This is a genomic window from Serratia sp. P2ACOL2, from assembly GCF_003691565.1.
Classification (GTDB): domain Bacteria; phylum Pseudomonadota; class Gammaproteobacteria; order Enterobacterales; family Enterobacteriaceae; genus Serratia; species Serratia liquefaciens.
The window spans coordinates 1,778,258-1,890,941 of sequence record NZ_CP033162.1 but is presented as its reverse complement, the minus strand read 5'-3'; the positions used below and the strand labels follow the sequence as shown (position 1 = coordinate 1,890,941).

Genomic DNA, 112,684 nt, shown 5'->3' with positions numbered 1-112,684 from the left:
TATACCTTCAGCGGCTAGCGCTGCAGCGAGTTTTTGCCCTGGGCAAACATAAACATCCGCTGGGCGATATCGTCGGCCTGTTTGATTTTTTGCTTTTGCGGTTCGTTACAGCGCTGAATAGCACGCGCATAAGCAAGTTCATGCGCCTGATCGATCATCGCAATAATCTTGTCACGCTCCTGTTGAGCCAGGTTGCCCAGCATGGTGGTGATGATTGCCTGATAGGCGTTGGAGGCGGCGGTCAGCGACTTCTCTCTGGCTTCGAGCGCCGCTACACGTTGCAATAACTCCTGCAGTTGCTCGGACTCAGACATGGCGATCTCCTGTTGCCGGGCAGCGAACCTGCCTGATTAGAGTCTAGCAAAGATCGATTGCAACAGAGGAAGATTAAGAAAAGAACCGGTTAGGGTAAAGCACACCCGAAAATCCCAACAAGGAGCCGATAGTGCAAATCAACCCGGGTGCGCTTTATGATAACTGGTCCGAAAAGGAAGCTGGCGCGCTATGCAGGACTCGAACCCGCGTCTATCAATTTTGTAGCCAAAAAAGCATTATAAAACCAACCACTCTGCCAACTGAGTTAATAGCGCATTCCTTTGCTTCGGGGCGTTATTATCCATATTGATGCTATGGATTCAACACAAGTAGGTATGAACAACTGAATTTTAAGAGAAATCTTGTTTTTTCGCCTATTCCTCCCTCAGCCGCCAATTACTTTCTCTCCGCGATAGTTAAACACTGGCACTTTTCTCTCGCCGTCTACGGCATGTTTATTGTTAGTTAAAGCACTGGATGCCACTATAGCGGCTTCTGGGATCAACGTTGCTGTTACGGATAACATTATGAAAGTCACTCCGCGCCGTTTGGCGTTTACTCTGGCCGGCGTCCTGCTGGTCATTACTGCCGTCGTTACACTGATCTCACTGCAAAGCCCCTCTCAGGCCCCCTATGTCACCACGCCGGTTCGCCTTGGCGATATCGAAAACGCGGTATTGGCCACCGGTAAGCTGGATGCTTTCGAACGGGTCAACGTCGGTGCTCAGGTTTCCGGTCAGGTGAAGTCCCTGAAGGTCAAACTTGGCGACCGGGTCACCAAAGGCCAGCCGATTGCCGACATCGACGATCTGCCGCAACGTAACGACCTGCGTAACGCCGAAGCGGCGCTGAACGCGGCCAAAGCGGATTTGCAGGCCAAACAGGCACTGTTGAAGCAGGCAGAATCCCGCTTCAAACGCCAGAAACGCATGTTGAACGATGAGGCCGGTTCGCGCGAAGATTTTGAAACGGCGGAGGCCACGCTGGCCGCCACCCGCGCCGAACTGATCGCGCTGAATGCACGTATTGTTCAGGCACAAATTGAGGTGGACAAGAAGAAGCTCGATCTGAGCTACACCCGCATCCTGGCACCGATGGACGGCATTGTGATTGCCGTCATTACCCAGCAAGGCCAAACGGTAAACGCCAATCAGAGCGCCCCTACCATCGTCAAACTGGCACAGCTGGATGTGATGACCATCAAGGCACAGATTTCCGAAGCCGACATTACCCGCGTTAGCCAAGGACAAAAAGCCTACTTCACCATTTTCTCCGAACCGGACAAAAAGTACGACGCCACGCTGCGCACAGTCGAATTGGCGCCTGAGTCCATCATGAAAGACGACTCCCTCAGCGGCGGCGGTTCCGCCTCAGGCTCCGGCAGTGCCAACGCTTCGGTGTATTACAACGCGCTGCTCGACGTGCCCAATCCGCAAAACCGGCTGCGCATTGCCATGACGGCACAAGTTTCATTGCTGTTGGGTGAGGCAAAAAATACGCTGTTGGTTCCGATTCAGGCAGTGCATAAAAATGCGGACAAAAAACAGCAGGTACAAGTGCTGACCGGGGATAACCGGGTGGAAATGCGTGAGGTGACAACCGGTATTACCAACAACGTCGATATACAAATCCTGTCCGGATTAAAAGCGGGTGAAAACGTAGTGCTGGTGCAGGAAAGCGCCAAGCCAGGCGAAGAAGGCCTGGTACTGTGAACGCCATTATTGAACTGAAAGGCATTGGCCGTACCTATACCAACAGCAGCGAGCCATTAACCGTACTGAAAAACATCAATCTGAAGATTGCCGCCGGGGAGTTGGTCGCCATTATCGGTGCCTCAGGCTCGGGCAAATCAACGCTGATGAACATCATCGGTTGTCTGGACGTGCCGGATCAGGGGGACTATTTCATCAGCGGCCATAATGCCGCTCACCTGTCGCCGGACGAATTAGCCAGGCTGCGCCGCGAACACATTGGTTTTATCTTCCAGCGCTATCACCTGATGCCGGACATCAGCGCGTTGGGCAACGTCGAAATCCCGGCGATTTACGCCAACAGCAAGCGCGACCAACGTCGCCTGCGCGCGGCACAATTGTTGGCGCGCCTGGGGTTGGAAGGCCGTGAACACCACAAACCCGGTCAACTGTCCGGGGGCCAGCAGCAGCGCGTCAGCATTGCTCGTTCGTTAATCAACGGCGGTGAAATCATCCTGGCGGACGAACCGACCGGCGCGTTGGACTCCAAATCCGGCCAGGAAGTGTTGGCGATCCTCAGCGAACTCAACCAACGCGGTCATACGGTGGTGATCGTCACCCACGATATGAAGGTCGCCCAACACGCGCAGCGTATTATCGAACTGCAGGATGGCGAGATCGTCGCCGACAGCGGCCGTAAATCGTTAACTCCACTGCCGGCGATGCAAAAGACCGCGCCTGCCGCACAGGGCTACTGGCAAAGCCTGCTCGATCGTACTCGTGAGTCACTGCAGATGGCGCTGAAAGCGATGAACGCCCACCGCTTGCGCACAGCGCTGACTATGACCGGCATCATTTTCGGCATCGCCGCCGTGGTTACGGTGGTCGCCCTGGGCGAAGGCGCAAAACAGCGCACGCTGGAGAGCATTAAAGATCTGGGCACTAACGTCGTCAGCATTTATCCCGGGCGTGATTTCTTTGACGACAGCATCGACAGCATCCGCACCCTGGTACCGGCGGACGCCGACGCGCTGGCCAGCCAGAGCTTTGTCGACAGCGTCAGCCCTGAAGTCAGCGCCTCAGAGAACATTCGCTTTCGCAGCAAATCGGCCAACGCATCGATCAGCGGCGTGGGCCGCGATAACCTGCGCGTTAGCGGCCTCAAGCTGATACAGGGTCGAAACTTCCTCGATGACCGCAATGCGCTGCAGGAAGTGATCATTGACGAAAACGCGCGGCAGGCTTTGTTCGGCGATTTCGGCGTTGAGCCTCTGGGCCAGATCGTGTTCCTCGGTGCGGTACCGGCCCGGGTGGTCGGCATAGTCCAAAGTAACCAGGATTCGGCCCCCAACCGCATCAGAGTATGGATGCCCTACTCCACCGTGATGTATCGCATGGTGGGCAAATCGACGCTGAGCAGCATTAATGTCCGGTTGAAAGAGGACGTCTCCAACGAAGCCGCCGTCGCCGCGATTAAACAGTTGCTGACTCAACGTCATGGCGTGAAGGATTTTATGCTGTTCAATCTCGACAAATACCGAAAATCGATTGAACACACCTCGATGACGCTGACCTTGCTGATCCTGATGGTCGCCTCGATCTCCCTGATTATTGGCAGCCTGGGCGTGATGAATATCATGCTGGTGTCAGTGACCGAACGCACGCACGAAATCGGCGTGCGCATGGCCGTCGGTGCCCGGCGTAGCGATATCATGCAGCAATTTATGATAGAAGCCGTGCTGGTTTGCCTGATCGGCGGTGTATTGGGCATATTGCTGTCATTCGCCGCTGGTTCGCTGTTTACCCTGTTAGCGGGGGGCATGCTCACCGCCATCTATTCCTGGCAGGCCGCCGCCGTGGCCTTCTGCTGCTCCACCCTGATTGGCATGATCTTCGGTTATCTCCCTGCCCGCAAAGCGGCGCGGATGGATCCGGTCATTTCTCTGGCCAGCGAGTAACTTATGAAAACCTTATCCCCTCTCGCGTTATGCCTCGCGGCCTTGCTCAGTACCGGCTGCGGGAATGCGCTGAAAAGCGAGTATCAGTCTCCAAAGGTGCAGTATCCGGCCGACTGGCAGCAAAACGCCGAAGCCGACACGTCAGAACCATTCAACTGGCGTGATTTCCGCGATCCCCAGTTGGACCGATGGCTGCAACAGGTGATGGCGGCCAATAACGATTTGGCCGCCGCCGCACTGCGCGTCTACCGTGCCCAACTGGCGGCGCAGCGGGCTGATATCGGCACCGCGCCAAGTGTGAACGCAACGCTCAGCAGCGGAGCCAATACCGCCCTTTCAGGCTCCTCAGCCTGGAATAAAAACAGCAGCGCCAATCTCGGCGTCAGCTATGAGGTAGATCTGTGGGGCAAACTGGCGCGGCAACGTGACGCCGCGGAATGGGCCAGCCAGGCCACGCAACAGGATTTGCAAAGTGCGCGTCTGGCTTTGCTCGCCAGCGCCAGCAAGAATTACTGGCGTATCGGCTTTATCAATCAGCGAATCCGCGTCAGTCAGCAAAGCATCGACTATTCCCAACAAACCCTGGGGCTGGTCAAGGCACGCTACCGCGCGGGCAGCGTCTCTTCATTGGACGTGGTGGATGCCGAACAGAACCTGATTAATCAGCAAAGCAGCCATCTGGCACTGCTGCGTGAGCGTCAACAGGCGCTGAACGAACAGACGGTACTGCTGGGTGCGCCGCCGGGAAACACGGTGGTTGAGCCCGAGAGCCTGCCGACCGGTCCATTGCCGCAAATCAATGCCGGCATCCCGGCCAGCGTGCTGCGCCATCGCCCGGATATCAGTGCCAAAGAGTGGCGACTGCGTGAAACTCTGGCTAACGTGGACATCAAACGCACCCAGTACTACCCGGCCTTCAGCCTGACGGGCTCATTAGGTGCCAGCAGCACCGCATTGCTGGAGTTTTTGCGTAATCCGCTGGCAACGGTAGGTGCCGGACTGTCGCTGCCGTTCCTCGAATGGCGGCAAATGGACGTCGATATCAAAATCGCCCGCAGCGACTATGAACTGCAGGTGCTGGAATTCAAGCAGGCGCTGTATAAAGCCATGGCCGACATTGATGATGCCCTGTCGTTACGTACGCAACTGATGGCACAGGAGAAACACCTGCAGGCGGCATTGGCGCTGGCGCGTAAATCTGAACGATTGAATGAAAGCCGCTACCGGCAAGGCTCGGTGCCGATTAATTTCTGGCTGGATGCGCAAAATCGCCGTCGGTTGGCGGAGCTGGCCGTGGATGAAAACCGGTTCGCTCAATACCAAAACCTGGCGCAACTCTATCTGGAGTTTGGTGGATCTGCGCAGTAAGGCTGAGCCTGGCGATCGCGCCAGGCTTTTTCATCTGGAATGCATTAATTTTGCCCGTTTTTACTGCAGTTCTTTCTATACTTGTTTCATCCCTTCCCAGACAAAAAACCACCATTATGAACAATAATTAATCTATTTATGCGCTAAATCGGTGCAAATTGATAAGATAAACTGCTAAATTTGATCGCCGCAAGATATAACGCTAAGCTATAGATGCAAAATAATTAGTCACCTAAATGACATATTCCCGGTGAAAATTGACTTATTACGTGACTCGCATCACACAAAAAAGGCAGTGGCGAATCTGGCAACATCGCAATAATATTAGCCACGCTGATAACTGGGCAGAAGAAGTGAACGAGGATTGCGAATTCACGTACGACTAAAATTGATTAAGGGATGATTATATGAAGTTAAGAAAAAAACGACATAAACCGATGCATATTAATGACATCACCATCATCGATGACAGCAAGCTGAAAAAAGCCATTACCGCGGCCGCATTAGGTAACGCAATGGAATGGTTCGACTTCGGTGTATATGGCTTTGTGGCCTACGCCCTTGGGCAAGTCTTTTTCCCTGGCGCCACCCCTGGCGTACAGATGATTGCCGCACTGGCGACCTTTTCCGTTCCCTTCCTGGTACGTCCATTAGGCGGTATCTTCTTTGGCGCGATGGGCGATAAATTCGGTCGCCAGAAAGTACTCTCCATCACCATTATTATCATGGCGGTCAGTACCTTCTGTATCGGCCTGATCCCTTCCTATGCCTCTATCGGCATCTGGGCACCGGTTCTGCTGTTGCTGGCCAAATTGGCACAGGGCTTCTCGGTAGGTGGCGAATACTCCGGCGCGGCTATCTTCGTAGCCGAATACTCACCGGACAGAAAACGCGGCTTTATGGGCAGCTGGCTTGATTTTGGCTCCATTGCCGGTTTCGTGCTGGGTGCTGGCGTGGTGGTACTGATCTCCAGCATTGTCGGTGAAACCAACTTCCTCGACTGGGGCTGGCGTATTCCGTTCTTTATCGCAGCGCCTTTGGGTCTGATCGGTTTGTACCTGCGCCATGCGCTGGAAGAAACACCGGCCTTCCAGCAGCACGTGGAAAAGATGGAGAAAGACGACCGCAACGCCATCGAAAACCCGCCGAAGACCTCTTTCAAAGAGATCGCGGCCAAGCACTGGAGAAGCCTGCTGGTCTGCGTCGGTATCGTGATTTCAACCAACGTGACCTATTACATGTTGCTGACTTACATGCCGAGCTACCTGTCGCATAACCTGCACTACTCGGAAGATCACGGCGTACTGATCATTATCGCCATCATGATCGGTATGTTGTTCGTGCAGCCGGTCATAGGCCTGGCCAGTGACCGCATCGGCCGTAAGCCGTTTATTATCGGCGGCAGCGTCGGTCTGTTGGCTCTGTCTATCCCCTGCTTTATTCTGATCAACAGTAACGTGATTGGTCTGATCTTCGTCGGTCTGTTGGTGCTGGCGGTGCTGCTGAACTCCTTCACCGGTGTGATGGCCTCCACCCTGCCGGCGATGTTCCCGACGCATATTCGTTACAGCGCGTTGGCGATTTCATTCAACATCTCGGTACTGGTTGCCGGTGCGACGCCGACGGTAGCCGCCTGGCTGGTCGAAGCGACCGGGAACCTGTATATGCCGGCTTATTATCTGATGGTCGTCGCCGTCATCGGTCTGATCACCGGCCTGTACATGAAAGAAACCGCCAATAAACCGCTGCGCGGTGCCACCCCGGCGGCTTCGGATCGTTCGGAAGCCAAAGAGCTGCTGCAAGAAAACTACGACAACATCGAACAGAAAGTCGAAGACATCAATGAGCAGATTGCCGAGTTGGAAAAGAAAAAACAGACGTTGATCGACCAGCATCCAAAACTGGACTAAACAGCGTTCTAACGACAAGCCACCTTCGGGTGGCTTTTTTATTGCCGTAATCCGGTCAACGTCCGAACGTAAATTTGCACAACCTTCCTTCTGCGCCCCATGCGCGACCGCCGTTTTTCACCGGCAGTAATCATCGGGGTATAAGCGGCCACAGTGCGATTTCGGCAAACCGGATTTTGGCACTATTAGCCTGATATTTTATCCCGGCGAGGTTTGATGCTAGGCTTGAAATCAAGTTAACCCATTGAAGAAGATAGCCAATGAGTAGAATGGATATGCCGATCGTTATTGCCGTAGCCATCATGATTGCGATATGGATAGGCGCGTTATTTAACATTGGCGATATCACGCACGCCCTGGCGCGGATCTTCCACTGGATTGAGAGTCTTCGTTAAGGGAGCTTTCCGCCAGCTTAATGCATAAAAAAACCGCCTTTCGGCGGTTAGTCATACGGCTGGCAACTCAGTTGACCTGGCACCAGTTACGCTGCTTCACAATCCCGCCGTCCGGCGAGGTATAGCCGATACAACCCAGCACGCTGTCGAACAGCTTTTCATGAAACACCGGCGTTTTTGCCTTTTGCAGCGCCTTTAACTGATTAAATGCCGCCTGGTGATCGGGCTGACTGAGAAACTTGTCGGATGCCCAGACCATAATTGGCACGGTACGCTGTTCTTTCGGCGCGTGATCGCGCGGCGTGCCGTGGAAATGCATATTTTCCGAGATCGACTCACCGTGATCAGAGGCGTAAAACACGATAGCGTTACGGTTGCGCAACTGATTGAACACCTGCTCAAGAACATAGTCGGTGTACAACAGGCTGTTGTCGTAAGAGTTGATCATCGATTCCGTTGAACACGTATCGTCAATACCCTGGCATTCCGGCTGATAGCGAGCAAAAGCCCGCGGATAGCGTTCGGTGTACATATAGTGTGAGCCTTTGGTATGCAAAATCACCAAGTGTTTTCCCTGAGGATGGCGGTCCAGCGAATCCTGCAGTTCATCGATCAACGCAATATCATCAACGGGTTTACCGGCATTGCGTTTTTCCGCCTGAATGCTTTCTCGAAGAGCATAGCTGTCCGCCTGAGTCTTATTATAAAACCAGGCTTCGCTTTGCATAGAGAATAGCTCGGAGGAAAACCCCTGCTTCTTCAACACCGAGAAGACGTTCATTTCCTTCAGTGTGCGCTGCGGCTCTTCCGATGCCCCGCCTTCTCTGACGAACATGCAACGCAGAGAGAGCTTGGTTGACGTATCGCAAGAATAGCCTTGCAGCACCGCCAGGTTGGCTTCCTTATCTAGATTCGGCGTATTGTCGCGCTGGTAACCGTAAACCCCCATATGATCGCGTCTGGCACTTTCACCAATCACGAATACCACATAAAGATCATTCACGTCTTTTGGCGGCTGGTAGGTGAAATGCGCCGCCGGATCAAACAGATTCCGGCTGTCCTCCGCCTGGCTGTAGGAACTGTAAGTCAGCAGCCCCAGGGCCGAAAGCCAGTTAGACGGTGAATAGCTGCCGGCAACGACCCCGCCATAGCTGGCCATCATCTGATTATTTTCACGGTCGTGTTGATCCTGCACCTGGCCCATCAACTGAAGCGGTAGCCAGCAGAACAGGCCAGCGGCCAGCATAATCCCGCCTTTTTTGACCAATGCCAGCTGATTGCCGCGTTTGAATGCGGCTTCGTGCATCGGGGCCAGCCAAATCAACAGCAGCGGCAACAGGCTCACCAGCACCATCCATACGCCAAAATGCCAGCCTACCGACTCTTTGGATAAATCAACGTCGGTGGTCATCACCGCCGCCAGAATGCCGTAGCCGATATCGACGTGGAACAACACCATGTAATAGCTGGCAGCAACCGAGCTCAGGACCAGCAGCGTGGCCAAAACACGAAACAACCGGCGCCCCAAAAAGGAGATAAGCAGCGTGATAAAGCATACGAGGCAAAAGGCCGCGACAATTTCAATGCCAATCGACAACAGGTTATCGTTATGAAGCTGTTGATAACGACGATAAAAAATAGGGATATTGAGTAATACACCGAGATAGAAAGCGATAAAAAAAGAGACCTGCAACTGGGTCCAACGTCGGAACTTCTGCATTATTGATACCATTCCTGCCAATGTGAGTTCATAGCCATCTGCCAGATACAGGTTGTTGTGAGAGTTTCTCTCCCCCTGCTACTGGGTGGTTATCTGACAGGTAATTTAGGCGGGCGTTGCCAGCGCGGAGAAAAATAACGTTGTTATGATGTAACAATTCGTGTGCAAAACGGCTTTTATCCTTCCTGCGGTAGCGGTTAGGTGCGCTGCCGCAGGAAGATGGTTTATCCCGCTATGGCGTCAGGGATTGTTCACCAACCGCAGCGCTGGGTGCCGATGCCGCGGCCTGATTTTCTTCGCGGTACTTCTGCTTATCCCAGGCACGGAAGAACGGGTAGTAAATTGCCATTGAAATCAGCAGATTGACCACCTGGATCACCGTTCCCGAAATATGGCCTCCGGTTGCCAGATAGCCGCTAATGAAAATCGGCGTGGTAAACGGTAAGGCTATACCAACCGGCGGCGTCACCAAACCGGTTGCCATCGCACTGTAGGTCACGATCACCAGCACCACTGGTGTCAGGATAAACGGCAGGAAGAAGTAGGGGTTCATCACCAACGGGATGCCAAACACCATGGGCTCACTGATATTAAACAGGCAACCCGGCGCGGCGATTTTCCCCAACTGCTTCATCTGCGCGCTACGGCTGCGCACCAGCATGAAGATCACCAACCCCAACAGGGCACCGGTTCCGCCGGGCGCTATCCATAAATCGTAAAATTGCTGGGTAATAATGTGTGGAATAGGCTGGTTGTTCTGAAACGCCACCAGGTTTTCCGACATATTCGCCAACCACACCGGCTGAATGAACACCAATACGATGGCATCACCGTGCAGCCCCAACGTCCACAACAGGCCAATCAGGATCACCGAGAAAATCATTCCCGGCAGCGTTCCGCCCACGTGATGCATCGGGATACCGATCAGCGTAGCGATCATGGTGTTGATATCGCCAAACGGCGTGGCTTCGACGATCAGGCGCAGCAGAAGGATCACTGCCAGTACGCAAAATCCCGGAATCAACGCCAGGAAGGATTTCGCCACCGCTGGCGGCACCCCTTCAGGCATATTGATCACCAGATTGCGGTTATGCACGAACCGGTAGATTTCCGTCGACAACAGCGCCACCACGATTGCCACAAACAATCCCTGGCTGCCGATAAAGTTCATCGGCAGCACGCCTTTGACAATCTGCTCCGCGGCACCTTTCACCGGGGCAAAAAGGGTGTGTTGAGGAATGGTCATGATGAACGCCACTAAAGAAACCGCACCGGTACTGAGCGGGTCCATACCACGGTATTTTTCCGCCAGCCGGTAGGCAATACCAAAGCTGGAGATAATCGCCATGATGTCGTAGGTCGCTTTGACCGGATACAACAGCTTGTCGCGCCAGGCCGCACCGAATACCTCCCCCATCAGGTTGGCATAGCTCGGGATCGGTAAGTAGGCGAAGATCAGGAAAAATGACCCGATCAACATAAACGGCATATTGAGAATTATGCCGTCGCGTACCGATAAAATGTGTTTTTGCCCGGCGATTTTTAACGCCGTCGGCAATACGTAACGTTCCAGAATGCTATTTAAACCCGCCATCATTCCCCCTGCCCGGCCAAGCCGGCATCGTGATTATTATTATGGAATATCGACTTAGTTGAACTGCGGCAAATAGGCTTGGTTAAGGTTCAGCACCTCATCCAGTAAAGATTCTGCGATACCGACGCCGCCAATCAGCGGATTCACCACCAGCGCCAACAGTGCACTGTGACGATCGCCATGCACTGCGGCCTCAATGGTCAAACGTTCGAAATCTTTCACCTGCTGAGTCAGCCCGTTCATGGCCAGCGGCAGCGGCCCGAAGCTCAGCGGGTGAGCGCCCTGTGCGTCGATCACGCAGTTGGTTTCAATCACTGCGTCATTCGGCAGGCCCTGAATCGCGCCATTATTGCGGGTGTTCACCACCAGCACCTTGCCGCTGTTATTGTGAATGGCACGGATCAGCTCGACCGCAACTTCTGAATAGAAGGCACCGCCACGGAAGCTCAACTGCTCCGGTTTTTTATCCAGCGTTGGGTCGGCGTACAGTGCAAATAGCTCTGCCTCTACCTTCATCACCTGTTCAGCACGGGTTCCCTGGGCCGCAGCGGCTTCAAGCTCTTCTTCCAGCATGCCGGCGGTTTGGTAGAAATAGCGATGATATGGGCAAGGGATCGCACCCAGCGCCTGCAAAAACGCCGGCGGCCAAGGCAGATCCTTGATGTTGTTCATCGACAGCGTTTCGCCATTGCTCAGCATCTCCAACACCTGGGCGGTCACATCCCTGCCGCTTTGCGTTACCTGATGTACCCACACCATATGGTTCAGTCCAGCAAAACGGAGATCGACCTGATCATGAGGTGCCTTCAGCATGTCGGCGATCATGTGGTGCATGGTGATCGGTACGTTGCACAAGCCGATAATCTTCGCCTTGCTGTAACGGGAGACCGCTTCGGTGACAATACCGGCCGGATTGGTAAAATTGATGATCCAGGCGTCCGGCGCTACCGCTTCTACGGTACGCGCCACTTCCAGCATGACAGGAATGGTGCGCAATGCCTTGGCGAAACCACCGACACCGGTGGTCTCTTGCCCCAGACGCTGGTATTTCAAACCCAGGCGTTCATCGGCAGCACGGGCTGCCAGTTGCCCGACCCGCAGTTGAGCCAGTACAAAGCTGGCACCGCGAATGGCCGGTTCCAGCTCGAAATGTACCGACACCACCACCTGCTCCAGCCCGTTGCGCTTGAGCATTCTTTTGGTCAGTTCGGCAATGATGCCCACTTTCTCGCGGCCGGACTCTACATCTACCAACGCCAGTTCGGTTAACGGGACGTCCTGATAGTGGGCGATCAGCCCCTCGACCAACTCCGGCGTGTAGCTGCTGCCTCCGCCAATTACGGTTATCTTAGTCATTGCTTTGCCCCTGCGGTAAACGGCGATAAAGCTCGATCATGTCGGTGGCCAGATCTTGAATCAGCATGGCGTTCATCAAATGATCCTGCGCATGCACCAGAATCAGACTGACCGGTATTTTCCCAACCCCTTCATCCATGCCAATCAGCTCCGTCTGCATGCCGTGCGCCCTCCCGATGCCGGCCTTCGCCTCTTCCAACTTAATCTCTGCGGCTGCGAACTGACCGCGACGTGCCAGCTGCAGCGCCGAAAGCAGCGAACTGCGAGCGCTGCCGGCATGGACCAGCAACTCCATAACGCTAGTTTCCAAATCCACCATCACCTCCCCGGCCTTATTTCAGGCGCAGCGATCCCGCCGAGAGTCATGAAATAACCCGCGGTCGATGAATAAATAAAGGATAAAAGGGGCCAAGCCCCTCAGGGTGTTATCAGGCTAACAAGCCCAGTGCCTTATCCAGCACCTTGTCTCCACGCATAGTGCCGTAATCCATCATGTCGATCACAGCGACAGTTTTACCCAAGGGCGCAGCAAGTTCGCAAAGACGTGCGTGTTCATATTTCACCTGCGGCCCCAGCAGTACAATGTCCGCACGCTCGACGATGCGCTCGAAATCCGCCACGGGCACGGCTTCAATCACGATATCCAGCGCCCGTTTTTGCGCCTCAGCTTTCATTTTTTGTACCAGCATGCTGGTCGACATGCCTGCTGCGCAGCATAAGACGATGGTTTGCATTTTCAGTATCCCGGTTGTTAGCCACTTGGCGATGCAAATATAAAACAGTTCCGTAACACGCTTGTAAATACCTTGATTCCATACGATTTGATTATGACTTTTGGATAATCCTTTAAAAACAATGCATTAAAGAATTTTCGTCGTGAAAATTTTTTTCAACACTGTGATCGGCGATCTGATTTTTCATAACCACAAAATTTAAAACCTGTCTTTAACGTTTAAAAACAAAGTGATAAATCACTACCTGATAAACAATGCGAAGAGCATCTCGTTTCAAATCTGTCCTGATTGAAAATTATTTTCATTAGCTTATTCTTCTGGTTATCGCTTTATGCCGTGTGAAAAACAGGCTAATTTGAAGCACAGACCGCCGGTTGGCATTACAGAAGGGACACTGCAGTCATGGATCTCGTTTACCACATTCAGTTTCGCCAGGATCCGTTCAGCCGCCAGGAAGCAAAAGTTGCCCGAGCCATACTGGACAACCCGGGGTTTACATCAACAGCAACCATTGAGCAATTGGCAGAGCGAGCAGGTGTCAGCACTGAGATCGTCGCTCATTTTGCCCAATCCCTTGGCTGTCAGGATCTTAACGACTTTATCGCGCTAATGCGCTCCCCGTCGACGGCAACACCTCCTCCTACTGAGGTAGCCCAACCCGTGCTCGGCGGCATGGATATCGCCTTTGCCTCCGCGGCCGGCATCGGCAAACTGCCTGGCGTCAGCTCCACCACCCTCAGCCGTTTTGCTAAATCCATCGGTTGTGAAGATATTGGCGACATCGTCTATCAGATCCGCGCACGACAAAATCAGTTCAGTCAGCAAGAGGCCAAAGTCGCACAGACCATTTTGGACGATATTGCCTTCGCCTCCTCCGCCACCATCGAATTGCTGGCCAGCCAAGCGGGGGTCAGCCCGGCCACCATTACCCGATTTGCCAAAACCATTGGCTGCGACGATATTCGCGATCTGCGCATGAAACTGGCTCAGGCCAGCGTGAGCGGCTCACGCTATTTGACCGTCCAAGCCACGCCTAATGGCCCACCGCGGCTGTGGCTACAGCGCGTCAACGACGTGGAAACCACCTTGCATCAACAGCTGCAGCAAGTAGAACATGCAGCGCTGATCGATGCTTGCCAGCAGCTGAGCCAATCCAAGAGCGTACATATTTTTGGCGTAAACAGCATGGCGCTTTATGCCAATGAGCTGCAACAGCGCCTGGTGGGCCTGGGTTACCCTGCATTTATCTGCCAGGACGCGGCGCTGATGCGCATGACGGCCTCCACGCTCAGCACGCAACAGTGCGTGATCCTGCTGTCTATGAGTGGGGAAAACAGCGATTTGCTGAACGCGGCCAAACTGGCCGGCGCGACCGGTGCTTATCGCATCGCCCTAACCCCTGCGGGCACTACGCTGGCCGGGCTGGCGGATAAGGTGTTGCCGCTCAGCGGCGGCAGTACGGCACGCTATGGACTGATGCTGACTCTCGACCTGCTGCTGGCGCAGTTATTGCCCGAAAGCCTGGGGTCACAGACGGAAGATTGAGTCTCTGCCACAGCGCCGTTTGCTGGGCCTTCAACGGTAAATATCACCGCTGCGGCGCTGGCCTGAGGTTTTTCCTAATTAGCGGTTTGGCTTACAACTGCCTATTGATGGGAATATTCTTACTACGTTATCGTTAACATTCCACTTAGATATCACCCTAAGTGAAATTTGCACGACTTTATTTTTTTAATGGCTTCTCTGCCAGCTTCGGCTGGCACTTTAAATTTCACCAGCGGTAAAATTCTATGATCGATTACTCCCTTTACGGTCTCCACGATAGAGATATTGAGACATACCGTGAACAAATATACAGCCTGCTCGGCAAAGGCGTTATTCAGGTGCTTTCCGCGAACAAACCCATCAGCAAGCAAAACATTCTCGCCTATCTCATTGCTGAAATCGAAAGACAACCCGACGAGTACTGTCAGAAACTGCACAGAGCAGCAATTGAGGTTATTGGGATCAACGCTCGCTAAGGAGAAACATGCGCAAATCGGATCTGTGCGCGATCATTTCCATCGCCGTCGTCGTGGCCGTGATGTGGGTGGCAAACTGCAGTGCGGATAGGCTTCCGCTACTGGGAAGTGGAGGCTAGGTTCTAACGCCCGTAACAGGCAGTATCCGGCGATCGGCACAGCGATCAAACAGCCGGATATGGCTTGATTAGCTTGCCAGCCATAGTTTCAGGCTGGCCGCAGGGTTTAGGCCGACAAAAAGCCGATAATGCGAACTAACGGCATTCGCCGGTAATCGCATTTTTCCCTTGTGGGCAAACATCGGAGCTTTGCGGGATCACGCCCAGAATCGATCCAAAAGACCCTGAACAGCCAGATAGCATGACAATCGCCAATAAAAATAATCCCCCTTTCATCCAACACTCCTTATCTATTGCACTCTCTGGTTATAGATCACTTCTTACCAAGCGTCTTGAAAAATGGTCCTTGCCCGACAACAAGATAACAGTGATAGCAGAAGAATATTATGATGTGATATGACGAAATGGAATTTCAGGCACAAAAAAACCGCCTTCCGGCGGTCACGACATTACTACTTATTGCTTTGATTATTCTGGAATTTATTTTCCTGGTACCCGGGGCGGGACTTGAACCCGCACAGCCATAAGCCGAGGGATTTTAAATTCATCGCTTACATTCTTAAAAACAATAAGTTACGTAGAAAATCAGAACATGGATTAATAATTGTACACTATAAATTCATGTAGTTATCGCATGATTGAAACCCATCTTCTGAACGATACCATGCATAAGAGCCCCGAGAGACCGAGTTTTCACTTTGGCGACAGAACTCTGACCTTCCACTACTTATCCCGAACAAGGGCTGCCGCATCTCGCAACACACCTTTGTAAAGCGTGTTGCCAACGTTTTTCCGCTTCATCTCTAAATAGTCAGTAATATTAGGACGGTTCACCACCACGCCATTAGCAATCAAATCGATCACCGCGGCTCCAATCTCGTTGGCTATGAACATTGCACGTTGTTCATCAGTTTCCATTGTTCATCCCCGCTGCTCTGTAAATGTGTACGTATGGTGCGCCACACGTTTCTGAAAGTTCCGCATTAAACATCAATACATAATGTTCTCATGTACATGGGCTAGAAAACTTTGCCTTCAGCATGACGCAGTGGCAAAATACAGTAAATCAAATTTTAAGAATTTTGCGCATTGAATACCTTTTTACGTTATGCATCAGTAGGTGTGATGAACACCTGTGCTCATTGGGCTGTTTTTGCGTTCATGCTGCTTGGCGGCTCCTCACAGTCACTCTCTAACGTTGTTGCCTTCTGCATCGCAGTAACCATTTCGTTCTTTGTAAACGCTAGGTGGACATTCAAATCAGAAGCAACAGCATTCCGATACGTGGTGTATGTGTTGTTTATGGGTAGCATGGCATTCTTGGTGGGCTGGCTGGCAGATAAAATGGATGTAAAACCAATTATTACGCTAGTTACTTTCTCTGCGGTAAGTCTATTCTGCGGTTTCATTTACTCTAAATTTTTTGTTTTCAAGGATGATTAATGAAAATTTCCTTGGTAGTCCCTGTATTTAATGAAGAAGAAACAATACCTGTTTTCTATAAATCCGTGCGCGACTATAAACCATTTGAAAATTATAACATTGAGATAATTTTCATTAATGATGGTAGTTCAGATAAAACAGAAAGCATTATCTCTTCTTTATCGTTGGCAGATGAAAATGTGAAGGCTATAAACTTCACACGTAATTTTGGTAAGGAGCCAGCCCTCTTCGCCGGATTAGAGTCATCTACTGGTGATGTGATTGTCCCTATAGATGTTGACTTGCAAGATCCAATAGATGTAATCCCACAATTGATTCAGCGATGGGAGAATGGTGCAGAGGTCGTTTTAGCAAAGCGCATAGATAGAAAATGTGATGGAAGAATGAAGCGTAAAAGTGCAGAGTGGTTTTATAGAATTCACAATAAAATAAGCGACCCTGCAATAGAGGAAAATGTCGGTGATTTTAGACTTATGTCTCGAGAGGTGGTAGATAATATCAAACTACTTCCAGAGAGGAATTTATTTATGAAAGGAATATTAAGTTGGGTTGGTGGTAAGGTGGACGTTGTAGAATACAACAGAGCTGAACGCATCGCCGGCACAAGCAAATTCAATGGTTGGAAGCTTTGGAACTTGGCCATTGAGGGAATAACCAGCTTTTCAACATTCCCACTTAGGATATGGGCATACCTTGGTTTTTTCGTTGCAACTTTATCCTTCCTATATGGCACATGGATGATTTTAGATAAAATAATTTGGGGCAATCCTGTAGCAGGCTATCCATCTATCATCGTTTCCATCCTCTTTCTTGGTGGAGTGCAGCTCATAGGAATAGGCGTCCTGGGTGAGTATATCGGTAGGATTTATATTGAAACAAAATGTAGGCCACGTTATATAGTGAAAAAGTGAGACGGAATTTTAAATGATCTGCAAAAACGACAAAAAAACATTAGCACTGTACTCAGGCTTGGCTCTGTTATTCATATACCCCCTTATCCAGTCTGGGGTATTTTACAGGGATGACTTAGATAGGGCTATCACCGGGCAATATGGATGGCGAGGGCTAGGAAGACCCATGGCTGATATCCTAATGAAAATACTATCTGCAAGCGGTCACTATAATCTTGACCTATTCCCGTACACAATGATTATGTCCTGTCTGTTCATAGGGGCGTCATCTTTATTGTTAAAAAAGCACCTAACCAGAATGGATGTTCAACATCCTGTTTTCGTCGCTGCGTTTTTGATATTCAATCCTTACATGCTGCAAAATATCGCCTATAGATATGATTCCCTTGGTATGGCTTTGGCTTTTTTCCTTTCTGTTTTAGCCTACACTTATAGCAACACAAACCAAATCCGTGAAGTGGCAGTAAAAATAGTTTCCGGAGTACTTGCGTTAACCCTATATCAACCATGTGCAAATATATTTATAGGTCTACTTGCTGCAGATGTTTTTATATTTGGACTTAAAAACCACTTAGAGATACATCACGTTACGAAGCTTGTCGCAAGAAAAGCTTGTGAATTCATTTCATTTTACATTATTTACATGTTGCTATTTTCAACAAAAAGCAACTCTCGCTCAGAACTAATAACCCCAGATACTGATGGCTATAGAACACTAGTTAGCACTGTGAAAAGTTTATATGAAATCGTTGCATCTTACTTTCATGGTCCTGTGTATATTTACTTTTTAATTCCCACGTTATTTTTAATTGCACTTTTAATAAAAAAATCAATTAAAAACAACAACCTAATTTCAACCTCAACACTGGCAATTATTTCTACATTTATTTTTTTAACTTCACTATTAGGCCCAACAATATTTTTGAGGGACTCACCCGTTTTCCCGAGGACATTAATATCATTCTCGGTTCTGTTTGTGATTATAGCCACTTCAATCGTTGAGCTTGCACCAAAAATAAAACACCTTGCGTTAATACCTTTGATTACAGCCTTTGCTTTTAGTGCTCAATTAAGTAGCGCTATGAAATCGCAGCGTGAATATGAAGACTTTGTATTTAACATGATATCCAGAGACATCATAAATCACCCTGATGTGAAACTTATTGGCACAACCGGTCAAGTTAACATTAACGAGAGGGCAAGGCTATTGATGGATAACAAACCATTAATAGGCTATTTCCTTAGTCCTGCATCTGAATTTTTGGCATCATTCCAGTTAATTAATAAAGGCTTACCACAAACCCTGCATGGTTATGGTGACGAGCAAAGTAATAAAAACAAACTTGCCTATATAGTAGGTAAAGGCATCAAACCTTTTTTATCTAACAAGGACTATTCACTTTACTTTTTCGATAATGAAGTCATAGTGTCCTTGGGTTACAGTAAAAACTAATAACTTTAAAAACGGCCCTCCCTACCGAGGGCCTTTGTTTTAGAGCGGTGGATTAGGCCATGCAACTTTATCTGCCAGGTGTGTATCAATAGCCTGAACCTTCTGCACGTACTCCATCCACAAAATAAGAGATGCCTTATCAGCATCAGTAATTATCCCCAACATCAATTGAGTTTGCCAAGCCTGTGTTTTTTTATTGGCCTCGTCCAAAAGTAACTCCTTTTGTGCCTGGGCCTGCGCCTTGTATTCTTCTTTGGTGTAGATACGGGGAATGATTTTTTTACCATTGAAAACCCATTTCCCGGTGTCTGATAGCCCACGCGGCGCAATTTCCTCACTCACTTCAACAACAGATAAATTAATCGGCCAAAGCATAGAAACATCACGTGCCACAGCCCATATGATACCTTCTTCATCATAAGCAACTTTCAGGGTATCGGCGGCAAACTCCTGCTGATTTTCATACCAATCATTGCCATCTTCATCACGGAGATAAGCTACCGCAGAGCCTAATGCTGGTTCGGTGGGAGTGTACTGTTTAAGGTTTTTCAAGTTTTTCATAATCATACCGTTCCTACAGTGGCCCATTGTCCATTAATCAAAACTTGGATGGCAGAATATGCCCCCCACGATCCAGGCCCGTAGTTGGCCCCAGACATTCCGGTGTAAACACATCCCGACGGGAGATCGATTCGTCCCCCCGTGTCAGGCTGAACGGTTCGGCCAGAGAGTCGAACTGCATTGACTAAATTCTGATAGGCCCAGTTTTGCGCGTTATTTTGTGCGTTAGAAATATTTTGGTTAAGCCAGTTACTGAGATAGCCTCCCCATATGGAGCCAGACAGATTCCCATCTTGATAAAGTTTACCTCCATTGCTTCCCCCTGCGCCAACAGTACCCCCGGCACTGAATGAGCCATCATTCCTAAATTCATACCAGCCATCAGCACCACCATTAGCCACATGAATACCAAGAAAGTGATATTCACCCATTCGCTCAGCCTGATATATATCAACAAACAAATTTCCTGCGCCTTGAATCCGCATGCCGTTAGTTTGCCGATAGTTATCCACCGGGTCTTGCAACCCTTGCTTTACAATAAACTCCATGCCTTTAACGAAGAGTGTTCTACCAACGGTTACATCATTTCCTGTGTCTAACCCATCTGTGACCGTGAGCCACTTTGTCGTATCGCCAGATTTATGAACAAAAGTGTCGTCAGACTGCTTTTTGGTATAAGCATCGACATCAGAAGCGCTGGGTTTGTGGGCTTCTGAATAAAACTCAATCCATCCACTCCAGACGCTCCCCGTCCAGGTTCGCCGCCAAACTCTATTACCCGTGCTGCCAGATTGCCCATAACCGATGACCTCTTGAGCAACTCGATAACCCGCCGTTCCAGTCCCTGACTGCCACGTCACCACATTCAGGAATAAGGAGCCGCCAATGCTTCCAGCAGGCCCATTTACTGGATTTTGGATTACATAAAACCCAAAGGTCTGAATCGTGTTCAAGTCAACGTCGGTAAGGGCTTTCAAAGTATTGGACAACCCATAATTACTCACGGTCAGTACCTGTCCTGCCACATCAGTACCAACATCTTTTGTGGCAGCCGTACCTAACTCAAGATTTTTTCGGCCTTCAGCTTTGTTTTGTAAATCCGCTAGGTTTTGCGCTTTTTGTAAGAACAGCCCTGCCGGATCGGCAAGCAAGTTTTTCCAGCCTGCAGCGCTGGTGCCATCTGGATCTGTGGTATTTGCATCAACTGTGCTCCACCATATTTTTGAGCCGTCAGCACTTAAAACCGTCGCGCCTTTAGCATATCCACCGATAGCCTGGGCAAAAACTGAATCAAAGGTGTACTGCCCGCCTGCCTGCGAAAAGCGGATTGCCGCAGTAATATCATTCAGCAGTCCGTTAAAATCCTTCCCGTGTGGCGGAATACCGCCCGCTGCGATAGCAGTCATAGTTAGCGGCGGAAAACCCGAGTCATAGGCAGCATTGCCCTTCTCCTTGGTTTCCTGTGTGGCATTATTGGGGATCGTGTTTTTGTCAGCAGTACCGCTGGCGAACGGCACTGCAATCTGACGCGGTTTATCTGTCAGTTTCATTTTATGCCTTCTGAATTATTGAAACGTTAACACCTGGCGGCGCAGGCAGCGCCCCGGAAGATTGGACGATAGCCAGCTCGGCGGTCGACAGTTCGAACTCGAACACATAGCTCATCTTCATTCCGCCGTCGTTCTGGATATAGGCGCGCCCCCGATCGCCGAACATGTAACGCAACATCCGATTGATATTCGGTATTGAGCAATCGGTGATATTGCTCATGGCTTTCATCATGATCAGACGGCGATAGATCGGGTCCGCAAGTTCAATGGTCTGCGTTGTGCTCTCACCGCTATAGAACGGCGCCTGGTCAAATGGGCGGGGATCTGTCCGCGTTGGCGTATCAATCCGCGCCTCACTGAACCCCAGATAATTAAAATCGTCGTCCACCGTCAGCCGTCGGCTTACGTCCACAATTTTTCCCCACACATCGAGGCCATAGGTCTCTGCGGTTTCGATGTTCCAGATCAGATCGTAAAAATCAGTGATGAACTTATCGGGGGCAACAGCTTCATTGAAACTGCCAATCAGGGCGTTAAGGCGGGGGCTGGCAGCATACTGTGCAAGGACAGTGGCGGCCACATTCTGCAATTTAGACCTCCTTCAGCTCCACGCTGATATTGTTCGGATCCAGCGTAGGGATTTCATCAATGCCAAACGTGAGCGATGAACTGTACGCGCTGCCGTTCCTGCTCAGCGTTATACCGAGAATGTCGACGTTCGCCGGATCAATACCGTAAATACCAGCATAGAAACGCCCTGCAGCTAACGTTGCCGCCGCACGCGCCCGATTACCGCCATCGGCACCATTGAAAGCATCAACAACAGATTTTTGTACTTGTTCATTAATGGCTGACGGCAAATACTCGCTCTTTCTCAGGCTAACCTTCACATAAACACTGACCGGCTTTAGCCCTTGCCAGGTGATCACATACTCAGGATATGGGGGATCATAACCGTCGGTATCCGCAAGGGTGTAAGACTGGTCACCATTCATATCAACCCCCGGCGGCCCCTTGCGCCAAATAGCACCAGCGATGTCCTCCGCTTTCCCGCCATACACACCCACATAGAACGAGTTCTTTTTCAGTGGGTAGTTCGACGCGCCAACTTTCCTTTCTGCCGGTGTGGGGTTGTGCGTAACATAGATATCCACCACTCCGGCGACCTTTGAAAGGATCTCGCCTCTAATAGCATTCAGCGTGTTCCGGGCATTATTGGCTACAGAGTTACGTCGGCGGTGCTCAAAGTCAGCCCGGCTCTCTTCATTATTCCCCGGCACGCCAGCGGCGCGATTGCTCACACCGGACCAGCCTGGGATCGCTTTGTAGACTTTGCTGAGTGCGCCAATGGCGCAACCTATCGGCCCTGTCGTGAGGTTCTGGAAAACAACGTCAATACTGCCAGTGGCGCCAATCGTTGCGTCTGACAGACTGATAAAAAGATATCCCGCTTCATCCTGCGCCATGCTGCCGGCAGGGATCAGCGTGCCCACGAGCCCCGAACAAGTACCGGTTACTGTCGTCCCTGTAGCGCCGATACGGTCAATAAAGTAGATGCGCCCTATTGCATCCTGAAACCGCCCGCTGCTGTAGTCTGGGTTGACCTGATTCGCAATGGCCAGTAACTGATCGTTCTTGTCGGCAATAATTGCTGCGTCACTCATCGCCAATTGTCCCTGCGGGCTCGTCAGACTGGTGCCCATCGAACTCCCCAGGGCGGTCGAAAAGTCGGCCAGGCGGCCGTTTAAAATATCTACCTCATCCGGCACCAGCAGCCCCGTTTTTGAAAACGTGACCGCCGGTACTGCGGTGGTGTAATTGGTGTTTTCATCCGTCATAACAGCACCGTGTATTCGTTAAAATTAGTATCAGTGATCGTCATGACACCGCCTATGCGGCGATCACCATCGGATACCGCCGTGCAGCTCGCCGACGATACTGTCGGCAACTTCATCGCCTCCTGCTGCATTTTGGTATTGATCAGCTGCGTCCCCGGCCAATGGCCAAGAATACGCGGGTAATACGGGATACCGAGCGTGGTGTCATACCAGCACTCACCCAAAAACGTGCTGCAGGCGCAAGCAACATCCTGCGCAACAGCATAGGGATTGTCCGTAATGGCAATATTGCCGGTATCATCCAGCATCAAATCCCAGGTGTTCGTATCGAGAAGAAGCGATCGGGTTTGCATTTTATATCTCCACCTGCAAATTACTGATCATTTGTCAGGTTTTCGCCAGCCTGAGTTCGTTGTAAAGTGCCCGATTGTCGCGCTTTCTCGCAACCATCCCTCAGAGCATCAATAATCTGCTGACTGTTGATTTCTTGATGGATAACTATCTTTCGCCCCAACAGCAGTAGAAACCCGGCGGCTATAAGTCTAAAAGCCTCTTTCATGTTGGTAAATTTTGAGGATCCGTACTCTATGGACAGTCTCATTTTCTCGGTACCCCGTTCAGATGTAACACTCGTGGAAAATGCGCTGACGGTTTGGGGGATTGACTATCGCCATCACGTCACGCTAGCGTTCGACTCCGCTGAGCCCATTCAGTGGGTGGAGTTGATTGTCGAGGTGGCAAAGTCTCCTGCCGCAATGAATTGCCTAAGCGCCGCCATTGGCTATTTCATAGCCAGGAATAAAGGCAAGTTTTTTGAAGTAACAATGAAAAATGGCACAAAAGTCACTGTGAAAGGGCATGATCTAGACGCAACGATCGCACTATTGAAAGAGGCTGAAAGACTCGCCGTAAAAGATGAAACCCCGGATAACGCCTGATTATTCTGGCTTATTCGTCTGCGAGCCGCCCGATTGCACACCGCCATGCACGTGATTACCAAACTCAATGCCATCAATGGTGGCGCCGCCAGACAAGTCGGTTTTACCTTTGGCGGTAAAGCCTTCACTCACTTCCGTCTCGCCATTAAGAGCTATTTTCGGGAAATTGACAGTGAAACTCCCCGTTCCGTTGGCTTCAACATCGGGCGCGTTCAGTGTAATTTTCCACGGGGAAGTAACATTGATCTGCTGATCGGCAAACTCGACGAACTGCACCGGCGCGCCATTAAGCACCCCGCCAAGATAAAGCGCATCCGACAGGCTATGCGTTCGCTTTGATCCTGGCATTGCCGGCTGACGAGTGGTTTTAACCGCGCTGATATCCCGATCACAAATCGCGATAAAGCCAATATCGCCCGCTTTGGGTGGCATGATCACCGCACTCTGTCCCCCCTGAAGCCTCCACACCGGCACGTTATAAATCACCTCATGTGAGATCGGCGAGCCGTTACCCGCAACCGACATCACCATCGGACGAATATCGACGCTTTCTCCCTTGGCTTTCACAACCTGGCCCAGCGTGATAAACACATGGCGCCCGAGAAACTGACGCAATACAAACTCCTGTGCGTTGACGTCACCATTCAAGTCCGCGCCATTAACGTGAAAATTATCCACTTCACCCTCCCGGTTGACGCAATAAATCGCCTGCAGTGCTCCATTGCCCACCCTCTACCCACGAGGTCAGCGTATGTACGGCACCGATGACCGCGTATTGCCCGGAGGCATTCGGTAGTGAGGTTTCCAGTGACAGTTTGCGCCCAATGAATATATCGGCCGAGAAAAGGGTCGTAATACATAGTCCCACGTTGGTAAATATGGGGTAACCGATCAACCCATGCTCTGGTGATACCAGCAGCGTCGGCTCTTTACGTGGCATTCCTCTTGGCCAGATGGTGACCTGCTCAACGTTGATGTCGATCTCTGCGTCAACGGCCCGGGCCGCCTCCAACATCTGCTGCGTGATATCACCCTGCAAATAGGGATCAGGCAGTGAGCGTTTCACCCCCTGATTTTCATACTTGAGTCCTACAGAAGAAGCCAGCGGCATCAGAATGTCGTCTATTGGTACCGTGCCCTCTGCGCTAAACGGCGACACCTTTTTCGCCCGCAGATAAAACATCATGTTGGCAGTAATGATCAGCGGTACGTCCGGTACCTGGTTGTAATCGGCGTAGGCGTCGCTGATGAAGCCTTCAAAAATTTGCCGGTCGCCGGCCCAGACGCGAACGCGATTAGGCTTGGCCCCATCGATCCAAATACCCTTGTAACTCAACGCAGCCATTTGCTGGGGTATCAATCCCCACAGGTACAATGTGACCTGGGTGCCAGCAATTCCTCCATAAGCCGCCAGGCTCACGTAACAGCGGGCATTCTGAATGGTCAATACATTGCCTCGGTCATCGAATTTCTTTCCCTCTGCCAGGGTAAATTCAATCATGATTTTTCGCTGCTGATAGCTCACGGCATTTCCTCCGGTGCCAGGTAGTAAAGTTTGAAACGCTCACCAAGGCCCGACCATTCAGGATCCGCGCTCCCCGCCAAGTCTGCGAAAAACAATTCGCCGGCGAATGGCAGGTAGCCGTAACGCACGATCTTGTTACCGTTCAGGCACAACACCCCCTGCAAACAGGGGGTGCCGTTAATAGTCAGATCGATATATAGCCCCGTGGTACGTTGTGCCAAACGAATTTCACATGCCTGATTATTCAGGGAGACGGTGAACCGTTGAGACTTGAGGGGCTTGAGTACAATTTCCAGCATCAGGTTAAACTCCCCGCCAATTGCTTAACCGCAGCATCCAGCTTTTGCGTTGCGCTGACGGTTACTTCACCTAGCGACTTGGTCACATCCTCAACCGCAGATGAAACCTTGTCAGTAATGGTCCCCACCAGCTCCGAGGTAGAGCGCTGAAGCCCCGACGCCGCCTTTTTCACATCAGACAGGGTTGAGCCACTCGTTGATGAGGTGACATTCTCCGTGTTGGCGCTTGCCCCTTGGGTGATCTGATTATTGGTTGTGCCCGCCTGCGAGGTTTCACTACTGACCGTCACTTCAGCTACATCCTGCACATCCTGAAAAACCGCATTTATCGTCAACAACGTCGGCCCGCCGTCGCTTCGGGTCCGGTAGTCATATTTGGTCAGGTCATATGAAGAGTAGGTCTTGTCCGGGGTTTCAATATCGTAAACTTCGGCCGTTGTACGCATGGTTTCCAACGTGGCCAGCACATCCGAGCGAGAGGTCAGCGTGAGATTGGTCAGATTTGGAATTGCTCCGGAAAACCCGGTCCAGCCTTCCACTGTAAAAGTGATGTGTAGTTCGGCTGGGCGCTGCACCTTGTTATATGAGGTGTAGCCCCCTTTTTCTATCGGTGCAGTGCCAATAGTTGCCTCTCCTCCAACCTCAATCACAACAAATGATGTCGGCGAAAAAGGTTTTGTGCCGACACTGTCGCCGGAAGCGTAATAAATACCATACCCCGGAGAGAGCACGCTGTTGACGACAGATAACAGGCCACCGCCACGAACAGCATTAAGTACGGTGGCCTGATTCAGTGAGAACCTCATGTCGATACTCCCGATGCATACGCGCCCACCAGGCTTGAGCGGTTAATCTTCTGCCTGGCGTCGTCCGTGATCCCTTTAACGTTGTCCGCGGTCGACATCACCTGCAGCGTGCCAATATGGGTGGTTTCGGTGACGGTGGATTGAGGTCCCGCTGCGGGCTGACGCGATTGCGCGGCCATTCCAGCGCCCGGCTGAGGCAGGTTGGCCAGCACCTTCGGCACATACTCCCGCGTTTCCTTTGGTGCTGCCCCAAGGCCTTTACGCATGACGTTACCCTGCCCCCAGTTATAAGCAGCCAGAGCTTTGCCCAAATCGCCATCAAACATCTTCATCAGCTGCGACATATACCGGGCTGCGGCCTGCGCGGATTTTTCCGGGTCGTAAACATCCCGCCCCTTCAATCCGAAGTCCTTCGCCGTATCAGGCATAAACTGAAACAGCCCTTTGGCACCCGCGCCAGATACCGCCTCCGGGTTTCCGCCTGATTCAGTGATCGCGATACTGCGTAACAAGCCAGGCGGTAACTTGAATGTTTCCTCCAGTTTGCTCAGCTTGGGCTGCAGCCAGCCTAACAACGCCTCACCTTCTTTCGTTGGCTGCGGCCGGCGAACTGCCTGTGCGTGCTGCTCTGGCTCGGTGCTTTGTCCGTAGCCGTCACCGCGAGGTATGTTAATGCCGGTTTTTTCCTGGAACCAATCGTGGGCAGATTTCCCCCATCCATCAACCATGTCACTGAATGGCAAATTGTTCAGGGTGTCCGCGACGGGATTATTTTTCAGCGCCGGATACTTTTCTTCCAGCGGCTTAACGACAAACTCCTCCAGCGCCACCAGCGCGGCAATAAGGCCAGCAGGCCCCATAATCGCCCCGCCAAGCCCCTTAAACAGTGAAAGTAGCTTTCCTCCGACTGAGGCGCTCACCAACAGCAAAATGGCGTTCTGCCAACCACCTATGGCTTTGGCCGCCTCGCTGGCGATACCGACAACGCTGGATAGAACATCGAGCACACCCTGTATCGCCGCCTTGATTTCATCCGGGTGCTGCGTCATCCAGGTGGCCAGGTCGTTAAGCCAGTCATTGAACTGCTTGATATAGGGCAGCAGCGCGTTAAACAGGATATAACCCGTTTTCTCAAACGACTGGCTAATCTCCGCCCATTGCTCGCGAAACTTCTTTGCCGCCGCAATGGACTGTTCATCGACACCGGAACGCGACGTAAAGCGGTCTACGTCCTGTAAAGCATGCCCCGAGCCCATCCATTGCTGTGCAGCATAGCCATATCCCAGCTCGCTACCGTAGGCCTGCTGTTGGTCCTTGTTAAGGTTCGGAAACGCTGCCGTTAGTTTGCGGACAATGTCTTCAGTGCCATCCCGGCCGAGATCGACATTAGCGCCAGCCTGGTTGGCGGCCAGTAGCAGGCTTTGAAGCTGAGGATCCAACCCCAGCCCAGACTTTAAACGCGCCTTGGCATCGTTGATACGCGAAAAGGCACCGACAATTTCATTGGCGCTGACGCCAAACGCTTCACCCGCCTTGGTCCATCCATCCAGTGATTTCGCCGACATACCAAAAGCATCGGCCGCCCTCGCCAGTTGGTTCAGGTTATTGGTAAATCCGGTGACAAAGCCTTTCAGACCGCTCAAGGATAATGTGACACCGGCCAGTGCCAATACCTGGGTGCGAATGCTGGAGAAAAACGACGACGCTTTCTTGCCGCTGGTCTCCATGTCCTTCGCGGTTTTTTCTGCCTTCTTGCCGGTCTTATCCAGCGCTTCACTGTTTTTCTTTTCGCCGGTGTCAAACGCCTGCGCCACGTTCTCCATCACCGCGGTCAGCCGATCAAGTCCCGCAACCACCGCCTGCTCACCCGTCTGGAAACTTTTGTCGTCAATACCCAGGGCGAGGACGAGTTCATCAAGGATCATTGCCACTATTTCCCCTCCTGCATTACGCGCGCGTTATGCGCGTCCACCTGGATGATTTCCAACAGATCCCACATGTCCTGCACACCAAGCACCGCGTCCAACTCAGATTTCGTAGCTTTGTCGGCAGAAATCACGGTTGCAATGGTGTGCGGAACGTTGGTGTATTCGACAAGCCCGAAAGGCCTGTCCGGGTTGGCAAAGCGAGGCGGAATATCTAGCGGCCGGCGGTAGCGAAAAAATCCACGTGCAGTTTGAACACCTCAGCGCGCAGATTAAGGCGCGTTGCCACCTCTTCGATATCGCTCTCGATCAGGGGGCGAACCACGGATTTATCCGCAGGGTTTGGCACTGCCTGCACACACATCATCAACTCATCCAGCAACGGCCTTGCTTCTTCCGGAGGAATTTTCGAAATGGCCTTCAACCCTTCGACCGCCATCGCGGCCATGCCCATGTTGCGTATGTTATCCGGGATTTCAACACCGCCACGCCCCATCGCCATCAACGCACGCATGGCCCACCATTCCGCCTGTGACGCAGGCATTTCCTTCACATGGAAGGCTTTCCCCTGATCGCGATTTTCACTCTCAATCGTGATGTATTTCTCTTTTCGTGCCATCAGTTAAATGCCTCCGCAGTGATAGATTCCCACTCAATAATCGCCTGGCTGGCCTGCAAAATTTTCCCGGCATCCGGTAGCGCTTTCCATTGTTTCAGCACGCCATTCACGCATTTATATTGACGTTTTAACGCAGGCAGGATCACCGTGGCGTTGCAGCGGAAAACCGCTACGCTGGCGCGCGATGTCGTGGCCCAGGTGTCAAACACATCTCGACTCTCCGAGTCCGGCATGATGTAGAACGTCTGGTTGATATTGCCGTAGATAAATCCCGCCGACAGCTTGCCGTCGGCACCACGTACTGTCTCGGCAAGGCTGAGGGCATCAGTGCCATAGATGTTATCTGCGGCAAAGCCCTGCAGCTGTACGCCCGTTGGATACAGATTCATTACCGACAGCGTGATAATCACGTCAGCAGAAGTGATAGTGTTACCGGACATTATTGGACCTCCGTCGATGCCAGGGTAAGTTTCTGAATACTGCCACCGTCGCTATACCACAGTGAGCAGCTCGGGCTGGTTCGCTCGGCACGCAGCGCAGGCAACATATCGCCGATATACAGGTAATAGCCGGTGGCGAAAATCGTCGCCGATACGTCTTCCCCGACGGCATTACTGATTTCCAACTTCTGTGCAGCAGACAAGGTCACGCCGGCACGAATACCGCCCCAGGCCTTGAACTGCCCAATGACATCGGCCATCGATGTCGCCACCAATGCCCGGCCCGCGTTGTTGTAAGGGATCGTCTTGTTGGATTTGAACAGCGCCAGTACCGCCCCTTGCAGGTTGGCATTCAGCCAGATCTGCCCGGCGAAACTGTCCAGCCACTTGAAATCGCCGGTGATGGTGCCATCAGCCCAATAATCCTCGACGATATTGTTGGCGGCATACTTGCCGTAAAAGTTGTACCCGTTGGCGATCAGCGCGTCATAATCCGTTTCGTTGGTCACATCAGCGGCCAATCCGTCATATTCACGGAACTTGAACGGTACACGCCCCTCCACACGCACAAAATCCAGCGCTGCGGCATAGCCCAACACCGCTGCCGTTTTTTTCACATCCAACGCCGACACCAGAACAGTGCTACCGTAGTTGTTTACAGTAATGATCTGGTGAGCGATATGGTCGGTACTGCCCTTCACCCGGGCGTTGCCGTCCGTCGTCCAGGCAACATAGAAATAGCGTTTATTTTGACCACTCGCCCAGGCTGCAAAATCCAGGTGCTGTTCAGGCTTGCATTCGAACACCGTGGAAAATCCCGCCCATTGTTGCGACTTGGCAGTGATCCCCGAGAAAGTATCCGCCACCTTTGCCGCCGCGGCCCCCAGCGACAATACCGCACCGGTCGCGCTGGTAAACTTCAACGGCTCCGCTGCGGTTCCGCTGCCAAAGGTGATCGCTGTGGTTTCCGGCTTGGCACCCGCCACGGTGATGATAAAAGCGTTTTGGTTCGTATCGTACGTGACGGTGGCCACTGCGGCGGTCAATGCCGTTTGCAAGGATGCCGCGGCCTCAGCGAAACTGGTTACACTGGTGAAATTGACATCAGCATCAGTTTTTTTGCCATTGATGGACAGCGTCAAAGTACCGGACAGTTTTTTCAATTGCTCAATGGTGACGCCTTTGAACGATCCGCTACGCAGCCAGGCGGCGGCCGGCGCAATGTTGAATCGCGAAAACAGCAGCATGCCGGGTGCTTTGGTCGCGTTGTTGAATCCCTGAAAATACATTACTGCCATCGTGTATTCGTCGGATTCGCCGCCAAAGTAACTGGCAACATCCGGAGCCGAAGAAAATGAGACCACATCACCGATCGGTGCATAGGGGCTGTCGGTCAGCAGCAGGCCATTAAGATCGACTGCATTCCCGACGGCGGCTAATACGCCGGGATTTATTTTTACGTCTTTACTGATTGGAATTGCCATCGAGAGACTCCACTGGAATAGGGTGTATCGTCACGTTGTCGAAAAATGCCAACGGTGCGCTGACCACCGGATTTATTTGTGCCTGAACGTCAAGCGTCCAGCGTGGTTCATACTGCTGTTCGCCGTTGATCATGGTTGTCTGCCTTGGGTCACTGCAGTAGAGCGGCGTCAGAACTGCCCCACCCCGGCGAAAAGCATCGGTTGAATATTCAGAACGAAACAGTGTGGCCAGCAGCAAGGCGTTACGTTCAGCGCCGGCACCGTAAAAATCCAACTGGCAATCCCACCGTGTCGTACGGGTAATATGCTGCTGCCCCATACCGGCAGATACAGGCGCGCTGTAGTTAACAATCCCGGTGGACAACCCAGCCGAATTAAGCGAAGTCATCGCGATAAACTCCCCCTGTGGCATGGGAATGCCATTTTGCTGTGTCCGCTCGATCTCGACGCCAACAAAAAGCCCCTGAAGGAATCCCCCAAGGGCTTTGTAGAGATCGCTTTCTGTTATCGAGAGCGTTACGTCTGTAGACATGCAATCACCCTCGTCCAGTCCGGCCAGTTTTCCGGTACCGACACCACCAGCCAGGTTTCATCGCCGATCACAAACTTATCGCCGCCCTGATCTTTCGGCCGATTAACGCCGCACCAATTGCCATTGGTGTATATCGAAGAGAACACCCCCTGAATATTCAGGTTGTCCAGGTGGCGGATATCGCCCTGGGTAACGGCCTGTTTCTGTACCATCATCGGGACAGGATCGGCATAGCCCGGAACGCGGGAGTAATCCGCGCTTTTGACGCTGCCGGTAGATTTGAAAATCTGCGCCTCAATGAAGGGGTTAATCGCACCGACAGCGCGCGACACAATTCCGTGCAAATTCACTCATCACCTCCATCAACGGCATAATCTACGCTGTTCAACATGTGGTCAGTGTCAATCAGTGGTTTGTCGAACCCTTTGCTCTTGATGGTCGACTCGGCCAGTGGCGGCGAATTAAACTCACGAATGGAACCCTGCAACTGGTTCTTGATCCGTTCGCCCATCAGTCCCAACGCTATCCGAGTATCATAATTTGATGAACGGATCAGCTGTGAGAAATCCCCCGGCCACTGCCCACTGTTGGCTGAAATCATATTGCGGAAAAATGGCCTCGGCAGTTGGAAATAGGACTCGCCCTCCCGCGTCACAACCATTTTCCCGAACTCATTCGCCGCGGCCACCAGGGCAACCGGCGTTCCATCGTCATAGGTCGCATCAGCCAAAAAACCGACCTTCAGGCTTTTGCCCGAAGAGAGGTCTGAAGCAATCTGCGCCAGGCGCTGTTTAAACGCGGCGCCCCCGCGCACCGTGGCTGCCATTACAACCCCAGCAGCGCTTTGACGGCGGACGCATCTTTGGCCGTGAGGATCTGCTTACCAATATCGCTGGCATCACTAATATCCGCCGAAGCCGGCTTGTAATCCCCTGGCTTGGCGTCCGTGGCTGCCGTCCCGACTTTCAGTTCAGAAGTACCGGCCCCGATATCGTGCCGAACAGCAGCCGCATCGGCAGCGGTCAGTACTTTCTTACCGATATCAGTGGCGTCGGTGATCTGGTCTGATGTTACCGCCCCGCCTCCACTGTCCCCAGGGGTCGACACCTCAACGGGATAGCCCCCCATTGTCATCACTCGTGCGGTCATAGCTTGTCTCCAAAAGGTTAGCGCCCGCGGCGCACAGGCCGGTAATAATGCCCCGGGTAACGTGAAGGGGATGCGCCCGGATGATATTGCATCGTCCGGTATGGCGCCGTTGCCTGCCAATAACTTGCACCATAAGGTGTTTGCAGAAACCACCAGGACTGATCGTTGCTACCGCTGCTGTCCACCGACACGGAAACAGATCCCTCCGACGCACTGGTAATGCGGCCGACCAGACCGCCTCCCTGTCCGCCGGTCTGTCCAGAACCAAAGCCCCGCAATGCGCAAAGATGCGCCACCAGCAAGAAAAAAAGCTGTTCGCGCTCTTTCACATCCTGCACTACGCTTTCGTCGGTATTGTCGAGGTAAAGCGTTGAGGCCTGATTGAACAGCGCCTCAAGCAACGTGTCACTGGCCGCCGCAAACTCTGGATACAACTCACGAAATGTCTTGATATCAAAAGTTACGACGCCCATCGGTTACCCCTTGCTCGCTTGGTTCATGGCCTCATCGTCACGCTTGATACCCGGTGCCGGATTATTCTGCGACAACGGCTCAAGCCCTGACTTCACCTTCTCCTGCTCCTTGGCCTGCGAACGAACGCTATTACCGTTGTCCTGGGCAAAGATCACGGCGTTTTTCACGTAAGGCTGATCTTTGTGGATTTCTAACCAAGCCTCCCACAACTCCTTGTCCACAGCAGTGAGACCATACCCACCAATAATGCGCACATCCTCACCACGGAACCCCGCGACAATCGCTTGCTTGCCTTCAACATCCAGTACCAGACCGTTCGGCAATTTGCAGCCGACTGTGACTTGTTCTGCCATTTCTTACACTCCCAACATTTGTGCATAGGCCAGCGGCTGGCGAACGATCGCCCCCCAGGTGCCTGCCGATTTTTTCTGGTGCCATGCAGAAGATTCCGTTACCACAGCGTGCGCGCGCATTTTCTCTGTAAAGGCACAATAACCTGTGTCCTGCTCGCCCAAACGCTCAGCAATCAGCTGTACAACCTCACCGGCATCCGTGGTGTATTCCACAGCGGTTTCTACCGTCAGGTTAGGGAAGTTTTTCTGCAGCAGGTCGGAAACGTTGACCTTGTAGCCGTTGGTCTTGGTCAGGTTCACCTCTGAAGACGGCGACATGCACAGTTTCATCTTGTCAGTTCGCTCGATGTGACCATTGGTCTGCTTCACCAACTGCTTGTAGAGCTTGACCACATCGTCGTAGACCGCCTGGCCGTCCTTGTCATCCCATTTCAGTTTTCCGCCGACTTCATCTGGCGTGATCGGTGCAGAAAGCGACGGGTCATTCAGCAGGCCATAGTTCTCCAGGCCTTCAATGCCGAAGAAATAGGACTTGTTCTGGAACTTGTTCAGCGTCAACGCTGACGACACATTCAGTTCCGCCGCCCAGCCAATACGCGCCGCGCCGTACATATCCAGTTCACGTTCGCCCCAACGGGTGTGCGTCTGATAGTGGTAACTCTGGCGCGGTACCCAGTTGGCATTCGCCGTCACCATGCCGTTGTGGTTGTAGTCACCGTAGGAGCTGACCTCACCAGACGATTCCACAATCGGGAATTGGGCGCTCAGCGTTGTCCAGTCACCTTTTTTAGTTTCACCGAGGATCTGCGCCGCCTTCATTGGCGTCACCAATACGCGAAGTAACTCAGGATCGACATAGTTGGTGAAGTAGGCCGGTACGGCGGAGTTGCTGGCGGTGACCAATCCCGGCTGCGCATCCATCGCCAGCGCATAATTACTTGCGTACTCTGGCGGCAGGTACGCCTGCGCGCCCGGCAGGATGATGCCGTAATCGCGGCTGGCGGTGGCGTAGTGTTGCTTAAATTTATTCATCACTTGCTCCAGGTGCTGATTTTAATACGTTCTTTGGCCGCCGCAGAGCTGGCCACAGAGAATACCGTTTCGGTGAAACCATCGACGGTGGCACCCGCCGCACCGGTAGCAATCTCCCCGGTTGTCAGCGAGGCAAACACCTTCTGGCCTACCGTGGCCGCCGTGGTGGTAACCGCCCAATAATCACCGGCGGTATGCAGGGTGCATTCGCGGCCGGGTTGGATCAGGTTGGAGGCAGCGCCCAGCCAATCAACGATTGACGCCTGACCATCACGCGGCACAAAGCCCGCTGGCGCGCCGGTGCCCTTATTCGATGCGACGCCTTTCACTACCCATGCAAAGCGCCCGATAGTCAGGCCATCCGGCCCGGCGATGAGTGCCCCGTCACCAGCGACATAGCTGGCGTAAGGGTTAAGGCTGGCAAAAGAACCTTCAATCCCCGGTGCGGGGTATTGGTTCATGCTCTTTTGAAATCCTGACATATTAATAACCTCGTTTGAGTTTGCCGGCGGTCGGGAAATCGGCGGCGAAAGAGGAAGCCGCCGCGGAATCCAACGCGAGTTTTGGTGCTTTGGTGGTCTGCTTTTGCTCCACGGCGTACCTCACCATGCTGCGGTAAGCACTCGGATGCACGTCGGTGATATCAATCCCGGCCTGCTCCAGTGCAGTGCGGTAAACTTCATCGGCGGAGTCCATCGCGACAACATCGCCGATCAGCGGACGCACTTCACTTTCTGCCACACGAACAGCCTGGAAGTTTTTTGTAGCTGTTTTGGTTGCCTGATCTGCAGCTAACTTAATTGCTGCATCCATAGCGGGTTTACTGACCGCGTCAGGATCAGGTTTAGCCGGTTTTTTCTCTGGATCATCCTGTACATCGTCAGCCGCAGGCATCAGCACCGCCTTGATTTTCTCCAGCACTTCTTCTGGCACTTTATCGGCCAGCAGCGCCAGTACGCTTTCCAGCGGGTTATCTGTGTCAAAAGCGGGCCCTTGCTCTTCCGGTTCGACAACTTCCTCCGCTGCCTCCATCAGTTCCGCTAGCTCTGCCGGTTCAATATCCATGTCCTGTGCCAGGCGGGTGGCAAATGCAGACTTCACTGCATTGGCGATCGCGTTGGGGCGTTTATGCAGGCCCACCAGTTGCGTGAGGTCTTTCGGCGAAGCATCTTGCGCCAGCCGAGGCTTTAGATAGGCGCCCAGCGCTGCGCGCATAGCGACGCCCTTACGATTTAATTTCATGCGTTGTAACTCCGTTGGAAGGGAATCAAAAACCAGTACATCGGATCCGGCCCGGCCATCGCCGACCAGAGCCACGTGGTTACCGACGATATCCCGCATCACGCCGTCAAATTTGACGCCATCCGGGGTAACGCCTGGGGTCATGTCAGCGACGTAGGCATACGACGATGACAGTTCTCGTTGTTCGTCGGTCTCGATACCGGCGATGGCGGAGTTGTCCCAGATGGACAGCCCGTTAGTCAGATAGGTGCCGTCAAACTCGCTGTTGGCGTGCGTCGTCCCCACCCGCAATTCACGCGCGGGCGCGCCCGGATAATCGGGCTTGTGTCTGCAAAGGATGGGGATGGTGTTGAAGGTTTTTACTGCCTTGCGCAGTTCTTCGGGATCGCGGTACAGCATGTAGAGCTTGTTGGGGTCGAGTCCCAGCTCTTCGGATTTCGGGATTTCACGCCCGTAATAGCCGCAGACGTTAGCCTTGCTGATATTGCTGCGTTCAACTTGCAGCCTGCCGACTTTGTCCAAGTGCCGTACCGAACCCCGGTCAAAAGCCAGTAGTTCGGTTGTCATTCATTACTCCAGTCCAGGTAAAATCGCCTCCCACGTGCAACGGCAGCCAATCTCTTCACTAGGCATTACCCATTTGCCATCAAGAAACATCCCTTTGTCCAAATCGAACTCTTCGCCATCGGCTTTAACGTGCGATGGCCTTGGCTCTTTACCAGCATGAGAATGCCGCCAACGCCCGCGACGAATGCCCAGCGCACGCTGACGTGCTGACTGCATGGTCGAGGTGGCTTTATTGTTCTGGTCCAGAGCGATAAACGCCGCCCTGCGCCGGGTGATGCCATAACGTTGCTGCAGCTCGTTAGTCAGCGTGCCCAGATCACGCCCACGAGAAACCGACTGCATCACCAGCGTTTCGACCTGGGTTAGATATTGTTGAGGGATTGAGCGGATCAGGTTGACGTTTTCGGTGATGGTAGCTTGCAGCGCATTGTTCATTTCCGCCGTCATTTTGAACGGCACTGTGAAACCTGCCTGCTGTAGAGCACTCGACAGCGAGGCATCGCTATTTTTCATCACATCAGAGGTAAAGCGCTCCGCCAGTTTCGCCGCCAGCAGGTCGAATTTACGTAACCAACGGCGGGAAAGTTTACGCATTGCAACCCGCATCATGATAGCCGGTGATGCATCCTGTGCCAGGCCCGTCTGTCGGTATTGCGCTTTTAACCAGTAAAGCGTGCTGTTGTGCATCTCCAACACGGCTTTATCCAGTTGGCGACGGTACCAGGCTTCAATCCCGGCGTTCGGCCGGATCGGCCTCAGGGTCTTTTTCCGGGTTATCCGCTTTATCAATATCCGTTTCGGTGCCTGGCTCTTCGTCGTCGTCGACAATTTCAATCTCCCCACTCAGATCCAGACCGCTGTACGGGCTGTTAGGGTCCGAGGCCAGCTTTTCGCGCACCTCGTTATTGGTTACCGCACCCACGCTCTCGTAAATCTGGTCCGTTTCCGCTTCGGTTTTGCGGATGGTGGCCAGCTGCTCGCGAGTCATTTCATGCAGTGGTTCGAACTCAAAGGTGATGTCCGGGTCAATCTCACCGAACTCCGACAGCTGGATGATGTCCATCACGCGCTTTAGCGGGTGTTTGAGCAATCGGGATGCTCCGGCGGCTATCGTGTCGTAGAACACCTTGATTTCGCCTTCGCTCGAAGCATTCAGTCCCGTCGGGCTTAGTCCGGCAAACTTCACCGAGGGGATCGCACTGACGAAGAACATGTGCTCCTGAGCCTGTGCCTGCAACGTGTCTAACCCACTCAGCGGCGTGTTGAACTGGAAAAACTCTTCAGTGGATTTATCCAGCATCAACAGTCCGCGATTGTCGCGGGTTCGGTTGTATAGCTCTGCCCGTTTGGCATAGTTCGGATCGTTCTTGCCCTGGAGGACCTGTCCCATATTGGTCATGATGCCGCTCAGCGAGAACGAGTGAAGCACATCCCCCACGCTGTCGCGGGTACGTAGCCAGTTACTGACATACGGCTCCGCGATTTGCGTCAACGATAAGCCACCGAAGTTATAAGCCGCTTTCAGCATGTCCGGTACCGGGCGTGATACCAGGTCCAGCATGCGACTGGCGTGCACCGTTTTTCCCATCACATACCATTCCGCCGGCTTGTAGAAATCATCGCTCAGCGGGTTGTCGGCATTGTAGATGCCCGGATATGTCCACACCGGTTCGATAACGCGGAATCCCACCAGCGAGCCGGGGGTGATTTTTTTGTTGGACACGAATAACTTTGATTGCAGCTCTTCTCGGTCTGTCCAGGCTGAAAGGCCCAGAGGGGAGCGGACATCAATATAAATCTGCCCGCGGCCAAAGAAGCCGTCATGTTCGATGGCCAGACGGAACACGTCCTGCACCTTGTAGCGCTCCATCGCGGCGACGAGCAGGGCTACACGTTCAGCTTTGCTCTCGTCACCATCACCGGCGGCTTTGACCTTAATCCACTTGCGGGTCATTTCCTCGGCGATCACGCTGACCATTCGGCGATATTCCGGTAGCTGTGCGAGCTGCGCCAAATACGGATAGCCAGGGAAGCCACCAAACACAAAGTCGGGATAGCTTCCGTTCAGTGAATCGTATGGCGTAGAGTCCATCGCCAGCACAGCGCTACGAATATCGGCTGGGATCACGCCAACCGGTGGCTCATATTGCGCGAACTCCCGGCGTGGTTTTTGGCCTACCGTAGCTACCAGTTCATCACTGATCGCCATGTCTGGAGGCGTCTGCGCTTCCTGTGCCGGCGGCGCCTCATCTTGTTGCTTTCGTTTAAAGGGCCACATCAAATGCTCTCCAGGAAGTCCTCGGAAATCACGAACGGCATCTCAATCGGTGCGAACGCCATAATGAAAGCGTCAGCAACGTTCGGTGATGGAATGTCGCGTTTTTTCAAATCGTCTTTCGTTTCCACTTTCACGCGCCCGTTTTTATCGAAATCACGCTTTGGTGTTGATAACTCAAATTTAAGTTTGTCCAGCAGAGGGCAATCCGAATCGATACTGATCAACTGGTCGTCAGTAAAGCTCTCGCGCTTTTCTTTTCCATTAATCACGTTGTAGGTGTTACGGAATCGATCGGCCACCAGCCACCAGGACTGCGCCTTTATATTCGCGAAGAAATCTTTATTGGTGATCCCGGGCTGATATTCACGTTCAGGTTCGAATACCGCGCCGCCGGCATTAAATTTGAAATACTCGATAGCCGTGGCACCCCAATCACTGGCGCTTTCGCGATCTTCGTTAATCTCGGCAAATTTTGAACCACTCGACGCACCGACACCGATACTGTCGTAAACGATCGCCGCGTCATGCTGTAGCGCAACGTTGTACGTTCGCTTACAGCTTTTCATTAGTTCATCTTCGCGTGCCTTCCACTCGTCAGCCCACAGCGCCACAGAGCCATGCGCATACACGTTGGCGCACTTATCAGCGCCGCTGTCCGCAACGTCAAAACCAACGCGCTTGCGTCCAAGTGGTTCAATATTTAGCGCCTTGTGGGCATCTACGGCCGCCTCAATCCACGACAGCTTGATAATGGCTTCATCGTCATCAGTGCGTGGTACGCCAAGATAAACGTGCTCAAACTGCTCTTTATCGCGGGCTTTTGCCGCTTTTATTACTTTCAATATCGTGGAGCTGAGGAAGGGGTTCTCGTTATAGTTTATTTTTCTAATGAGTGTGTCTGGCGGCGGAGAAACAACAAAATTTCGCCATACAAAATCAGTCGTCAGACGTGGGTTAAACAGAAACCAGCACTCCGAACCTTCTTTACGGATCGTTGGCTCCAGAATTTCCCATTGTGCCTCGGTCATCGCGTGCGCCTCCTCGTTCCAGAGCACGTCGATACTTTCCAGCGACTTTATCTCGTCTACATGGCGCCACAGCCCGTAAAACATAAACTCACTGCCGGTAAAGCGGTTGATTATTTTATTATCCAGAATGCGGAACCGATGACGCAGGCCAAAACGTTCAATTTGAATTTTTAGCAGCGCATATACCGATTCTTCTATTTTGTTCTGGATCTGGCGAGTACAGAGGAAACGCAGCCGATACTTATCCGCAAGATAAACAGCCATTCCCGCCGCATCCCAGGATTTTGACGAGGTGCGACCGCCATAGAGGATCTTATTCCTCGCCTTCGTCGTCCAGAATGGCCGGAGCGCTGGATTCAGTGAGGGTCGTTGGGTTGTCAGCATAGAAATCGTCCAGACCGCCAGAGGCGTCATTATTCGGATCACCGAGTTCGAGTTTCAGGCGATCGACTTCGAGCCCGATTTTCTCCGCCGCTATCACACGATAATTTGTGTCGGCAAACACCTTGCGGATTGTTGCGGTGGTGCCCTCTATCGATTCAATTCGAACGGTATTGCGCATCATGGCTTTGTCCGCCGCACTGATTTTTTCCAGCAACCCTTTTACTTCGTCGGGTTCGGCGTCTTCCAATTGGGTTTTCCAGCGCCCGATATTCTCGGATGCCACCAGGTTATTCGCACGCAGACGGAACAGCTCATCATCAAGCGTCAATGCCTTTGCATCCTCTATCACTTCATCGCTAAGCAGTAGACGACGGGCATAGCCGCCATGTTTAAGCGCAACTTGGTTGTGGGGCTGGAATGCGTTAACAGGTGGGTCGGTACGCGCACCACGTATCGGTTTCGTATTTGCCGATGATGGACTCTCCCCTTCGGAGCCATTTTCGCCGGCGTCAGGATTGGCGGGGGTTGCCTTGGTACGCACTCTTTTTTTTTGCGTACCGCTTTTGCGTACCTGCGTACCTTTTTGCGTACCAGTTTTTACACTGCGTACCCAGCCGTATTTCTTGGCGCGCTTTCTGATGGCCCCCTCACTGATGCCGTATATCTCTGCCAGGTCTCGGAGAGAAAGTTGACCGGCACAGTAATCGCGCTCAAGGCCGCTTTCTTCCGGTTGTGACATAGCGTGCTCCATAAAAAAAGCCACCAGCGCTACCCCCACAGCGAGCCGGAGTAACGAGGTGACTTTGCTTTGCGCATTACGCAGCAGTCTCGAAAGGCTGCTCTGCAATGCAGATTAGTTCATCACACCAATGCATAATTGCATCAATATTCACCCATCAAAACCCGTACAATAACTAAACGTTATTAACGTACCGATTTCCCTGGTGTTGTTGTGTCTTGCCCCTCCTCTGAAGGGGCTTTTTTTCGTCTATTACGCAGCACCTGGATAGATGCTCTGCGGTGGACAATTAAAAACCCACCAATAGGTGGGCAAGTGCGAGGTTAAGCGTAGTTCTGCCGGAAGTGCTCTCTCGCCTCATCACGAGCGAATTCAGGGTGGTTTGGTGAGGCAATCAAAACAATAACGTCACGCGATTGCACACCTATTGGGTTTATCCGATAAATTGTCAGCTCTGCTGTAAGCGCGCTGCCATCGGTATATATTTCATATTTAACTCGTGAAGGCTTATTACTGGTAAAAACATAGGTCTCTAATAATTTAAGAGTTCCAATAGTTGCCATGATTAACGCTCCTTATTGAGTCTTGTTTTTATCATGATGCAAACTCTGCCTCCACTGAATTAGTGTGACTACCTGCCCGGCGCATATTGATAAAGCTGTTTGAAGTGCCAGCGTGTAGCTGAGTGCACCTCCCCAGGTATCACCCTGCAGTTGTGGTTGCTCGCATGGCGCGAATACGGACTCAGGGGGTAACAGCACTACCTGTTGCGGTGGTTCCGGCGTTTTGCTGCAGGAGGTCAATAACAGCGGCAGGCATAGGACTATTGCCACATTTATCGCTTTTAAGTGCATCGCGTAATTTCCTCTGGTACGTTTCCCCCTGCTGGCGTAGTTGCTGATTTTTCTTTTGTTGTTCTGCCATCAGCGTGCGGTTACGGGCGTCCTGTACCTGCATGGTGGCAATCAGTCCTGACTGCTGCGCCAGCGTCTTTTCCTGCTCGGCCATCTGCTGCCGCGACAACTCCAACCGGTGAGACAGCAGCGAGCTATAACCACCAAGGCAAATTGATACCACCAGCAGGAGCAACATTCCCCCGCCGGCCAGTTTTGAGATCCGGCCGCTCATTTGTCCAATCCCCAGCAAGCCAGTTCGGCTTCCTGATCGCGCCGTACTATCTGCCCGTAGCAGTTATTGGAGCGGATACGGCAATCTCGGCCGCCATCGTAAATCCAACGGCGGATTTCGCGGCAGGCGCCGATGCGGTCCCCGGCGTTCAGCTTTTTGTAAAATGTGGAGGTGAAACATTTCCCGGGGCCAATATTCCACGGGCAGAACGACGCGATACCGACTTTCTGCGGCTCGGTCAGCGTCACCTTGATGTTTCGGTCTACCCAATCGAGCGCCTTTTTCTGCTCGGCTGTGTCAATCTGCTTGCACTGCTCAGCGGTCAGGCGCTGGCCCTTCACAACCTTCTGGCCGTTGACCATTGTCACCCCGCCGCAAATTGTCCAGATACCGACACCGTCCTGATATGCATTCAGGCGCTGACCTTCTTTTTCATCCTGAAACTGCGACATCATCACCGGGGCTGATGCACCGGCAGCAATCAACGCCAGCATAGCGGCGCTGAGTTTGGTTTTTATCGAAGCCACTACTCGCCCCCTATCAGATCAACGTCCCGCGCACTGATGTTCTTGTTTGAGCGGTCAATTAGGTACATTTTCAGCAACCTTTCTCGCCGGCACCTGAACCAAATGCCCACGATGCACCCAATAACGGAACTGAGGATGCCGACAAAAATGCCGATCACCATCCACTCACTGGGCGAGAAATAATTTATTGCCCCGAGCAGCAGGCCAACCAGCCAACCGCCATGCGTGGCGCTATCTGCGATTTTTTCCGGCATGGATTTCATCCTTCCCCCTCGCCGGGGCTTGGCCCGATCATCGGGTGATAAAAACGAAAAAGGCCGCACCGAAGTGCAGCCTTATACGTAAGACGGGAGTCATTGGTAACGTATTAAGTATCTGATATCGCGACAACTAACATTTCAGTTACAGCTACCTTGAAAGCATTAAGTAAAAATGGGTAAGTCAATTACTTACAACCACCCTAAACAAGGTTTTAACATCCCTTAATGGTCGATTTACCCCAAACAACTCTCGAACAAGTTCAACCGTTAATCCTGTACGCTCAAGAATATCTACCCAAGCGGAATCGTCCAACATATCTATAGCTTTGGATAGAAGAGTTGGCTCTTCTAATGGTATATTTTCATCACCAGGCTCACTCTTTGTATATCCCTTTGAGTTCAAATGAATATATCCTCGTCGCGCTTGTTCTTGTGAAAGCAAACCTAAAGCCGTCGCTCGATAGATTGCCATCCGAAGGCTAATCTTCCAACGAAGCTTAAATGCCAACATGGCATTCCAATCAAACTGTTTACCACGGATACGAGGGAACTCTTTTATGAAAGACACTCTAGGTACAAGTAAAGCACTCGAGAACTGATCAGCTTGTGACTCTGTTTTTTTATCACCCGTGACAATTCCCTCATGCATAGCCAAGTGCCCCAACTCATGGCCGATATCCGAGCGGAAACGACACATGCTTTTTTTTGCATCATTCCGAATAATTACTGGACGCCTATTGTGGACAGTAAATGCATCCACTCTATCATCAACTCCTGTAACATGAGTTACAATTACCCCCAGTTTTTCTGCGAGTTTCACCATTGACGATATCGGCCCAATACCAAGCCCCCAGCATCTGCGGCATTCTTCAGCAACCCTTTCCACATCATTCATACTAAAAATTTCAGCACCAGATGCGTCAGGAATATTAAGTTCCGGTAATTGAATTTCATCCTCTAAAGCAGAAATCAGTAAGTTTAAGATTTCAGCCCTAGCGAGCACGCTATTGGTTAAAGTCTGCGTCCGCGATTTTTTGCTTCTAAAGTGACAGACATCGCTTTCCAAAGCATACTTGCGCTCTGTAAATAAAAATTCTGGGCGAATATCCAGAACTTTCGCTAACTCATCAAGTAGCAGTTCTGTCGGTTTCGCACCTTTTTCTAACTTACTAACGAATTGCTTTGTTTTTCCTATTTTCTCTGCTAATTCTTCGCAAGAAAAGCCCCTGGCCATCCTAGCCAGTTTGAGCTTATCCCCACGATAATCATCATCAAAGTTAATCACTTGATGTGCCATTGTCTTTTACATCCTGATCATCTTCGCCTTTCTTACGTTTCCGCAAATCGGGGTCTTCAATATCAGTTTCAGAAGGTAGATCTGAAGAGTCCACGGACATAGGCGGAATAGACGCGACTGGCTCATATCGAACCTCACTAACCGCTGCGCCATAGGAGTTGAAGCCAACCAACGCTACAATCCAGCGAGGCAAAGTTATTTCTTCATCATCGTCGTCAATGTCATCATCAGACAAAACAGAGAGGTAAGGTTCAGCCAGAATTCGCCATGTTATATCCTGTTCAGCTTCTGGCTCACTCCCCCCAAAAAGGCTTAACTGCTCAAACTCAGCTTTGTTGCGTACCAAACGATGCTTTTTCTTCGGAGCAGCAATACAGTCCTTGGAAAACTGAAGAGGTACCTTATTCAAGGCAAGAACAAAATCGAGCCCTTTGGTTACCATACTCAGGCCAGAAATATTCTTTTCATTTTTTATCAAATGGCTACGGACCCAGTCATAAGCCCTGACCCCCTTTGACCAGTTACTGTCGAGAGTGTGTCCGTGGTAGTAAAGCTGCTCAAGAACCCCAGCAACCTCTGCCAGCAAGTTCATCACACTCGCCTCATCAAGGTAGGACTGAAACTCCCAACAAGGTGCCAACTGTCTTTCGGTCATATCAAGTTTCGCTTTTTTCAGGATTCGTAAACCTAATATTTTCGCGTTTTCTTGATTTTGTCAACCAAACTTATGTTTTTTTCAATTCACCTATGCAAGCATCGCCGCATGTGTAACCCAATTGAATACAAAAGCCCCGGCGGGTTAGGCCAGGGCTTGAATGGTTGCCGGTCTTTCCCGGCAGTCACTTCACATCGAGGGACGCACTTAGAAACTCCCCACCAAAGGGTTCGATAGTGCGTATCAAAACTAAATGCGCCCTTCTGATGCGCTTTCCAGCCACTCCGGGTAATCCCATCTTCGCAGGCTGAAAAGCTTTTTCTGGAGCGGGCAGTGGGAATCGAACCCACATCATCAGCTTGGAAGGCTGAGGTAATAGCCATTATACGATGCCCGCATTGGTCCGCCATCGAGGCCTCGAACCCCGTACCTACAACTTAATGGTCGTTGCTCTTCCTGCTGAGCTAATGGCGGTTGGTGGCCCTTGCTGGACTTGAACCAGCGACCGAGCGATTATGAGTCGCGCGCTCTAACCAACTGAGCTAAAGGGCCGAGGTGGCGAATTCTAAGTCAGCCACATTAAACCATACAATAACTAATGCTTATCTTTACAAACGCTCATAAAAAAACCCGCACGCGACGGGTTCTTCTCTCGGTACGCATACACAAATGGCAACGTATATTGGAATACTGGGCCATTGGTCCATTGATGTCAACACGTTCGCATCATTTTTTTCTTTTTTCGCTCCTGTTCGCGTTCGATAAACGCATCTTGCAAGGGCTGATACAACAAGTATTCAGCTGCAGATAGTATTTCAACGACTTCCCGCCTGCAGGTTCTGTGTGACGGTTTCCTGTGGGCTGGCGCACCACACCGACGGGCCATTTGCCGGGGCTTTGCTACAGCATGGTAGTAGTTGGCGATCGCCCTATCAGATGAGCCATGCACGTAACGGCTCAGCAGTAAGCCAAACGCTCGGCGATCGATGGCATGCAGTTTGTCCACAACGCGGGTGATCAACATGCCGTCGTCATCGTTGCAGATTGGGCGCTCTGGATAATTGCTCGGCTCAACCGTTGCCATGTACTCTGCGATGATGCTGCTCTGTCGGCGTTCCAGTCGCCCTGTATAAACCCATGCGCCCCACCGCTCCAACCATGGGTGTAGCCAAGCCTCTTGTTCTTCGGTCAGTTTCAGGCCGTCAGCGTTCATAGCTTGCCCTCCCTGCGTAAAATGGCCTGTGTGCGAAAAACTCCTTCGGCGTGAAAAAGACGAAGTTCCTCTCGGCTATATTCGGTCTTGGTTCGCCCATCGCAGGCATCGTGGCACGCGCTACATCCCCACGCTGCCTGCACGTCGTCGGGTTTAATCCCTGTGCCGCAGGTTCCCGCCATGCGGTAATGTGTCAATACGGTGGTTTCTGGGTTGAAATTACAGAACCCAGGGATCCGGATCTGGCAGTCGCGGCCGCGGGCCTCTTTGGTTAATTTGCTCATGATGTATACCCCATGAGCTGGGTCGCGGCATTCTCTGCAGACTGCTGATCGGGGAAGGTACGGAACAGGATGTAATTCCAGAGCACATCGAGCACAGCTTTATAAAACTCTCCGAACTCGATATCGTCCATTTTAGCGAATGAGATCGATTTAGGCTCCTTGCGAGCGCTGCCGTCGGGCATGACATATTCAACGTAAAATCCAGCCTGAATGGTCACCCAGGCACGAAACGCTTCGAAGGATTTTGCAACGCTGATATTACCGGCCCTTTTCTCTGCCACGTCAGCCAAATACTCATCAGCTGCCGCCTGCAAGGCATCTTCGCCGCCAGCGTAATAAGCCAAAAATTTCACATAGCCATTCACAAGCGCTTTGTCGGCTGGGGATATTGCACCCCCAGTCGGTTGCCAGTAGTCAAAACCAAGGTTCAGGAGTGAAAATAGCTTACGGTGAAAGGCTGGGTTTCGGGCTTGCTTGAAATCGGCGTAAAGAACCGATCCTATCTTTTTGGTTTGCAAAAAGTCTCTGGCTTCCCGAGTGGTCGGCACCAGTAGATTTCCTGCTGTCTTTGTGTACGAATACTGCGCCATTGGGAGTCTCCAGTAGCGCAGCAGTTGTTCAGAATTGAATGGGCTGGGTGTTCAGTCCAGCTCATTGATTATAGCGTGTTTCCATCAGGGGCGACAATCGAATAGCCCGCCAATTTTGCCACTTCCAACATCGCGTTAAGTGTCGAAATGTGTTCGTCACCCTTGACCAAACGTAAGCCCACGGTCTCACCATTTTCACGACGAATTACAACAAAGCCATTTTCAGGGAGAAGGTTATTAAGTTCTTCCAAATCAATCATAAACACCTCAATCTTTGAGATTGCTTGTTATCCCTCCATCTCCCTGCATGCCATTAGAGCTAAACCCTTGGATTTTGTCAGGTCAAATAGGTAACACAGATCGTTTAGTCGCATATCGATCGGTTTTAACGATCGACACCTCCGCCTGTGAATATCATGCCACCAATTATACTGTATATTTAACCAGTATCAATTTACCTATTCACCACACAACAGCCCCGCGTTATAGCGGGGCTGTTGTTTCATTACGCAGCCATCCGCCAAACACACAACTCCGGCATGTTTGCCCTTACCAGCGCCTCTGCAAATGGCGGTGGTACCGAGTTACCACAGCGCGCTACCTGCTCCGACTTGGGCCAGCGGGTGCCGTCGATGTCCTTGTCGATGATGTAGCTCCGCGGGAAGCCGTTGGCGTTATACAGCTCACGGGGCTCCAACATGCGCATACAGATGTCGACCACCATAAATTCGCCGACCTGGATAAACTGTGGTCGAAGTGCAGGGAACAGGTGGCTGTTGTCCGGCTCATCACTGAATACGTCCATGAGACGCGCACAGCACCAGGCGTTATAACGTTGGTCATCAGTGATCAGCGTCGGCTCGCATTTCACCTCAGTTAGCCCGAAACGGTCATGCGTCGGCACCGTATGCATCGGCGCATCAACGTCGATCCCTTCCTTTTCGTTGCCGTAGTATTTCTGCAGGTACGCCGTCACATGCCCGATGTGATTACCGCCAGCGGTCAAGGTTGGCGCTGGCGCATTTGTTGGTCTACCGTCCTTGCAAGTGCCGCGCAACTGCACCAGGTGCGAAGTACAAAGCGAGTGGTGATCGACCTGCGTCACCGTGTGCGCTGGCTCGTCCATTCCCAGTCCCGCGCCAGTGTAGTTGCCGCCGTAGTGTTTGATCAGATTGGCCGCGACGACGGCATGCTTGATGCCACCAGCAACGACAGTCCCCAGCGGTGCACGAATATTCAGGATGCGCGGCGCCTGCCCTCTCTGCTCGCCATAACCCATCTGAATCAGCGAGGCGGACGCCAGCGCGGTATGGGACTCGGTCGGGATAGTTGCCATCGGCGAGGCGATGCTGCGCGGCTTGCCGGAATAGGTCGGGCCACCAGCACCCACCAGCACTGCGCTGGCCAGCTGAGTTTTTCCGCCACCGCCAGGCATGATTGTGCCCACTGGCGCATCAGCACGGTTTCCAGTGCTATTCCCAAACTGCCGCACAACCACCGGTGCTGCCACCGCGAAACCGTGGGTTTGTGTGACCGTCTGCAGCGGCAGGCGGCCGGACTGTCCCCGGAAACAGTCGTATTTGGTTCGGTTGGACGTGTGATTGCATTTCACGGCGAACGGCTCGATCAGCAGGTGTTCGGCCTTGCTGGTGACCGTCGTCAACGGTGTGCCTGTAGCGTACTGCCGGCCATCGCCGCCGAACCCGGTTTGCCCGATTTGGACGATGTACGGATCCGGGCAGTCGATAACGTAACGCTTCAATCCTTTCACGATACGGCGCAGCGTGTTGTCCGCCAGCGGCTTCTTGCGCCCCATAATACTGCGCGTAGGAATTGACCAGTCGATGCACTCAGCAGCAGTTCGCCATGGCTGTAGCTGGCCTGCCAGCACATCTGCACTATCCGGCGCGCCATGGGATGGATCCGGCCAGACAACAGACTCACCATCGCAGCGACTGACGACAAACAGGCGCTTGCGAATGGTAGGGGCGCCATAATCGCAGGCTCTCAGCTCTTTGTGATCCACGTTGTAGCCCAGCCCGGCAACCAAGCTGCGGGCGTCGTCGCTGTCGATATCAATCTGCAAGAATTCGCAGGCCTCAGCCAGAGCCGGAGAATCTGGCGCGACTCCATCGCTCAGCATTCCAATGAACGCGCGGAACGTTGCGCCGGTGTACGCCGGGTCGGGGTATAAATTTCCCTTCTTATCGGCTTTCAGCGGCCCCCAAGAACGGAATTCCTCTACGTTTTCCAGCATCAAATAGCGCGGCCGCACCGCCAACGCCCAGCGCAACACCACCCACGCCAGACCGCGGATCTCTTTCTTGACCGGCGTCCCGCCTTTGGCCTTTGAGAAGTGACGGCAGTCAGGAGAAAACCAGCCCAACAACACTGGTAATCCGCCAGTGGAAATTTTCGGATCCACGCTGAAAATATCCTCCGGGTAGTGCAGCGTGCGCGGATGATTCACGGCGTGCATCGCCATGGCCACCGGGTTGTGGTTCATCGCGATATGCGGCTCAAAACCCAGCGCCTGCTTGATGCCCTCGCAGCTGCCACCACCGCCAGCGAACCCGACAACCACCAGGCCGTTTTCCACGGCATCAGGCCGGAAATCAACGATCTGTTTCTGACGCGCCCAGGCGTGCGCCGTTTTCTGTATATCCTGCGGGCTGACACGGTTGAGGAACATCTGATTGATTTGCTGCAGAACTTCCTGCTGCTCGTCGCCGTTCAAATCATGAACTGGCAGCACCGACGATGCGCACTGTTGTACTTCTGTTGGCCAGATACTCATGATTTCACTTCCCTAGCTGTTTCGCCCGATTTTACGAAGATGATCCAGTGCGTTTTGTCGTTCTTTCCGGTGCGCTGCCAGATAGCTGGTTTTTCGTCTGTAAGGGCGACGACTTGGCTAACCGGTATCTGGGTTTCGTTCCATTTGAAGATCAGCACGCCGTGTTGCCGCAGCACGCGGAAAGCTTCAGTGAACCCGGCGCGCAGCTCATCGCGCCATGTTTCGCGGTCAAGCTTCCCGTACTTCTTGCCCTGCCAGCCGTTGGGGCCTACACGCTCTAGGTGCGGCGGGTCGAACACAACAACCGGGAAGGTGCAATCAGCGAACGGCAAAGAGGTAAAATCTGCGATTAGGTCAGGAGATATGACCAGGCGGCGCCCGTCGCACAGGGTGTGGCTCTCGTTGCGCTTATCGCTGAATACGGCGCGCTCGTCCTCTTTGTTGAACCAGAACATACGGGAGCCGCAGCACATATCCAGAATGCTCTTTCCCTTGAGGTTCAGTTGATTTGCTGGCATCACAACACCGCCAAAGCGACAGCCGCCGCAACTATTACCCAGAAAATCACGATCGCCCAAAACAGCGTCGTTAACGGATTGCACACCACCCAGCCTTTTAATTTTGTCATTGTCCCTTCCCCTCTCTGCGTTCGCGCCAGTAATTCAGGCGCGCCCTGAAATGTTCGCGATAGTTTTCCGGTACCGAGTTAATCGCGTCGGTCACTGCGGTGCGCTGTATCTTCCGCGCAGACAGATTCTTGATAAGGCCACTGGCGCGCAGGTCGAGGTTTTCCAGATCTCGATATTCCTGCGGCCAGAGCCCGCGGTTGTGCGGTAAGCCGGGCGGGAGATAATCCGATTGCCCGACCATAGATCACCCTCTCGCTAAATGCTGCTGTTTCTCTGAGTTGACGTAGAACTGCCCGTCAACGTGAGTGAGGGTGAATTCCGGTACTGGTTTTTCATGCCGGGTTATTTCGCAGTGAGGGGAATTGATCATCGTCAGAATGCGGGTCTGTAGGTGACGGTGTGTCAGCCCATGATCGGGGTAATGTTTATTCAGCGCGGTGAGAATGCCATGATAGGTCAACGTTTTTCCCATCATAACTGCCGCCAGGTTACGAGTCGGGAAATCGACCGTGAAAGCTTTTTTCTTACTGGAAGCCCGTTTCGAAGCCTTCGCTGGCGTACGGGCAAATTTCGGAGGTACTACCTGTTCCGGTACCGGTGGTCGGGATAACGTCGAGCCAGAGCGTACCCGGGCGTTGGCGTTCATATGCCAGATAATCAGCGCAGTGTGATCACAGCCGTCGTCAATGACTTCGGCGCCGGGGTCTTTCGCAAAAATTAATTCTGTAGTGCTCATAGGTCTTTCCTTTTGGTTGATTAACACGCTGGTCAGGCGCGATTTAAAACGCTTCGATCTTGGAATTTTTGCTGTAACGCTTTTCTGATGCCTGGCCTTTCTGCCCCAGGCGTGCAGCGTCTTCATCGCTGATGTCTTTGATATAGCCGTCAACCATCAACGCATGCGCAGTACCGCTTACCCCTTCCCTGTTCAGTCGCAACAACAGCTCCATCAGGTTAGGGTCAGCATTTTTGTTGTAGACGGCATCACGATACAAACCGATCCACACATCACAGTCCTGTTCTATCTGCCCGGTGTCTTTACTGTCCGCTGGCCATGGCCGTTTGTCGGCGCGTTCCTCCAGTTTTCGGTTGAGCTGAGTCAGCAGCAATACGGGGCAATCCAATTCCTTCGCCAGGTTCTTCAAGCCGGTGGTGATGTCTCCATAGGCAATGTCGCGGCGTTCGGCGGCCTCGGCTTTCATCAGGGTCAGATAATCGATGGCCACCAATCCCAGTACGCCGCGCTGACGTTTCACTTTTCGGCATTCGTTGCGGATGTGCGCCAGCGTCACACCGGGGGTGCTGTCAATCATCAGATTGGACTCTGCCAGTTCTGCAGCCTTGGCCATCGCCCGAGACATGGCAATGTCATCATCAGGTCCGATGTAAAACATCTCAGAATTAACACACGCCTCCTGAGCCACCATTCTTTCGATGATGCCGTCGTCCGTCATTTCCAGACTGAAAACAAGGGTCGGCAGACGGTGATTCAAAGCAAAGTGCGTGGCGATTTTGTTGTATACCGCCGTTTTACCCATTTTGGGGCGAGCACCGATCACGACCAGCGCACCACGAAGCACCTGTTTCGGGTGCATCAGTCGGTCGAGGCTCTCGATCCCCAGCGTTAAGCCACCAGCACCATCAGGGTCTTCAAAACGGCGATTCATCTTCTCGATCCAGTCCTCCACCACATCCATCGCCGGACGTAAGCCGCCGCGGGTACCGGTACGTGCATGATCGGCCACGGCGGTGACCATCTGTTGCACGGTTTCCAGTTTTTCGGGAGTGCCCATGCCGTTGTTGGCCAGCACCAGCGAGGTACATTCCTGCAGTTTTTCTAGAGTGAATCGCAAAATAGCTTTGTCACGGACGGCATGCGCATAACTCACCATCGCTGCCGGGCTACTGTTTCGGTTGGTTTCAGCCAAGTAGGCAAAGCCGCCAACCTGCTCGAGTACCCCTTTGCTTTCCAGCGCATCATGCAAGCTGATCAGGTCTGTCGGCCGGCAGGCATTTTTCAGCGCACGCAGTTCTTTGAAAATCTCTCTGTGCGCCACCAGGTAAAACGCTTCGGGTTTCAGTATGCCGAACACTGAAGAGGACATATCGTCGTCCGTGTTGAGCATCAGGGAGCCCAGAATCGCCTGTTCCAGATCGATGCTGTAAGGCGGTTGCGGAAGATTGCCAAAATCCATTACAGACGCCCCCGCTGACTTTCCCAGTCAAACGCCAACACTGCTGCGCTTTCCAAAATGCGATCCATGGCGCGATACCCCATGAAATCCTCGAGCTGTTTTACCGTGAAATTGCTGATCAAAACCGTCGGTTTCATCTGCTCATACCGGGTGTTGATAATTTCCGACACAATCAGGCGTTCGGAGTCAGTGCCGTTCTGCATGCCCACTTCGTCGATAACGAGCAGATCCAGCCCACAGTAAAAACCCAACACTTCGTATTCCGTCCTGGTTGCATCCTGTCGCCAAGTATCGCGCATTGCCCGGATCATTCGCTGCGCCGAAGTCAGATACACATCCGCGTCATAATGCTCGACCAGCTCACGCATGATCCCAACAGCCAAATGGGTCTTCCCTGTTCCTGGGCGGCCAGACATCAAGAGGTTAGACCCAGCAGTCTGCATCTGCGGCCACTCAGTGGTGAATTGCTGGCAAATCGTCAGGCACTCCTGCGCCTGTGGGTTCACCGGTACAAAGCTACCGATCGATGCGTCCTGAAAGCGCTTATTCACCCCACAGTGCTCAAGCAGAGTTTCAGTTGTGTTTTTCACTTGTTTGCCAGTCATTGCCTGCCCTCCTGCGTGTTATTTTTCCAACCGATACGAGTTTCATAGCTGCGCCCTTCAAGGTCTGCAGCGGTATCGCTATGCCGCTTCACTCCGGATTGAGCAGGTTGGCTGCTCACCGTCCACGCGTTGTTAAACTCCAACCCCGGGCCAAAGAAGCGCGACGCCTGCATCACATAGCTGGTGCCCACTTGTCCCTTGGCGCCACAAAATGCCACGTAGCGCTGTAATCCTGCCGCCATAGCCTCCGATGTCACCCCAGCCTTGCGGCGAGCACTCCACGCCTGATAGGCCTTGTTCTTGGGGTTGCTGCCCTCACGTTTCGGATACTCTGCCCACAGCTTTTCGAACTCAGTTGGGTAATCGTCTTTTTTGGGCTGCACAGGGGTGCCGTCGTCAGATGGCACAAGAGTGTTTTTGTTTGTATTCAGTACTTGTTTATATTCATTACTTACTTGTAGGGGATTTGCCGGGGCCGGTTCACCCGTCGCCGGTTTAGCCGGGGCCGGATAATCCGTCTCCGGTGAAAAACCACTCGATTCGCAGACCACATACGACATTCCGTCGAAGCTTCCACCATCTGCGCGCTTCTTCTCAGCCTGTAAATATCCAGCAGATGAAAGCTCTTTGAGCAGTCCCCGCACAGCGTCACGGCCTGCAGGTTTACCTGAGTCAGCGGTCTGATTGATCAGGCTGGCAACGGACACTTCCCAGTTATCCGGTTTGCCAAGAAGATAAATCAGCAGGCCACGTGCGCCCCATGAAAGGCGCATGTCTTCGCTGATGTCTTTGTTCAAGGTATAAAATCGAGTGTCTGGGCGTGGCGCCCTTCTGATAGCCATGATCAAATCCCCAGAGAGTCAGCGATCTGCCGGCAGGCGTTCTGGTACTGCTCGGGGGTCATGTCTAGATCACGCAGCGCAGCCTTGCTCTGCTCGTATTGTTCCCAGATCGCATGCGCGGCTGCTTGGCGATCTTCGAAAATTGGTCTGATTTTTGCGGCGTCGGTAGGCATGCCATTTAAGCGCCAGCCGTTCCGGTATGTGATGTGGTCAGTTTGCATATTGGTCTTTCCTAGAATCTGGTAGTTACTGCGCGCTGGTCAGGCGCTGGGTGTCTTGCAGAGCGTTTAGCGCCCCCGCTATTCGTTGAGGGGTATCGCAAGCGCCAAGCAAAATGGCGATCACTGCCGCGGCAAACTCACGGATGGCCACTGACAGCAGATACTGCACGGATACACCGCCCAACCTGGCGCGCCGTTCAGCTGGCAGTGCTGCGGCCATGGCGTCGGCAAGTTCTCGCACCTTCGCCCGGGCGGCCTTAGACTCACCACGCAGCCAACGAAAGATCTGCTGCCGGTTGTTGTTGATGGCGCGCCAGTCTGCCCGGCCGAAAGCATCTTCGATCGGATGCAAGCGCACCGTTGCTGAGTCGTCACCGAACAGGAACCACATCCGGCTGATCTCGATCGCCACATGCTCCTGCCCTTGCTCTGCTGCCCAGGTTGTAATTTCGTCTTTCAATTTTTCGATGTTTTCCACTTCGCGTCTCCTGTCGCTCAAAACTTGATTACGCATAATCAGATTTTGGTGGGGTTGGTTGTTAAGCTGCACCCTTCTGAATCCCATCACGATTTTGATAGAGAGACAGATCGTACTTAAGTGCACCATCAGTGAGCCGTTCAAGACGGGCAGCACGGCCTTCTGGTACTAATTCACCCCAAGCGTAAACGGTAGGTTTTTTAACACCTGCAGCCTTGGCCAGCGCCGCTTTCGTCTTGAAATATGCGATTGCATCTTTCGTATACATGCGAATACCTCTTGTTAGATTTGTCTAACAAATTATGTGTTCAAGATAACGAAGTCAAGAAAATTTAGAATTATCTAACTATGACATTACCCGGTGAGCGCATTCGTGCGCGTAGAAAAGAACTCAAACTAACCCAGCGCGCTCTCGCAAAGATCGTGCAGGTTGCCCATGTCACTATTTCACAATGGGAAACCGGCGACAGTGAGCCGGGCGGGAAGAATCTTTTTGCTTTGAGTAAGGCGCTGCAATGCTCCCCAACCTGGATACTTTACGGTGATGAGAACATGTCGCCGGGTGAACCTTCTGAATTGCCACGCCAACTTGATGGAAGAGAAAACGAACTGCTTGATCTGTTTTCCTCCCTACCAGAATCTGAAAAAGAGGTTCTTTTAACCGACCTTCGCGAAAGAGTTGAGGGTTTTAATCGGTTATTTGAAGAACTCCTTAAAGCCCGCAAACCACAGAAGTAAAAAAATACCCAATGTTTTCATGGCATTGTGATTTTTACGTCCATTTTGTTCGCTTTATCTAACATTTTTCATTGACTGAAAAGTTCGGTTAATCTAAATTTAGTCACATCAACAGCGCACTAACCCTGCAGCGGTTGTTCAGAAATGTTCCGCAAGCCGCGGCGATACACGGCAAAGAATTTGATTCGAAACGGGCCGCCCGGCATTAGCCGGTGTGTTTTGGAGAAGGCGAACGGCAAGTAACCCTCCCTGTCACGGCAGTGAAACCGGTTGACGGCGTAATCCCGGTTAAAGAATGCCCCGTGAGGCTTAAACATCGCTCGTCAGCTCCACGTTACGGAGCACCACTATCAAAGAGCGCGGGCGTGCAAAACTGTATCTCACCCGGCGAACGTTAGTACCGAATCCCGGAGAGGGTTCGCCAATAGCGGGAGAGGATCGCTCTTTTTGATAGTGGTGAATGCCGGGGGCTGCGGGGCGTTGCTCCCGGCCACCACAACCTAAATACCATTGCTGTGTGTAGTCTTCGCCCCGTGCGTCGGGGCAATTTTTTCACACCGCATAAATTGGGAAAGACCTGACGGCGGGAATAGACCGCGGCACCTGACCAGTGCATATGCCATGGAAAGACCAATGATACGGCCGCTAAACCCTGACCAGGTGATGCGGCGCCGGATAACGTAACCGGCAACCTACAGACGTAAAAAAGCCCGCCGAAGCGAGCTTAATTACCCTGATGGGAACCACCCCACCAAGAGGGTGCCGGCTACCAACCGACCTTTCTAGGAAAGACCAATGGCTTGCACCACTGATCTGCAAGCATTATATCAGGAGTTGCTATGAAAGCACTACAGATACCAGTCACGCTCTATATCCACGCGAATGTATCCCGATTCGCCGAACAGAAAATCACTGTTTTAACAGCTGACATGTCCGAGTTTCCGGAGTATGTGCTGCTGGAAACCCGCCAAATCATCATCGATGTCGACCAGCCTGAACCGATTGATCTGATCGGCAAACAGGTTGAAGCACTGCGCACACAGAAAGAGCGCATCGCCGCAAGCTCGCACCAGCAGCAAATCCTCATTGATGATCAGATTCAGCAGTTGCTGTGCATCGAACATTCAGAAATCGACGTTCACGAACTGCCGTACTAAGCGCGCCTGACCAGCGCACAACCATAGGAAAGACCAATAATGGCTATTCATATCGTTTTATTTGATCCAAAGAAAAAGGCTCAGGCCAACGGGGCTGTACCACTCGTTATTGCCCTTGAAGCACCAAACAAGAAAGCGGCCGAAGGTATTGCGATCGGCAAGCTTTACGAAAAATACCCTGAAAGCGTTGATAATTTTTTCAACCCAAAAACTGTGGAAGATCAGCCCGGTCACCCTCGCCCACCGGTCGGAGAATTTGACGAGCAATTCGCGCAGGATAATGTTTTTGACGGTAGTGTCTGGACTCAAAAGGAACCAGAAACGGAACTGCCAACCGGGCCAGTTGACCTGCTGGCGCAACCAGCCAACGTTAAGATTGCAGCCGTTGTCATGTATGGCGACACCGAGATCGATAATAGCCAGCTATCGCTTGTGGTTGACCTGCTGAATGACGACGAGACACCAGACGACACCGGCATGCGCGCGGTGATCGATGGGTTGATTGCAGTGGAAGCAGTAGGCGCTATGCACCAAGCCGGTATTTATAACCTTATCACCGCCATTTTTGATAGTGCTGGCGATCGCATGCCGTCCAGGGAGGACGTAAACGCCTTTGCTCAAGCATGGGTTGATAATCCTCGGGATCGCGAGAGCATCAAGCTGAACGCCAACGTCAATGTGAATAACACCGAAGGAATACCTGATTACAACACGCTGGATATGCACGTCGCACTTTCAATCATGGCCGTTCACCCTACCAACGCGAAAGCCGCCGACGTAAAAAACGCGAAAGAAATTATCGCAGCACGCGATTCCGTATGGCGTGCATGGGACAAAACTCTGCGGGTGATCATCGGTATCCTTAACGTTGATACAGACACCCGCCATGCGATCATTTCCGAAGGGCTGAAAAACCTCAAGTTAGTAAATAACGATGAAGAACGCCTGCACTTTGTGAAAACTCGCCTTGCTGGACATCCGGCATGCACCGAACTGGCGGACTACGGCCAGCAGCCTGAGAAAAATGTCGAGGTGGAAAACCTCGGCGGCGGCCGCTTCTCTATCGACGGCCTAATCGGCAGCAGTGAGCAGCAAACTGAAAAGCAAAGCAGAGAAGCACTAGCCGCCACTTTCAATGAAAGAAGTGAAAAATTGTCGACCGCCCTCGATACCTCGAGTGAAGGCGAAAAAACGGAAGTCGCACAGCAGCAAACCCAAGTTACCGACGCGAAAGCGCAGCAAGCCAAGCAGCAGCTGGATCAAATGGGTTATGGCGTTTATGCCAATGATCCAGCAGAGCAAACACTGCAGCAGCGTGCCGATAAAAACGTGGATCAAGCCGAAGAACTGGTGCGTCAGCTGAAAGCAGACGATTTCCAGCAGCGCGCCGAGCAGGTTGAACAGGTGATTGCCGAGCAACCAGCAGAAGTGCAACAAAATCTCGGCATTTGGAAGCGCGTTATGCGCACGGACCCTCGCTATACGAAACCAGTCGATGCAGAAGGTTTTACAGGTACCAGCATCAACGGCGAGTACATGTTTATGCGAGCAACCGAGATCTTTGGCCCTATTGGTTCAGGGTGGGGATACGAGATTTTCGAAGACGCCATGTTGCCTGGTGCCCCCATGATTGAAAACGTATTCGAGGGTAATAAATTCATCGGTAAAAAAATGCTTCGCGATGCTGATGGCACACTTGTAACCGAGCAGAATCACAGTATTGGCATTCGTTTTTGGTACGTGCAGGGTGATGAACGGAAAGAGGTTATTTCGTTCGGTGCGACTAAATATCTGTATATGACCAATGCGGGAAAAATGAAATGTGACGGCGAGGCCAAAAAGAAAAGTCTTACAGATTCCATCAAGAAAGCTTTGTCAATGCTCGGTTTCTCTGCCGATATCTTCCTCGGGTGGTTTGACTCGGCGGAATACAAAGCGGAAAACGCCACAGAGTTCGCTATCCGGAATGCCAGCGATAAAGCTGAGGACGTGACACGCCTGCGCGAAGAACTAGACGAGAAGCTGGCAAAAGTCGCCGACACCATCACATCGGCCGTGACAGTGAACGAGGCAAGCAAGGTTCATTCATCAATTTCCCGTGAGGTTGAGACGCACCGCAAAGCCGCTGAAGCCAAAGGCGACACCGATCACGCTAAATACCTGGCTGGCCGACTGCGCCGCCTTACCACCTTGAAAGATGAACGCATCGCCATCCTGTCCGAGGAGAAAGCATCATGAGCATCACAGCCATCGCATTAGCATCTGATTACGCCAAGCTGCAGCAGCTGATTGAAACCTCTGACGACCTGACGCCAGAAATGATCGCCGATACACTGGAAGGCATCGAGGGAGCGTTGGGTGACAAGTTGGACGCTGCCTTTATCCACGTTCGTAATCTGGAAGGGTTGGCCAAGACGGTTGATGAAGAAGTTAAGCGCCTGGCCGACCGTAAAAAGTCGTTCGAGAATCGCGCCAAATCCATCCGTCAGTATGTGCTGGCATGCCTGCTGGCATCCGGCCAAGACAAACTAAAAACCACGACCAATACCTTTACTGCGGCCAAAGGCCGGGCCAGCGTGGTGATCGAGAACGCAGACCTACTACCTGATGAACTGGTGACTGTACAAACATTGGTTACGCCGGACAAAAAAGCCATCAAGGAAGCGATCGAGAACGGCGTCGAGGTCAAAGGCGCCCATATTGAAATCGGCGAACGCTCGCTGCAGGTGAGGTAATCAGATGCTTAATCGTTCTCAACGACGCGGAGTGCCCGCTTATATCACCCTGCCCGATGGGCGTGTAGGGACCATCATGACGGATCGCCGTTGTGAGGTTATCTACAACCTGCCGCCAGACGTGAAGATCAGCAGTACTCGACCGCCAACAAAGTTGATTAAGCCTAATCAGAAATAGGCCACCGCCATCGCTAGCATTGTGGGACACCTCACAACAAGGCAACCACAATGCAGCGATGGCAACCAGGCGCACGCCTACTCTCTGACTTCGACCTCAAAATCGGCCGGCTGTCGGCCAGCGTACGGAAAACGCAACTCAGCGATCAAGACGTCATCGAGGCGTGTCGTGTAACCGACGACGCAATCGCCAGGATGATCGAACCGAGGAAAGACCATGCGAAACGATCACGACATAATCACGAAAGAAGAGATGATTGAGTTGACCGGTCACCACTATAAGACGAAACAGTGTGACGCACTCCGCCGGGCGGGAATATTTTTTATTGAGCGTCCGGACGGTCACCCAAAAACAACATGGGGGCATTTCCTGAACCCTGTGAAATACCGAAATTCGCCGCCGAAACCGGTAGCGGAAGAACCAGACTTCGAGGCAATGTAAGTGGCAGGTAAGCGTAAGAACCCCGCAGATAATTGGATGCCATCACGCGTATCCCGCGGCCGGTGCGCCTACGAGTTCAAACACCCTGACGGCAGGACTATAAAGCTCTGCCCTCTCGATGCTGCACAATCCGCGGTCTGGGTAGCGTACGAGAAATTTATCAGCCAGAAAGAAGACAAGGCGACATTTAAGACCTTGGCCGATAGGTTCCTCAACTCTGCAGAGTTTACCGACTTAGCTTTCGACTCGCAGAAGGATTACCAGAAATACGCCAAAAAAGTTATGCCGGTATTTGGGAAAATGGACCCGAACAATATTAAGCCTGAGCACATCAGGAAATATATGGATAAGCGCGGGCTAAAAAGTAAGACGCAGGCAAACCGTGAAAAAACCTTCATGTCGCGGGTGTTTGGGTGGAGTTACGAGCGTGGCTATGTGAAAGGAAATCCATGTAAAGGGGTGAGGCAATTTAAGGAGAAATCTCGCGAGCGCTATATCACTGACGCCGAGTATGACGCTGTTTATGCTGTCGCGCCGGATACGGTGAGGGTCGCAATGGAGGTGGCTTACCTTTGCTGCGCGCGGCAGGCTGATGTTCTTGTGCTAAACCGTGCACAAATTTTAGAACCGGGGATCTTTATCCGCCAGGGGAAGACCGGCGCCAAGCAAATCAAAGCCTGGTCAGACAGACTTCGTGCGGCCATAGCATTAGCCGACACATTGCCAATCAAAGACGGCATTTCCAGCGTATACGTGATCCACCAGCGCAACGGGAACCGCTACACCCGCGATGGCTTTAATACCCAGTGGCGCAATGCAAAGCTGGCGGCAATCGCCGCATATCCGGATCTGGATTTCGATTTCACCTATCACGACCTCAAGGCAAAAGGTATTTCCGATCTGGACGGTTCACTGACAGATAAGCAGGCGATATCTGGCCACAAAAATGCGAGCCAAACGGCAATTTATGATCGCAAAGTGAAAATAGTGCCAGTGGTGGGCAATCAGAAAGGATGAATATTTATGCTGCTTTCAGATTTTATCTTCTGAAAGCATCTTCTGAAAATGTTCCGAAAGGTGATTTAGGGCACAAAAAAACCGCCTTCCGGCGGTCACGACATTACTGCTTATTGCTTTGATTATTCTGGAATTTATTTTCCTGGTACCCGGGGCGGGACTTGAACCCGCACAGCCATAAGCCGAGGGATTTTAAATCCCTTGTGTCTACCGATTTCACCACCCGGGCTCGGGAAAATTGGAGGCGCGTTCCGGAGTCGAACCGGACTAGACGGATTTGCAATCCGCTACATAACCGCTTTGTTAACGCGCCTAAATTCTTGTTTGCCTTTATCAGGCTAAAGCTCGTGAAACACCAGCTTCATCAAATTTGGAGCGGGAAACGAGACTCGAACTCGCGACCCCGACCTTGGCAAGGTCGTGCTCTACCAACTGAGCTATTCCCGCATTAATCAGAACTTACTGATTTTTTTGCTATCTTTCGGCAAATCACCGCTGCCGTCTGATGCGATGCATTCTACTTACCTGACGTAATGAGTCAATAAAATTGTTGTCTCATTACGTTCGTTTGACGATTTTTGCATCGCTTTGATCAGGGTTCCAGCAAATCTTTCCGCGCAGCGTTCAAATATTGGAACATTGACCAGAAAGTCAGCACCGCCGCGATGTACAGCAAACCAAAAGACACATACTCGACGGTGCGATCGGGACGCCACAGCAACCCGACCAGCGACATCATTTGCGCCATGGTTTTGACTTTGCCAATCCAGGACACCGCCACGCTGCTGCGCTTGCCGATCTCCGCCATCCACTCACGCAGCGACGAGATGATAATTTCACGGGCAATCATGGTTGCCGCAGGCAGGGTAATCCACCAGGTGTGATAGTGTTCCGCCACCAGCACCAGCGCTACCGCCACCATCACTTTGTCCGCCACCGGGTCAAGGAACGCCCCGAAACGGGTCGTTTGCTTCCAGCGACGGGCCAGGAAACCGTCAAACCAGTCGGTTATGGCAGCAAACACAAAGATGACGGCGCAAACCATCGGAGCCCAAGTGAACGGCAGGTAAAATGCCAGAACAAAGAATGGGATCAGAACTACGCGAAACAGAGTAAGCCAAGTCGGTATATTCAATTGCATAATGCTACGGTAACTATCTGGCTGGAGTGGGAATTAAGAGTATGTTGCTACATTGCCCTCAGTGTTTCAATGCATTGTAGATCTTTTCTGCCAATGCTTGTGAAATACCCGGCACTTTTGCAATTTCCTCAACGCTGGCGTTCAATAATGGTTGAAGTCCGCCCATATACTTCAACAGCACCTGTCGCCGTTTTGGCCCAACGCCGTCGATCAATTCCAACGCGCTGGTGTTTCTTACTTTTGCCCTTCTCTGCCGATGCCCGGTGATCGCATGGTTATGCGAATCATCGCGGATATGCTGGATCACATGCAGCGCCGGTGAATCCGACGGCAAGGCAATGCCCTCGCCTTCCGGTACAAAGAACAGCGTTTCCAACCCGGCTTTGCGGTCGGCCCCTTTGGCGATACCAATCAGCAAGGGTTTGTTTTTATCCCAGGTCACGTTGAGCGAATTGAATACGTCAATCGCCATACCTAGCTGCCCCTTGCCGCCGTCGATAAAAATAACGTCGGGGATTTTTTTCTCTTCCAGGGCTTTGCCATAGCGACGCTTCAACACCTGCGCCATCGCGGCATAATCATCCCCTGGCGTTATGCCGGTGATATTATAGCGCCGATATTCCGAACGTAGCGGACCATTCGAGTCAAATACCACACAGGAAGCCACGGTTTGCTCCCCCATGGTGTGGCTGATGTCGAAACATTCCATGCGGTTAATTTCGGCAAGGTTGAGCACCTTCGCCAATTCGGCCAACCTCTGATGGATAGTCGACTGCTGGGAAAGTTTGGTGGTTAGCGCCGTCGCCGCGTTGGTACGAGCCAGTTTAAGGTAGCGTGCGCGATCCCCTCGCGGTTTGCTCTGAATCTGAATTTTCCGGCCGGCAAGTTCTGAAAGCGACTCGGCCAGCAGGTCTTTCTCCGGCAGAGTAAAGTCCAATAGAATTTCCGCCGGCAAGGTGCGCATCTGGCTGCCCTGTAAATAAAACTGGCCGACAAAGGTTTGCACCACTTCGCTCATGTCGGTGCCGCCCGGTACTTTCGGGAAGTAACTGCGGCTACCCAATACCTTACCCTGACGGATAAACAGCACGTGCAGGCAAGCCATACCGGATTCGAAAGCCACGCCAATCACATCCAGATCGTCGCTGTTGCCGGAAACGAACTGACGTTCGGTCACTCTTCGCACCGCCTGGATCTGGTCGCGAATGCGTGCCGCTTCTTCAAAGTTCAGTGTCTTGCTGGCGTTTTCCATCCTTTCGATCAACTGGTGTAATACCTGCTGATCTTTACCGGACAGGAACAGGCGCACGTAATCCACCTGCTGCCGGTACTCTTCCTCACTCACCAATCCGGCGACGCAAGGCCCCAGGCAACGCCCAATCTGATATTGCAGGCAGGGACGCGAACGGTTGCGATACACGCTGTTCTCGCACTGGCGTATCGGGAACAATTTCTGCAGCAGCGCCAGCGTTTCACGCACGGCATAAGAATTGGGGAACGGCCCGAAATATTCCCCTTTGGCGTGTTTAGCGCCGCGATGAACCGCCAGGCGTGGGTGGCTGTCCGCGCTGAGGAAGATCAACGGGTAAGATTTATCGTCTCGCAAAAGAACATTATATCGCGGTTGGTATAACTTTATGTAGTTATGTTCCAGTAGTAGCGCTTCTGTTTCGGTATGAGTAACAGTTACGTCTATTTGAGCGATATTTTTAACCAACGTCTCCGTTTTCCTGCTGCCAACCTGTTGGCGGAAGTAACTGGCGAGGCGTTTTTTCAGGTCTTTGGCTTTACCGACGTAGATAACCGTGCCAGTAGCGTCATACATACGGTAGACGCCAGGCTGGCTGGTTACGGTGCTGAGAAATGCTTTGGCATCAAAACGGTCACTCACTGCTTAACAACGTCTCCGCATTGAACAATCCGTGTCGGATAGCCAGGTGTGTCAGTTCGACATCACCGCTGATATTCAGCTTGCTGAACATGCGGTAACGGTAACTGTTCACCGTCTTGGGGCTGAGACTCAGCTGTTCTGAGATCTCGTTAACTTTTTTGCCTTTGGTGATCATCAGCATAATCTGTAGTTCACGCTCAGACAGGCAGCTAAACGGGGTTTCCGTTTGCGGCTCCAGTTGGCTCAAAGCCATTTGCTGAGCAATATCGGACGCAATGTAACGCTGCCCAGCTTGCACAGTACGAATGGCATTCACCACATCCTGCGGCGCAGCGCCTTTACTGAGATAGCCCGCGGCTCCGGCCTGCATCACTTTTGCCGGCAAGGGATTTTCAGTGTGAATAGTCAGCATGATGACTTTAACGTCGGGCGCATAGCGTACAATTTTGCGCGTGGCTTCCAGCCCGCCAATACCCGGCATGTTCATATCCATAAGAACGATATCTACAGCATTGCCACGGCACCATTTCACGGCGTCTTCACCGCACTGGGCCTCCCCGACAACTTTTATACCTTTGATATCTTCAAGAATGCGTCGTATCCCTGCGCGCACCAGTTCGTGGTCATCAACAAGAAGAACGCTAATCAAGGAAAAATCTCCAAAAAGAAGGGAGTAACGCAATCAGCCTCTGTTATAGCCTGAGATATTACTTGTTTTTTAGCCAAGAATGAACACAGATTAATACTTACTTCCGATTAACTTTGCGCAGTGGGCCTGATTTTCGAATTTTAGTCACTCAGGTTGCCCGATAAAACCCTTGTCTGCAGATAAAAAGCCGTCGATGTAAATATTACCCTGAGTGAACCGGGCTCCATGATACTGCGATAATCCAGAAGCGAAGGTAAAATCAGTGTAAGAAATCGCAACACGGATAATATTAACACCAATGCAACAAGATTGTAATCCATTGAAATAAAACAATATGAAAGATTGCTTTTTATCTTGCCTCGCAAGAGTCATTGCGTAAAGAAATTACTCACCCCGGACGTCAGCTCGCAGCCAGGGTTGATGATTTAAATAACCCTAACAAGTTAACAATAACCCGACGGACAAATACTTATTAACTCGAAAAAAATAACTTGGCTATTATTCCCCGGTGGCTCCGCTACCAAACTACCAACACTCCATTCAATAATCACTAGTGACTATGCACTATAAAGTGGAAGTTGATAAAACCACGATCGATGCCGCATTAGCCGCACCGACACGGATATCGCGCTATCGGTGCAGATGGATATCTGCATGCTATGCTATACTCCGCGCCCAGTTAAATACGCATCTGCACGTCTGATTGAATGAAATCGGTGCGGGTGTGCACCACAAAGCACATTGTTTCAGGCTTCGGCCTCAAAAATCAGGAGAGAAAATGAGCAACGTTGACTTCACTACGTCTGCAAACCCGGAAACGCTGGCAACGGAAGTCGCCTGCCTTAAAGCCACGCTAACGCTGATCCTGAAATCGATCGGCCAGGCCGACGCCGGGAAAGTCATTATCAACATGGAACGCTTTATCGCACAGATTGAAGATCCCACCCAGGCCGAGATCTTTAAAAACAGCATTCAGCAGATTAAGCACGCCTACCGCCAATAAGCTATCCCCTTCCGGCCTGCCGTAACCGCGGGCCCGTTTTCCCCCTGCCCCTGTGATTGATCACCCTGACACTTTCAGGCAATGTGTTTTTATTTACGTCAGAGAAACCTATGGGCATCGTGGTAAAAGCACTGATTGGCGCACTGGTGGTGGTACTCATTGGCCTGCTTGCCAAAAGTCGCAGCTACTATATCGCCGGTCTGGTACCGTTGTTCCCTACCTTCGCACTGATTGCCCATTACATCGTCGGCAGCGAACGCTCAATCGAAGCGTTGAGAACCACGCTGATATTCGGCATGTGGGCCGTTTTACCCTATCTGGTGTATCTGATCTCGCTGTATTTCTTTATCAACAGCATGAGATTGTCTTGGGCGCTGGCCGCTGCGGTATTATGTTGGATCGCGGCGGCCTGGCTTTTGATTACCCTGTGGGGATGGTGGCAGGGGCGTTGACTGCCCCGCCAGAATTACGGCCTGCCGGCCTGCAGAACAAATCCGCGTTGCATATCTCCTGCCACGCGGAAATAGCGACTTTCACCGGCACGCAACGTCATCGGTAGCCGGCCGCTGGTATCGCGCCAGATACACAGACTGTTTTCGATCATATCCTGCCCAATGCTGATTTCATTATTGCCGACCGGAACCCGGAACTCAGCCTTTTCTTTCGCCGCCAGCGACGCAGCAAACTCCCCGTTGATATAAACCCCGGTTCGGCAACTGCCTGCCAACATTCCGCTGTCACGTACTACCACCAGGGTCGCATAAGGCGTCTGCGGCATATTTTGATAAAGCAACAGTCGGCTAGGAGGCGGTAATTCGGCCTGCTGCAGCGGAACGGACTGCGTAGCGCAGCCAGACAACAGCAAGGTAGTAACAAATAACGCGGCGTAATGCTTCATCCTGAGCTCCTGGGAAAAACCAGTCTTTATAGTAGCAACAGAATAGGCTGCGGCTGTAGCGCTGGGGTAACATCAATACAAAAATAAGATAATTTCCAGTGATCTGAAGAACATCGGGAGCACAACGGATCGGTCCTCGCCAACCGCGATGTTTGTTAGACAACGCGGTCGATAGCATAAGAAAATTCCGTAGTTAGTATATTGAAATGAATAAGATTTTTATAATTTCCTTAAAGCTTGACCATACGTTTTTGAATGTCTTCGCGAAAGGCGTCACCCACAAAATTAAAACCATCCTCAGTCACATAAACGCGTGAGTAACCATTATCTGATAACGTCGTCACCATGTAACCCGCGCTTATCATCTCTGCTGAAGGCGCATTCATCAGCGTGAGAAAACCGCGTCCCCGGCACCATTGATAAAAACGAGTACGACCGTAACCCAATGAATCCCCAACATCGGAAAGGTTTCTTAACCTGTCACAATCTTCTGATAATGAAGGTAAATCAGCACTGTCTTTAGGTACTTCAGATTTATTCGCCAAAATAAAACTCCCTTTAACGTCTTCATCATCATGACAATCACTTCTCGATCCTGAATCTAAAAAATTTGCGCATGAATTGCAATCGTATTACCGGCAAATTTAATAATAGTTTTAATTTCGATAATTTATAAAAAGCAATAAAAAAGTCCCTATTCTAATTCACGATTCTTTAAATACCTTTGTGTAACCAATAATAAGAATTAATCTTTAGGTAAATATCTTAAAAAATCACTTCCCATATATATCCAATAAAAGTTAGCAGGTACATTATAACAAGCGGGACTATTTCATGATTGGGAGTAACGTTCTTAGCCCTGCACTGTCGGTATTACATCAACCTCGCCTAAACAATAACTATTATCATTTCCAATTTTAACATCAGTTTATTACACTCATGCCCTATCTCGCTTAGGAAGATTCTTAGCGTGTGAATACAGGACGAAAGGAAGAGTTAGGGATACCATGAAGACGTTTAGCTTTTTGATTATTTTGCCATTAATGACATTAACCGCCTGCACCCAGTGGGAGAAACCCGGTGCCGGCAATGCCACCCGCGACATGGAATATGCTGAATGCAAAGCTCGCGGTTACGAACGTTTCCCTCCCGATGTGGTGAGAGATTTTGAGTTTAGCTACGAAAACCAATACCAAAGCTGTAAGAAAGACAAAAAAGACTGCCCGGCAGGTTACCGCTACGAAAAACAGCCCTCGTTCAAGACAGTGCAGAACGATCGTAACGAAGATGCTCGCTCGGCGACCATAGAAGCCTGCATGTATGGTAAAGGCTGGCATGAGAAAACCTATTACTGGCCACAGTGATGGTAATACCAACGGCGCGGTCGGCGCACTGCCCCACGCGCCCGTAAGGATCACTCATCATCGCCGTGCGGCATGCCGGTCCTGGGTTTAGGTTTACCCCCTTGCGGCTTTTTATCTTTTGCGGCCGATAGCGCCCGGCTAATCAACCACAACAAAAGCGGTATTAACAGCAGGCACAGCCCCAGCGTAATCAGTGCATTCGTCATCCGTTTTCCGCCCGATTTGTCCGGTCATCTGCCTGAGTGTAGCAGGCTTATTCGTCAGCCTCGATGTCGTTCAATCGGGCCAAGGTTTCGACCCTTACCGGCGTCAATGGTATCCGCGGTGCCGGTAGCGGCCAGCCAAGCAAATGACGCGCCGCCGTCGCGCAAATCTTCCCCTGACAAGCCCCCATGCCACAGCGGCTGCTCAGCTTGGCCGCCGTCCAGTCAGGAAAGCCGTTTAGCTGGCCTAAGGAAACATCTTCACAACGGCACACCAAAGTTTGCGGTTCTGCCAACGCTTTCAGCGCGGGATTCAAGGCAAAAGTCTGTGCCACAGCATCGGCGAATCGCCTCCATTTATCACGTTGCCGCATCAATCCCTTCGCCCGTTGTTGATTGCCGGTGGCGACATACCCGGCAATGGCTCCTTCCGTCAGCGCCAGTTCGCTGCCCCCTATTCCGGTACATTCACCGGCGGCATAAATTTTCGGCTGGCTGGTTTGCTGGTTCTCGTCCACGGCAACGGCGTCATCACGAAGGCGGCAGCCCAGCAGCATCGCCAATTCGACGTTCGCCACCAGGCCAAAACCGCAGGCCAAGCGTTCGCAGGCCAGCGTCGTCACGCGAGTGCCCGTCTGCAGCCGTATCGCCGTCAGTCGTTGCTCACCTATTGCCTCCAGCACAAAGCTGTCAGGACGATAATGACGGTTGAGCAGGGTAAATGACTGGCGTAATTTGGCTGGCCAACGCCACAACCCGCCAGCAAATGCCGTCAGGCGCATGGCTGACGCCTGTTCTGCCACCCTCACCACTTCTCCCCCTGCTTTGATCACGCTGTCGGCCACCGCCATCAGTAACGGGCCACTGCCGGCAATCGCCACCCGCTCCCCTTTGATCGGCATTCCCTGTTTAATCTGCGCCTGCAACCCACCGGCACCGGTGACGCCAGGCAACGTCCAACCGGGAAACGGCAATAGCAACTCACGTGCGCCACAGCACAAGATCAATGTTTGATAGTCCACCACTCCGCTGCCAGTCGCAGCTTCGTAGAGGATTTTCTGCGGCCCACAACAAGCGATGATTTTCACCCCGTTCAGCAGGGTCACGTTGCTCAGCGCTTCCACCGCCCGCCGATACTGCTGCGCCAGCGCCGGTAGCGCCACGTTGGGTCCGTCACGCCAGATCTGCCCGCCCGGGCGCAGGTTATCATCAAGCACCAGCACCGACTGGTCACTTTCTGCCGCCGCCCGGGCCGCCGCAAGCCCGGCCGGGCCCGCACCGATAACCAACACATCGCACACGAGGTCACTCATTCTCCGTCCTCTCAATCTGCATTCCCGGCTGGCAGAGGGTCTGACACGCCAGCCGCCGCAGGCCGTTCACGGTGACCCGGCACTCCTGGCAGACCCCCATGCCACAAAACGGCGTGCGCACTTGCCCGCTGACCGAAACGCGACAGCTGTCCTCGCCACTCAGACTGAACGCCGCCGCCACGCTAACCCCTTCCGGAACCCAGAGGCTTTCACCGTTAAGGATCACATTCAGTTGATTCTGTTTTTGACTCATATCGCTAACACCTCCGTACTGAACATGCGCGCAGCCAGATAAGGCGTGTCGTCAATCGCCGGGCGATGATGATGGATCTGGGCGGAAATCAGCTCAGCACTGCCCAAAGCGGTGGTGACGCCTAACCCTTCGTGCCCTAGCGCCAGCCACAGCCAACGGTGTTGCGGATGCGGGCCCAACAGCGGCAAACCGTCGGCGGAGGCGGCACGCTGGCCGGTCCAACAGCGAATGACGTTCATCTGTGCCAGCGTAGGCAGAAAAGCGTTGGCGCGCGCCAACATTGCGGCCAGCAACGGAAAATCGATGTCATTGCCTGGGGCGTCAAACTGGCGAGATGAGCCGATCAACAACTGGCCCGTTGGGCGCGCCTGAACGTTAAACGCCACCGAAGTCCCGCCGCTGGCATGGGCGCTGGCGCCATACCCCAATTCAACCAACTGATGATGGATCCTGTGCGGATAGCGATCGGTAATCGCCAACTGCCCTTTTTTGGCCCGCAGCATGGGCTGTTCCAGCAGCCTGTTGGCCTGCAGACCGCAGGCCAGCACCACTGCCGGTGCCGTCAGACGCTCACCACTCGCCAGCACGATGGTCCGATCTTCCAACGCGCAAGCCTCCCCGGTAATGACTCTGATTGCCGACCCGGCGTCGTTCACAAGCCAGCGGGCCACGTTAGGTGCATAGACGATGCCATCGCCCGGCACTCGCAGCCCACCCGCCAAACCGGGGCGTAGCATAGGTTCCAGAGCTGCCACCTGTGCGGCACTTTGCATTTCGCTGGTCACGCCATACTCCGCCATACGTTGGCGCTTGGCTTCGGCAATCGCCATTTCATCGTCCCGCTCTGCCAGCCACATCGTACCGCAGCCACGCCAGGCGCAGTTTTCCGGCAGTCGTTCCACCAGGCTGCGCCACAGCTGCAGTGAGTAGGCGCTTAAGGCCAGCTCGGCAGGGTTGTCGTCCATACACACCAGGTGCCCCATACCTGCGGCGGTCGCACCGGCGCGCTGATTATCCACCAGCAGCACCTGCAGCCCTTGTTGCGCCAGGCGCCAGGCGCAGGCGGCACCAATAATGCCGGCCCCCACCACGATCGCTTCAGCACGTCTGTCGGCAGCCATCAGCGGATACCCCAAACGAAAGGATCGCGCTCATCCAACAGCAGTTGGCTGTCAGCGCACACATAGGCTTGCCCACGGATAAACGGCGTTACGCGATCGCCGTTACGTTGGTAATAACCGCTGAACTGGCTGCCGATCACGCTCGCCTGGCGCCAGATCTCACCCGGTTGCAGTTTGCCGTCGGCCGCCAGACAGGCCAGTTTGGCGCTGGTGCCGGTCCCGCAGGGTGAGCGGTCATAGGCTTTGCCCGGGCAAAGCACGAAGTTACGGCTGTCCGCCTGCGGATCGGCGGCAAACAGTTCGATATGATCGATAACCCCGCCGTCTTCGCCATAAATCCCCGCAGACTCCAGTGCCACCCGCACCGCCCAACAAAAAGCGGTGAGCGCGTCCAGGTTTTGCGTATCGATCGCCAGGTGATGTTCACCGATAAGGAAAAACCAATTCCCACCCCAGGCAATGTCACCCACCACCGGGCCATAGCCGCTCACCTCCACCCTTACCTGGCGGCGGTAGCGATAGGCCGGTACGTTTTCCACCGTCACGCTGCCATCCTCATGCAGCCTGGCATTTACCGTGCCGACAGGCGTTTCAATCAGGTGATCTCCCACGCCAATTCGCCCCAAATAGGCCAATGAGGCCACCAGACCAATGGTGCCGTGGCCGCACATGCCCAAATAGCCGGCGTTGTTGAAGAAAATCACCCCGGCAGCGGCCTGCGGCGAACAGGGCTGGCAGAGCAAAGCCCCGACCAGCACATCATTGCCGCGCGGCTCCAGAATGATGGCGCTGCGCCAATCATCATAATCTTGGGCAAATCGGGCTTTGCGCTCCGCCATACTGCCGCTACCCAAATCGGGAAACCCTTCGATGATCAACCGGGTAGGTTCACCGGCAGTATGGGAATCGATCGCCCGCAGCGCGGTGAAATGCGAAGAAAGTGCCATCGGAGCCTCCTGAGTTAATGAAATGTTATCATTGGCGTTAGACTGACCGAATATGTCAGCGGCGGCTTGATACATTTCGGCTCGGCACATGCAGAAATCAGCACAATCCTTAATTGGATATCCGGTTAACGCCGAACACAGAAAAGCGATGATCCATAAGAATTAGTTATTTATCAAATAGTTATTTTTATGTTATTTCCAGGTTTGTACGAAAGAGGCCATTTTTTCTGCGTGGAATGTGTCACGGAGGGAAAAAGTTTGCGGTGATCCGCATAATTGACGGCTGCGCTTGAAAAGTTACAAGAAAGTTAATATTGATGAGGCGCGTCAAAATGGCCGGCCCGGCCACTCCAGATTCTGTGCCATCCAGCGGGGAAAGGTATTGCCATGCGATTAACTCAACGCCACCAGGTTATCACTGACACCAGGCCCGCTTTCGATGAACAGGAAGATGACGTTTTCGCCGTTGAGCAACTGTCCCGCTGGTGCGACGGCCTGGCACAGCAACGGCCGAATACTCTGCGCGACCTGCTTAATTCCCTGGCGTTGATCGCCCCGCTGTTCAATGCCATGCCCAACGTGGTGTTCTTCATCAAAGACGTGCAAGCCCGTTATCTGTTCGCCAATCTGACGCTGGCCAAACGCTGTGGGTTTAAAACCGTCGCGCCGCTGCTGGGCAAAACCTCGGCGGACGTTTTCCCGGCCCAGCTCGGATCGGGGTATACCGAGCAGGATCTCCGCGTGCTGCGTCACGGGGAGCTGATCCAGGATCAGCTGGAAATGCACTTGTATAACGGACGCGAGACCGGTTGGTGCCTGACGCAAAAGCTGGCGTTGTACGACGCGCAGGGCAAAATCATCGGCATGGCCGGCATTTCGCACGATCTGCAGGAAGCCAAGGCCAATCACCCAGCCTATCAGCGGCTGGCGGCCATCGATGTCTACATTCGCCAGCATTACGCCCGGTCGATCGCACTTGAGGAACTGACGACGCTCACTGCACTTTCCGTGGCGCAGATTGAACGTTACTGCAAACGCATTTTTCATCTCACGCCGCGCCAGATGATCCACAAGGTGCGGCTGGAAAAAGCCACCGAACTGCTGGCCGGCGATATGCCGATTACCGACATCGCCTTGCAGTGCGGCTACACCGATCACAGCGCATTCAGCCGTCAATTCAAAGCCATGACCGGTTCAACGCCGCGCGACTTCCGCACCACCATAACCCTTTAATACACTGATTTATATTAGTAAAAAAATCGCCATGGTGCCTTGTGCATCAGGTTCCTTCTCGTCTGAAACCCCGCCTCACTGTGCCAATTTCGTCATGGCATTCGGCGAAAACCGTCAAGCCCCTGCGAACAATACAGGTCAATCTGTGATTGGATTTTACCAATAATTCACCATTGATTAACAAACTTGGACGACAGGAAAAACACTATGAGCCATAAAGCCATTAGCTGGAGCGGCGTATTCCCGGCGGTCAGCACCCAGTTCCGCAGCGATTTTTCTCTGGATCTCGACGCCACCCACACGGTGATCAAAAACCTGGTCAAAGACGGCGTTTCGGGCCTGGTGGTGTGTGGCACCGTGGGTGAGAACACCTCGCTGACCGTTCAGGAAAAACTGTCGGTGATTGAAGTGGCACGCGACGCAGCTCAGGGTCAGGTCCCGGTGATTGCCGGTATCGCCGAGTTCACCACCGCCTTTGCGCGCAATATGGCGCGCGAAGCCCAGAAGGTCGGCGTCGACGGCATTATGGTAATGCCGGCGTTAGTCTATTCAGCCAAACCCCATGAAACCGCAACGCATTTTCGCAGCGTCGCTACCGCCACCGATCTGCCGATCATGGTCTACAACAACCCGCCGATTTATAAAAACGACGTGACACCGGATATCCTGACGTCACTGGTCGATTGCGAGAATATCGTCTGCTTCAAGGATTCCTCTGGCGACACCCGTCGCTTTATCGATCTGCGCAACGAAGTGGGCGATCGCTTTGTGCTGTTCGCCGGGTTGGATGACGTAGTGCTGGAAAGCATCGCCGTCGGCGCCGAAGGCTGGATCTCCGGCATGTCCAACGCCTTCCCGCGTGAAGGCGAAACCTTGTTCCGTCTGGCGAAGCAAAAACGCTTCGAGGAAGCGCTGGCGCTGTACAGCTGGTTTATGCCGCTGCTGCATTTGGATGCGCGTCCCGATCTGGTGCAGTGCATCAAGCTGTGTGAAGAGCTGGTGGGTCGCGGCAGCGCCATTACCCGTCCGCCACGTCTGGCATTGCAGGGCGATACCCTGGCCGAGGTCACCGCAGTGGTCAAAAAAGCGCTGGCAAACCGCCCTGCGCTGCCGGATGTCGGCCTCTGATCGCCACTCACGCCCGGCGGCCTGCCGGGCTCTGTCACTGACCCAACGGGGGAACCCATGCCCAACGCCCATACCATCAGCGGCCAACAGTTTATCGGCGGTCAACGCCGTGCCAGCGGCGAGGCCCAGCTTGTCAGCCTGCGCGCCGACAACGGCCTGCCGACCGGCCACGTTTTTTTCTCGGCCAGTCACGAAGAAGCCGCCGCCGCCGCCGATGCCGCCGCACAAGCATTCACGGCCTATTCTCAGCTCAGCGCCGAGCGTCGAGCCGACTTTCTTGAGGCCATTGCCGACCAATTAGACGCTCTGGATGAGGATTTCTTCGGCTTCGCCATGCAGGAAACCGCCCTGCCGTTAGCCCGACTGAGCGGCGAACGGGCCAGAACCAGCGGCCAAATGCGACTGTTTGCCACCCTGCTGCGCCGTGGGGATGTGCATGGCGTGCGCATAGACAGCGCATTGCCTCAACGAACGCCGGTGCCCCGCCCGGATCTGCGGCAGTATCGCACCGCCCTCGGGCCAGTGGCGGTGTTTGGTGCCAGCAATTTCCCATTGGCATTCTCCACCGCAGGCGGAGACACCGCGGCCGCGTTGGCCGCAGGCTGTCCGGTGGTGTTCAAGGCGCACAGCGGCCATATGATCACCGCAGAACTGACCGCGCTGGCCATCGAACGGGCAAGAGAACAACAGCAGATCCCTGCCGGGGTTTTCAACATGATTTACGGGGACCACATTGGCGCGGAACTGGTGCAGCATCCGGCCATTCAGGCGGTGGGTTTCACCGGATCGCTTCGGGGCGGGCGGGCCTTGTTCGATTTGGCACAGCGGCGCGCCCAACCGATCCCGGTATTTGCCGAGATGTCGAGCATCAACCCGCTGATCGTTATGCCACAGGCTTTAGCCCGTCGTGGGCAGCAGATCGCCCGCGAGCTGGTCGCATCCTTCACCCTCGGCTGCGGCCAGTTCTGCACCAAGCCTGGGCTGATCATCGGGCTACGCGGCCAAGCATTCAGCGAATTTGTGCGCGAACTGTCCGCACAGGTCAACGCCGCGCCTGCGCAAGCCATGCTCAATGCCGGCACGCTGGCCAATTACCGCCGCGGATTGGCTGCTCTTGATGAGCAAAACGGCATCCGTCACCTGGCCGGTCATCGCGAAGAGCGCCCGCATTTATCAACGGCACAGCTCTATCAGGCCGATTTCGATTTGCTGCTCAGCGGAAACCCGCTGCTGCAAGAGGAAGTGTTTGGCCCGGCAGCCATTCTGGTGGAAGTGGAAGATCGTCGACAGCTGACCGCCGCACTGGACAGCCTGCAGGGGCAACTGACCGCCACGCTGCTGACAGAAAACGAGGATCTGGCCGACGCAGAACCGCTGGCTCAACGGCTGGCCCAAAAAGCGGGGCGGGTATTGTTTAACGGTTATCCGACCGGGGTAGAAGTCTGCGATGCCATGGTGCATGGCGGCCCTTATCCGGCCACCAGCGACGCACGCGGTACGTCGGTGGGTACGCTGGCTATTGAACGTTTTCTGCGCCCGGTCTGCCTGCAGAATTACCCCCCTGCGTTGCTGCCCCCGCAGCTGCAAGACAGCAATCCACTGGGCCTGCTGCGGCTGGTTAACGGGATTTACACCCGTGAACCTCTCCGCTCATCAGCCAACGACTAACCAAATCGCATCTGTCTGCCACCTAATAACAAAAGGGTCATTCCATGACAACCCAAGGCAAATTCAAGAAGCAGCTTACGCTCACCGATCTGACGTTTATCGGCCTGGGCGCAATCTTTGGTTCCGGCTGGCTGTTCGCCGCCAGCCACGTCTCCTCCATTGCCGGCCCGGCCGGTATTTACTCCTGGCTGATCGGCGGCCTGGCGGTATTGCTGCTCGGCATTGTCTATTGTGAGCTGGGCGCAGCGCTGCCGCGCGCCGGCGGTATTATCCGCTATCCGGTGTTTTCCCACGGTGAACTGATGGGCTATCTGCTGGGCTTTATCACCCTGATCGCGTTCTCCAGCCTGATCTCCATTGAGATCGTGGCCGCCCGTCAGTACGCCGCCGCCTGGTTTCCTTTTTTGAGCCAACCGGGCTCCGGCGATCCAACGCTGATCGGCTGGCTGGTCCAACTGTTGCTGCTGTGTTTTTTCTTCGCGCTGAACTACTACAGCGTCAAAACCTTTGCCAAATCCAACAACCTGATCAGCGTGATTAAATTTGTGGTGCCGCTGTTGGTGATCGTCGTGTTGTTCAGTTTCTTCAAACCCGAAAACCTGCACAGCCAGGGGTTTGCCCCCTTTGGCTCCGCCGGCGTCGAAGCCGCCATATCCGCCGGGGGGATTATTTTCGCCTACCTGGGCCTGACGCCGATTATCTCGGTTGCCAGCGAGGTGCAAAACCCGCAGCGCACCATTCCTATCGCGCTGATCCTGTCGGTGGTGTTGTCCACGCTCATTTACGTGCTGCTGCAGGTGGCTTTCCTCGGCAGTATTCCCAGCGAGATGCTGAGCGGCGGCTGGGCCGGGATCAGCCAGCAATTTTCGCTGCCCTACCGTGATATCGCCATCACCCTGGGCATGGGCTGGCTGGCTTTTCTGGTGGTGAGCGATGCGATTATCTCGCCGAGCGGCACCGGTAACATTTATATGAACGCCACACCACGCGTGGTATACGGTTGGGCGCGCGCCGGCACCTTCTTTAAAATATTCACTCGCGTCGACGGCGAGTCCGGCATTCCGCGTCCTGCTCTCTGGCTGACTTTCGCCTTGTCGATTTTCTGGACGCTGCCCTTCCCTTCATGGGAGAAGCTGATCGGCGTGGTTTCCGCCGCGCTGGTCCTGAGTTACGCGATTGCGCCCGTCACCGCCGCCGGCCTGCGCCGCAATGCCCCTGAGCTGCCGCGACCATTTTTCGTGCGCGGCTTCTGCGTGCTCGGTCCGGTGTCATTTATCATCTCGGCGCTGATCGTCTACTGGTCCGGTTGGAATACCGTCTCCTGGCTGCTCGGCCTGCAAATCCTGATGTTTGTGGTCTATATCCTGTTCAAAAATAAGGTGCCGACCCACGCTGTCAGCCTCAAGCAGCAGATTTGGTCCTCGCTGTGGCTGATCGCCTTCTATGCGCTGATTATCATCGCTTCTTATCTCGGCAGTTTTGGCGGCATCAACGCTATCGGTCACCCATGGGACACCATCACCGTCGCAGTCATTGCGCTGGCGATCTACTACTGGGGCGCCTATACCTGTTTACCTCGGGCGAATTTTGCCGGTGATGAAGAAGAGTAAATCCAGAGGAGATATCTGATGACGCAAACCCAGAGGCTGACGTTGGAGCAAGCCTATGAGCTGGCGCTGAAGGCATTGCGCAGTAACGGATTCAGCGCCGAACACGCCGATGCCGTCGCCCAAAATGTGACGGCCGGTGAACGCGACGGCTGCGCTTCGCACGGTTTGTACCGAGTGCTTGGCTGCGTGCGTTCGCTATTGGCGGGCAAAGTTTCCGCCGATGCCCGTCCGACGCTGCTTGATCAGGCCCCGGCGATCTTGCGGGTCGACGCCCACGATGCTTTTTCGCTGCTGGCCTATCGCACGGCGCTGCCGGTTTTTGTCGAAAAGGTACGCACCAACGGCATTGCCGCGCTGGCCATTAACCACTGTGTGCATTACTCGGCACTATGGGCCGATATCGAACCTTTAACCGATCAAGGCCTGGTGGCGTTGGCCTGCACGCCCAGCCATGCCTGGGTCACGCCAGCAGGGGGAAGCCGGCCGTTGTTCGGTACCAACCCTATCGCCTTCGGCTGGCCGCGGCCGCAGCGGCCCCCCTTTATTTTTGATATGGCCACCAGCGCCGCCGCACGCGGCGAGATTGAACTGCATCGCCGTGCCGGTACCCCGTTGCCGCCAGGCTGGGGCATAGATCAACAGGGGAAACCTTCTACCGATGCCCAAAGCGTGTTGCAAGGTGCGATGCTGACCTTTGGCGGCCATAAAGGCTCGGCGCTGGCGGCGATGGTTGAACTGCTTGCCGGGCCGTTGATTGGCGATATGACCAGTAAGGAATCGCTGGCCTACGATCGGCAGACCGGCTCCTCCCCTTACGGCGGCGAGCTGATCATCGCCATGGATCCCGATCGTTTTCTGGGGCCGGATAAAGTGGCGCATTTGACCAGGGCGGAAGCCTTGTTTGCTGATATGAGCGAGCAAGGGGCGCGCATTCCGGGTGAACGGCGCTTTCAACAGCGGCAATACAGCGAACAGCACGGCGTCACCATCCCGCAGGCGTTGTATGAGGAGATTGCGGCTCTCTGTCGCTAACGTTTAATAATGAGGCAGGCCCACAGCGTTAAACTGCGGGCCTGATTTGAAAGGATTACCGGACAACCATCACCGAAATATTGGCATGGCGAACAATGGCCGCCGCATTGGAACCCAGCAGATAGGTTTTCACGCTCGGTCGGCGCGAGCCGATGATGATCAGATCGGCTTCGATTTCCTCCGCCAGTTCCAGTACCTGATCGCGTGGCGAACCGAAGCTGACGGTGTAATCCAGCCGCTCCAGCGGAAGGTCGATTTCCGCCATGATCTGCTTGAGCTTATCCACCGCCTTCACTTCCGCCTTGTTCTCAAACTCTTTGATGCCGAACGAGTAAGCGGTAACGAATGCCGAGGCGTCCGGCAGCGCATGGAAAAAGTGCACTTTGGCACCGGACATTTTCGCCAGGTACACCACATGCTCCAGCGCATGCTCGGTCAACAGGTCTTCTTCAATATCGATCGGCACTAATATGGTCTTATACATATCACATCCCTTCTATGTAACCGTGGTGCCCACAGGGTACTGCCGGGGAGGATAAGGGTGAACCGCTTTGTCGCGCTTTTGTGATCGGCGGTAAATACTGAGTGGGATATTTCCTTATTTAACAAAATATAAACACAACCCGTCTAACGGCTAGCCGAATAATTATTTCAAAGGCGGCTAAATCAGCTGTAAATACACCGCTTTTGCGGTAGCGGCGGTTTTATTGGCCACCGACAGTTTTTTAATCGAGTTACCGATGTGGAAATTTACGGTACGCTCACTCAAGCCCATTAACAGCGCCGTTTCTTCCGAGGTTTTGCCTTCGCTGCACCAGCGTAAAATATCTTTCTCACGCAGCGTCAGCACATCCTTTATTGCCTCGTCGTTTACCGATATTAATGCTTCGCGCAGCGTCTTGTGGGCGGTCTGTGCCAGCCACAGGAAGAAAGTTTCGTTACGTGCCCCGGCCTGCGGGGACTGAGTGGGGATACTCTTACCGGCAAAAGTGAGGATGCCCAACCGGCCGTAGCAATCCTTGACGGACTGCGACCAGCCTTCACGAATGCCGTACTGCGCCATGCGCCACCACAGCTCCGGTTTATCCCGGTAGAACGGCTCGTCCCAATAGAATTGCAGCGTAGAGTGATGGGCCTGCTCGATCATCGGATCCTGCAGGTAGATCCGCAATTTGCGATAGTCCTCAAGATATTGCGCAGGATAATTACCCTCTATCAGCATCTTGGGCCGGCTGGCCGGGTAGCAGGAAAAGACCGTATAAGAGAAGTACTCGAAGCCCAGCGCCTGAGCGCAAGGTGCCAGACGGTTTAAAAAAAGGTCGCGGTCAGACAGGCTGCCAAGCAGATCATCCATCAAAGGCTGAAAGTGAGTGTCCATAACGCGGGTTCTCCAGAGCACAGCGCCGCAATCATTAAGTGAGGTTAACTATAGTGGAGGGCTCAGGGCGACAACAGCCGTTTCATATAATAAAAAATACCATGGCTATAACAAAAACAGCTATTCCCCTGCCATTATTAATAAATAACGACTTTATATTGCACCGGCGCTAAGAATTTCGCGAATAACATAAAGCCTGTTTATTGTAAACCTGTCACTTCTACCGTTAGACAGTCACTCCGCCGCCAATTACCTTCGCCATAGGCACCTGGTGCTTTTTAAATTCAAATAAAATATAAGCATTTGCGAATTTTGCAAAGCAGAAGAATACTCACGGGGATTTTTATGGCAGAGAATAATACGGCAATAAATTCGGTCGCCGTGATTGGCGCCGGAACCATGGGCAGAGGTATTGCCTATCTTTTGGCACTGAACGGCATACGAACCCTGCTTTATAATCGCAGCGCTCATTCTTTGAATCAGGCACGTGATTATATTGTCGGTGACCTGAATAAAAAAATCGATAACGGAAAAATAAGCCAACAGAAAAAAGGCGAGATCTTGTCCAACCTGGTTTTCTCGCCTGTTTTCGACGCTATCGCCGACAGTGACCTGGTGATTGAAACCATTGCGGAACATGAACCCACCAAGCATGAGATCCTCGCGGCCATTGCCGCCACGGTAAAAAAAGAGGCGATTATCGCCACCAATACCTCTTCACTGTCGCTGAATAAACTGGCCGCGGGCATAGAAAATAACTCGCGCTTTATCGGCCTGCATTTCTTCAACCCGGCACCGCTGATGAAGCTGATCGAAATTATCCCGTCCTATTTTACCGCCCGGGTCACAACCTTACGCTGCCAGCAGTTGGTCACGGCGATAGGCAAACAGTTTGTGGTCTGCAAAGCCACGCCGGGTTTTATCGTCAATCGCATGGCGCGGCCTTTTTATCTGGAAGGTTTTCGCCTGCTGGAAGAAAACGTGGCGCTGGCACCGCAAATCGACCGTGCGCTCAAGGCCGGAGGCCACTTTCGCATGGGGCCTTTGGAACTGACTGATTTTATCGGTCAGGACATTAATTATCAGGTCAGCAGCCAGATTTGGCAGGACATGCAGTATGACCCCCGCTACACCCCCGGCCATTTGCAACGTTCGCTGGTGGATGCCGGGCTGTTGGGGAAGAAAAACGGCCGCTCCTTTTTTTCTCCCTCGGCTGACACAGCCCCCCCACCGGCTGCCGGCGGCGGTACGCTGAGCTCGCTGCATTTTTTTGGCGAACATCCGCTGTTCGATCTGCTGCAACAGCATGCCCTCGCGACCTGGGCGCCCCTCCCAATAACACGTCAGCCGGAACACCCGGTGCTGGGACGGTTTATCCAAGTGAATGACAGTCTGGCAGTCAAAATCACCGATGGGCGAACGGCCAATCAGCTTGCCGACTTAGCGGGCCTCGATACCTTCGTGATCGACGTTGCACTGAACTACGCCAACACCGCTTTTCTAGTGGCGGCCCACAGCCAACAGGCTAGCGAGACGAATAAAGCGCTGTTCCTCACGCTGCTGCAAGCGGTGATCCCGCAGGTGGAGTTTGTTAAAGATTCCCCAGGCCTGATCGTCGCGCGGGTTCTGAGCAGCCTGATCAATGAGTCGGTGATCATGGTAGAGAGCGGGGTTTGTAGCCGAGAAGACATCGATATCGCCGCCGTGGCCGGCGTCAACTATGCCGACGGCATTTTTGCCTGGCTGGCTCAGCTCGGGCAGAAAAACGTGAAATCGACGCTGGATAATATGGCGCAACTGCTGCATTCCGCCCGCTATTACCCGCATTACTCGTTGCTGCACACCACAAGGCCCGAGCTGGCCGTCGCGCCCTAAGGAAAAATGATGACGATTAAAGACGATGGGGTCTATCTGATTGACGGTACGCGCACGGCGATCGGCACTTACGGCGGTAGTCTGGCATTAACCCGGCCGGACGATATGGCGGCCTCGATTATTCGGGCGTTGCTGCAACGACACCCAGAAAGCGAGGCGGATGTCGATGAGGTGGTGCTGGGCTGTGCCAATCAGGCCGGTGAAGACAACCGTAACGTTGCGCGCATGGCGGCGTTGTTGTCCGGTCTGGATCAGGGAGTACCGGCGATTACCCTTAACCGGCTGTGCGCCTCCGGGCTGGACGCCGTGATTTATGCTGGCGCAAAAATCAAAAGCGGCCTTAGCGATCTGGTGTTGGCCGGCGGTGTCGAAAGCATGAGCCGCGCGCCCTATGTGATGAGCAAAGGCGAAACGCCATTCGATAAGGGGATCAAACTGTTCGACACCACGCTGGGCTGGCGCTTTGTCAACCCGCAGCTGGCGCAACGCTATGGCAGCGATCCGTTGGGCATCACGGCCGAAAACGTCGCGCAGCAATACCGCATATCCCGCGAGGATCAGGATAATTTTGCCCTGGCGTCGCAGCAAAAGGCCTGGCGGGCTATCGAAAATGGCCGATTGGCCAGGGAGATCACCGCGCTGGATGTTCAGGTCGATCGCAAAACCCGCCAATCCTTCGCGCAGGACGAGTTCCCGCGCCAGACCACGCTGCAAAAACTGCAGGCGCTGAAGCCGGCCTTCAGTCCCGAAGGCTCGGTCACCGCCGGGAATGCCTCCGGTATCAATGACGGTGCCGCCGTGCTGTTGCTGGCCAGCGGTCGCTATGTCAAGCGCAAGTCACTCCAACCGCTGGCGGAAATTGGCGACAGCGCCAGCGCCGGCGTTGCCCCCGCGTTGATGGGCATTGGGCCGATCGCCGCGACCGAGCGTCTGTTAGCACGTACCGGTTTTACGCTGAATGATTTCGACGTCATTGAAATTAATGAGGCATTTGCCGCGCAGGTGTTGGCGACGCTGCAAAGTTGGCGCATCGACTTCGACGATACGCGAGTCAATCCGAACGGTGGTGCCATCGCCCTCGGGCATCCGCTGGGCATGTCCGGCGCGCGTCTGGTGCTTTCCAGCGCGCTGGAGCTGCATACCCGGCAATTAAGCAATGCGCTGGTGACGATGTGTGTCGGTGTCGGCCAGGGTGTTTCATTGGTGATTAAAGCCCTCTAATGTAAGGAATTCCGTATGAGCGTATTGAACATTCTTGAAGAAAAACTGGCCGAAACCAAAAAACAGGGCCGGTTCCGCGAGTTCCTCAACCTGGAACGCAGCGTGCTGGATAAACCCTGGGCCACCAGCCACGGGCAACAGGGTGAGCGCCGTCTGAACGTCTGGTGCTCCAATGACTATCTGGCGATGAGCCATCACCCCAAGGTCATTTTGGCCACCACCGAGGCGGTAAACCGTGTCGGGCTGGGTACCTGCGGGGCACGCAGTATTTCCGGCACTTCGATCTACCACAGCGAGTTGGAAAGCTTGCTGGCCAAAGCCTACGGCAAGGAGTCCGCGCTGTTGTTCACCACCGGCTTTGGGGCCAATGACGCCACGCTCTCGACGCTGTGCGACGCCATTCCCAATCTGATCGTCTTTTCTGATGAGCTGAACCATGCTTCGATGATTTACGGCATTCGCTACAGCAAGGCGGAGAAGAAAATCTTTCGCCACAATGACGTTGCGCACCTGGCCGAGCTGCTGCAGGAAGCCGATCCGCAGCGTCCCAAGCTGATCGCCTTCGAGTCGCTCTATTCGATGGACGGCGACTTTGCCCCGCTGGCACAGATTGTCGCGCTGGCGGAGAAACATCAGGCGCTGACCTATCTGGACGAAATCCACTCCGCCGGCGTTTACGGCCAGCGGGGCTTGGGTTATGCCGAACAACTGGGCCTGCTGGACAAGATCACCATTATTCAGGGGGGCTTTGGTAAGTCCTACGGCGCTGCCGGTGGCTATATCGCCGCACCGCGCGCGGTGGTAGAAGCCGTACGCAGCTGGGCACCGGCGTTCGTCTTCAGCACCTCCTCCCCCGCGCCGGTGGTGGCGGCGGCGCTGGCCAGCTTCAAATACAACCTGGAACATGACAACCAACGCAAACATCTGCTGGCGATAATCGATCACCTGAAATCCGGCCTGCGCGCCGCCGGTATTCCTCTGGTCTCGGAGGACAGCCATATTCTGCCGGTGCTGGTCGGCGATCCACACCGCAACAAGCACATCAGCAAACAACTGCTCGATGAGTACGATATTTACGTGCAACCGGTCAATGCCCCGACGGTGCCGGTCGGCAGCGAACGTTTGCGGGTTACGCCGACCTCGGCCCATACTCATGAGGACGTGGAATATTTCCTGGCGGCGCTGAGCAAAATCTGGGCCGCCAATGCGTTACGGAGAGCGGGATGAAGTTGACGGACTACAACGGCCATTTTCTTACGCTGTGTCTGATGGCGACCGGCACCTTTGCCATCGGTACCGATGCGTTTATCGTCGCCGGCATTCTTGACGAGATTTCCGGCACCTTTGCCGTCAGCCCTGCGCAAGCGGGGCAGTTAATCTCGGTCTTCGCCCTGGCCTATATGGTGTTCGCTCCGCTGACCGCCTGGCTGCTGGGCAACCTCAACCGCAAACATATCTTGCAGCTGGCTCTGGTGTTGTTTATCGCCGGTAATCTGGTTTGCGCCTATGCCGACAGCTTTTTGCAAATCTCCGCGGGCCGCGTACTGGCGGCGCTGGGGGCGGCTTGCTACACGCCGCAGGCCGCCGCCGCCGCAGTCGGGCTGGTGGCGGAAAAACGCCGCGGGCTGGCGATATCGATTGTGTATGGCGGCATGACGCTGGCTATCGCGCTGGGCATTCCCTTTGGCACCTTCCTGGCCAAGCTGATCGGCTGGCGGGAGATCTTCCTGCTGATCGCCCTGTTAGGTGCCGTTGCGCTGCTGGGGCTTTCGCTGGCGCTGAACGCCATCGCCGCGCCGGGGAAACATTCGCTGAAAGAACGGTTGGCCCCACTGCGACAAAAGGCAGTGCTGACCACGCTGCTGATCACTTTCTTCGCCGTCTGCTCCGAACACATTGTTTACAGCTATGTGAGCGTATTGCTGAAGAATACTCAGTTGGGCCCGGAGGCGATTTTGCCCATCGCGTTACTGGTGTTCGGCATCGGGGCCGTCATCGGCAATTTCGTTTCCGGTTTATTGACCGATACCTTCGGCAGTAAATTTGTCCTGCTGTTTTCCGTGTCGATTCAAACCCTTTCATTGTTCCTGCTGGCCTTTTACGTCACCTCACCCTGGTGGGTGCTGGCAATATTTCTGGTATGGGGGATTACCGGCTGGATGTATCTGGTGCCTATTCAGCACCACTTGCTGTCGCTGTCCAAACGTTTTGGCGCGCTGACCGTGTCGCTGAACAGCTCGGTACTGTATGCCGGCATTGCGGCAGGCGGCATGCTCGGCGGCCTGACGCTGTATACCTTGCCTGCTTATTACCTGCCGCTGTTTTCGTTGCCGTTGGGCGCCATCGCCCTGCTGCTGACGCTGTTGTTCTTCCAGGGAGAAAAAAGCCATGACTGACCTGCCACCACCGGTGCTGTATGAACAACAGGACGGCATCGCCGTGATTACCCTGAACCGGCCGGAAAAAAAGAACGCCATCAATTTGGCGATGGCTCGCCTGATCCAACGCTACCTGCAACAGGCCGAGCAGGATGAAAAGGTTCGGGTGATCCTGTTGACCGGTCAGCCACAGGTGTTCTCGGCCGGGATGGACGTCAAAGCCTTTCAGCAGGGCGAACTTCCGGTGGTCGATCCGAATGGCTTTGCCGGCCTGGTGCATGCGCGACTCACCAAGGTGATTATCGCCGCCGTGGAGGGTATCGCCTTCGGCGGAGGGTTCGAGATAGCGCTGGCCTGTGACCTGATCGTCGCCGGGCGGGATGCGCAATTCAGTTTCCCGGAGACCGGGCTGGGGCTGATTGCGGCACAAGGCGGATGTTCGCGCCTGCCGGCGCGCATCTCCCCCTATATCGCCCTCGACTGGTTACTGACCGGTCGCGTTTTAGGCGTGGAGGAAGCCTGGCGGCACGGTGTTATTTCACGGATCAGCGAGGGAAGCGCTCTGGAAGAGGCACGACTGATCGCCGGGCAAATCGCCCAGAAGAACCCGCTGGCTACCCAGGCGGTAAAAGCCATCGTTCGTCATGGGATGACGCAACATGAGGCCCCCAGCTTTGATTACCAACAAAGCTGGGTAGATCAGGTGCGGTTGGCAGCAAAAGTCTTTTAAGAGCATTCTGAGGGAATGGCAATCATTCGCAGTCTAATTTTTAATCACTACAAGACCGCAATTGAGAAGCCATTGACCCCGCTCTGCGGGGATTTTTTTGCCTGGTTAACCCTCGTCTGAGGGAAAAGGCTGCATAAACAAAAAGGTACAAGGCTTGCTCTGGTGCTGATTGATTAAAGGCACCAGGCGCTTGAAATGCTCGGTTTGGCAATGCGTGTCCAACGCTGCCCGATCGGGCCACTCCTCGACGAAAATAAAATGCCCCGGATCCTGATGGTCAATCAACAACTCATAGGAGAGGCACAGCGCCTCCTGACGGGTTTTCTCTACCAATTCGCGATACAGCGGCAACACCGTTTCAATACGGTCGTGCTTGATAAAATCTTCAGCAATCACCTTTAGCATGGCGTCTTTTCTCTTTCAGTTTATCTGTCATGGGTGGCCACTCTACCCTCGAAGACCAGACTTTACCTTCATTAATCGCGGTGATAATTCAAAGCTTGTCATTCAGTGATTACGCGCACAGATATTCATCAGCAGGCTTGAATCACGACCGGCCATGTGTGAATTTTAGGTTAACCAATTGTCAATTTTTGGTTTCTACCAACAGATTTTCCGTGGCTGCACAGGACAGGATAGCGTTCATTGCTGCTTTTTTTTGCCCACAAAGGCCTGACCATTAGTCCTTTAGACCTTTGAGTGAAAACTGAAAACCGACGGTGAATGTTCCGCAGTGGCAATAGGTGCAGGCAAGCTGCCGGCGTTACACCGCCGGCCCCAGTCATTCAACCTGTTTGAGAGGGTAGCCCCGTGAGTAATACGACCAACACCAGTTCCGCGCTCAATTCAGCGATTAAAAAAACGTGGCGCAGATTAATCCCCCTGATGTTCTCTCTGTATTTCGTCGCCTTTATCGATCGGGTAAACGTAGGCTTTGCCAAGGAGGCAATGTCGGTGGATATTGGCCTGTCGCAAACCGCCTTCGCATTGGGTGCAGGGATTTTCTTCGCGGCTTACGCCATCTTCGGCATTCCAGCCAACCTGATGATGAACAAACTAGGGGCAAAAGTCTGGCTTAGCGCCACCACGGCAGTGTGGGGGGCCTTGTCCGCCTGCACCGGTTTCGTCAGCAACGAATATCAATTTATCGCCTTGCGCTTCCTGTTGGGGTTGGCCGAGGCTGGCTTCTACCCGGGTATCCTGTTGCTGGCTTCCCTTTATTTTCCCAATAAGGTTCGAGCCTCCGTGATAGGTATCTTTGTCCTCGGGGTTCCCGCGGCCTTGACCCTTGGCTCGCCCATTTCTGGCGCGTTGCTCGAAATGCACGGCGCGCTGGGGCAGCCAGGTTGGTTCTGGATGTTTGTTCTGGAAGGTTTACCGGCCGTCGTGTTGGGGATCTTCGCCTATTTCTATCTTGACGACAGCCCGGCCAAGGCGCGATTTCTTAACCCGGAAGAGAAGCAGGCGTTGGTGGCACAGTTGGCCCTGGAGCAAACAAATACCGAGGCCAGCAGCGTGAAAGAGGCGTTGAAAAATTCCAAGGTTTGGCACCTGGCTTTTATTTACGGCACCATTCAGGTCGGCGTGTATGGCCTGTTGTTTTTCCTGCCCTCGCAGGTGGCCTCGCTGATGGGCACCAATATCGGGTTTAAGGCATCGCTGGTAGCGGCAATTCCCTGGGCCGTTTCTGCATTTGGGGTCTATTACATCCCGCGTTATGCCGACCGCAAAACCGCCCGCCGCTTGCCCATCGCCATCGGCTGCATGGTGATTGCCGCACTGGGATTGGTTGTTTCGTCCTATGCCGGGCCGACTGTTGCCATTATTGCGTTGTGCTTTTGCGCCGTCAGCTTCCTGGCGGTGCAGCCGATATTCTGGACCTTACCGGCACAGATACTTTCAGGCCCGGCGCTGGCGGCCGGCATCGGTTTTTGCACCACGCTGGGTGCACTGTTCAGTTTCCTGGCGCCGCTAATCCGCACCGAGGCAGAACTGCGCTTCGATAGCCCGCATGCCGGTCTGATCGTACTGGCAATTTTCTCTTTGCTGTGCGCCGCGCTGATTTTTGCACTCAAAGGGTGGGCTACGCAGAGCACCGAGCGTCAGGCTCAGGTGAGTGGGTAAGCCTGGGCTGAAGCCCATTCGATTTAGCTTATATTGAAGCGGTGAATGAGACACTGACCCTACATTTTCTGGGGGTCATCCATGGAGACATTAACCGCTATTATCACCAAATACGGCCCGGAGCCCGGTCTCCTGTTGCTGCTTATTTTTCTGTTTGCATTGGGCAAGTCAGTCATTTTCATTTCTTCGGTTCTGCCGCCCGCATCGGTGACGTTGATGTTAGGCATTGTCGCCGGCAAGCCGGTGCTGGCCGATGCTCATGTCTGGGCGGCGATAACCCTGGGTGCCCTGCTCGGCTCCGTTTTGTCTTTCCATTGCGGCGCATGGCTTCAAAAGCGCCAAAGCGGGAACTGGCTGCCGGTCAGATACCGTGGCGCATTGAACAAGGCGCAATCCGCGTTACAGAACAACGGGATCCCGTTGCTGTTTGTATCGCGCTTTCTGGCCGTGATGCGCTATACCGTGCCATTGGTTGCCGGCATGATTGCCCTGCCGCGCAAGCAGGTCTATTGCGCCAGTGCGCTGTCTGCCGGGGTGTGGGCCGTGGCTCTGATGTCTGTCGGTCAGCTGTTTTAATGGCCGCTCTCGATTATTGAGGACGGAATTCCAACGCGGCATTCTTAACCACAGCGTAAACCGCCGGTGTCGGGGGTTTGGGAAAGCTGGCATTTGCGGTTGCCACTACAGCCGCACGGCAAAGTGCGGGATCACCGCCTTCAGCCCGGACATCTAACAGCATGCCATCCGGAGCCAACTTGAGTCGTAATGAGCATTCCTTGCCGGCGTAGACGCTGTCATATTGAAAATGACTTTGAATAGCCGCTGCGATCTGCGAGATATATCGGTTGATCTCTTGCCCAGGTGCTGGCGCCGTTTTACCTTCCAATCCAGCGAAAAGGTCATCGACTTCGCCTCCTGACACCACAGGTTTAGCCGCAGTGCCCGTCCCCGAGCAGCCCGCTAACAACAGCGTTGCGATAACGAGCAATACTGCCGACAGGCGAGTTTCCGATCCTGAATTAACTTTTCTCATGATTCCCTTCCTTTTAAAACCGCCCTATCCGCTGTTGACGGGGGCCTGTTCAGAATGCAAAAAGCCCACGCAAGTGGGCTTTATCGTAAATCAGTTCTGCCGGGTTACGCGCTTCATTTCTCGCTCGCCCGGCGATTGTGTTTTGACGGATAAAGGCGCGACGAACGCTTTCCACTCTTTGCCACCGGCCTGGTCTGCAGAGGCCTTGTTACGCGACTCGTCGTCGTCCTGTTGCCCCGCACAGCCTGACAGTACCATCACACCCAGAGCCATTATTAGCGCTTTACGCATCTCTATCTCCCTATAGAAAAAATTTTCGCAAATGATAACAAATCTCAACTCTTAGCGTTAGCTGAAAGCCGGCTGTGAATTATAATAAGAAAATATTATCATTGGCGTGATGCCCCACTTCCCTATAAGCAGTGAGTTTCTGATAGCCCATGTATCAATACCCTGAACATCTGACCGGTGAGGTCGCCAACCTGCCGCAGAGATGCGGGGTTTATTTTTTTCACGGCGACAACGGCACCTATCCCCTCTACATAGGCAAGAGCGTCAACATCCGCCGCCGCGTTCAGTCTCATCTACGCAATCCGCGCGAAGCTCGGTTGCTTGCCGCCACCCGCCGCATAACCTGCATCGAAACCGTTGGGGAGATTGGTGCGCTGCTGCTTGAATCCTCCCTGGTGAAACAGCAAAGCCCGCTCTACAACAAGCGGCTGCGTAAAATCCGCCGGCTATGCGCGCTGCAGGTACAGGACTCCCAAACGCGAATCGTATACAGCGATGCGCTAGACTTTTCCCGGACGCCTAACTTGTACGGCCTGTTTCTGCGGCGTGCGGCGGCCGTCGATTTTCTGATCGATATTGCCGATCGGGAGCAGCTCTGTCTGACGTACCTGGATATTGAAAAAGGACGCCCCGGACAACCCTGCTTTCGCCATCAATTAGGCAAATGCGCGGGAGTATGCTGCGGCAAAGAGACCCCGCAAGCGCACCAGAGCAGGCTGCTTGGTGCCCTGGAGCAGGCCCAGGTGCGGCACTGGCCATTCCCCGGCAGGATCGCCATTGAGGAACGACAAGGGCCACTTAAAGCTTTTCATGTCATCAGCAACTGGTTCTACCTCGGTACGGCACCGTCGCTGGATGCAGCCGAAAAACTCAGTTTCCCGGCCGATGAGTTCGATCGAGACTGTTACCGTATTCTTTGTCGGCGGTTATTCCATGAAAGCCGTGAGCACATTCACTTGATTGATACGCCCTGACCCCTGCGTAAGCGGGTTCAACCCGTCACAATTTCACTATCAATATCGATTTTGCAGGGAATGGGTGGTAAGAGATCGAGGTAAATAAATGAGGGAAAACTAAACGTGTACTACATTATTCAACTGAACATTCACGCTAAATTGAGGCGTTTTTTAAGAAACACGGCTCAAAATCGGCCTGACTACTGGCGCTAATGCCAACCCCTTGCCTTCACGAGGTAATCATGAATACAGCATCTGCTGTAATGCTGAACTGTCTGCCGACAAGCTGCTTTATGCCACGTCATTGGCTCACTTTGTATTCCACTGCCCAAGCTAAAAAGAGACGCACCTAAGTTATCAGCGGGCTCCTCCGCAGATAAGGAAGATATTTCTACGATATATTTTAAAACTAATGATTGATTATGGACATGCATTAATATTTACGCTTACATTTACATTTTTTCCGTATTTTTATTGCTGAATTTATGCTAATTTTGCAAGCTTTTGGATAGTGATATTATGGAAAGGATGAATAATGAATAAAATAGCGACCTATCTACTGGCTCCTTTTTTTAAAAGGTTTGAAGCGGCTCTCCATCACAGCAACGATATGATAGTGGATTTAGATGAGAAAATTCACACTTTAAAAAATGATATACTTAGCGAAAACAAAAAAAACAGAGAACTGCTTTCACAGTTGTTTGATGAAACAAAAAATTCAAGTAATGAGTCAAAAAAAACCGCAGATAACTTAAACAAAATAAATGAATTATTAATTGGGTTATCAGAAAAACTAGAAATCGCGATCCCAGAGAATAATCATTCATTACTTGAAATGAAAGATAACATCAACAAAAAAATACTACACATTAATAAAACTTTAAATATAATATCAAAAAAACAAAATCATAGAAATAAAACGCCAACTGTTTTATTTTTAATTCACAACATGAATACATGGTATTCTGTAGCGAACATATACTATGCCTTGTCTGCTGATCCATATCTAAATGTGATAATAGCCAGCATTCCTCGTTCATTTCCTGGGGTAGATGGCTATACCGGAGAAACCGAAACAAGTAATTCGTTAGCGAAAATTGGCGTTAACCACATGAGAGTAAGCACGAGTAATGACAAAGATATAGCTACAATACTAACGACGCTAGCCCCCGACGTTATCTTTAGACAATCACCATGGGATAATGATATCCCTGATGGATTTAGCGCCGAAAAAATAAATTTCGCAAAAATATGCTATATTCCTTACTATGCTATAAATATAGTAAAAAACATGTCGTCAGGTACTGATTTTGATTTTCAATCAAACCAAGCGCTTCACAATAACAGTTGGAGAATTTATTGTGATACCGAGTATGCGTATCAAGAGCTGTGCCGAAACTCGCTCCTGAATGGGATTAACGCAAGATATTTCGGCCACCCAAAACTAGACTTCATTCACACACAAATGATTGAATACTCTAAAGAAAAAACAAATCATAAAGAAGTAAATATTCTTTGGGCCCCACATCATAGTATTGATGATGGATGGCTATCTTTTGGGACGTTCGATGTTAACTATTTTGACTTTTTAACATTTGCAGAAGAAAACCCCAAAATAAACATTATGTTGAGGCCCCATCCCGCGCTTTTTGACTATATGAAAGCAAAATCAGAAGAGACAAAAAACAAGGTTGAAGAATTCATTGCTCGCTGGAATTCATTAGACAATACTAGCATTGACTACAATCATGATTACATAGACTCATTCAAATGGTCTGATATTATGGTAACCGATGGCATATCATTCTTGGTTGAGTATCCACTCTTCCATAAGCCAATTATTTTTCTGGAAAACAAAAATCACGCTGAATTTAATGAAATCGGTATAATTGCTGTTAATTGCAGTCATATCGCCAAGGATTTTATCGACGTTAAAAATATAGTTAATAAATTTGAAAATGGAACTTTAGAAAAAAAACAAACTGCCATCGATAGCCTGGAGGAAATAACCCTTCCGAATAAAGGCAATGTGCATAATCTGATTGCAAAAGATATAAAAACGAATTTGTAAAAAATCAACCTTTGTCGCGCCCATAGTTAGGGCGCGTAATTAGCAAGAGGGCTATGGGTATACGACTATTTCTAATGTCGCCATTTTCATTACCCTATTTTCTTGTAGTACATTACTTTTCTCTCCACCCCACCTCAATACCAATATCTCATCAGAAATTCGTTAAGTTTTAAATTAAATATTTAGCAAAAAAACAATTATCCTTTTACATTAAAAAATATATTCGTACGTATTAAATTATCGAAAATTCCACTATCAAATTTTTTATTAGGAATAGGCATGTAGTTTTTACACATCATGAAAACTTCGCGAAAATCACCAGACCCTTTTCCTACTCCATACGGTGAGATCCCAGAGCTTCCCCGGTACCTCTATTCGGCCACTGGGTAGCAAAATGCCCAAGAGCGTCAAAGGAAATGATTGTGGCACCACCTTGATCATCTAGCCGACTCCTTGTTAAGACTTTCTATCCATGTATCCATTGGATGCCGTACTCGCCACAGGCAGTAGAGTCATCCCGCAAAGGCCAGGGACGACCTCCATTCCTCCGTTCCTTCCTGGGCAACATCCCGAAATATGAGGCGCCGCCATCTTCCTCCAAGCATCGATACGTACTATGACTAGGGTCCTACCATCACGATTATTACGGTTATCATTGGTACAAACGGTAGTGTCTATACTAAGAATTTCTGTTTTTATGACTACTGACACACATGGGCAGCGGATTAATTCAAGCAAGAGTCCCATTATCAATTTTGCGGGAAATCGACGGGATGAAGCGGAAAAAAATAGGCGGGGACGGACCCAGTTTGCGCCAGATCACTCAACTGAACATTCACGCTAAATTGATACGTATTTTGCGAAGCGCGTCTCAAATCTGCGCGTTTGAGAAAAACCGAAAAATAAAAATCCTCGCTAACCGCATGATTTGTTGGCAGGTCGTACAGGCTTCGAACCAGTGCCCCATTGCTTAAGAGTCAACGGCTCTACCGACGGAGCTCACCACCCAACGGCGTAAATTATTCTCCCTTGCCCCCTCGACGTCAAACGCTTACACCCATTAGTTTTTCTCATGCGATATTTCCAAGACCCTGTTATATCAACAAGATAAGTCAGATCAGGGCTGTTAATCTGCTACGACGAGGAGTAACCTTCCGCCCCCAAGACGTCCGATTTGCCTCCTCGGTGTAAAGAACAATCGACTTTTATCCCTCGCATAAATGTTGTAAACATGTTGCACAAAGGTGGCGTTATTGCACTACCTTACTAAAGCCGGGCCAACCGGATAATCGTATAAAAAAGAGCCACTTCAGAGCTCGCTATTTCACTCATGACAGGTAAAACAGGACATCATCAGATGGTAGATCACTCTAAAATAGCCACAGACGCCGCGCCTGCGTCAGAAGATCATCTACGGCGAAACCTAACTAACCGACATATTCAACTGATCGCCATCGGTGGCGCCATCGGTACGGGTCTGTTTATGGGGTCCGGCAAAACCATCAGTCTGGCCGGCCCCTCCATCATCTTCGTGTACATGATCATCGGCTTTATGCTGTTCTTCGTGATGCGCGCGATGGGCGAGCTGCTGCTCTCCAATCTGGAATACAAATCTTTCAGTGATTTCGCTGCCGACCTGCTCGGCCCCTGGGCCGGTTTCTTTACCGGCTGGACCTACTGGTTTTGCTGGGTGGTCACAGGCATTGCCGACGTGGTGGCGATCACCGCCTATGCCCAGTTCTGGTTCCCGGGATTGTCGCAATGGATCGCCTCGTTGCTGTGCGTCTTGCTGTTGCTGGGCCTTAACCTGGCGACGGTGAAGATGTTTGGCGAAATGGAGTTCTGGTTTGCGATGATCAAAATCGTTGCCATTGTCGGGCTGATCGTCGCCGGGCTGGTCATGATCGCCATGCAGTTCCAGTCGCCTACCGGTACCGTCGCGTCGTTCTCACACCTGTGGAATGACGGTGGCATGTTCCCGAAAGGCATCAGCGGTTTCTTCGCCGGTTTCCAGATTGCGGTGTTCGCCTTTGTCGGTATCGAACTGGTTGGTACCACCGCGGCTGAAACCAAAGATCCGGAAAAAGTGCTGCCCCGCGCCATCAACTCCATTCCGATCCGCATCATCATGTTCTACGTGTTCGCCCTGATCGTTATCATGTCGGTCACGCCATGGAGTTCTGTGGTTGCCGACAAGAGCCCGTTCGTGGAACTGTTCGTGCTGATTGGCCTGCCGGCGGCAGCCAGCGTGATTAACTTTGTGGTGCTGACCTCCGCCGCCTCTTCCGCCAACAGCGGGGTGTTTTCCACCAGCCGCATGCTGTTCGGTCTGGCGCAGGAGGGCGATGCGCCCAAGTCGTTCGCCAATCTGTCCAAGCGGGCAGTGCCGGCTAACGGGCTGACCTTCTCCTGTATCTGCCTGCTGGGCGGTGTGGTGTTGATTTACCTGATCCCGAACGTCATGACCGTGTTCACGCTGGTGACCACCGTCTCGGCGATCCTGTTCATGTTTGTCTGGACCATCATCCTGTGTTCGTACCTGGTTTATCGCAAGAAGCGTCCGGCGCTGCACCAGAAATCGATTTACAAGATGCCGGCCGGCAAACTGATGTGCTGGGTCTGTATGGCGTTCTTCGTGTTTGTGTTGGTGCTGCTGACGCTGCGCGATGACACCCGCCAGGCGCTGATCGTCACGCCGTTGTGGTTTGTGATCCTGGGTCTGTCTTACGTATTCCTGCGCAAGAAGAAAGCCGCCTAACGCCACAGGGGGATAGTTCGCTATCCCCCTGAATATCCCCTCTCCTGGCGCCTAGCGCGGCCGTATTCCGTCGATAATCACCCTCTGCACGTTCTCTACCGTCTGCTGAAAAAACGCCTCATCTTCTAACGTTTTACCGGTTACCGCTTCTATCTGGACCCAAAAATCGGCGTAGTGCTGAGTGGTCGCCCACAGCATAAAAATCAGGTGATGCGGCTCTGTCGGCGCGATATGACCTTCGTCAATCCAACGCTCGATCATGGCGGACTTCTCGTCCACCAGCATCTTCAACCCACCCTGCAACTCCTGTTTCAGCAACGGCGCACCCTGGATCATCTCCAGGCAAAACAGCCGTGAAGCCTGCGGATGATGGCGCGAAACCTCAAGCTTCAGCCGTATATATTCACGAATGGCCTGCAACGGCTCCTGATCGGCACGCAGCGCTTTCAGCGGCGCCAGCCAGACATCGAGAATGCCTTTCAGCACCGCTACGTAGAGTTCTTCTTTGGAGGGGAAGTAGTACAACAGGTTGGTTTTGGAAACGTCGGCGCGCTCCGCCACCTGATCCAGACTGGTGCCGTGAATACCGTACAGCGAGAAGAACTCCAGCGCCGCATCCATGATGGTACTGCGTTTTGCAGCTACCGCACGCGAGCGGCGCGTGGGCGGTTTAACGGCTTGTGGCTTCACTGCGGCTCCTTGGCACAATCTGACTCCGGCCAGCATAGCAAAGCCCTGGTATGAAACCCACGCTTTTACCTACCCCTTCCGGGGGATCTTTTGCACCTTTAATGAGCATGCGCGCCTGTTTTTTGTGCAGATAATTTTGACCAAATGGTCTGTTTTGGACCATCCACTCAATAACTGGGCGCCAAATAAACCATAATAATTTGATAAATAAACAATTTTAAAACATGGCATCGGGTTTGCTTTGGTTCAGGCAAGCAGCCTGTGATTGTCCCCTTCACTGACCCGAGGTATTCAAATGAAAATTGGCGTATTTATTCCGATCGGCAACAACGGCTGGCTGATTTCCAGCAATGCCCCACAGTACAAACCAACGTTTGAACTCAATAAAACCATCGTGCAGAAGGCCGAGCACTACAACTTTGATTTCGCCCTGTCGATGATCAAACTGCGCGGCTTCGGCGGCAAAACCGAATTCTGGGATCATAACCTGGAGTCCTTCACCCTGATGGCCGGGCTGGCTGCCGTAACCTCACGCATCAAGATCTACGCCACCGCCGCCACCCTTACCATGCCGCCGGCCATCGTCGCGCGTATGGCTTCCACCATTGATTCTATTTCCGGTGGGCGCTTTGGCCTGAACGTGGTGACCGGCTGGCAGAAACCGGAGTACGAGCAGATGGGCATGTGGCCGGGTGACGAGTACTTTGGTCGTCGCTACGACTATCTGGCGGAATACGTCAGGGTGCTGCGCGATCTGTGGGGCACCGGAAAATCCGATTTCAAGGGCGAGTTTTTCCAGATGGACGACTGTCGCGTCAGCCCGCAACCCCAGGCGGACATCAAGGTGATTTGCGCTGGTCAAAGCGATGCGGGCATGGCTTTCTCGGCCAAATACGCCGACTACAACTTCTGCTTCGGCAAAGGCGTCAACACCCCCACCGCTTTCGCACCGACGGCTGCCCGGTTGAAAACTGCCGCCGACGCCGAAGGCCGCAGCGTGGCCTGCTACGTGCTGTTTATGATCATTGCGGATGAAACCGACGAGGCTGCCCGCGCCAAATGGGAAAGCTATAAAGCCGGGGCCGATACCGAAGCCCTGGCCTGGCTCACCGAGCAGAGCGGCAAAGACACTAAATCCGGCGCCGACACCAATGTGCGCCAAATGGCCGACCCCACTTCCGCCGTCAACATCAACATGGGCACGCTGGTCGGCTCCTACGCCAACGTGGCGCGCATGATGGATGAAATCGCCACCGTGCCCGGCACCGAAGGCGTGCTGCTGACCTTCGACGACTTCGTGCAAGGCGTAGAAAACTTCGGCGAACGCATTCAACCCCTGATGAAAAGCCGGGCAGCCGTTTGCCCACAAACTGCAGCAAGCCGTGAGGTGGCATGATGAAAATTGTTGAAACCCAACCGGTGGTACGCCGCCAGTCACCGCAAGGCGGAGCGACGGTCACCCTGCCCGCCCGTCCTGAGGCCATCGCCTTTGCGCCGCAGGAAACCGCATTAATCGTGGTCGATATGCAAAATGCCTACGCCTCGCAGGGGGGATATTTGGATCTGGCCGGGTTCGACGTTTCGACCACCGCCCCGGTGATCGCCAACATCAAGCGTGCCATCACTGCCGCGCGCGCCGCGGGCATTAAGGTGATTTTTTTCCAGAACGGCTGGGACAATCAGTACGTCGAAGCCGGCGGCGAAGGCTCGCCTAACTGGCACAAGTCCAACGCGCTGAAAACCATGCGCCAGCGCCCGGAATTGATGGGCAAGCTGCTGGCCAAAGGCGATTGGGACTACGACCTGGTGGATGAACTGCAACCACAGCCTGGCGATATCGTGCTGCCGAAACCGCGCTACAGCGGCTTTTTCAACACCCAGCTCGACAGCCTGCTGCGCTCTTACGGCATTCACCATCTGGTGTTTACCGGCATCGCCACCAACGTTTGTGTGGAATCCACGCTGCGCGACGGCTTTTTCCTCGAGTATTTCGGCATTGTGCTGGCCGACGCCACCCACCAGGCCGGCCCGGCGTTCGCCCAACAGGCGGCGCTGTACAACATCGAAACCTTTTTCGGCTGGGTGTCGGACGTCGACAGTTTCTGTGACGTTCTCGCCGCTCCGCTTAGCCAGACGGCATGAGTTTTGCCTGTTTAAACCCAAAACAACCTTCACCAGGAGCGCGACAATGCCAAAAACAGTGATCACTCCACCGGGCAGCGGCAAACCGCTGGCTCCCTTTGTTCCGGGCACCCTGGCCGACGGCGTGGTGTATGTCTCGGGTACGCTGGCCTTCGATAAAGACAATAACGTCGTTCACGTCGGTGACGCCGCGGCACAAACACGCCACGTGCTGGAGACCATCAAAAGCGTGATCGAAACCGCCGGTGGAAGCATGGACGACGTGACCTTTAACTCGATCTTTCTCACCGACTGGCAAAACTATGCTGCCATCAATCAGGTATATGCCGAGTATTTTCCCGGCGATAAACCGGCCCGCTACTGCATTCAGTGCGGGCTGGTGAAGCCGGACGCATTGATTGAAATCGCCACAGTGGCCCATATCGGCCGCTGAGCCATTGAGGATCGAGCATGTACTTTGAGATTTTGGGAAAAGATACGCCACTGGCGCCGACGCTGGTGCTGTCCGCAGGCCTCGGTGGCTCGGGTAGCTTCTGGCAACCGCAGATTGACGCGCTAACCCGGCATTTCCGGGTGGTAATTTATGATCACTATGGCACCGGCCGCAGCAAAGGCGTGGTACCGGACGGCTATAGCATGGCCGATATGGCGGATGAAGTAGCGCAACTGCTGCGTTCGTTCAGTATCGAACGCTGTTATTTCGTCGGCCACGCACTGGGCGGCATGATTGGCCTGCAACTGGCGCTCACCCAGCCGCAGTTGCTGGAAAAACTGGTGGTGGTCAACGGCTGGCCGGCGCTGGACAGCCAGACCCGGCGCTGCTTCCACGTCCGACAGGATCTGCTGCTTAACAGCGGCGTTGAAGCCTATGTGCGCGCCCAGCCGCTGTTTTTGTTCCCCGCCGACTGGCTATCGCAGCACGAAGCCTTGCTAGGTGAAGAGTTGCAGCACCAAACCGCGCATTTTCAGGGCACAGAAAACCTGCTGCGCCGCCTGAATGCATTGATCAATACCGATTTCCGCCCTCACCTGGCGGACATCACCACACCAACCCTGGCCTTGTGCGCTCGCGACGATCTGCTGGTGCCCTATCTCTGTTCGCATCAGTTGGCGGAAAGCCTGCCCAACGGCGAGCTGGCGCAGATGACCTACGGCGGCCACGCGATGAGCGTGACCGACAGCGAAACTTTCAACCGCACCCTGCTGGACTGGCTATTGAAAACGCCGAACGCCAGCAGCAGCCTCGCCCTCTAGCCCGGAGATACCTTATGCAAAGCCAAACAGGGTTTGCCGATGCACCGCTGCAACCAGCGTACGTAGAAAAACAAGACTTCCGCGATGCCATGGCCCGCCTGGGATCGGCGGTGAATATCATTACCACCGACGGCCCCGCAGGCCGCGCCGGTTTTACCGCCTCTGCGGTATGCAGCGTCACCGACACGCCCCCCACGTTGCTGGTGTGCCTGAACCGCTCGGCGTCGGTGTATGCGGTGTTCAAGCAAAACCAAACGCTGTGCGTCAATACGCTGGCGGCAGAGCACGAATCGCTGTCGAATCTGTTCGGCGGCAAAACGCCGATGGACATGCGATTCTCCGCCGCTCGCTGGTCTACGCTGGTGACCGGCGCCCCGATTTTGCACGGCGCGCTGGCTTCTTTCGATTGCCAAATCAGCCAGATTGTCAGCGTCGGCACCCACGACATTCTGTTCTGTCAGGCGGTGGCATTGGCGCGTAATGACCACAGCCACGGCCTGGCCTATTTTGACCGGCGTTATCACTCGCTGTTGAAACAATGATCGGCGCGTAGCCGCAACGCTCGCATCTGTAACCCTAACCTGCACCTCAATATTTTGGAGATGACGATGGCGAATACCTGGTTTCCCCAATGGCGGATGAAGCAAGGCAATCTGGACGGTGCGGTTGTTGCGCCCGATGAACGGCTGCCAGTGACCCAGACGTTGGTGATGGGTTTGCAGCATGCGGTGGCGATGTTTGGTGCTACGGTACTGATGCCTTTGCTGATGGGCTTTGACGCCAATCTGGCCATTCTGATGTCCGGTATCGGCACGCTGCTGTTTTTTCTGGTGGTCGGCGGTCGGGTACCGAGCTATCTCGGCTCGAGCGCGGCATTTGTCGGGCTGGTCATCACCCTGACCGGTTACAGCGGCCAGGGCGCCAACCCCAATATTGCCCTGGCGCTCGGTGGCATCATCGCCTGCGGGCTGGTGTATCTGCTGATCGGTTTCGTGGTGATGAGCGTTGGCACCCGTTGGATAGAGCGGCTGATGCCGCCGGTAGTGACAGGGGCGGTGGTCATGGCTATTGGCCTCAACCTGGCGCCCATTGCGGTGCGCAGCGTTTCAGCCTCCCATTTTGACAGTTGGATGGCGGTGGTCACTATCTTGTGTATCAGTTCGGTGGCGGTTTTTACCCGCGGGCTGATGCAGCGGTTGCTGATCCTGGTTGGCCTGATCGCCGCCTATTTGATTTACGTCGTGGCGACCAACGGTTTTGGCCTCGGCAAACCGGTAGATTACAGCGCACTGAGCCAGGCCCCTTGGTTCGGTCTGCCGCAATTCACCGCCCCGGTATTTAACCTGCATGCCATGCTGCTGATTGCCCCGGTAGCGATCATTTTGGTGGCGGAAAACCTCGGGCATGTGAAAGCGGTAGCGGGCATGACCGGCCGGGATCTTGACCCTTATATCGGTCGCGCCTTCGTCGGCGACGGGTTGGCGACAATGCTTTCCGGCTCGGTCGGGGGCACCGGAGTGACGACCTATGCCGAAAATATCGGGGTGATGGCGGTCACCAAAATCTACTCCACGCTGGTGTTTGTCGCCGCCGCAGCGGTAGCGATTGTGCTGGGGTTTTCACCCAAGTTCGGTGCATTGATCCACACTATTCCCCGGCCGGTGCTGGGTGGTGCTTCGATCGTGGTGTTCGGCTTGATTGCCGTCGCCGGCGCGCGCATCTGGGTGCAAAACAAGGTTGATCTGGGGGATAACGGCAACCTGATTATGGTAGCGGTAACGCTGGTGCTAGGTGCAGGGGACTTTGCCCTGACCCTCGGCAACTTCACCATGGGGGGCATTGGCACCGCCACTTTCGGTGCCATTATCCTCAATGCGCTATTGCGCAACCGTAAAATCTTGCCACTGGCAGACAGCGCTACCCGTTAGCACCGCGGCCCGGCTTGCCGGGCCTTATTCAACCAACGCCGCCTTTGCTTTACGTCGAATACGCATTTCGCTGACCAGCACGCCCAATACGATCAGCGCGCAACCCAATAGCGCTACGCCCGGCAAACGCTCGCCTGCAATGCGCCCCACCAGCCCGGCCCACACCGGCTCGCCGGCATAAATGACCGTGGCACGGGTCGGCGAAACGCTTCGTTGCGCCCAGTTCATCGTCACTTGAATGATGGCGCTGGCCAGCCCCAGACCGACTGCGCTGTAGAGCAGGTAATTGCTGTAAGGCGGTACCGACTCGCCGGTCGGTACCATCATCAGAAACGCCGCCAGCGAGGCCGTTGCCAATTGCACCACCGTCACCCGCTTAACGTTAACCTTGCCCGCATAGGCACCAATCAAAATGATCTCGGCAGCCATGCCCAGCGTGCCAATCAACGTCAGGATCTCGCCGATGCTAAGCGCCATATCGGCACTGCTTGGCGCGGCCAAGAGCATCAGGCCACTGAAGGCCAATAACACGCCGACCCAGGCCATAACGCCGGGGAAACGCCCGAGCACCAACCACTGCAATAACGGCACCATCGGCACATACATGGCGGTGATGAACGCTGACTGACTGCTGCTGATGGTTTGCAGCCCCACGGTTTGCAGGCCGTAACCGAACATGATGGCGATACCGATAAACACGCCCGCTTTCAGCTCGTACCAGGTCAATCCGCGTAAGCTGCGCAGGGAGAAAAACGTCAGCACCAGCGTAGCCGCAGCGAAGCGCAAACCCACGAAGAAGAACGGCCCGCTGACCTGCATCGCAAGATGGACCGCCAGAAAGGTTCCGCCCCAGATCATGGTGATGAAAATCAGCACCGCTTCCTGCCGCTTTATCGTGGGAATGAAAGTGAAAATAGAGGATTTTTTTACTGCAGACACCGGCTTGCCCTTCCTGCTGGGTGCAATATAATGCACAGATCCTGCCAGTATGAGGTAAAGCCCTGGGATGAGCAATACGGTGAACAGCGGTAAACATGAAGCGCCCAAGGTGTTGCAATACCTGAGCAGCAACCTGCGTGGCTATCGCCAGCAGGCGGGGCTAAGCCAGGTGATGCTGGCGGAAAAATCCGGCGTCAGCCGCCGCATGCTGGCCGGCATCGAGGCCGGTGACCGCAACGTCAGCCTGGCGGTGTTGGACAAATTGGCCGAAGCATTGAATATCGCCTTCACCGATCTGATCCAGGCTCCCGAAGCGCGCGGCAGCCATTTGGTCGGCGAATTGGCATGGCAAGGCGTACAGCCGGCAAGTCAGGCTCTGTTTGCCGCCAGCGTGCCTGCTCGTCAGCGGGTTGAGCTTTGGGAATGGACGCTGATGCCCGGCGAGCACTACGATTCTGTGCCGGATGCCGAAGGCTGGAGTGAAATAATCTACGTGATTACCGGCAGCCTGACGCTGGTGCTGGAACAGCAAACCCTGACGCTGGACGCCGGCCAAACCCAGGTGTTCAACAGCGATCAGCACTATGCCTACGCCAACCGCACCGATTTTCCGCTGCGCTTTATCCGCAACGTCACCTTCTAACCCGCATACTCAGCGGGTTGTCACCTGGCTGTCGTACAGATGTCATGCGCCTGTCGTGGCGGTCAACGGCCTCAACTCCTACACTTGGCCTCAATGAAGGTTCATTTTTGGAGCGTGCAATGCAAACTTACCGCATCCGGCAATTACGGCTGGAAAAAGGCTGGTCTCAGGAACAATTGGCCAGCATTGCCGGGCTTAGCACCCGTACCGTTCAGCGCCTTGAAAATGGCGAGCAGGCCAGCCTGGAAACCCTGACCGCGATAGCCGCGGCGCTGGAGTTACAGATTGGCGATCTCAACCAGCCGCCGCAACAGGAAAACAGCGACAGCAGCCAGGCCGAGCAGGCGATTCGCCGACAGGTGGAGGAAGAAGGCAGGCTGCTGCGCATGATAGTGAGGTTCGCATTTATCGCAGTGCTGTTGTTCGCCATTAACTGGTTTACTCATCCGCAATATCTGTGGTCGCTGTGGGCCATGGCCGGCATGAGTATCGCGGTGATTATGCGCGCGACGCGCACCCTGCTGTTACGCGACTTCTTCAGCCGTTGGCAACGCCAGCGCCTGGAGCAAAAGCTCAAGCGCCTGCACTGAGTTTCAGCCAGTCAGCCAGCCGGGCCAGCGCGCTGCCCGGCCTGATTTCTTGCGGCGTCAGCAGACAATAACCGCTACCGTCCGACGTAAAACCAAAGGGGGCGCTCAGTAGCCCACCGGCCACATCATCCCGCACCTGCTGCCAAGGGCCGATAGCGACGCCTATCCCCGCCACCGCCGCCTGCAAACTGAAGTAAAAGTGATCGAAACGCTGCTCTGGACAGCCTTCCAGCGACACACTCTGCTGCTGAGCCCAATGCCGCCAGGCATCAGGCCGGGTGGCCGAATGTAACAGCACCGCATCGCGGCTCAACTGCGGCTGACCCGCGTGGAGAGCGATAAAACGCGGCAGCATTTCTGGCTTGCATACCGGCCCGACTTGCTCGTTGAACAGCCACTGGCTGTGCAGCTTATCGCCCCAGTCAAAATCGTTGCGCCGTAGGGCGGCGCTGATGCCGTCGTGAAACGAAAATGGCCCGCCGCCCGCGACCAACTGCAGATGGATGTCCGGGTGCGCCAACTGAAACGCAGGCAGGCGGGGTATCAGCCAACGCATCAATAGCGTCGGCTCACAGGACAATACCAGCGGTGCGTCCTGTGCCTGCTGCCGCAGTTGTTGCGCAGTCTGCTCCAGGATGCCGAATGCCTGCTGCGACGCCTGAAACAACATCCGCCCGGCGGCCGTCAGATACACCCGCCGATGACGACGTTCAAACAACGCAATACCCAGCTCATCCTCCAGCGCCCTGACCGCACGACTCACCGCCCCGTGCGTCAGGTTTAAACTGTTCGCCGCCTGGGTGAAACTTTCCAGCCTGGCCGCCGCTTCAAAGCATCGCAATCCGCCCAATGACAGTGGTCGGCTTATTTTGCGTGAGTTTTTCTCACCGAAATCGTCAGTTTTCATCGTTTGTCACCGTTGGCCATTCCCTTTATAAATCAGCCACTCTCTTCTGATTCATCTACAGGATTACTATGACCGAACTCATCGCTGTCGTCACCATCACTTTACTTGCCGTCATTAGCCCAGGGCCTGATTTCGCCATGGTGTCGCGCAACAGCCTGTTGCTTTCCCGTCGTGCCGGCGTGGTGACCGCTTGCGGCATTGGCGCCGGGGTGTTGATCCACGTGAGCTACACCCTGATCGGCGTCGGCGTGCTGATCCAGCAATCGCTGTGGCTATTCACCCTGTTGAAGATGATTGGCGCTGCCTATCTGATTTACCTGGGTGTCAGCATGCTGCGTAATGCCGGTGCTGCCCCGGTTTCTGCCGGCGCGCCCCCCACCGCCGCCAGCGATTTCGCCGCGCTGAAAACCGGCTTCTTAACCAATGCGCTGAACCCGAAAACCACCATTTTTGTCGTCAGCCTGTTTATGCAGGTGGTTAATCCACAGACGTCGTTGGCGGTGCAAATCGGCTACGGCTTGTTTATCGCCCTGGCCCATATCCTGTGGTTCAGCGCCGTTGCGCTGCTGTTTTCCGCGCCGGGCATCAATGCGCGACTGCTGCGCCTGCGTAAAGGCATAGACAGGGTATTCGGTGGCCTGCTGATTACCTTCGGTGCGCTGCTGGCGATAGCCGGGATGAGATAAGGCCACAAGGCCAAGTTCCGCATTCACTCCTATGCTTAGGAAGCATCTCTTTCATCCACCACAGCGGAGAACGGAACATGGCGAAAATTTTGGTGCTGTATTACTCAATGTACGGACATATTGAAACCCTGGCGAACGCGGTAGCGGAAGGCGCACGCAAGGTCAGTGGCGTAGAAGTCACCCTAAAACGCGTGCCGGAAACCATGCCGGCAGAAGCCTTTGCCAAAGCCGGCGGCAAGCAAGATCAACAGGCTCCTGTCGCCAGCCCGCAGGAACTGGCCGATTACGACGGCATCATCTTCGGTACCCCAACCCGCTTTGGCAACATGGCGGGCCAAATGCGGACCTTCCTCGATCAAACCGGCGGGCTCTGGGCTTCCGGCGCGCTGTACGGCAAGGTAGGCAGCGTATTCTCTTCCACCGGTACCGGCGGTGGTCAGGAGCACACCATCAGCTCAACCTGGACCACGCTGGCGCACCACGGTTTCATTATTGTGCCTATCGGTTACGGAGCACCCGAGCTGTTTGACGTTTCACAAACCCGCGGCGGCACCCCTTACGGAGCAACCACCATTGCCGGTGGCGACGGTTCGCGCCAGCCCAGTGCGGAAGAGCTGGCCATTGCCCGCTTCCAGGGTGAACACGTAGCGAAAATCACCGCCAAGCTGAAAAGTTAAGCTATCACCTGACCGATGGGGCCGCGGATTCCTGCGGCCCCATCTTGTTGCCAACCCCCGGCAAGGTTAAAATGCCGCTCAGCCTGCCATTCACTACCTGAACGTCACGGTCGAAATTCGTTCTGCCCGCCAATCACCGGCCTTTGCCCTGATGACGGGCGTTCTGTTTTTGCGCATAGCGAAGGGAAATAAGTCAGTGTCTAAAGATTTTGATGAACTAATAAGAGACATGGATCTTATTATTGAAAATGTAGACAGTTTCAAGGCTATGGCCCCGCGCGCACCCGAGCCCCCCGCAGCACCGCCTGCGGTTCATCACTACGATTCGTTCTGCGAGAATGTGGCGCTGAAAGTGGTGTTGAAGGTGCTGCTCTCGTCGGTGGATAAGATCGTCAAGGTACAGATTGCCAATAAGGTCGAGCAGGAAATTGCTCAAATAGAACAGCAGGTGGTACGTGCCGGCGGTGGGCCGGTGTCCCCGAGGATCTGGCGCAAATGACGCAATACGTGCGTCGCACCGTAAACACCCTGTTGGAATAATCGCCATTGCGATTAAAAAACGTGCCAACCCTTTCAGGCGATATGAATTTTTACGTTATTTTTATATCGCCTGCCTTATTCTTTCAGGCTTAAAGAATAAATTGACTCATTGCCGTCAGGCAACTCGGGCGCAAGTATTATGGTCAAGAATAAGCAGATATTGGTCGTTATTCATCTTTGCAGTTTTTTAGTTTTCCTTTACAGCCTGTCAATGATCCCGCCCCTGCTGGTGGCGCTGCTCTATAAAGAAAAAAGCGTTTTCTCCTTTTTCTATACCCTGGTGATTGCCGGATCGCTCGGTGGGTTAGGCTGGTTCAGCACCCGTCAGGCCAAAGTACAATTGCGTACCCAGGACGGTTTTCTGATTATCGTCATGTTCTGGCTGCTGTTTTCGATGATCAGCGCCCTGCCGCTGTGGCTCGATGACACGCTGAACGTCAGCCTGACGGACGCGATGTTCGAAGGCGTGTCCGGCATTACCACCACCGGCGCTTCGGTACTTAACGATGTCTCGGGCATACCTAAATCCTTTCTCTACTACCGTTCCCAGCTCAACTTTATCGGCGGCCTCGGCGTCATTGTGTTAGCCGTGGCCGTGCTGCCGCTGCTGGGTATCGGTGGCGCCAAGCTTTATCAGTCGGAAATGCCCGGACCATTCAAAGAAGAACGACTGACGCCACGGCTGGCCGATACCTCGAAAAACCTGTGGCTGATCTATCTCGGTCTGGGGCTGGCCTGTACGGTGGCTTTCCGCATTGCCGGCATGCCGTGGTTCGATGCCCTTTGCCATGGGATTTCCACCGTATCGCTCGGGGGATTTTCCACCCGCAACGAGAGTCTGGGCTATTACGACAGCTCGGCGGTCGAAATGGTCGGCGGTATTTTCTCCATTCTGGCGGCGGTAAACTTCACCCTGTATTTCGTTGCCGTAGGCCGCCGCAGCCTGAAACCATTGTATAAAAACCCGGAGCTGCGCTTCTTCCTGCTGGTGCTGTCGATTATCGTGGCGATTGTTTGCCTCGAGCTTTACCGTTCCGGCATGTACGGCGCCAAGGACTCCTTCGTGCATGGCTTCTTTCTCACCAGTTCGATGATGACCGATAACGGCTTGGCCACCGCCGACTATGCCAAAATGCCTTCTCACACCATTATGTTGTTATTGGCGGCGAGCTTTTTCGGTGGCTGCGTGGGCTCCACCTGCGGCGGCATCAAGGCGCTGCGTTTTCTGATCATGTACAAACAAAGCCGGCATGAGATCAACCAGTTGGTGCATCCCAATGCCGTTTACACCATCAAGGTCGGCAACGCGCCGATTCACGATCGGGTGTTACGGTCGGTCTGGAGCTTTTTCTTTCTGTACGTTTTTTTCAGCTGCTTCTTCATCTGGCTGCTGAACCTGATGGGCTATGATCTGGTGACCTCTTTCGCCACCGTGGCCGCCTGCATCAATAACATGGGGTTGGGCTTCGGCGAAACTGCCGCGGGGTTTGGCACGCTCAGCGATGCGGCGAAATGGTTGATGTGCGCGGCGATGCTGCTCGGCCGCCTTGAGATCTACCCCATGCTGATATTGTGCTCGCGTGCCTTTTGGCGTTTTTAAGGCTTTGTAGCCCGCCATTTACAGGCTGTTTTAATCCACCTTGCTGTACCAATGCTGACACATTCGTAACATGAATGTGTTGCATTGTTGTATTCGTTTCACTGCGATAAGTTACAAGTACTGTAAATACATACAGTATTATTATAACTTATTGAGGATATGAATATGCGTTTTAACAAGATGTTAGCTCTGGTAACCGTCCTGTTTACCGCCCAGGCTTCCGCCGAGGCATTGGAATCTATCGACAACTGCGCGGTCGGTTGCCCCACCGGTGGCAGCAGTAACGTGTCCATCGTCCGCCATGCTTATACGCTGAACAACAACAGCACCACCAAGTTCGCCAACTGGGTGGCTTATCACATCACCAAAGACACGCCGGCCAGCGGGAAAACCCGTAACTGGAAGGCCGATCCGGCACTGAACCCGGCAGATACATTGGTACCGGCAGATTACACCGGTGCCAACGCGGCGCTGAAAGTTGACCGCGGGCATCAAGCGCCGCTGGCCTCACTGGCGGGCGTCTCTGACTGGGAATCACTGAACTACCTTTCCAATATCACCCCGCAGATGGCCGATCTTAACCAGGGCTCCTGGGCACGGCTGGAAGATCAGGAACGCAAGCTGATTGACCGGGCGGACATCAGTTCGGTGTATACCGTGACCGGCCCACTGTACGAACGCAATATGGGAAAATTGCCGGGCACCCAGAAAGCGCACACCATTCCCAGCGCTTACTGGAAGGTCATCTTTATCAATAACAGCCCGGAAGTGAACCACTATGCGGCGTTTCTGTTTGACCAAAACACCCCGAAAAATGCCGATTTCTGCCAATATCGCGTCACGGTGAATGAAATCGAGAAACGCACCGGGCTGATTATTTGGGCTGGTCTGCCCGACGACGTACAGGCTTCGCTGAAAGCCAAACCGGGCGTGCTGCCAGAACTGATGGGTTGCAAGAGCTAAAATAATGACCAATAACCCGCTACGGCGGGTTTTTATTGGTCAATATAATGACGGCGTCTGTGATTTAAATATAAACATTACTTATTAATACCCCATTTTAAACCCGTCCTAATAGCGGAAATAATGTTATTTACCGTCATTAATTATCTTTAAATACCCGCCACGGCACCGTTCACTCTCCCGCCAAGCGGCCACACCTCCGGTCTTTTTTATTCTTTCTGTGCTTTTTTATCAGTGCGTTTGAGCAAGTTTATTGCCGAAAAGTTATCGGCAAGTTAATATCCCGCCAAATTATTAGATACAGAACCGTAAACAATGCATTTATCCCATTGTTGATTATTTTTTATCTCTCTTTACCCCTTCTCTTTTGCCTGCTTTGGCAATAACACCTGTTTTGTGAGAAAAACACATGGAAAATTTGTTATCAGACGATGGTGAGTTACCGACCAAAAATGGAACCGGTTTCAGTCGACGGGAAGTGCTGCTGGGGCTGGCCTCAACCCTGCTGGCAACGTCATTGCTCAGTTACCCGTTCCTCAGCCTGGCAGAACAACATACCGCGGCGGCCAACCCTCTGCAGTTTGCTCGTTTCTTCAAAATATCCCAGACATTGAGCGAACATGAGGACATCGATCAGGGAATGTCGGCGCGTATTTTTACGGCCTTACATAATCAGAATGATCAGTTCGCCACGCAGGTTGAGCAGCTTGGTGGGCTGTTACAGTCGGATCAAAGCGCAAAACAGCTGCAACAACTGGCCATTCAGGCCGGCTTGCAGGCCCTGGTGACCGCCATTATCACCGCCTGGTATACCGGCACCGTCGGCCACGGCCAAACGGCTGAGCTGATTGCCTATAAAGACGCGTTGATGTACCGCCCCGCCAGCGACGCGCTGATCGTTCCCACCTACTGCGGCAATGGCCCGTTGTGGTGGACCGCTCCCCCTCCAGCGGTCAACGCTTCCCTGTGATCTGAGAGTCTTCTGATGAAAAAACCTGAATTTACTGCCGATGGCAACGCCTCGGCCGATATCGTGATCGTGGGCTCCGGCATTGTGGGCGGCATGATGGCCGATCAATTAGTCAGCCAGGGTTATTCTGTGCTGGTGCTGGAAGCAGGCCTGCGTATTGAACGCGCCCAGGCCGTAGAAAACTGGCGCAATATGCCTTTTGATAACCGCGCCGGCTCCGATTATCAAGGGTTGTACCCGCAATCCGAGTTCGCCACTGCTCCGCTCTATTTTCCTGAAAACAACTATGTCGCCCTGAGCGGCCCGAGCGCAGGCAGCTTCAAGCAAGGGTATCTGCGTACCGTCGGCGGCACCACCTGGCACTGGGCCGCGTCCTGCTGGCGCCACCTGCCCAGCGATTTCCAAATGAAAACCCTGTACGGCGTTGGCCGCGACTGGCCGATTTCCTATGATGAACTTGAGCCGTACTATTGCCGGGCCGAAGAGGAAATTGGCGTGGCGGGCCCTAACGATCCGCAGCAACAGTCGCCGGTTGAACGCAGCAAACCCTACCCAATGGATATGGTGCCCTGGGCGCATGGCGATATTCGTTTTGCCGAAGTGGTTAACCCGCACGGCTACCGTTCAGTCCCGATCCCACAGGGGCGCAGTACCCACCCGTGGAAGGGCCGTCCAACCTGCTGCGGTAACAACAACTGCCAGCCCATTTGCCCCATCGGCGCCATGTACAACGGCATTCATCATGTTGAACGTGCTGAAATGAAAGGTGCGGTGGTGCTGGCGGAAGCGGTGGTCTACAAGATAGATACCGATGAACAAAATCGGGTCACTGCGGTGCATTGGCTTGACAACAAAAAGCAGTCTCACCAGGCCACGGCCAAGGCTTTCGCTCTGGCCTGTAACGGCATAGAAACGCCGCGCCTGTTGCTGATGGCGGCCAACGATCGCAACCCGAACGGCATCGCCAACGCTTCCGACCAGGTCGGTCGTAACATGATGGATCACTCCGGTTTTCACTGTACTTTCCTGGCGAAAGAGCCCCTGTGGCTCGGGCGTGGCCCGGCACAGAGCAGTTGCCTGGTCGGCCCACGTGACGGTGAGTTCCGCAAAGACTACTCGGCCAATAAGATGATCCTCAACAACATCAACCGGGTCGTACCTGCAACCCAGAAGGCGCTGGAACAAGGCTTGGTCGGTAAAGAATTGGATGCCGAAATACGCCGTCGCGCCGCTTACGGCGTCGATTTATCCATCAGCCTGGAACCGTTACCAGACCCAAATAACCGCCTGACGCTGAGTAAAACCCGCAAGGATGCCCACGGTTTACCTTGCCCGGACATCCACTACGATGTCGGCGATTACGTGCGTAAAGGCGCAGAGGCCGCACATAAGCAATTGGAACATATCGGCCAACTGTTCGACGCCGAAGAGTTCAACATCACCACCAGCCTGAATGCCAATAACCACATAATGGGCGGCACCATCATGGGCGATAACCCAGCAGACTCGGTGGTCGATGGCAACTGCCGCACCCATGACCATGCCAACCTTTGGTTGCCGGGCGGCGGCGCAATTCCTTCCGCCAGCGTGGTGAACAGCACCTTGACCATGGCGGCTCTGGGCATCAAGGCCGCCGATGACATTGCGCGGGCACTGGCGGTGAAACCATGAAAAAACAGGCGAAACTGACGCTATTATCCCTGCTGTTGCTCGGCGGCAGCGCCGTGCAGGCGGCGGATAACGGAGAGTTAAGCGGTGCGGCGTTGATTAAAAAAGGCGAGCAGATTGCTATCTCCTCGGACTGCCAGGCCTGCCATACCAACCCCGAAGGCGGTACTCCCTTTGCCGGCGGCTATGGTATCAGTTCCCCTATGGGCGTGATTTACGCAACCAACATCACCCCATCAAACGCGGAGGGCATTGGCAGTTATAGCGAAGAGCAGTTTGCTCGTGCCGTCAGGGACGGGATCCGTGCCGATGGCACCCACCTCTATCCCGCCATGCCCTATACCTCTTATACCAGGTTGAGCGATGCGGACATCAAGGCGCTGTATGACTACTTTATGCACGGCGTGAAGCCGGTCGATCAGAAAAATACGCTGACCGACCTGCCCTTCCCGTTCAACCTGCGCTTTAGCATGGCCGCCTGGAATCTGCTGTTTCTCAAAGACGGCCGATTTGCACCCGATGCGGCCAAAAGCGAGCAATGGAACCGGGGGGCTTATCTGGTTAACGGGCCTGGGCACTGCGACACCTGCCATACCCCGCGCAACCTGCTGATGGCTGAAGACAGCAGTCAGGCTCTTGCGGGTGGCATGGTCGGCAGCTGGTACGCTCCCAATATCACGTCAGACCCGATCAGCGGTATCGGCGGCTGGAGCAACCAGCAACTGGTGCAGTACCTGAAAACCGGTCGGGTGGTCGGCAAAAACCAGGCTGCGGGCGGCATGGCGGAAGCCATCGAAAACAGCCTGCAATATTTTTCCGATGACGATCTGGCGGCTATCGCCGTTTACCTGAAAAGCACCGCGCCTGTCAGAGATGCCAAGGATAGCCAGCCGGCCGACAGTTTCGGCAAGCCGTTGAACGTTGAGCCTCAGCTGCGCGGGTTGCAGCCTGCCAATGCCAACAACACCGTTACCGACGGCGCAGCGTTATTCAGCGGCAACTGCGCCAGTTGCCACCAACCGGACGGCAGCGGCAGCAGAAACCAGGCTTATCCTTCACTGTTCAATAATACCGCCACCGGTTCAAGCAATCCGGCCAACCTGATCTCGGCCATACTGTTCGGGGTCGAGCGGAAGGTGGGCGATCAGCACGTGCTGATGCCGAACTTTGGCCCGCTGTCGTACGTCAATCCGTTGAACGACCAGCAGATCGCCGCTATCAGCAATTATGTGCTGCAGCAGTACGGCAATCCCGCAGTGAAGGTCAGCGCTGCGGACGTAACCGTATTGCGCCTGGGTGGCCCGGTGCCACTGCTGGCGATGCTGCAGCCTTATATGGCCCCGGCAATCGGCATTGCGGTGGTGGCGTTGATCTTTATGGCATGGCTGTTGGGGAGAAAACGACGCTGAATTGATGACTGCAGGCTGGGGAGCTATCCCCGGCTTGCAGGCATTGCCGCATTTCCACAGGGATAGTTCGC

Annotated in this window: 122 protein-coding genes, 7 tRNA genes and 1 pseudogene; 52 read left to right on the top strand and 78 right to left on the bottom strand. The window is 53.4% G+C overall.

Translation table 11 applies throughout. The features are described from left to right. Positions 1–14: 14 nt before the first annotated feature. Positions 15–314 (bottom strand): hypothetical protein, encoded by a 300-nt coding sequence (locus tag EBA31_RS09255; RefSeq protein ID WP_122078556.1) that lies wholly within the window; start codon positions 312–314, stop codon positions 15–17. Between the two features lie 181 nt (positions 315–495). Further along, positions 496–590, bottom strand: a tRNA-OTHER gene (locus tag EBA31_RS09250). A gap of 252 nt (positions 591–842) precedes the next feature. Here EBA31_RS09250 and EBA31_RS09245 point away from each other — a divergent pair. The 5 genes from EBA31_RS09245 (at position 843) to EBA31_RS27160 (ending at position 7,637) form a co-directional block, all read left to right on the top strand. Continuing rightward, entirely contained in the window at positions 843–2,027 is a 1,185-nt protein-coding gene (locus EBA31_RS09245; RefSeq protein WP_122078554.1) for an efflux RND transporter periplasmic adaptor subunit, read from the top strand. Beyond that, a complete protein-coding gene (locus EBA31_RS09240) occupies positions 2,024–3,964 on the top strand; it encodes a MacB family efflux pump subunit (RefSeq protein ID WP_122078552.1) in 1,941 nt (646 codons plus the stop codon). Before EBA31_RS09245 ends, EBA31_RS09240 begins: the two co-directional genes overlap by 4 nt. A 3-nt stretch (positions 3,965–3,967) precedes the next feature. Further along, positions 3,968–5,332 (top strand): TolC family protein, encoded by a 1,365-nt coding sequence (locus EBA31_RS09235; protein WP_122078550.1) that lies wholly within the window; start codon positions 3,968–3,970, stop codon positions 5,330–5,332. A 407-nt stretch (positions 5,333–5,739) separates the two neighbouring features. Beyond that, a complete protein-coding gene (proP, locus tag EBA31_RS09230; RefSeq protein WP_020826248.1) occupies positions 5,740–7,242 on the top strand; it encodes a glycine betaine/L-proline transporter ProP in 1,503 nt (500 codons plus the stop codon). Positions 7,243–7,502: 260 nt separating this feature from the next. Next, on the top strand, positions 7,503–7,637 hold the full coding sequence (locus tag EBA31_RS27160; RefSeq protein ID WP_020826247.1) for a hypothetical protein: 135 nt from the start codon (positions 7,503–7,505) through the stop codon (positions 7,635–7,637). 67 nt (positions 7,638–7,704) lie between these two features. Here EBA31_RS27160 and eptB read toward each other — a convergent pair whose 3' ends face one another. The 5 genes from eptB to EBA31_RS09205 form a co-directional block, all read right to left on the bottom strand. Then, positions 7,705–9,357: a kdo(2)-lipid A phosphoethanolamine 7''-transferase gene (eptB, locus tag EBA31_RS09225; protein ID WP_020826246.1), complete on the bottom strand. Its 1,653-nt coding sequence runs from the start codon at positions 9,355–9,357 to the stop codon at positions 7,705–7,707. Positions 9,358–9,589: 232 nt separating this feature from the next. Next, complete coding sequence (celB, locus tag EBA31_RS09220; RefSeq protein WP_122078548.1) at positions 9,590–10,951, bottom strand: PTS cellobiose transporter subunit IIC; 1,362 nt, start codon at positions 10,949–10,951, stop codon at positions 9,590–9,592. Positions 10,952–11,005: 54 nt separating this feature from the next. After that, positions 11,006–12,307, bottom strand: a complete 1,302-nt coding sequence (locus EBA31_RS09215) for a 6-phospho-beta-glucosidase (protein ID WP_122078546.1) — start codon at positions 12,305–12,307, stop codon at positions 11,006–11,008. After that, the gene (locus tag EBA31_RS09210; protein WP_020826243.1) at positions 12,300–12,626 is read right to left on the bottom strand and encodes a PTS lactose/cellobiose transporter subunit IIA; all 327 of its coding nucleotides are present in this window, start codon (positions 12,624–12,626) and stop codon (positions 12,300–12,302) included. The genes EBA31_RS09215 and EBA31_RS09210 overlap by 8 nt, the downstream gene beginning before the upstream one ends. A gap of 109 nt (positions 12,627–12,735) precedes the next feature. Next, on the bottom strand, positions 12,736–13,041 hold the full coding sequence (locus tag EBA31_RS09205; protein ID WP_122078544.1) for a PTS sugar transporter subunit IIB: 306 nt from the start codon (positions 13,039–13,041) through the stop codon (positions 12,736–12,738). A 402-nt stretch (positions 13,042–13,443) separates the two neighbouring features. Here EBA31_RS09205 and EBA31_RS09200 point away from each other — a divergent pair, with 402 nt between their 5' ends. Continuing rightward, positions 13,444–14,586 (top strand): MurR/RpiR family transcriptional regulator, encoded by a 1,143-nt coding sequence (locus tag EBA31_RS09200; RefSeq protein ID WP_122078542.1) that lies wholly within the window; start codon positions 13,444–13,446, stop codon positions 14,584–14,586. A gap of 245 nt (positions 14,587–14,831) precedes the next feature. Then, a complete protein-coding gene (locus EBA31_RS09195; protein ID WP_020826240.1) occupies positions 14,832–15,062 on the top strand; it encodes a biofilm development regulator YmgB/AriR family protein in 231 nt (76 codons plus the stop codon). Between the two features lie 842 nt (positions 15,063–15,904). Here the strand turns inward: EBA31_RS09195 and EBA31_RS09190 are convergent. Further along, complete coding sequence (locus tag EBA31_RS09190) at positions 15,905–16,099, bottom strand: hypothetical protein (protein WP_122078541.1); 195 nt, start codon at positions 16,097–16,099, stop codon at positions 15,905–15,907. A gap of 171 nt (positions 16,100–16,270) precedes the next feature. Between EBA31_RS09190 and EBA31_RS09185 the strand changes: the two genes are divergently transcribed. The 3 genes from EBA31_RS09185 to EBA31_RS09175 are packed head-to-tail and all read left to right on the top strand — an operon-like array spanning position 16,271 to position 18,988. Beyond that, entirely contained in the window at positions 16,271–16,624 is a 354-nt protein-coding gene (locus EBA31_RS09185; RefSeq protein ID WP_122078539.1) for a GtrA family protein, read from the top strand. Continuing rightward, positions 16,624–17,535 carry a glycosyltransferase family 2 protein gene (locus EBA31_RS09180; protein ID WP_122078537.1) on the top strand — a complete coding sequence of 304 codons (912 nt, stop codon included), beginning with the start codon at positions 16,624–16,626 and terminating at the stop codon, positions 17,533–17,535. The genes EBA31_RS09185 and EBA31_RS09180 overlap by 1 nt, the downstream gene beginning before the upstream one ends. A 13-nt stretch (positions 17,536–17,548) precedes the next feature. Continuing rightward, the gene (locus EBA31_RS09175; RefSeq protein WP_122078535.1) at positions 17,549–18,988 is read left to right on the top strand and encodes a glucosyltransferase domain-containing protein; all 1,440 of its coding nucleotides are present in this window, start codon (positions 17,549–17,551) and stop codon (positions 18,986–18,988) included. 39 nt (positions 18,989–19,027) lie between these two features. Here the strand turns inward: EBA31_RS09175 and EBA31_RS09170 are convergent, their stop codons facing one another. The 5 genes from EBA31_RS09170 to EBA31_RS09150 are packed head-to-tail and all read right to left on the bottom strand — an operon-like array spanning position 19,028 to position 23,290. Further along, on the bottom strand, positions 19,028–19,549 hold the full coding sequence (locus EBA31_RS09170) for a tail fiber assembly protein (RefSeq protein ID WP_162302877.1): 522 nt from the start codon (positions 19,547–19,549) through the stop codon (positions 19,028–19,030). A gap of 2 nt (positions 19,550–19,551) precedes the next feature. After that, positions 19,552–21,099 (bottom strand): pyocin knob domain-containing protein, encoded by a 1,548-nt coding sequence (locus tag EBA31_RS09165; RefSeq protein WP_122078531.1) that lies wholly within the window; start codon positions 21,097–21,099, stop codon positions 19,552–19,554. 1 nt (position 21,100) lies between these two features. Beyond that, entirely contained in the window at positions 21,101–21,688 is a 588-nt protein-coding gene (locus tag EBA31_RS09160) for a DUF2612 domain-containing protein (RefSeq protein ID WP_122078529.1), read from the bottom strand. 1 nt (position 21,689) lies between these two features. Next, on the bottom strand, positions 21,690–22,937 hold the full coding sequence (locus EBA31_RS09155) for a baseplate J/gp47 family protein (RefSeq protein ID WP_122078527.1): 1,248 nt from the start codon (positions 22,935–22,937) through the stop codon (positions 21,690–21,692). Next, positions 22,934–23,290 (bottom strand): hypothetical protein, encoded by a 357-nt coding sequence (locus EBA31_RS09150; protein WP_122078525.1) that lies wholly within the window; start codon positions 23,288–23,290, stop codon positions 22,934–22,936. The genes EBA31_RS09155 and EBA31_RS09150 overlap by 4 nt, the downstream gene beginning before the upstream one ends. A 234-nt stretch (positions 23,291–23,524) precedes the next feature. Between EBA31_RS09150 and EBA31_RS09140 the strand changes: the two genes are divergently transcribed. After that, positions 23,525–23,875: a hypothetical protein gene (locus EBA31_RS09140; RefSeq protein ID WP_122078521.1), complete on the top strand. Its 351-nt coding sequence runs from the start codon at positions 23,525–23,527 to the stop codon at positions 23,873–23,875. Here the strand turns inward: EBA31_RS09140 and EBA31_RS09135 are convergent, their stop codons facing one another. The 45 genes from EBA31_RS09135 to EBA31_RS08910 all read right to left on the bottom strand — a co-directional run bounded on the left by EBA31_RS09135 (position 23,876) and on the right by EBA31_RS08910 (position 54,740). Next, entirely contained in the window at positions 23,876–24,553 is a 678-nt protein-coding gene (locus EBA31_RS09135; protein WP_122078519.1) for a Gp138 family membrane-puncturing spike protein, read from the bottom strand. A 1-nt stretch (position 24,554) separates the two neighbouring features. Further along, on the bottom strand, positions 24,555–25,400 hold the full coding sequence (locus EBA31_RS09130; RefSeq protein ID WP_122078517.1) for a hypothetical protein: 846 nt from the start codon (positions 25,398–25,400) through the stop codon (positions 24,555–24,557). Further along, positions 25,397–25,699, bottom strand: a complete 303-nt coding sequence (locus EBA31_RS09125) for a hypothetical protein (protein ID WP_122078515.1) — start codon at positions 25,697–25,699, stop codon at positions 25,397–25,399. The genes EBA31_RS09130 and EBA31_RS09125 overlap by 4 nt, the downstream gene beginning before the upstream one ends. Beyond that, on the bottom strand, positions 25,699–26,505 hold the full coding sequence (locus tag EBA31_RS09120; protein ID WP_122078513.1) for a phage baseplate protein: 807 nt from the start codon (positions 26,503–26,505) through the stop codon (positions 25,699–25,701). The genes EBA31_RS09125 and EBA31_RS09120 overlap by 1 nt, the downstream gene beginning before the upstream one ends. Continuing rightward, positions 26,502–28,436 (bottom strand): transglycosylase SLT domain-containing protein, encoded by a 1,935-nt coding sequence (locus EBA31_RS09115; RefSeq protein ID WP_122078511.1) that lies wholly within the window; start codon positions 28,434–28,436, stop codon positions 26,502–26,504. Before EBA31_RS09115 ends, EBA31_RS09120 begins: the two co-directional genes overlap by 4 nt. Then, positions 28,436–28,642 (bottom strand): transcription elongation factor GreA, encoded by a 207-nt coding sequence (locus tag EBA31_RS27050; protein WP_122078509.1) that lies wholly within the window; start codon positions 28,640–28,642, stop codon positions 28,436–28,438. The genes EBA31_RS09115 and EBA31_RS27050 overlap by 1 nt, the downstream gene beginning before the upstream one ends. Positions 28,643–28,644: 2 nt before the next feature. After that, on the bottom strand, positions 28,645–29,049 hold the full coding sequence (locus tag EBA31_RS09105; RefSeq protein WP_122078507.1) for a hypothetical protein: 405 nt from the start codon (positions 29,047–29,049) through the stop codon (positions 28,645–28,647). Further along, positions 29,049–29,489, bottom strand: a complete 441-nt coding sequence (locus EBA31_RS09100; protein WP_122078505.1) for a hypothetical protein — start codon at positions 29,487–29,489, stop codon at positions 29,049–29,051. Before EBA31_RS09100 ends, EBA31_RS09105 begins: the two co-directional genes overlap by 1 nt. After that, positions 29,489–30,973 (bottom strand): DUF3383 domain-containing protein, encoded by a 1,485-nt coding sequence (locus tag EBA31_RS09095; protein WP_122078503.1) that lies wholly within the window; start codon positions 30,971–30,973, stop codon positions 29,489–29,491. The genes EBA31_RS09100 and EBA31_RS09095 overlap by 1 nt, the downstream gene beginning before the upstream one ends. Beyond that, positions 30,954–31,505 carry a hypothetical protein gene (locus tag EBA31_RS09090; RefSeq protein ID WP_122078501.1) on the bottom strand — a complete coding sequence of 184 codons (552 nt, stop codon included), beginning with the start codon at positions 31,503–31,505 and terminating at the stop codon, positions 30,954–30,956. Before EBA31_RS09090 ends, EBA31_RS09095 begins: the two co-directional genes overlap by 20 nt. After that, complete coding sequence (locus tag EBA31_RS09085) at positions 31,490–31,855, bottom strand: hypothetical protein (protein ID WP_122078499.1); 366 nt, start codon at positions 31,853–31,855, stop codon at positions 31,490–31,492. Before EBA31_RS09085 ends, EBA31_RS09090 begins: the two co-directional genes overlap by 16 nt. Then, positions 31,852–32,331, bottom strand: coding sequence for a hypothetical protein (locus EBA31_RS09080; protein ID WP_122078497.1), 480 nt, complete (start codon positions 32,329–32,331; stop codon positions 31,852–31,854). Before EBA31_RS09080 ends, EBA31_RS09085 begins: the two co-directional genes overlap by 4 nt. Beyond that, positions 32,331–32,654 carry a hypothetical protein gene (locus EBA31_RS09075; protein ID WP_122078495.1) on the bottom strand — a complete coding sequence of 108 codons (324 nt, stop codon included), beginning with the start codon at positions 32,652–32,654 and terminating at the stop codon, positions 32,331–32,333. The genes EBA31_RS09080 and EBA31_RS09075 overlap by 1 nt, the downstream gene beginning before the upstream one ends. A 17-nt stretch (positions 32,655–32,671) precedes the next feature. Then, positions 32,672–33,127 carry a DUF4054 domain-containing protein gene (locus EBA31_RS09070; protein WP_122078493.1) on the bottom strand — a complete coding sequence of 152 codons (456 nt, stop codon included), beginning with the start codon at positions 33,125–33,127 and terminating at the stop codon, positions 32,672–32,674. Positions 33,128–33,130: 3 nt separating this feature from the next. Continuing rightward, positions 33,131–33,481, bottom strand: coding sequence for a hypothetical protein (locus EBA31_RS09065; RefSeq protein ID WP_122078491.1), 351 nt, complete (start codon positions 33,479–33,481; stop codon positions 33,131–33,133). Positions 33,482–33,484: 3 nt separating this feature from the next. Next, positions 33,485–34,513 (bottom strand): DUF2184 domain-containing protein, encoded by a 1,029-nt coding sequence (locus EBA31_RS09060; protein WP_122078489.1) that lies wholly within the window; start codon positions 34,511–34,513, stop codon positions 33,485–33,487. Next, positions 34,513–34,995 (bottom strand): hypothetical protein, encoded by a 483-nt coding sequence (locus tag EBA31_RS09055; RefSeq protein ID WP_122078487.1) that lies wholly within the window; start codon positions 34,993–34,995, stop codon positions 34,513–34,515. Before EBA31_RS09055 ends, EBA31_RS09060 begins: the two co-directional genes overlap by 1 nt. A 1-nt stretch (position 34,996) precedes the next feature. After that, a complete protein-coding gene (locus EBA31_RS09050) occupies positions 34,997–36,322 on the bottom strand; it encodes a DUF2213 domain-containing protein (RefSeq protein ID WP_122078485.1) in 1,326 nt (441 codons plus the stop codon). 3 nt (positions 36,323–36,325) lie between these two features. Next, positions 36,326–37,009 carry a phage minor head protein gene (locus EBA31_RS09045; RefSeq protein WP_122080602.1) on the bottom strand — a complete coding sequence of 228 codons (684 nt, stop codon included), beginning with the start codon at positions 37,007–37,009 and terminating at the stop codon, positions 36,326–36,328. A 40-nt stretch (positions 37,010–37,049) separates the two neighbouring features. Further along, on the bottom strand, positions 37,050–38,600 hold the full coding sequence (locus EBA31_RS09040) for a DUF1073 domain-containing protein (protein WP_122078483.1): 1,551 nt from the start codon (positions 38,598–38,600) through the stop codon (positions 37,050–37,052). Beyond that, positions 38,600–40,012, bottom strand: a complete 1,413-nt coding sequence (locus EBA31_RS09035) for a PBSX family phage terminase large subunit (protein ID WP_122078481.1) — start codon at positions 40,010–40,012, stop codon at positions 38,600–38,602. The genes EBA31_RS09040 and EBA31_RS09035 overlap by 1 nt, the downstream gene beginning before the upstream one ends. Beyond that, positions 39,942–40,751 carry a hypothetical protein gene (locus tag EBA31_RS09030; protein WP_238387443.1) on the bottom strand — a complete coding sequence of 270 codons (810 nt, stop codon included), beginning with the start codon at positions 40,749–40,751 and terminating at the stop codon, positions 39,942–39,944. Before EBA31_RS09030 ends, EBA31_RS09035 begins: the two co-directional genes overlap by 71 nt. A gap of 323 nt (positions 40,752–41,074) precedes the next feature. Next, positions 41,075–41,314: a hypothetical protein gene (locus EBA31_RS09025; protein ID WP_122078479.1), complete on the bottom strand. Its 240-nt coding sequence runs from the start codon at positions 41,312–41,314 to the stop codon at positions 41,075–41,077. Between the two features lie 181 nt (positions 41,315–41,495). Next, a complete protein-coding gene (locus EBA31_RS09015) occupies positions 41,496–41,879 on the bottom strand; it encodes a DUF2570 family protein (RefSeq protein ID WP_122078475.1) in 384 nt (127 codons plus the stop codon). Continuing rightward, positions 41,876–42,406, bottom strand: a complete 531-nt coding sequence (locus EBA31_RS09010) for a lysozyme (RefSeq protein WP_122078472.1) — start codon at positions 42,404–42,406, stop codon at positions 41,876–41,878. Before EBA31_RS09010 ends, EBA31_RS09015 begins: the two co-directional genes overlap by 4 nt. Further along, complete coding sequence (locus EBA31_RS09005; protein ID WP_202914198.1) at positions 42,406–42,660, bottom strand: phage holin; 255 nt, start codon at positions 42,658–42,660, stop codon at positions 42,406–42,408. Before EBA31_RS09005 ends, EBA31_RS09010 begins: the two co-directional genes overlap by 1 nt. A gap of 187 nt (positions 42,661–42,847) precedes the next feature. Further along, the gene (locus EBA31_RS09000) at positions 42,848–43,963 is read right to left on the bottom strand and encodes an ImmA/IrrE family metallo-endopeptidase (RefSeq protein WP_122078468.1); all 1,116 of its coding nucleotides are present in this window, start codon (positions 43,961–43,963) and stop codon (positions 42,848–42,850) included. Next, positions 43,944–44,618, bottom strand: a complete 675-nt coding sequence (locus tag EBA31_RS08995) for a hypothetical protein (protein WP_122078466.1) — start codon at positions 44,616–44,618, stop codon at positions 43,944–43,946. The genes EBA31_RS09000 and EBA31_RS08995 overlap by 20 nt, the downstream gene beginning before the upstream one ends. 322 nt (positions 44,619–44,940) lie before the next feature. After that, a tRNA-Gly gene (locus tag EBA31_RS08990) sits at positions 44,941–45,015 on the bottom strand. A 2-nt stretch (positions 45,016–45,017) separates the two neighbouring features. Further along, positions 45,018–45,092: transfer RNA gene (locus tag EBA31_RS08985), tRNA-OTHER, on the bottom strand. A 1-nt stretch (position 45,093) separates the two neighbouring features. Then, positions 45,094–45,170: transfer RNA gene (locus EBA31_RS08980), tRNA-Ile, on the bottom strand. A 160-nt stretch (positions 45,171–45,330) separates the two neighbouring features. Next, complete coding sequence (locus EBA31_RS08975; RefSeq protein ID WP_122078464.1) at positions 45,331–45,831, bottom strand: antiterminator Q family protein; 501 nt, start codon at positions 45,829–45,831, stop codon at positions 45,331–45,333. Next, positions 45,828–46,115, bottom strand: a complete 288-nt coding sequence (locus EBA31_RS08970; protein WP_122078462.1) for a DUF1364 domain-containing protein — start codon at positions 46,113–46,115, stop codon at positions 45,828–45,830. The genes EBA31_RS08975 and EBA31_RS08970 overlap by 4 nt, the downstream gene beginning before the upstream one ends. After that, positions 46,112–46,705, bottom strand: a complete 594-nt coding sequence (locus EBA31_RS08965; RefSeq protein WP_122078460.1) for a DUF1367 family protein — start codon at positions 46,703–46,705, stop codon at positions 46,112–46,114. Before EBA31_RS08965 ends, EBA31_RS08970 begins: the two co-directional genes overlap by 4 nt. Before the next feature lie 68 nt (positions 46,706–46,773). Continuing rightward, a complete protein-coding gene (locus tag EBA31_RS08960) occupies positions 46,774–46,965 on the bottom strand; it encodes a hypothetical protein (protein ID WP_122078458.1) in 192 nt (63 codons plus the stop codon). A 245-nt stretch (positions 46,966–47,210) separates the two neighbouring features. Further along, positions 47,211–49,502, bottom strand: coding sequence for a DNA cytosine methyltransferase (locus tag EBA31_RS08955; protein ID WP_122078456.1), 2,292 nt, complete (start codon positions 49,500–49,502; stop codon positions 47,211–47,213). Further along, complete coding sequence (locus tag EBA31_RS08950) at positions 49,499–50,020, bottom strand: SAM-dependent methyltransferase (RefSeq protein ID WP_122078454.1); 522 nt, start codon at positions 50,018–50,020, stop codon at positions 49,499–49,501. Before EBA31_RS08950 ends, EBA31_RS08955 begins: the two co-directional genes overlap by 4 nt. Positions 50,021–50,126: 106 nt before the next feature. Then, the gene (locus EBA31_RS08945) at positions 50,127–50,372 is read right to left on the bottom strand and encodes a hypothetical protein (protein WP_122078452.1); all 246 of its coding nucleotides are present in this window, start codon (positions 50,370–50,372) and stop codon (positions 50,127–50,129) included. Positions 50,373–50,375: 3 nt separating this feature from the next. Beyond that, positions 50,376–50,867 (bottom strand): hypothetical protein, encoded by a 492-nt coding sequence (locus EBA31_RS08940; RefSeq protein ID WP_122078450.1) that lies wholly within the window; start codon positions 50,865–50,867, stop codon positions 50,376–50,378. Between the two features lie 43 nt (positions 50,868–50,910). Further along, entirely contained in the window at positions 50,911–52,326 is a 1,416-nt protein-coding gene (locus EBA31_RS08935) for a DnaB-like helicase C-terminal domain-containing protein (protein ID WP_122078448.1), read from the bottom strand. Further along, complete coding sequence (locus EBA31_RS08930; RefSeq protein WP_122078446.1) at positions 52,326–52,931, bottom strand: ATP-binding protein; 606 nt, start codon at positions 52,929–52,931, stop codon at positions 52,326–52,328. The genes EBA31_RS08935 and EBA31_RS08930 overlap by 1 nt, the downstream gene beginning before the upstream one ends. Beyond that, entirely contained in the window at positions 52,928–53,773 is an 846-nt protein-coding gene (locus EBA31_RS08925) for a hypothetical protein (protein WP_122078444.1), read from the bottom strand. The genes EBA31_RS08930 and EBA31_RS08925 overlap by 4 nt, the downstream gene beginning before the upstream one ends. A gap of 2 nt (positions 53,774–53,775) precedes the next feature. Then, positions 53,776–53,994, bottom strand: coding sequence for a hypothetical protein (locus EBA31_RS08920; protein ID WP_122078442.1), 219 nt, complete (start codon positions 53,992–53,994; stop codon positions 53,776–53,778). Positions 53,995–54,019: 25 nt separating this feature from the next. After that, entirely contained in the window at positions 54,020–54,472 is a 453-nt protein-coding gene (locus tag EBA31_RS08915; RefSeq protein ID WP_122078440.1) for a toxin YdaT family protein, read from the bottom strand. 61 nt (positions 54,473–54,533) lie between these two features. Continuing rightward, positions 54,534–54,740, bottom strand: a complete 207-nt coding sequence (locus EBA31_RS08910; RefSeq protein ID WP_122078438.1) for a Cro/CI family transcriptional regulator — start codon at positions 54,738–54,740, stop codon at positions 54,534–54,536. Positions 54,741–54,820: 80 nt separating this feature from the next. On the opposite strand from EBA31_RS08910, the gene EBA31_RS08905 reads away from it, so the two are divergent. From EBA31_RS08905 to EBA31_RS08870, 7 genes are all read left to right on the top strand, one after another. Then, on the top strand, positions 54,821–55,210 hold the full coding sequence (locus EBA31_RS08905; RefSeq protein WP_122078435.1) for a helix-turn-helix domain-containing protein: 390 nt from the start codon (positions 54,821–54,823) through the stop codon (positions 55,208–55,210). Between the two features lie 839 nt (positions 55,211–56,049). Beyond that, positions 56,050–56,367: a hypothetical protein gene (locus tag EBA31_RS08895; RefSeq protein WP_122078431.1), complete on the top strand. Its 318-nt coding sequence runs from the start codon at positions 56,050–56,052 to the stop codon at positions 56,365–56,367. Between the two features lie 39 nt (positions 56,368–56,406). Continuing rightward, the gene (locus EBA31_RS08890) at positions 56,407–58,605 is read left to right on the top strand and encodes a hypothetical protein (protein ID WP_122078429.1); all 2,199 of its coding nucleotides are present in this window, start codon (positions 56,407–56,409) and stop codon (positions 58,603–58,605) included. Beyond that, a complete protein-coding gene (locus EBA31_RS08885; protein ID WP_122078427.1) occupies positions 58,602–59,102 on the top strand; it encodes a siphovirus Gp157 family protein in 501 nt (166 codons plus the stop codon). The genes EBA31_RS08890 and EBA31_RS08885 overlap by 4 nt, the downstream gene beginning before the upstream one ends. A gap of 4 nt (positions 59,103–59,106) precedes the next feature. After that, a complete protein-coding gene (locus EBA31_RS26910; RefSeq protein WP_202914197.1) occupies positions 59,107–59,280 on the top strand; it encodes a hypothetical protein in 174 nt (57 codons plus the stop codon). Positions 59,281–59,496: 216 nt separating this feature from the next. Beyond that, positions 59,497–59,721 carry a DUF4224 domain-containing protein gene (locus tag EBA31_RS08875; RefSeq protein ID WP_122078423.1) on the top strand — a complete coding sequence of 75 codons (225 nt, stop codon included), beginning with the start codon at positions 59,497–59,499 and terminating at the stop codon, positions 59,719–59,721. Beyond that, positions 59,722–60,738: a tyrosine-type recombinase/integrase gene (locus tag EBA31_RS08870; protein ID WP_122078421.1), complete on the top strand. Its 1,017-nt coding sequence runs from the start codon at positions 59,722–59,724 to the stop codon at positions 60,736–60,738. A 143-nt stretch (positions 60,739–60,881) separates the two neighbouring features. Here the strand turns inward: EBA31_RS08870 and EBA31_RS08865 are convergent. The 6 genes from EBA31_RS08865 to uvrY all read right to left on the bottom strand — a co-directional run bounded on the left by EBA31_RS08865 (position 60,882) and on the right by uvrY (position 64,419). Continuing rightward, positions 60,882–60,967, bottom strand: a tRNA-Leu gene (locus EBA31_RS08865). Between the two features lie 10 nt (positions 60,968–60,977). Continuing rightward, a tRNA-Cys gene (locus EBA31_RS08860) sits at positions 60,978–61,051 on the bottom strand. A gap of 58 nt (positions 61,052–61,109) precedes the next feature. Then, positions 61,110–61,185: transfer RNA gene (locus EBA31_RS08855), tRNA-Gly, on the bottom strand. A gap of 145 nt (positions 61,186–61,330) precedes the next feature. Then, positions 61,331–61,879, bottom strand: coding sequence for a CDP-diacylglycerol--glycerol-3-phosphate 3-phosphatidyltransferase (pgsA, locus tag EBA31_RS08850; RefSeq protein WP_020826238.1), 549 nt, complete (start codon positions 61,877–61,879; stop codon positions 61,331–61,333). A gap of 58 nt (positions 61,880–61,937) precedes the next feature. Next, positions 61,938–63,770 carry an excinuclease ABC subunit UvrC gene (uvrC, locus tag EBA31_RS08845; protein WP_122078419.1) on the bottom strand — a complete coding sequence of 611 codons (1,833 nt, stop codon included), beginning with the start codon at positions 63,768–63,770 and terminating at the stop codon, positions 61,938–61,940. Then, positions 63,763–64,419, bottom strand: coding sequence for a UvrY/SirA/GacA family response regulator transcription factor (gene uvrY, locus EBA31_RS08840; RefSeq protein WP_041414407.1), 657 nt, complete (start codon positions 64,417–64,419; stop codon positions 63,763–63,765). Before uvrY ends, uvrC begins: the two co-directional genes overlap by 8 nt. A gap of 778 nt (positions 64,420–65,197) precedes the next feature. On the opposite strand from uvrY, the gene EBA31_RS08835 reads away from it, so the two are divergent. Together EBA31_RS08835 and EBA31_RS08830 are read left to right on the top strand one after the other, a co-directional pair. Next, complete coding sequence (locus tag EBA31_RS08835) at positions 65,198–65,422, top strand: DUF2594 family protein (RefSeq protein WP_020826235.1); 225 nt, start codon at positions 65,198–65,200, stop codon at positions 65,420–65,422. A 110-nt stretch (positions 65,423–65,532) separates the two neighbouring features. Then, positions 65,533–65,874: a GlpM family protein gene (locus EBA31_RS08830; protein WP_044549716.1), complete on the top strand. Its 342-nt coding sequence runs from the start codon at positions 65,533–65,535 to the stop codon at positions 65,872–65,874. Positions 65,875–65,888: 14 nt separating this feature from the next. Here the strand turns inward: EBA31_RS08830 and EBA31_RS08825 are convergent, their stop codons facing one another. After that, positions 65,889–66,320, bottom strand: a complete 432-nt coding sequence (locus tag EBA31_RS08825) for a hypothetical protein (protein ID WP_046373938.1) — start codon at positions 66,318–66,320, stop codon at positions 65,889–65,891. Positions 66,321–66,550: 230 nt separating this feature from the next. After that, positions 66,551–66,865, bottom strand: coding sequence for a hypothetical protein (locus tag EBA31_RS08820; RefSeq protein ID WP_071844565.1), 315 nt, complete (start codon positions 66,863–66,865; stop codon positions 66,551–66,553). A 462-nt stretch (positions 66,866–67,327) separates the two neighbouring features. On the opposite strand from EBA31_RS08820, the gene EBA31_RS08815 reads away from it, so the two are divergent. Then, positions 67,328–67,684, top strand: a complete 357-nt coding sequence (locus EBA31_RS08815; RefSeq protein ID WP_020826230.1) for a hypothetical protein — start codon at positions 67,328–67,330, stop codon at positions 67,682–67,684. A 253-nt stretch (positions 67,685–67,937) separates the two neighbouring features. On the opposite strand, the gene EBA31_RS08810 is transcribed toward EBA31_RS08815, so the two are convergent. The 4 genes from EBA31_RS08810 to EBA31_RS08795 are packed head-to-tail and all read right to left on the bottom strand — an operon-like array spanning position 67,938 to position 71,521. Further along, positions 67,938–69,200, bottom strand: coding sequence for an FAD/NAD(P)-binding oxidoreductase (locus EBA31_RS08810; protein WP_122078417.1), 1,263 nt, complete (start codon positions 69,198–69,200; stop codon positions 67,938–67,940). Beyond that, the gene (locus EBA31_RS08805) at positions 69,193–69,453 is read right to left on the bottom strand and encodes a 2Fe-2S iron-sulfur cluster-binding protein (protein ID WP_046373940.1); all 261 of its coding nucleotides are present in this window, start codon (positions 69,451–69,453) and stop codon (positions 69,193–69,195) included. The genes EBA31_RS08810 and EBA31_RS08805 overlap by 8 nt, the downstream gene beginning before the upstream one ends. After that, a complete protein-coding gene (locus EBA31_RS08800; protein WP_122078415.1) occupies positions 69,450–70,574 on the bottom strand; it encodes an FAD-binding oxidoreductase in 1,125 nt (374 codons plus the stop codon). Before EBA31_RS08800 ends, EBA31_RS08805 begins: the two co-directional genes overlap by 4 nt. Next, positions 70,574–71,521 carry a 4-hydroxyproline epimerase gene (locus tag EBA31_RS08795; RefSeq protein ID WP_115061057.1) on the bottom strand — a complete coding sequence of 316 codons (948 nt, stop codon included), beginning with the start codon at positions 71,519–71,521 and terminating at the stop codon, positions 70,574–70,576. The genes EBA31_RS08800 and EBA31_RS08795 overlap by 1 nt, the downstream gene beginning before the upstream one ends. Before the next feature lie 387 nt (positions 71,522–71,908). On the opposite strand from EBA31_RS08795, the gene EBA31_RS08790 reads away from it, so the two are divergent. From EBA31_RS08790 to EBA31_RS08770, 5 genes are all read left to right on the top strand, one after another. After that, positions 71,909–72,754, top strand: a complete 846-nt coding sequence (locus EBA31_RS08790; protein ID WP_122078413.1) for an AraC family transcriptional regulator — start codon at positions 71,909–71,911, stop codon at positions 72,752–72,754. 207 nt (positions 72,755–72,961) lie between these two features. Then, the gene (locus EBA31_RS08785; RefSeq protein ID WP_020826223.1) at positions 72,962–73,882 is read left to right on the top strand and encodes a dihydrodipicolinate synthase family protein; all 921 of its coding nucleotides are present in this window, start codon (positions 72,962–72,964) and stop codon (positions 73,880–73,882) included. 57 nt (positions 73,883–73,939) lie between these two features. Next, on the top strand, positions 73,940–75,550 hold the full coding sequence (locus tag EBA31_RS08780; RefSeq protein WP_122078411.1) for an aldehyde dehydrogenase (NADP(+)): 1,611 nt from the start codon (positions 73,940–73,942) through the stop codon (positions 75,548–75,550). A gap of 44 nt (positions 75,551–75,594) precedes the next feature. After that, on the top strand, positions 75,595–77,160 hold the full coding sequence (locus tag EBA31_RS08775) for an APC family permease (RefSeq protein ID WP_122078409.1): 1,566 nt from the start codon (positions 75,595–75,597) through the stop codon (positions 77,158–77,160). 18 nt (positions 77,161–77,178) lie between these two features. After that, entirely contained in the window at positions 77,179–78,192 is a 1,014-nt protein-coding gene (locus EBA31_RS08770; protein WP_122078407.1) for an Ldh family oxidoreductase, read from the top strand. 55 nt (positions 78,193–78,247) lie between these two features. Here the strand turns inward: EBA31_RS08770 and EBA31_RS08765 are convergent, their stop codons facing one another. Then, entirely contained in the window at positions 78,248–78,676 is a 429-nt protein-coding gene (locus EBA31_RS08765; protein ID WP_020826219.1) for a universal stress protein, read from the bottom strand. Positions 78,677–78,853: 177 nt separating this feature from the next. Continuing rightward, on the bottom strand, positions 78,854–79,570 hold the full coding sequence (locus tag EBA31_RS08760; RefSeq protein WP_020826218.1) for an autoinducer binding domain-containing protein: 717 nt from the start codon (positions 79,568–79,570) through the stop codon (positions 78,854–78,856). Between the two features lie 345 nt (positions 79,571–79,915). Here EBA31_RS08760 and EBA31_RS08755 point away from each other — a divergent pair, with 345 nt between their 5' ends. Genes EBA31_RS08755 through EBA31_RS08735 form a run of 5 tightly spaced genes read left to right on the top strand, consistent with a single transcriptional unit; the run spans position 79,916 to position 85,774 of the window. Then, positions 79,916–81,445 carry a 3-hydroxyacyl-CoA dehydrogenase NAD-binding domain-containing protein gene (locus EBA31_RS08755; RefSeq protein ID WP_122078405.1) on the top strand — a complete coding sequence of 510 codons (1,530 nt, stop codon included), beginning with the start codon at positions 79,916–79,918 and terminating at the stop codon, positions 81,443–81,445. Between the two features lie 9 nt (positions 81,446–81,454). Further along, entirely contained in the window at positions 81,455–82,666 is a 1,212-nt protein-coding gene (locus EBA31_RS08750; protein ID WP_122078403.1) for an acetyl-CoA C-acyltransferase, read from the top strand. Positions 82,667–82,681: 15 nt separating this feature from the next. Beyond that, entirely contained in the window at positions 82,682–83,893 is a 1,212-nt protein-coding gene (hemA, locus tag EBA31_RS08745) for a 5-aminolevulinate synthase (RefSeq protein ID WP_122078401.1), read from the top strand. Then, positions 83,890–85,062, top strand: a complete 1,173-nt coding sequence (locus EBA31_RS08740) for an MFS transporter (protein WP_048762016.1) — start codon at positions 83,890–83,892, stop codon at positions 85,060–85,062. Before hemA ends, EBA31_RS08740 begins: the two co-directional genes overlap by 4 nt. Further along, entirely contained in the window at positions 85,055–85,774 is a 720-nt protein-coding gene (locus tag EBA31_RS08735) for an enoyl-CoA hydratase-related protein (protein WP_122078399.1), read from the top strand. The genes EBA31_RS08740 and EBA31_RS08735 overlap by 8 nt, the downstream gene beginning before the upstream one ends. Positions 85,775–85,879: 105 nt before the next feature. On the opposite strand, the gene EBA31_RS08730 is transcribed toward EBA31_RS08735, so the two are convergent. Continuing rightward, on the bottom strand, positions 85,880–86,179 hold the full coding sequence (locus EBA31_RS08730) for a putative quinol monooxygenase (RefSeq protein WP_046373950.1): 300 nt from the start codon (positions 86,177–86,179) through the stop codon (positions 85,880–85,882). 480 nt (positions 86,180–86,659) lie between these two features. On the opposite strand from EBA31_RS08730, the gene EBA31_RS08725 reads away from it, so the two are divergent. Together EBA31_RS08725 and EBA31_RS08720 are read left to right on the top strand one after the other, a co-directional pair. Continuing rightward, a complete protein-coding gene (locus EBA31_RS08725) occupies positions 86,660–87,898 on the top strand; it encodes an MFS transporter (RefSeq protein ID WP_122080601.1) in 1,239 nt (412 codons plus the stop codon). An 81-nt stretch (positions 87,899–87,979) separates the two neighbouring features. Beyond that, entirely contained in the window at positions 87,980–88,474 is a 495-nt protein-coding gene (locus tag EBA31_RS08720) for a DedA family protein (RefSeq protein ID WP_122078397.1), read from the top strand. Between the two features lie 13 nt (positions 88,475–88,487). Here the strand turns inward: EBA31_RS08720 and tolA are convergent, their stop codons facing one another. Continuing rightward, complete coding sequence (gene tolA, locus EBA31_RS08715; protein WP_122078395.1) at positions 88,488–88,931, bottom strand: cell envelope integrity protein TolA; 444 nt, start codon at positions 88,929–88,931, stop codon at positions 88,488–88,490. 90 nt (positions 88,932–89,021) lie between these two features. Continuing rightward, positions 89,022–89,222 (bottom strand): hypothetical protein, encoded by a 201-nt coding sequence (locus EBA31_RS08710; RefSeq protein WP_122078393.1) that lies wholly within the window; start codon positions 89,220–89,222, stop codon positions 89,022–89,024. A gap of 149 nt (positions 89,223–89,371) precedes the next feature. Here EBA31_RS08710 and EBA31_RS08705 point away from each other — a divergent pair, with 149 nt between their 5' ends. The 3 genes from EBA31_RS08705 to cycA all read left to right on the top strand — a co-directional run bounded on the left by EBA31_RS08705 (position 89,372) and on the right by cycA (position 95,007). Next, a complete protein-coding gene (locus EBA31_RS08705) occupies positions 89,372–90,196 on the top strand; it encodes an endonuclease (protein WP_122078391.1) in 825 nt (274 codons plus the stop codon). Between the two features lie 517 nt (positions 90,197–90,713). Further along, positions 90,714–92,249 carry a CDP-glycerol glycerophosphotransferase family protein gene (locus EBA31_RS08700; protein WP_122078389.1) on the top strand — a complete coding sequence of 512 codons (1,536 nt, stop codon included), beginning with the start codon at positions 90,714–90,716 and terminating at the stop codon, positions 92,247–92,249. Between the two features lie 1,357 nt (positions 92,250–93,606). Then, entirely contained in the window at positions 93,607–95,007 is a 1,401-nt protein-coding gene (gene cycA, locus EBA31_RS08690; protein ID WP_020826206.1) for a D-serine/D-alanine/glycine transporter, read from the top strand. A 51-nt stretch (positions 95,008–95,058) separates the two neighbouring features. Here the strand turns inward: cycA and rutR are convergent, their stop codons facing one another. Further along, positions 95,059–95,733: an HTH-type transcriptional regulator RutR gene (gene rutR, locus EBA31_RS08685; protein ID WP_122078385.1), complete on the bottom strand. Its 675-nt coding sequence runs from the start codon at positions 95,731–95,733 to the stop codon at positions 95,059–95,061. A 259-nt stretch (positions 95,734–95,992) separates the two neighbouring features. On the opposite strand from rutR, the gene rutA reads away from it, so the two are divergent. From rutA to rutG, 6 genes are all read left to right on the top strand, one after another. Then, positions 95,993–97,093, top strand: a complete 1,101-nt coding sequence (gene rutA / locus EBA31_RS08680) for a pyrimidine utilization protein A (protein WP_122078383.1) — start codon at positions 95,993–95,995, stop codon at positions 97,091–97,093. After that, positions 97,093–97,839, top strand: coding sequence for a pyrimidine utilization protein B (gene rutB, locus EBA31_RS08675; protein ID WP_020826203.1), 747 nt, complete (start codon positions 97,093–97,095; stop codon positions 97,837–97,839). The genes rutA and rutB overlap by 1 nt, the downstream gene beginning before the upstream one ends. 46 nt (positions 97,840–97,885) lie before the next feature. Continuing rightward, entirely contained in the window at positions 97,886–98,272 is a 387-nt protein-coding gene (gene rutC / locus EBA31_RS08670) for a pyrimidine utilization protein C (RefSeq protein WP_122078381.1), read from the top strand. A gap of 17 nt (positions 98,273–98,289) precedes the next feature. After that, positions 98,290–99,093: a pyrimidine utilization protein D gene (gene rutD, locus EBA31_RS08665; RefSeq protein WP_115059216.1), complete on the top strand. Its 804-nt coding sequence runs from the start codon at positions 98,290–98,292 to the stop codon at positions 99,091–99,093. 14 nt (positions 99,094–99,107) lie between these two features. Further along, positions 99,108–99,635, top strand: a complete 528-nt coding sequence (rutF, locus tag EBA31_RS08660; RefSeq protein ID WP_020826200.1) for an NADH-dependent FMN reductase RutF — start codon at positions 99,108–99,110, stop codon at positions 99,633–99,635. A gap of 66 nt (positions 99,636–99,701) precedes the next feature. Next, positions 99,702–101,021 (top strand): pyrimidine utilization transport protein G, encoded by a 1,320-nt coding sequence (gene rutG, locus EBA31_RS08655; protein ID WP_122078379.1) that lies wholly within the window; start codon positions 99,702–99,704, stop codon positions 101,019–101,021. Positions 101,022–101,045: 24 nt separating this feature from the next. On the opposite strand, the gene EBA31_RS08650 is transcribed toward rutG, so the two are convergent. Further along, positions 101,046–101,960: a DMT family transporter gene (locus EBA31_RS08650; protein WP_122078377.1), complete on the bottom strand. Its 915-nt coding sequence runs from the start codon at positions 101,958–101,960 to the stop codon at positions 101,046–101,048. 67 nt (positions 101,961–102,027) lie between these two features. On the opposite strand from EBA31_RS08650, the gene EBA31_RS08645 reads away from it, so the two are divergent. Then, entirely contained in the window at positions 102,028–102,603 is a 576-nt protein-coding gene (locus EBA31_RS08645; RefSeq protein WP_020826197.1) for a helix-turn-helix domain-containing protein, read from the top strand. A gap of 119 nt (positions 102,604–102,722) precedes the next feature. Beyond that, the gene (locus EBA31_RS08640) at positions 102,723–103,193 is read left to right on the top strand and encodes a helix-turn-helix domain-containing protein (RefSeq protein ID WP_020826196.1); all 471 of its coding nucleotides are present in this window, start codon (positions 102,723–102,725) and stop codon (positions 103,191–103,193) included. Here the strand turns inward: EBA31_RS08640 and EBA31_RS08635 are convergent. Next, positions 103,177–104,100 carry a LysR family transcriptional regulator gene (locus tag EBA31_RS08635; RefSeq protein WP_122078375.1) on the bottom strand — a complete coding sequence of 308 codons (924 nt, stop codon included), beginning with the start codon at positions 104,098–104,100 and terminating at the stop codon, positions 103,177–103,179. The two genes, EBA31_RS08640 and EBA31_RS08635, sit on opposite strands and share 17 nt — an antisense overlap. A 68-nt stretch (positions 104,101–104,168) precedes the next feature. Between EBA31_RS08635 and EBA31_RS08630 the strand changes: the two genes are divergently transcribed. From EBA31_RS08630 to EBA31_RS08595, 8 genes and pseudogenes are all read left to right on the top strand, one after another. After that, on the top strand, positions 104,169–104,786 hold the full coding sequence (locus tag EBA31_RS08630) for a LysE family transporter (RefSeq protein ID WP_122078374.1): 618 nt from the start codon (positions 104,169–104,171) through the stop codon (positions 104,784–104,786). Positions 104,787–104,863: 77 nt separating this feature from the next. Next, complete coding sequence (gene wrbA, locus EBA31_RS08625) at positions 104,864–105,463, top strand: NAD(P)H:quinone oxidoreductase (protein ID WP_115059229.1); 600 nt, start codon at positions 104,864–104,866, stop codon at positions 105,461–105,463. Between the two features lie 229 nt (positions 105,464–105,692). Further along, a pseudogene (locus EBA31_RS08620) lies at positions 105,693–106,003 on the top strand (hypothetical protein). Between the two features lie 139 nt (positions 106,004–106,142). Continuing rightward, positions 106,143–107,603 carry a TrkH family potassium uptake protein gene (locus EBA31_RS08615; RefSeq protein ID WP_020826191.1) on the top strand — a complete coding sequence of 487 codons (1,461 nt, stop codon included), beginning with the start codon at positions 106,143–106,145 and terminating at the stop codon, positions 107,601–107,603. Between the two features lie 165 nt (positions 107,604–107,768). Next, positions 107,769–108,566 carry a DNA/RNA non-specific endonuclease gene (locus tag EBA31_RS08610; RefSeq protein ID WP_044549633.1) on the top strand — a complete coding sequence of 266 codons (798 nt, stop codon included), beginning with the start codon at positions 107,769–107,771 and terminating at the stop codon, positions 108,564–108,566. 409 nt (positions 108,567–108,975) lie between these two features. Next, the gene (locus EBA31_RS08605) at positions 108,976–109,536 is read left to right on the top strand and encodes a sorbitol dehydrogenase family protein (RefSeq protein ID WP_122078372.1); all 561 of its coding nucleotides are present in this window, start codon (positions 108,976–108,978) and stop codon (positions 109,534–109,536) included. A 15-nt stretch (positions 109,537–109,551) separates the two neighbouring features. After that, a complete protein-coding gene (locus EBA31_RS08600; protein ID WP_046373969.1) occupies positions 109,552–111,207 on the top strand; it encodes a GMC family oxidoreductase in 1,656 nt (551 codons plus the stop codon). Then, positions 111,204–112,613, top strand: coding sequence for a cytochrome c (locus EBA31_RS08595; RefSeq protein WP_122078370.1), 1,410 nt, complete (start codon positions 111,204–111,206; stop codon positions 112,611–112,613). The genes EBA31_RS08600 and EBA31_RS08595 overlap by 4 nt, the downstream gene beginning before the upstream one ends. Positions 112,614–112,684 lie beyond the last annotated feature (71 nt).

Bases quoted from the DNA above. Each gene is read 5' to 3' on its own strand.
- EBA31_RS09035 (WP_122078481.1), bottom strand. From the start codon at position 40,012: ATGCTGACAACCCAACGACCCTCACTGAATCCAGCGCTCCGGCCATTC.
- wrbA (WP_115059229.1), top strand. From the start codon at position 104,864: ATGGCGAAAATTTTGGTGCTGTATTACTCAATGTACGGACATATTGAA.
- EBA31_RS09255 (WP_122078556.1), bottom strand. From the start codon at position 314: ATGTCTGAGTCCGAGCAACTGCAGGAGTTATTGCAACGTGTAGCGGCG.
- EBA31_RS08730 (WP_046373950.1), bottom strand. From the start codon at position 86,179: ATGCTAAAGGTGATTGCTGAAGATTTTATCAAGCACGACCGTATTGAA.
- rutG (WP_122078379.1), top strand. From the start codon at position 99,702: ATGGCGAATACCTGGTTTCCCCAATGGCGGATGAAGCAAGGCAATCTG.
- EBA31_RS08920 (WP_122078442.1), bottom strand. From the start codon at position 53,994: ATGCAAACTGACCACATCACATACCGGAACGGCTGGCGCTTAAATGGC.
- proP (WP_020826248.1), top strand. From the start codon at position 5,740: ATGAAGTTAAGAAAAAAACGACATAAACCGATGCATATTAATGACATC.
- EBA31_RS09030 (WP_238387443.1), bottom strand. From the start codon at position 40,751: ATGTCACAACCGGAAGAAAGCGGCCTTGAGCGCGATTACTGTGCCGGT.
- EBA31_RS09055 (WP_122078487.1), bottom strand. From the start codon at position 34,995: ATGTCAGGATTTCAAAAGAGCATGAACCAATACCCCGCACCGGGGATT.
- EBA31_RS08710 (WP_122078393.1), bottom strand. From the start codon at position 89,222: ATGCGTAAAGCGCTAATAATGGCTCTGGGTGTGATGGTACTGTCAGGC.
- cycA (WP_020826206.1), top strand. From the start codon at position 93,607: ATGGTAGATCACTCTAAAATAGCCACAGACGCCGCGCCTGCGTCAGAA.
- EBA31_RS09025 (WP_122078479.1), bottom strand. From the start codon at position 41,314: ATGGCAACTATTGGAACTCTTAAATTATTAGAGACCTATGTTTTTACC.
- EBA31_RS08600 (WP_046373969.1), top strand. From the start codon at position 109,552: ATGAAAAAACCTGAATTTACTGCCGATGGCAACGCCTCGGCCGATATC.
- EBA31_RS09180 (WP_122078537.1), top strand. From the start codon at position 16,624: ATGAAAATTTCCTTGGTAGTCCCTGTATTTAATGAAGAAGAAACAATA.
- rutB (WP_020826203.1), top strand. From the start codon at position 97,093: ATGAAAATTGTTGAAACCCAACCGGTGGTACGCCGCCAGTCACCGCAA.
- EBA31_RS09040 (WP_122078483.1), bottom strand. From the start codon at position 38,600: ATGTGGCCCTTTAAACGAAAGCAACAAGATGAGGCGCCGCCGGCACAG.
- EBA31_RS08830 (WP_044549716.1), top strand. From the start codon at position 65,533: ATGGGCATCGTGGTAAAAGCACTGATTGGCGCACTGGTGGTGGTACTC.
- EBA31_RS08815 (WP_020826230.1), top strand. From the start codon at position 67,328: ATGAAGACGTTTAGCTTTTTGATTATTTTGCCATTAATGACATTAACC.
- EBA31_RS08785 (WP_020826223.1), top strand. From the start codon at position 72,962: ATGAGCCATAAAGCCATTAGCTGGAGCGGCGTATTCCCGGCGGTCAGC.
- EBA31_RS08765 (WP_020826219.1), bottom strand. From the start codon at position 78,676: ATGTATAAGACCATATTAGTGCCGATCGATATTGAAGAAGACCTGTTG.
- EBA31_RS08935 (WP_122078448.1), bottom strand. From the start codon at position 52,326: ATGGATTTTGGCAATCTTCCGCAACCGCCTTACAGCATCGATCTGGAA.
- EBA31_RS09045 (WP_122080602.1), bottom strand. From the start codon at position 37,009: ATGCACAACAGCACGCTTTACTGGTTAAAAGCGCAATACCGACAGACG.
- EBA31_RS08825 (WP_046373938.1), bottom strand. From the start codon at position 66,320: ATGAAGCATTACGCCGCGTTATTTGTTACTACCTTGCTGTTGTCTGGC.
- EBA31_RS09150 (WP_122078525.1), bottom strand. From the start codon at position 23,290: ATGCAAACCCGATCGCTTCTTCTCGATACGAACACCTGGGATTTGATG.
- EBA31_RS08875 (WP_122078423.1), top strand. From the start codon at position 59,497: ATGCGAAACGATCACGACATAATCACGAAAGAAGAGATGATTGAGTTG.
- EBA31_RS08965 (WP_122078460.1), bottom strand. From the start codon at position 46,705: ATGGCGCAGTATTCGTACACAAAGACAGCAGGAAATCTACTGGTGCCG.
- EBA31_RS09080 (WP_122078497.1), bottom strand. From the start codon at position 32,331: ATGGCAGCCACGGTGCGCGGGGGCGCCGCGTTTAAACAGCGCCTGGCG.
- EBA31_RS08630 (WP_122078374.1), top strand. From the start codon at position 104,169: ATGACCGAACTCATCGCTGTCGTCACCATCACTTTACTTGCCGTCATT.
- EBA31_RS09125 (WP_122078515.1), bottom strand. From the start codon at position 25,699: ATGCTGGAAATTGTACTCAAGCCCCTCAAGTCTCAACGGTTCACCGTC.
- rutA (WP_122078383.1), top strand. From the start codon at position 95,993: ATGAAAATTGGCGTATTTATTCCGATCGGCAACAACGGCTGGCTGATT.
- EBA31_RS08790 (WP_122078413.1), top strand. From the start codon at position 71,909: ATGCGATTAACTCAACGCCACCAGGTTATCACTGACACCAGGCCCGCT.
- EBA31_RS09205 (WP_122078544.1), bottom strand. From the start codon at position 13,041: ATGCAAACCATCGTCTTATGCTGCGCAGCAGGCATGTCGACCAGCATG.
- EBA31_RS09075 (WP_122078495.1), bottom strand. From the start codon at position 32,654: ATGACCGCACGAGTGATGACAATGGGGGGCTATCCCGTTGAGGTGTCG.
- EBA31_RS09200 (WP_122078542.1), top strand. From the start codon at position 13,444: ATGGATCTCGTTTACCACATTCAGTTTCGCCAGGATCCGTTCAGCCGC.
- EBA31_RS08925 (WP_122078444.1), bottom strand. From the start codon at position 53,773: ATGGCTATCAGAAGGGCGCCACGCCCAGACACTCGATTTTATACCTTG.
- EBA31_RS08770 (WP_122078407.1), top strand. From the start codon at position 77,179: ATGACGCAAACCCAGAGGCTGACGTTGGAGCAAGCCTATGAGCTGGCG.
- EBA31_RS09065 (WP_122078491.1), bottom strand. From the start codon at position 33,481: ATGGCAGAACAAGTCACAGTCGGCTGCAAATTGCCGAACGGTCTGGTA.
- EBA31_RS09095 (WP_122078503.1), bottom strand. From the start codon at position 30,973: ATGGCAATTCCAATCAGTAAAGACGTAAAAATAAATCCCGGCGTATTA.
- EBA31_RS08720 (WP_122078397.1), top strand. From the start codon at position 87,980: ATGGAGACATTAACCGCTATTATCACCAAATACGGCCCGGAGCCCGGT.
- EBA31_RS09100 (WP_122078505.1), bottom strand. From the start codon at position 29,489: ATGTCCGGTAACACTATCACTTCTGCTGACGTGATTATCACGCTGTCG.
- EBA31_RS08975 (WP_122078464.1), bottom strand. From the start codon at position 45,831: ATGAACGCTGACGGCCTGAAACTGACCGAAGAACAAGAGGCTTGGCTA.
- EBA31_RS08810 (WP_122078417.1), bottom strand. From the start codon at position 69,200: ATGAGTGACCTCGTGTGCGATGTGTTGGTTATCGGTGCGGGCCCGGCC.
- EBA31_RS08970 (WP_122078462.1), bottom strand. From the start codon at position 46,115: ATGAGCAAATTAACCAAAGAGGCCCGCGGCCGCGACTGCCAGATCCGG.
- celB (WP_122078548.1), bottom strand. From the start codon at position 10,951: ATGGCGGGTTTAAATAGCATTCTGGAACGTTACGTATTGCCGACGGCG.
- EBA31_RS08890 (WP_122078429.1), top strand. From the start codon at position 56,407: ATGGCTATTCATATCGTTTTATTTGATCCAAAGAAAAAGGCTCAGGCC.
- EBA31_RS08950 (WP_122078454.1), bottom strand. From the start codon at position 50,020: ATGCCAGCAAATCAACTGAACCTCAAGGGAAAGAGCATTCTGGATATG.
- EBA31_RS09175 (WP_122078535.1), top strand. From the start codon at position 17,549: ATGATCTGCAAAAACGACAAAAAAACATTAGCACTGTACTCAGGCTTG.
- EBA31_RS08780 (WP_122078411.1), top strand. From the start codon at position 73,940: ATGCCCAACGCCCATACCATCAGCGGCCAACAGTTTATCGGCGGTCAA.
- EBA31_RS08615 (WP_020826191.1), top strand. From the start codon at position 106,143: ATGGTCAAGAATAAGCAGATATTGGTCGTTATTCATCTTTGCAGTTTT.
- EBA31_RS08940 (WP_122078450.1), bottom strand. From the start codon at position 50,867: ATGAGCACTACAGAATTAATTTTTGCGAAAGACCCCGGCGCCGAAGTC.
- EBA31_RS09015 (WP_122078475.1), bottom strand. From the start codon at position 41,879: ATGAGCGGCCGGATCTCAAAACTGGCCGGCGGGGGAATGTTGCTCCTG.
- eptB (WP_020826246.1), bottom strand. From the start codon at position 9,357: ATGCAGAAGTTCCGACGTTGGACCCAGTTGCAGGTCTCTTTTTTTATC.
- EBA31_RS09070 (WP_122078493.1), bottom strand. From the start codon at position 33,127: ATGGGCGTCGTAACTTTTGATATCAAGACATTTCGTGAGTTGTATCCA.
- EBA31_RS08910 (WP_122078438.1), bottom strand. From the start codon at position 54,740: ATGTATACGAAAGATGCAATCGCATATTTCAAGACGAAAGCGGCGCTG.
- EBA31_RS26910 (WP_202914197.1), top strand. From the start codon at position 59,107: ATGCTTAATCGTTCTCAACGACGCGGAGTGCCCGCTTATATCACCCTG.
- pgsA (WP_020826238.1), bottom strand. From the start codon at position 61,879: ATGCAATTGAATATACCGACTTGGCTTACTCTGTTTCGCGTAGTTCTG.
- EBA31_RS09000 (WP_122078468.1), bottom strand. From the start codon at position 43,963: ATGGCACATCAAGTGATTAACTTTGATGATGATTATCGTGGGGATAAG.
- EBA31_RS08945 (WP_122078452.1), bottom strand. From the start codon at position 50,372: ATGGTCGGGCAATCGGATTATCTCCCGCCCGGCTTACCGCACAACCGC.
- EBA31_RS08955 (WP_122078456.1), bottom strand. From the start codon at position 49,502: ATGAGTATCTGGCCAACAGAAGTACAACAGTGCGCATCGTCGGTGCTG.
- EBA31_RS08795 (WP_115061057.1), bottom strand. From the start codon at position 71,521: ATGGCACTTTCTTCGCATTTCACCGCGCTGCGGGCGATCGATTCCCAT.
- EBA31_RS08645 (WP_020826197.1), top strand. From the start codon at position 102,028: ATGAGCAATACGGTGAACAGCGGTAAACATGAAGCGCCCAAGGTGTTG.
- EBA31_RS09005 (WP_202914198.1), bottom strand. From the start codon at position 42,660: ATGCCGGAAAAAATCGCAGATAGCGCCACGCATGGCGGTTGGCTGGTT.
- EBA31_RS08705 (WP_122078391.1), top strand. From the start codon at position 89,372: ATGTATCAATACCCTGAACATCTGACCGGTGAGGTCGCCAACCTGCCG.
- EBA31_RS09090 (WP_122078501.1), bottom strand. From the start codon at position 31,505: ATGTCTACAGACGTAACGCTCTCGATAACAGAAAGCGATCTCTACAAA.
- EBA31_RS08905 (WP_122078435.1), top strand. From the start codon at position 54,821: ATGACATTACCCGGTGAGCGCATTCGTGCGCGTAGAAAAGAACTCAAA.
- EBA31_RS08700 (WP_122078389.1), top strand. From the start codon at position 90,714: ATGAATAAAATAGCGACCTATCTACTGGCTCCTTTTTTTAAAAGGTTT.
- EBA31_RS08725 (WP_122080601.1), top strand. From the start codon at position 86,660: ATGTTCTCTCTGTATTTCGTCGCCTTTATCGATCGGGTAAACGTAGGC.
- EBA31_RS09195 (WP_020826240.1), top strand. From the start codon at position 14,832: ATGATCGATTACTCCCTTTACGGTCTCCACGATAGAGATATTGAGACA.
- EBA31_RS09120 (WP_122078513.1), bottom strand. From the start codon at position 26,505: ATGAGGTTCTCACTGAATCAGGCCACCGTACTTAATGCTGTTCGTGGC.
- EBA31_RS09170 (WP_162302877.1), bottom strand. From the start codon at position 19,549: ATGAAAAACTTGAAAAACCTTAAACAGTACACTCCCACCGAACCAGCA.
- EBA31_RS08775 (WP_122078409.1), top strand. From the start codon at position 75,595: ATGACAACCCAAGGCAAATTCAAGAAGCAGCTTACGCTCACCGATCTG.
- EBA31_RS08805 (WP_046373940.1), bottom strand. From the start codon at position 69,453: ATGAGTCAAAAACAGAATCAACTGAATGTGATCCTTAACGGTGAAAGC.
- EBA31_RS08835 (WP_020826235.1), top strand. From the start codon at position 65,198: ATGAGCAACGTTGACTTCACTACGTCTGCAAACCCGGAAACGCTGGCA.
- EBA31_RS08800 (WP_122078415.1), bottom strand. From the start codon at position 70,574: ATGGCTGCCGACAGACGTGCTGAAGCGATCGTGGTGGGGGCCGGCATT.
- EBA31_RS08760 (WP_020826218.1), bottom strand. From the start codon at position 79,570: ATGGACACTCACTTTCAGCCTTTGATGGATGATCTGCTTGGCAGCCTG.
- tolA (WP_122078395.1), bottom strand. From the start codon at position 88,931: ATGAGAAAAGTTAATTCAGGATCGGAAACTCGCCTGTCGGCAGTATTG.
- EBA31_RS08755 (WP_122078405.1), top strand. From the start codon at position 79,916: ATGGCAGAGAATAATACGGCAATAAATTCGGTCGCCGTGATTGGCGCC.
- EBA31_RS09190 (WP_122078541.1), bottom strand. From the start codon at position 16,099: ATGGAAACTGATGAACAACGTGCAATGTTCATAGCCAACGAGATTGGA.
- rutC (WP_122078381.1), top strand. From the start codon at position 97,886: ATGCCAAAAACAGTGATCACTCCACCGGGCAGCGGCAAACCGCTGGCT.
- EBA31_RS09235 (WP_122078550.1), top strand. From the start codon at position 3,968: ATGAAAACCTTATCCCCTCTCGCGTTATGCCTCGCGGCCTTGCTCAGT.
- EBA31_RS08740 (WP_048762016.1), top strand. From the start codon at position 83,890: ATGAAGTTGACGGACTACAACGGCCATTTTCTTACGCTGTGTCTGATG.
- EBA31_RS09060 (WP_122078489.1), bottom strand. From the start codon at position 34,513: ATGAATAAATTTAAGCAACACTACGCCACCGCCAGCCGCGATTACGGC.
- EBA31_RS08960 (WP_122078458.1), bottom strand. From the start codon at position 46,965: ATGATTGATTTGGAAGAACTTAATAACCTTCTCCCTGAAAATGGCTTT.
- EBA31_RS08930 (WP_122078446.1), bottom strand. From the start codon at position 52,931: ATGACTGGCAAACAAGTGAAAAACACAACTGAAACTCTGCTTGAGCAC.
- rutR (WP_122078385.1), bottom strand. From the start codon at position 95,733: ATGCTGGCCGGAGTCAGATTGTGCCAAGGAGCCGCAGTGAAGCCACAA.
- hemA (WP_122078401.1), top strand. From the start codon at position 82,682: ATGAGCGTATTGAACATTCTTGAAGAAAAACTGGCCGAAACCAAAAAA.
- EBA31_RS09245 (WP_122078554.1), top strand. From the start codon at position 843: ATGAAAGTCACTCCGCGCCGTTTGGCGTTTACTCTGGCCGGCGTCCTG.
- EBA31_RS09215 (WP_122078546.1), bottom strand. From the start codon at position 12,307: ATGACTAAGATAACCGTAATTGGCGGAGGCAGCAGCTACACGCCGGAG.
- rutF (WP_020826200.1), top strand. From the start codon at position 99,108: ATGCAAAGCCAAACAGGGTTTGCCGATGCACCGCTGCAACCAGCGTAC.
- EBA31_RS09050 (WP_122078485.1), bottom strand. From the start codon at position 36,322: ATGACAACCGAACTACTGGCTTTTGACCGGGGTTCGGTACGGCACTTG.
- EBA31_RS08635 (WP_122078375.1), bottom strand. From the start codon at position 104,100: ATGAAAACTGACGATTTCGGTGAGAAAAACTCACGCAAAATAAGCCGA.
- EBA31_RS09155 (WP_122078527.1), bottom strand. From the start codon at position 22,937: ATGACGGATGAAAACACCAATTACACCACCGCAGTACCGGCGGTCACG.
- EBA31_RS09165 (WP_122078531.1), bottom strand. From the start codon at position 21,099: ATGAAACTGACAGATAAACCGCGTCAGATTGCAGTGCCGTTCGCCAGC.
- EBA31_RS08605 (WP_122078372.1), top strand. From the start codon at position 108,976: ATGGAAAATTTGTTATCAGACGATGGTGAGTTACCGACCAAAAATGGA.
- EBA31_RS08595 (WP_122078370.1), top strand. From the start codon at position 111,204: ATGAAAAAACAGGCGAAACTGACGCTATTATCCCTGCTGTTGCTCGGC.
- EBA31_RS09140 (WP_122078521.1), top strand. From the start codon at position 23,525: ATGGACAGTCTCATTTTCTCGGTACCCCGTTCAGATGTAACACTCGTG.
- EBA31_RS09210 (WP_020826243.1), bottom strand. From the start codon at position 12,626: ATGGTGGATTTGGAAACTAGCGTTATGGAGTTGCTGGTCCATGCCGGC.
- EBA31_RS08610 (WP_044549633.1), top strand. From the start codon at position 107,769: ATGCGTTTTAACAAGATGTTAGCTCTGGTAACCGTCCTGTTTACCGCC.
- EBA31_RS08750 (WP_122078403.1), top strand. From the start codon at position 81,455: ATGACGATTAAAGACGATGGGGTCTATCTGATTGACGGTACGCGCACG.
- EBA31_RS08735 (WP_122078399.1), top strand. From the start codon at position 85,055: ATGACTGACCTGCCACCACCGGTGCTGTATGAACAACAGGACGGCATC.
- EBA31_RS09105 (WP_122078507.1), bottom strand. From the start codon at position 29,049: ATGGCACGAAAAGAGAAATACATCACGATTGAGAGTGAAAATCGCGAT.
- EBA31_RS08995 (WP_122078466.1), bottom strand. From the start codon at position 44,618: ATGACCGAAAGACAGTTGGCACCTTGTTGGGAGTTTCAGTCCTACCTT.
- EBA31_RS08640 (WP_020826196.1), top strand. From the start codon at position 102,723: ATGCAAACTTACCGCATCCGGCAATTACGGCTGGAAAAAGGCTGGTCT.
- EBA31_RS27160 (WP_020826247.1), top strand. From the start codon at position 7,503: ATGAGTAGAATGGATATGCCGATCGTTATTGCCGTAGCCATCATGATT.
- EBA31_RS08885 (WP_122078427.1), top strand. From the start codon at position 58,602: ATGAGCATCACAGCCATCGCATTAGCATCTGATTACGCCAAGCTGCAG.
- EBA31_RS08895 (WP_122078431.1), top strand. From the start codon at position 56,050: ATGAAAGCACTACAGATACCAGTCACGCTCTATATCCACGCGAATGTA.
- rutD (WP_115059216.1), top strand. From the start codon at position 98,290: ATGTACTTTGAGATTTTGGGAAAAGATACGCCACTGGCGCCGACGCTG.